The sequence below is a fragment of the Aurantibacter sp. UH7 genome (assembly GCF_056839165.1).
In genome coordinates this window covers 1038088-1153430 of the sequence record NZ_CM166388.1, presented here as the reverse complement: position 1 = coordinate 1153430, position 115343 = coordinate 1038088, and the positions used below count along the sequence as shown (strand labels likewise).

Sequence of the window (115343 nt, the reverse complement as noted above, 5' to 3'; positions counted from 1 at the left end):
AGTGCTGATATGAAGAAGATACAAGAAGGTATTACTTTGGATGAAAAACCGATTCGTGTACAAGATATAAGTTTTATTGACAATGCTCCTAAAAGAGAGGTTGGTATAGAAATATTTAGCTCAAAAAATAAAGTTGTGGAACTTATTTTTGAACACCTTGACTACGAAGTGGTAAAGATTGATCGTGTATCCTATGCAGGTTTAACTAAGAAAGATTTGCCAAGAGGACATTGGCGTTATTTAACTGATCAAGAATTGATTAATCTAAATATGATTAAATAAGAAGTCTTAAAAATTAACTATACATGAAATTGTTTCAATGTTCGAACTGCAACCATATTGTTGTTTTTGAGAATAATACATGTGTTAGTTGTGGGTATTTTTTAGGCTATTCTTCGTATTATAATCAAATAGTTTCTTTAAACCCAAACCTTCAGGAATGGAATCTTCAAGAATTAGCTGGTACAACTTATAAATATTGTGCTAATAATTCGCACGGGACTTGTAACTGGCTTGTTAAAAAGGAACAACCTAGCGATTTTTGTTTAGCCTGTTCATTAAACAGAACTATTCCCGATTTAAGTGATGATCAAAATTTTGAACGTTGGCGTAGAATTGAATATGCCAAACACCGACTAGTTTATCAATTATTACGATTAAGACTGCCTGTTGTAAGTAAGACTGATGACCCTAAAAATGGACTCTCATTTGATTTTTTGTCACAAGATGATATGGATCAGTCTCAAAAAGGAGTAAAGACTGGTCATGCAGATGGGGTGATAACTATTCTGATTTCTGAAGCTGATGCCGTAATTCGAGAACAGATAAAACAGCAAATGGAAGAGCGGTATAGAACGTTGCTTGGACATTTTAGGCATGAAGTTGGTCATTATTTTTGGGATAGATTAATCCGTGATGATTTTCAAAATCTGCAGAATTTTAGAATTGTTTTTGGTGATGAAACGTATTCATATTCTGATGCATTGAGTAACTACTATGCCAATGGTCCGCAATTAAATTGGCAAACTACATATATAAGTAAATATGCCTCTTCACATGCTTGGGAAGATTGGGCAGAAACTTGGTCTCATTATTTGCACCTTATGGATGCACTTGAAACAGCATATAATTTTGGATTACAAATTGATCCTAAACTTATGGGCGAAAATAAATTAGGAATGAATGCCACATTTGATCCGTATTTAGAAAAAGATTTCAAAGTAATCCTAGATACTGGTATTCCACTACTTTTTGCAATGAATAGTATGAACCGATCTATGGGTGAAAGTGATCCTTATCCCTTTGTAATATCAGAACCGGTAAAGAATAAATTAGAATTTATTCATAAGCTACTTTGGAATAGTAGGACTGGAACAATGATCGGTTAACAGAGATTAAGATTATTATTTTTCTTCAAAAAGCAACCAGGAATTTGGATCAAGTATTACCGAATCTGGTTTCGAATCAACAGCGAAAGAAAAAGATTGTGCTTTAGAATCTACTTGAATAGTTTCTAGTTTTGAAACACCTTTTGTAGTTGTAGAGATTTCCAATGGAAAATTAAAAATTACGTGGTCTTGTACCTGACTGATATTGATTCGTACTTTTCCTTTAGTATAGGTCCAATCCCATTTTAGCTCTGGGTAACCTTTGGTGAATATCCATTGCTGGAAAAAGGATTCAAGATTTTCACCGGATACATTCTCCATTACTTTTTGAAAATCTGCAGTCATTGCGTTTGAATTCTGAAACTTAGCGTAATATGCTTTTATACCTTTCCAAAAAGTTTCGTTACCTAATTTATGCCGTAACATATTTAATACCCAACCAGCTTTTTGATAGGTGTTAACGCTTAACACCTTCATCGGATTCGTAATACTTGGGTCAACTATAGGCGCAGGGTTTTTGGTGTAATAGGCAATAATTTGTTTTTGGTCAAGTGCTAATTCTTCTTTTCGTTTTTTATCGCCATAAACACTTTCTTGATATAGAATAGCAAAATATGTGGCAAAACCTTCACTTAGCCAAACATGATTCCAATCGTTTTCACTTGCCGAATTACCAAACCATTGATGCGCAATCTCGTGCGCAATTAGTCCTTCAACTTCGTTTTTGCCTGTAACAGAATTTTCAAAGTAAGATATAGTTCCAGCATTTTCTAACCCACCCCATTGAGTTTTGGCTTGCATGTTTGCCAATTTAGCATAAGAATACGGTCCAATATTATCAATAAAATATTTTAGAACATTAGTAGCTACACTATAATCTGAAAAGCCATCTAATCTATTTTCAGGATACACCCAAGCCGATACAGGTATGCCCTCTACTTCAGCCAATAATTTGCTAGCAAATTCAGTTACACCGATGGTAACTACTTTCATAGGTACGGGTGCCGGTTCTTTATAAGTAGTAAGCTTAAAACCATTCTTTAAATTACTTTCTTCAATTTTTTCGCCCGTGGCTACAACATCGTAATGATCTGGAGCTGTAATTCTAAATTCAATTGTTGCCTTGTCTGATGGGTGATCAACAGATGGTAGCCAGTGTCTTGCAAGATTGGGCCAATTATCACCAAAGAAGGAACGTTGTCCAAATTTTGTAGTGTCAATCACCAAACCACGCTCAGGAATTCCGTAATAAATCACTTTATACACTCGTTCCTTAGAGGTGGATTTGTTGTTTGGCGTTATTTTTATTTTATTATGCTCGTAACTATAATTGGCTTTAGTGCTATCTTCAAAAACCTCGGTAATTTGCATACCGTAAGTAGCCGATTTGCCAATAAGATCTAAACTGAAATTATTTACGTCCTCATTGAAAGTCACACTAATTTCTGCTTCTCCGTTTATTACATTGTTTTCATCATTTAACAATAGATTGAAAACATAACCCTTAACATCTGCAGATGAATTTCTTTGGTAAGTGTCTTGGGCGTTCACAATTATCACAGAGAGAATTAGAACAATAAATAAGTAATGCTTTTTCATCTTGGTTAATTTTTCAATAAAATAATACCTCGCACACCATTCGGTTATCTAATCTTATTCATCTTCTCACGAATTTCATTCAAACACAACTGTCCTAAACTACCTTCATGTGTGTGTTTAATATCTCTTTTTGGTGTAAATGTGCCTGCGTTAATTTCTTTTCCCATTTTTTTATAGGCATCACGAAAAGGCATTCCGCTTTGTACTAATTCGTTAAGTGTGTCGACACTAAAGAGGTAATCGTATTTAGGATCTTCTAGAATTCCATCATTAACCCGAATTTCTTTAAGACTAAAAGTCAATATTTCTAAACAAGCTTTCATTTCTTGAATAGCAGGTACTATGATTTCTTTTACCAATTGTAAATCTCTATGATAGCCACTAGGTAAATTGTTGATGACCAATGTTAATTGGTTAGGTACTGCTTGGAGTTTGTTGCATTTGCCTCTAACTAATTCGAAAACATCTGGATTCTTTTTATGCGGCATAATACTACTACCTGTCGTTAATTCATCAGGAAAAGAAATAAAATTAAAATTCTGACTCATATACAAACAGATGTCCATTGCCATTTTTGATAGCGTAGCAGCAATATTCGCCATGCCGAATGCTGTAGCTTTTTCAACTTTACCACGTCCCATTTGGGCGGCAACAACATTATATTTCATAGTTTCAAAACCCATTTCTTTGGTAGTGAAAGTTCTGTCTATTGGGAAAGAACTACCATAACCAGCGGCACTACCTAACGGATTTTGATCTGCTACTTTGAACGCAGCATCTATAAAGTAAAGATCATCGATTAAACTTTCTGCATAGGCAGAAAACCATAGGCCAAAAGATGATGGCATAGCAATTTGCAAGTGTGTATAGCCTGGTAATAGAACATTCTTATGCTTATCTGCTAAATTTAATAGTAAATCGAAAAGCGTTTTTGTTTGCGATTTTATTTCGGCAAGTTCATCTTTAAGATATAAATGCATAGCCACTAAAACTTGATCGTTTCTTGATCGAGCAGTATGAATTTTTTTTCCTGTATCGCCTAAAGCAAGGGTTAATTGATACTCAATTTTGGAATGCATATCCTCAAAATTGTCTTCAATAGTGAAGGTTCCTTTTTCAATTCTTGACTTTAAACTGTCGAGCTCAGCTACTAAGGCTTTTGTTTCTTTTTCTGTAAGCAGCCCTATTTTTCCTAGCATTTTAGCATGAGCTCTCGAGGCTATTACATCATATTTCGCTAAATACAAATCGAGTTCTCGATCATTACCGACAGTGAAATGATCGATTTTTTTATCAGTGCTAAAGCCTTTGTCCCAAAGTTTCATAATATTAAATTCAAGTTCAAATGTGAATTTTAAATACAAAATTGTTAGTGCTTGTATTTAAAGTTCTTGTGTTCGTTAATTAAATAATTTGCAGCATGTTTAGTACAAAAATCCATTTAAAATTTTAATGTACAAACCGATTCCTTCTTCAATTTCATGAACATATATAAATTCATCGGCCGAATGAGAACGCGTACTATCGCCAGGGCCTAATTTTAAGGACTGACAGCTTAACGCCGCTTGGTCCGAAAGGGTAGGGGAACCATAAGTTTTTCTACCTAGTGCGATTCCTGATTTCACCAAAGCATGATTTTTATCAATCGCTGATGAATTCAATCGCAAAGAACGTTCTTTTAACTCGCATGGTGCTTCTCGTTTTAGAATTTCGGCTATTTCTGCATTCGTATATTTATCATTTACACGAACATCAATTACTAAATCTACTTGAGAAGGTACTACGTTATGCTGACTGCCTGCACTGATTTGTGTAACCGTTAATTTTACTGCACCAAGAGCCTCAGACATCTTTTCAAACTTATAATTTTTGAACCAATTTAAAACTTCAATGGTGTTATAAATTGAATTGTCAGTATTCGGATGTGCTGCATGCGAGGGAGTACCTTTCACCACTGCATCAAAAACAATTAAACCTTTTTCTGCAATCGCTAAGTCAAGTAAAGTGGGTTCGCCTACAATGGCTACATCAATTTTAGGAAGGTTTGGTAATAAGCCTCGCAGACTATTTTCGCCAGCACTTTCTTCTTCCATAGAAGCTACCATTAATATATTATGGTTCAAACTTTCACTTTCATAAAAATGAGTAAAAGTGGCCAACAAAGAAACTAAACAACCGCCAGCGTCGTTACTGCCCAATCCATATAGCTTTCCATCTTCCACATGCGGGTGAAATGGGTCTTTTGTATACGCTTGATTCGGTTTAACAGTATCATGATGCGAATTTAATAACAATGTAGGTTTACTTTCATCGAAATGTTTGTTGACAGCAAAGACATTATTTATTTTTCGTTGAAAAGGAATATTAAAAGCTTGAAACCATTTTTCTATGGCATCAGCAGTTTTATCTTCTTCCGATGAAAAAGATTGTATTGAAATCAATTCTTTTAAGAGTTCAATGGCTTTTTCAGTGAGTGCTTTTTGCTCCATTCTATAAGGTCAAGGTTGTGAATAAATCAGATTTTGGATCGAGCATTTTCGTGTCGCCTATACAGACTTTTTTTACATTGTTTTTTAATGCATGAAAACAATTTTCCATTTTAGGAAGCATTCCATCAGCAATTATATCATCAAAAAGTAATTGTTTGTATGACTCGGAATTAATTTCTGTAACCACAGAGTTATCGTCATTTACGTTCATTAAAACTCCTTTCTTTTCAAAACAATAATACAAAGTAGTTTCATAAATAGAACTCATGGCAATTGCAATTTCCGAAGCAATTGTGTCAGCATTCGTATTTAATAATTGTCCGCGCATGTTATGTGACATAGCACAGAAAACAGGTGTTAAATTAATAGTCAATAATTGGTCTATAATTGTTGCATCAACTTTTTCGACATCACCTACAAATCCGAAATCAATATCTCGCACGGGTCTTTTATGAGCTTTAATTGTATTGCCATCTGCACCACTTAATCCAATTGCATTGCAATTATTTGATTGTAATTGTGCTACAATATTTTTGTTGGTTAAGCCTGCATAAACCATGGTAATTATTTTAAGGCTATCAGCATCTGTGATTCTTCTGCCCTGAAACATTTTCGATTCTATACCTAATTGATTGGCCAACTGTGTAGCCAATTTTCCACCACCATGAACTAGTATTTTTAATCCCTTTAACTGAGAAAAACTAGATAAGAATTTGGATAGTTCTTCTTCGTTTTCAATGACGTTTCCGCCTATCTTTATAATTGATAATTTTTCTTTCATTTTATGCGTTTAATATCCCACCGTCTATATTCATTGCAGTTCCTGTTATCCAAGAAGCATCTTCAGAGACTAAAAAAAGTGCTAAACTCGCTATGTCCTCAGGTTTCCCTAGACGTTTTAATAAAGTTGCTTTACCAGCATTTTCAACTGCCAATTCTGGATTTTTAAAAGCTTTGGCAGAATCCCAGATTAAAGGTGTGTCTACAGGGCCTGGACAAATAGCATTAACTCTGATTTTTGGAGCATAATCTACAGCCATTTGCTTCATTAATGAAACTGAACCCGCTTTAGATGCACAATAAGCAGGATGATTTGGAAAGCTTTTATAGGCTGCAATTGATGCGTTAATCAAAATATTTCCGTTATTTTTTTCTAAATATGGAGTAGCATATTTAGAAATATAGAAAATTGAACTTAAGTTAGTGTTTAATGTATTGTGCCAGTCATCAATCGATAAATCAATAACATTACCTAGACCTAATATTCCAGCGTTCAGAGAAACAACATCTAACATTCCGAAATTTTCAATTGCTGCGGCAACAAGTCTTTCATTGTACTTTGGTTCACTAACATCCCCAGCTAGAAAAATCGAATTTTCAAGTTTACGAGCTAATAAATTACCCCGTTCCTCATTTCTTCCAGATAAAACAAGATTCGCTCCGGCTTCATGAAATGCTATAGCAATAGCCTTACCCATTCCACTAGTGGCTCCGGTTACAATACATGTTTTATCTTTTAGTTTTAAATTCACCTAGCTATTTTCTAATATTTTTTTCAATACAATTTGTGCGGCGTAGGTTCTATTATTCGCTTGTTCAATAACCAGCGATTGTTTGCTGTCTAGAACTTCATCTGCAACTACCACATTTCTTCTTACAGGTAGACAATGCATGAATTTTGCATCACCTAATTTCTTTTTAGTAATCATCCAATTGGAATCTTGATTTACAATCTTTCCGTAATCGGTATAACTACTCCAATTTTTCACATAGACGAAATCTGCATTTTCTAATGCTTTATTCTGGTCGTGTTCTATGGTTAAATCTTTTGTTATTTTTTTATCTAATTCGTATCCTTCAGGATGTGTTATCACAAAATCAGCATCTTGTAATTGCATCATCTCAACAAACGAATTAGCTACGGCATGTGGCAATGCCTTTGGATGCGGTGCCCATGATAAAACTATTTTAGGTCTACTTTTTGAATTGTTTTCGTCTAAAGTAATAGCATCTGCTAATGCTTGTAACGGATGCCCTACAGAACTTTCCATATTTACAACAGGAATGTTGGCGTACTTTTTAAAACCATTTAAAACTTGTTCCGCCTCATCTTTCTCTTTATCCTTTAAATTTGCGAAGGCTCGAATGGCAACAATATCGCAGTATTGAGAAACTACTTGAGCCGCTTCCTTAATATGTTCAGAAGTGCCTTCATTCATTATAGTGCCATCTGCGTATTCTAAAGCCCAACCTTCACTGCCAAAATTCATTACAATAACTTCTAGCCCTAAATTCATGGCAGCTTTTTGGGTGCTTAATCGCGTACGTAAACTGTTGTTAAAGAATAATAGACCTATAGTTTTATTCTTGCCTAAATTATTTAATTGTCTCGGGTTGTTTTTTAATTCTCGTGCTTCCGCTACCCAATCAGTTAACGAATCAATATCTTTTATTGAGAGGTAATTTCTCATGCTTTTATTTTTGTAAAATGACTAATACTATTTAGCGCATCGGTTATAAAATTGTCTTTTAGCCCGTTAGTAATCCAGGTTTCAATATTAGCTTCACTTGCAATGGTAGCAGCTTCAATTTTCGACTGCATTCCACCTGTTCCATGCGAAGATTTTACAACACTAATCTCCTTTATTAGTTCTTCAATTCCGACTGGTTCTGTTATCGTTACAGGGTGGCCGTTTTCTATTGATGCTTTGGTATAGATTCCGTTGGTGTTCGTTGCGATTAATAGTAAGTCTGCCTGTAAAAGTGCGGCTGTTAAAGCTGCTAATTTATCATTATCGCCAAACTGAATTTCATCGGCAGCTACAGTGTCGTTTTCATTAATTATTGGAATGAAATTGTTAGATACCAAGATGTCAATGGTGTTTTTAATATTTCCTTTTGACTTCGGATTTTCAAAATCGGAATACGACAATAAACATTGTGAAGTAAAGAGTCCCAGCTCTCTAAAATTCTCTTGAAACATCCGCATTAGGTGTGGTTGACCTATAGAAGCCAAAGCCTGTTTCATGCTTATTTCTTCACCATTATGCTCTAGTTTAACAAATTGCTTTGCGGCTGTAATTGCACCAGAACTGACTATAATAAATTCGTATTCATCTTTTAATAAAACAATTTGCCTACCAATATCTTCAATTTTTCCTCTAGAAATCTGGTCGGTTTCTTTTGTTAAAGTATTTGAGCCTATTTTTAATAAGATTCGTTTCTTCGTCATATTTATCTAATTTGCCCATTACCTTTTATATACCATTTGTTAGTCACAAGATGTTGTAATCCTATTGGCCCACGTTGGTGTAATTTATCTGTACTTATTGCGAGTTCACCGCCTAAACCAAATTGCCCGCCATCTGTAAATCGTGTTGATGCATTATGGTACACTGCTGCACTGTCAACATTATTCATAAACTGGTCTGCATTTTCCGAATTGCCTGTAATAATACAAGCTGAGTGACCTCCACCATATGTGTTTATTTTAGAAATAGCTTCTTCTAAATCTACCGTCTGCCCAATTACTATTTTATAATCTAGAAACTCTTCAAACCACACGCTTTCATTTTCAATTGACTTTGTGCCTTCTAAACTAGAAAGCGCATTATCGGCCAGTATTTCAACATTACTCTTTTGTAATTCTTGAATTAAATGCTGAAGAAATTGTTGCTTTCGAACAAGATTAGAATCAATTAATACTTTATCTATAGCATTACAGGCAGATATTTTGGTGGTCTTACCATTAATAATAATGTCTAATGCCATTTGTAAATCTGCTTCGGCATCAACGTATATAAAATTATTTCCGCGACCGCTAACAATTACGGGGCAAGTAGCATGTTGCTTAACAAATGCAATTAATCGTTCACCACCTCTTGGCACAATTAAATCTACCTTTTGTGTTGGCTTTTCTAAAAATTCTTGCGTCTGACTTCTATCAAATTGTAAATAAGTAACCCAGTCGTTAGCTACTCCATTTTCTTGCAATGCCTTGTGCCACAATTCTACCAATACCAGATTGCTATTTATAGATTCTTTGCCACCCTTTAATAAGATTTTATTACCAGATTTAAATGCAATCCCAGCAGCTTCAATAGTTACATCTGGTCGCGATTCATAAATAATTAAAACGGTGCCAAAGGGCGCTGTTTTATTACTTACCTGCATTCCATTTTCATGCGTAAAATTAAATCGTTCGACTCCTAAAGGATCTTCTAAACTTGCTAATTGTTGCAATGATAAAATCATTCCTTCAATTTTTGAATTGTCAACTTTTAGGCGATCTCGCATAGCAATATCATCACCGGAATAGCTGTTCATATCCGTTTCATTTGCGGAAAGAAGTGCATTTTTATCACTTTCTAACAAAGAAGCCATAGTAAGTAGTACAGCATTTCTTTGCGAAATATTCAAGAGTATGTTCATGCTAGTTCTACTTTTAAAGCGTTAAAAAATAAGTCAAGATGTTCTTTGTTAATATTTAAGGCCGGTAGCACTCTTAAAATGTGTTTGTCTTTAGCGCCACCGGTGAATAAAAGTTGATTGTGAATCAACCTTTTTCTAAGATCGGCTACTTCGAAATCAAATTCTAGTCCTAACATTAGACCTCTACCTTTCACTCTTTTTATTTGCGGAATTTCAGCTGCTTTTTTTCTAAAATAACTTTCTAAAGTTGCAGCATTTTCTATTAAATTTTCAGATTCTAAAACTTCTAGAACGGCTAAAGTAGCAGCACACGCTAGGTGATTACCGCCGAAAGTGGTGCCTAATAATCCATATGAAGCTTCTATACTTTCGTGAATTAAAACACCACCTACAGGAAATCCATTTCCCATTCCTTTTGCTATAGTTATTATGTCTGGTATAATTCCTTTATAGTGCTGAAATCCAAAGAATTTTCCACTTCGACCAAAACCACATTGTACTTCGTCAGCAATTAAAAGAACATTGTTTTCTTTACAAAGAGCAGCTACTTTTTGATAAAATGCAGCCGTAGGTTCATCTAAACCGCCAACACCTTGTATTGTTTCAATAATTACACTACAAATATCATCTTTTGAAATTTCTTTTTCAAAAGCTTCAACGTCATCAAATGGCAGAATGGTTACTTTTTGCTGTTGATTTAATGGTGCGTTAATTTTTGGATTGTCAGTTGCTGCAACTGCTGCAGAAGTTCTTCCGTGAAATCCATTTTTAAATGCAATTACCCTTGACTTTCCAGTATGAAAAGAAGCTAATTTTAATGCATTTTCATTTGCTTCGGCACCCGAATTAATTAAAAATAAATTATAATCTTCGCAATCGGATAGTATACCTAATTTAGTTGCAAGCTCTACTTGCAATGGGTTTTTCACCGAATTACTGTAGAAACCAATTTTATCTAACTGGTCTTTTATTCGCTTTACATAATGTGGATGCGAATGCCCAATTGAAATCACAGCATGCCCTCCGTAAAAATCATGATATGTTTTGCCTTGTTCATCAGTTACTAAGATGCCTTTAGCTGAAACAGGAGTTACATTATATAATGGGTAAACGTCAAATAGATTCATGCTTTTATAGTTCAAATTCAAATAAAATAATAAATCTTACACATGGAAGCAATGCTTTTGTATTTGATTTAGATATATGTATTTGTTTTTACATTTTTAATATTGGTATTCCCTAAAGGGGTAGGGCTACATTAGACTTGTCTTTCTTTGATGTTGCTAATTTTTTCAAAGGATGCAACGATGCCTTGGATTAAGGATGAACTTAAACCCTGGTGTTCCATTTCATTTAACCCTTGAATAGTACAACCTTGTGGTGTGGTTACACGATCTATTTCCTCCTCAGGATGATTCCCTGATTCGATTAATAGACTGGCTGCGCCATTACAAGTGTAAACTGCAAGCTCTTGCGCTTCTTTTGCATCAAAACCAAGCTGTATAGCTCCTTGAGTAGTAGCGCGCATTAAGCGCATCCAGAATGCGATTCCGCTTGCGCAAATTACAGTGGCGGCCTGCATTTGATCTTCAGGAATTTCTATTGAATGGCCCATGCGATTGAAAATTGCCTTGGCTAAATCAATTCTGCTTTTTCCTTTTTCATTAGAACATATACATGTCATAGATTTACCAACTGAAATAGCTGTATTTGGCATGCTTCTAATAATGTTATGATTTACACCAATTATAGTCTCAATTTTTGCAATGCTAAAACCAGTAATGGTAGAGATAATTATATGTCTTTTCGCAAGTACGTCCTTAATTTCAATTAGAATAGATTCTAGTTGACCGGGTTGAACAGCAAATATTAAAACCTGTGAGTTTTTTACAGCTTCTATATTATCCGAAGTGATTATGACATTGCCGTATTTTTCAAAATTGTATATCTCTGTTGGGTTTCTTTTAGTGAGATACAAGTGATTTGATCCCTTTGAATGTAAAATACCTTTTGCGATTGATAATCCTAAATTTCCTGCTCCTATGATGGCTATTCTCATGGTTTCCTTTTTATTTAACGCATATAGCGGTGCGTTTTATTCTTATTTCAAACTACTTTTTTCTAAAATACTCCTGCTTTTAAATTGAGTCCAATGTTCTCATTTATGCCAAACATCAAATTCATATTTTGTACTGCCTGACCAGATGCTCCTTTCAATAAATTATCAATTGCAGAAGTAATTAATAAAACTCCTTCGTGTTTATGTAAATGAACATGACATTGATTGGTGTTTACAATTTGTTTTAAATTTATAGGTTCTTCAGCAATCTGAGTGAATAATGCATCAGCGTAAAAATCTTTATATAGTGCAATAGCATCCTCTATACTACCATCAAATTTTGTGTAGGCAGTTGCTAAAATTCCTCTTGTAAAATTTCCTCTATTTGGAAGAAAAAACAATTCACCAGAATCTTTTTGAAAAGATTTTAAACTCTCATTTATTTCACCCAAATGTTGATGTGTAAACGGTTTGTACCAGCTTACATTATTATTTCTCCAACTAAAATGTGAAGTTGCCGACGGACTAACACCAGCACCAGTACTGCCAGTAACAGCATTTATATGAACATCTTTATCTAAAAGTCTAGCTTTTGCTAATGGTAATAATCCCAATTGAATGGCTGTTGCAAAACAACCTGGGTTGGCAATATAATTTGCCTTTTCTATTGCAATTTTATTTATTTCTGGTAATCCGTATATAAATTCTTTGCCTTGAAAAAGTGCGTCTTTCTCTAATCTAAAATCATTACTAAGGTCTACTATTTTTGTAGCATCTGAGAATTTATTTTCAATTAAAAATTTAGAAGAATTACCATGGCCTAAACATAGAAATACAACGTCAACATCTGGATTTACAGTTCCAGTAAATTTCATTTCAGTTAAGCCTAATAAATCAGGATGAGCCGTAGATAGTTTTTTTCCTGCTCTTGTAGTACTGAAAACAAAATCTATTTCAATCTCCGGATGATTCGATAATATTCGAATGAGCTCACCGCCTGTGTAACCAGAGCCACCAATTATTGCTGCCTTAATCATTGGTTTGGTTTACATGATTATAAATTTTTCCTGAATTCGAAAGTATTTTAATAAAGCCTTTTGCATCATCTGCAGACCAACCTTTGTTTACTTCTCCATAACTGCCAAAAGCATCGGTCATTAAATCATGTTTAGATGAAATACCTTGTAATCTAAACTGAAATGGATAAAGACCAACGAACACATCACCTGAAACAGTTTTTTGAGTATCAGTTAAGAAGGCTTCAATATTTCGCATTACGGCATCTAAATAATTACCTTCATGCAAGAGCATTCCATAAAAATTACCCTGTTGTTCTTTCTGATATTGTTGCCATTTTGTAAGTGTATGTTTCTCTAACAAATGGTGTGCTTTTATTATAATTAATGCCGAAGGAGCTTCAAAACCAACTCTACCTTTTGTGCCAATAATAGTATCTCCCACATGAATATCTCTACCGATTGCATAAGTAGAAGCTAAGGCTTCTAGTTTTTCTATATTAGCAACTGGGTTATCTTTTTTGCCATCAATAGCTACAAGTTCTCCTTTTTCAAAAGTTAGTTTTACTTCAGATGGATTTTTTTCTTGTAATTGACTTGGGTATGCCGAATCGGGTAATGCTTTTTCTGATGTAAGCGTTTCTTCACCACCTACAGATGTGCCCCAAAGCCCTTTATTAATTGAATATTTTGCCTTTTCCCAAGAATAGTCTACACCGTTTTCTTTTAGGTATGCAATTTCTGCTTCTCTGGCTAATGAATTATCTCTAATAGGAGTAATGATTTCAATTTCGGGAGCAATGATTTGAAAAATCATATCAAATCGTACTTGGTCATTTCCAGCACCTGTACTTCCATGAGCAATATATGATGCACCCACTTCTTTTGCATAGTTTACTATTTCAATGGCCTGAACAATACGTTCTGCACTTACCGAAAGTGGATAGGTGTTGTTTTTTAGTACATTACCGAAAATAAGGTACTTGACTACTTTATCATAAAAAGTTTGAACAGCATCTATAGAAGTATAAGATGTTGCACCAAGTTGTAATGCTTTTTCTTTGATAGTCGCAATTTCTTGAGCAGAAAAACCGCCTGTATTTACACTTACTGCATGTACTTCAAATCCTTTTTCTTTCGATAAATATTTGGCACAATACGAAGTATCGAGGCCACCACTGTATGCTAAAACTAATTTTTTCATTTTGTATTTTTCTTTAGGAATATACTTTCCTTTAAACTTTTTAATTTTTGATATACTTTACTGTTAGGCTTTTTTGTAGATTTTGCTTTAACTTTTGGGTCGTATAACATACCAGTACAAAGACACATCTTTTGCTCGGTGCGTGTTAAAACATCAAAATTTTTGCAAGTCTGACAGCCTTTCCAAAATTCGGGGTCATCGGTTAACTCTGAAAATGTTACGGGTTTGTATCCTAATTCGTAATTAATTTTCATTACCGCAAGCCCGGTTGTGATTCCGAATATTTTTGCATCTGGAAATTTACTGGCTGATAGCTTAAAAATCTCGTTTTTTATTTTCTTAGCTAGACCCTGATTTCTAAAATCAGGATGTACAATTAAGCCTGAATTTGCAACATATTTTTCGTGCCCCCAAACTTCGATATAACAAAAACCAGCAAATTTATCACCTTCTAAAGCAATTACGGCGTTGCCGTTAGAAAGCTTTTTGTTGATATACTCAGGAGTTCTTTTCGCAATACCAGTACCACGTACTTGTGCAGATTCTGCAATAGTATCGCAAATAATTTGAGCGTACTTAAAATGTGATTCGTTAGCAATAACAATATCCATTGTTGCTACCTGTTTAAATTAAATTTTTTGAATGTTTTTTGTCGAAATGCGGAAATGGACTCACCTTTTTCCATAATAGAAGTGCACCCTTACGGGCGACGACGGCGTAGAGATACCGGACGTATATTTAATGCGAATATGTAATTCTGTTCTTGCATTGAAAATCAAAAATACAAATTAAATTGAGTTGACAACATTAGAACTGTTATTTTTTCGAAAAAAAGGTTTTTGTTTGTTTAGTTTGACGATTTCGTAGCACATATAGCCAAACACAGAAATATATTCAATAGCTAGAAGCCAAAGATTTTCTTTAAAGTCTGATTGAGCATAGGCATAATAACTAAGTATTACAGCTGCAGACCAAATAATTGGAAATCTGAAATCAGAAAAAGCAGATAAAGGGAGCAGAAAAATGATATACCACGGATGAACCGTTGTGCTCATAAAATAATAGCTAGTTAATACCCAGAGCATGGCTATTAAAACGCTTTTTAGTTGCTTGTCTACTTTTAAAAGTGAAAATAGTAGTACAATAGCAATGGTGATGTATGGCGTTACTTTTCCATACCTTTTAATAAATTCCCAGGGTTTCTGATCGTAATAGACAGCAATCTTTTCTATTAAATTATAAGGGCCAGCATTGAATTCAAAATTGGAAAACCATAGTCCAACAGTTTGAGAGTAATTGTTTACAAAGTCAGATGAATAAAATGGTAATAATAATGCAATAGAAACACTGCCAACAATTATATAAAACAAAATACTTTTCTTGAAGCCTAAATATCTTAGAAATAGTGGAAGAAACATTAGCGGTACTAACTTCACCGATATTGCTAACGCATAAGGAATACCAGCAAGTAGCCATTTTTTTACGGATAGAAGATAAATAGACCAAACAAAAAAGAAGAGCATAACCCCTTCAAAATGAAGATTTCCGGTAAGTTCAATAATTACAAGTGGATTTAAAAAATACCAAAAGATTAAGTGAGGCGATTGATTTAGGTTTCGTAATAGTTTTCTACCGAAATAGAATATACCTAAATCGGCTAGTACGATTATAATACGCATTACTATTGTTGTGCCTAGAATTGATTTTCCCCCAAAAAGTGCAGCGATTGCAAATAGAAATTGATTCATGGGAGGATAATTACTGAAATGTCGTGCACTTAATGTCCCCATGCCATTATAAAGCTCTTTGGCATTCGCGATTACTAAATCTTTTTGTTCTATTAGGGTGTTTGGTACTTCTAAATACGGATTGATGAAATTACTGACCAATTCGCCATCCCAAATAAAACGATAATAATCTTGTGACAGATTCGGTTCTGCCATCATAAACACTAATCGAAACAGAATGCCTACGATTAATAGGAATTTGTAGTTCCATTTTTCAAACTGTATTATTTTAAAACATAGCATGAAAAGTGCTACAAAAAAGCACAAAAGTTTAATAAAATCTGTACGAGGTAATTGATAAGCAAAAACAAAATAAAACAACAAACTTGTAATAACCAGCAAAATGGGAATTTTGTGGAGTTTGATGTATGAAAATATGCGATTTTGCATTACAGTTATAGTCGGTTTGAATAACTGAAAATATGAAAATTATATTATTTAATTGCTAGAATTTTAAGCTCTTGAAGTCAAAGACTTTGTAAATACAAATCCGAAGCCTAAAAACAGCATAAAGTGAAACGGAAAAAGACCGAAATCGTTAAGTGGAATTGCACTGTACATTCCAAATAAGAAATAAACCATTAATGCAGCTTCTATAATCATATTTGGTGAAAGTTTTTTAGCAAGATACTTATTGCCTTTCCAGCTTTCTGTAATACTATTGATATTGAATTTTGGAGTACGTACAAATTCACTACGCTTACCCATATGACCTTCTAAAACAGCTATAGTATTGTGTAATGAAAAACCAAGAGCAACTGCAAAAAAGGTAAAGAAAAGTTTAATGTAATCGATAAATTTATCAAAACTGCTGCCTTGAATACTTTTATAAGTAAACCAATAACAAACGAACAAGATAATAGTACTTAAAACAAAAAACTGAAGTAATGTGAACACCCAATCTAGCTGTGGATATATTGCCTTAATATACATAGCAGGTATGCTTAATAGGGCAACTAAAAATACACATAAGAACATTGAACTGTTTAATAAATGCATTACACCATGAAACTTGGTCTTAAATGAAATGTTCTTTGCTGATAGAACACGCCAAACAGATTTTCTAAAGTTTTCCGCACCACCTTTATTCCAGCGAAATTGTTGTGAACGTGCTGCACTTATTACTACAGGTAATTCAGCGGGAGTTTCAACATCCTCTAAATATTTGAATTTCCAATCTTTCAATTGTGCTCTGTAGCTTAAATCAAGATCTTCGGTAAGTGTATCACCTTCCCAGTTGCCTGCATCAAGAATACATTCTTTTCTCCAGATACCAGCTGTACCATTAAAGTTGATAAAATGCCCTTTCGAACTTCTACCAACCTGCTCTAAAGTAAAATGTGCATCTAAAGCAAAAGCCTGAATACGTGTTAATGTTGAATAGTCTCTATTAATATGTCCCCAGCGCGTTTGTACAACACCGATTTCTGCATCTTTAAAATAGATAACTGTTTTTTTTAACCAGTCGCTGTCTGGTAAAAAATCTGCGTCAAAAATGGCTATAAATTCACCTTTCGCAATCTCTAAACCTTCTTTTAAGGCGCCAGCTTTAAACCCCTGACGATTAGTACGTGTAATATGAGTAATATCTAAACCTGTTTCGCGTAAAGCTTTTACGTGTTTTGCAGTATCAATTACAGTGTCATCAGTAGAGTCATCTAGGACTTGAATTTCTAATTTACTTTTTGGATATTCTATTTTTGAGATGTTTTCAAGCAAACGGTCCATTACATACTCCTCATTGTAAACCGGAAGTTGTATGGTTACATAGGGTATCTCTTTAGGATCTAGTAAGTTGAATTTTGGTGCTGTTTGATTTCTGCGTTTGTCACCTAAGTAGTTGATTAACAGGTTTAACTGCGCAAGGCTATAAAAGAATATGAGCATCAAAGAGATACTGTATATTGCTAAAATAATGTATGTAACAATCAATCCCATATTTTACATCTGATTTTATAAAAAACTCAGTTTTATTTTATGCTGTACTTGAATATCCAACCCAAGATTTTTATGCCTGCAAATATACTACCTTTTACGGTTCCTGATACTTTAGAAACACCAATTCTTTTCTTGTAATGCACTGGTATTTCGGTGTATGTCAGCTTTTTTTTCAGTGCTTTAAGTTGCATTTCTACTGTCCATCCGTAGGTTTTATCCTCCATCTGCAACTCCAATAACTTGTCGTACCGTATAGCTCTAAACGGTCCAAGATCAGTAAATGTTGCCCTAAAGAACAATTTCATTAGGCTGGTTGCTAACCAATTACCAAAAACTTGTTGTGGTGTCATACTACCATCTTCCCTTAGTCGCTTTACACGTGCACCAATTACAAAATCATAACGATCATTTAATATTGGCGCCACTAGTTTGGTTAGTTCTTCAGGGAAATCGCTATAATCTCCATCAATAAATACGATAATATGTGGTCTTTCGGATTGCTCTGCTATATAATTCATGCCTTTTAAGCATGCGTATCCATAGCCTTTTCTATTTTCGGTAAGTACCGTAGCACCTGCATTTTGCGCGTTTTGAGCAGTTTTGTCAGATGAATTATTATTGACTACTATTATTTCCGAAACAATATCAGGAATTTCATTGATGACCGATGCAATAGAATCAGCTTCATTAAATGCGGGTATTATAACTTTGATAATTGTATTTTCCATTGCTGATACCTATTTCAGGTTGTATTTGTTTTAGCCTTGTATTAGATGCAATGAATTATTGCTTTTGATTGAATATAGGTGATTTAAGTCTCAGTATGTTTGATTGGTATAGAAAAATTGTAAAAATGAACAGGGGAATACTTTTGGTCATTATCGTAAATCTCTTAGTTTATTCTCTCGTTTAAAGCTTTTTATATCGTTCCATTCCTTTATTTTTTTACCTCTATTGTATTTTATGGCTGCTGCAATTTCACCATTATCATACTGAATGCAATATCCATTTTTAATGCCGGTATTTAATTGACATTTATAATCGAGTCTACCTTTTTCATCATAGTACAGCCACCAATCCGATTTTTTGCCTTGTGAATAGTGTCCTTCATTACTCCTTATTTTATTAGGAGTGTAGAAATACCAGTAATCTACTCGCTTACCATTTTTGTAATGCCCCTTTTCGGCGACGTTTCCATTAGCATAATAAAATTTCCAATAGCCCGATTTTACACCGTTTTTTACCCAACCTTCAGATTTCTTTTTTCCGGTCTCATAATATTCTTTGTAATAGCGGTTATTCTCCTTGGAAGAATTTCCAAAGAAAAATAACAAAGTCGCCAATATTAGAATTTTATGAATCATCTATTTATGATGTAACTTTTTAGGTTTCGGGGTGTCTAACATAATCATTTTTACTACTTCTTGTTTACTAAATCCATTAAATCAACATCATTGCCCAATAAAACCTCTGTTGGATTAATCCTACCGACTTCAGGTCCGTTTTCTAATTTTAATACGCCACGTGGGCAAACAGCAGAACAAATACCACAGCCGACACAACTAGAACGAACTATGTTTTCTCCTTTTTGTGCATAAGCGCGCACATCTATACCTTGTTCACAATAGGTTGAACAATTACCGCAAGAAATACATTGTCCACCATTAGTAGTTATTCTAAAGCGTGATTTAAATCGCTGAACAAAACCTAAATAAGCAGCTAGCGGACAACCAAATCTGCACCATACACGATTACCGAAAATAGGGTAGAAGCCTGTACCTATTACACCAGCAAATACCGAGCCTACAGCTAAACTGTATGTATTTTGAACACTTTGCGTTTTTATACCTAGAACCGTTCCTGTTTCTGCGAAAAAACTGTATAAAGTCATGCCTGTCATTACTAGTGCAAAAAGCAATACACCGTGAATAAGCCACCGTTCAATTTTCCAAGAAAATAAAGATTTACTCGAATGTTGTCGATAAGGGTCTCCTAGAGTTTCTGCTAGACCCCCACAGCCACAAACCCATGAACAATACCATCTTTTTCCAAAGAAATATACCATTACTGGTACAACAACTACGGTTAGTACAACGCCCCAAACGAGAATAAATAGTCCAATGCCACCACTATTTAATAGTGATTTTAAATTCCATTGAAAAAAGAAATCGTAATCTAATGGAAAGGCATTTTTAAAATCGTAATATGGCATTTGCAAGCGCGTCATTATTTCGGGTATCAAAAACGCAAAAACGATTTGAAAAAATAAAACCGATGTGGTTCGCACCATTTGATAAACGTTATGGCGATATTTTATGTACATTCTTACGGCCATTACGGTCATAACTACGCAATACATAAAACCATAAACAAACCAATGTCCAGCAGGGTTTCCACTTAAGAATTCACTAATAGGGTCCACTAGAAATGTCCAATTGACAGCAAATTCAGGCCTAAAATATAGCACGAGGTAAAAACTAACTAAAAAGATAAAAACTAACCACGCTATCCAACCTCTATTCGTAGAACTTTTATGATAAATACCATCATTTTTAATGCCTTTTTTACCAAGCAGAATTATATTGGGAAGTATAAAAAGTAATGCGCCAATTATACCAAAACCAAAGGTAAGTAACCACATTAATCCTTTGTTATTCGCAATAAATCCGATTCCAGAGGACTTGCCGATTAGTGTTGCCATGTCATGCGGCGAGGTGTAAATGACCTTTTTATATTCTTTGTTTTTTCTGTGTTGAGCGTTTGCTTTTTCAAGTGCGTCAACTATTTTAGGGGAGAGCTCCAACATGCCATTGAAATCTCTATCAACAACTTCGGTTTGCATTGACTGAATAAATAATTCGCTTTTGAAACCTTTATCTGCAACAATCTCATCAAATGTACTTTGATCTAATTTAAAACCTCCTACTAATGGGAGCACAGTAAAAAGGCCCAATCCGATTAAGAAAATTATAAGTCCTATGGTTTTTATGGCTTTCATATTATTTATTAAGCTTTTGCAAAAATTCGTTTCCAACTCTTTTTTTTGGGATTGATATTGGAGCCCATTTCCTTATTGAATTTTGCAACTATTTGAGATTCATATTGCGAATAAAATTCAGGGTCGAAATTGGCATCTTTTAGGTATTCCATTATATGTTCTACACTTCTTTCTTCTGTCAACCATTGGTCAAAAATTTTGTGTCGCATACGTATACCAAAGGTGTTGATGCCTAAAAATTTTCTAGTATCCTTATCAAAAGAAATAGTAATACTTAAGTTTTCTTTAGAATGACGCCAATGAAAATGTTGTTCATAGTCTTTAATTCCTTTCTCACTAAATACCCACCCGTAAGTTTGATATTCAATGTCTAAAAATTTAGCTGAATTAAACCAATGCCCAGGTTTGTATTCACGCGCATTACCACAAATAGTTTGTGCCAAAGTTTCGCCCATCATGCGACCAGTATACCATACGGCTTCAATTGGACGCCTGTTGCCAATTGCTTCATGTTGTTCTGCGCAATCGCCAATCGCATAAATGTCTTTTATATTAGTCTCTAATAACCGATTGACTTTTACACCTCTACCTATTTCTATTCCCGATTCTTTTAGAAAATCAATATTTGGAGTTACGCCTGCTGTTAAACCAACAACATCACATTCTATAGTATCACCTTTATCCGTTGTAATAGCTTTTACTTTTCCATTATCATCAGAAAGTATTTCAACCAAATTGGTGGCTAGGCGCAAATCTATATGGTGCTCGAGAATATGTTCGTTTATCATTTCAGATTCTCCTTTTGGCAAAACACCATTCCAGAAACTACTTTCTCTAACTAAAAAGGTCACTGGTATTTTTCTGCTTCGTAACATTTCTGCTAGTTCAATACCAATAAGTCCCCCACCAACAATAACAGCATGTTTGCAAACTTTGTTGTCAGGAGCATTTGCTTCCAATTTATCTAAATCTTGTTTGGAATAGAGTCCTTGCACTCCTTCTAAATCTTGGCCTGGCCAACCAAATTTATTGGGTTTAGACCCTGTAGCAATAATTAATTTATCGTACGTAATGTTTTTGCCATCAGATAAAATCAAAGATTTGTTCTCATGTTTTACTTCAGATACATAACCTTTTACTAAATCAATCCTATTCTTTTTCCAAAACCAATTTTCATACGGCTGCGTATGTTCAAACTTCATGTGCCCCATATATACATACATTAGCGCAGTACGTGAGAAGAAATAGTCGGTTTCCGTAGAAACAATTGTTATTTTTTTATCGGAATTTTTTCTTATGTGTCTGGCAGCTGTTACGCCTGCAATTCCGTTGCCAATAATAACTATATGTTCCATGTTGGTTTGTGCTATTTTAAGATTCTGTCGTAACTAAAGGTAAGAACTTAATATTTTATTTAATTTTTGATAAAATATTACAAACGCGTAAGTTTTGCGCTATAACTAGGACTATAAAGAACATAATAATAAAATAACCACCAATAATGGATTTTAGAAAACGCATTTTAGTTCTTATTCAATCTTCGATATTTCTGTTTTTCATTGTAATTCAAGGTCAAGATGACACCGCAGACGATCCGGTAAATAAAAGTAATATTCAACAATACACACCTTCTAAATTAATGGGCAAAGGTCAATGGGATCTTAAGTGGTTTAATAACCTTTACACCGAAACTAAAAGCACATTTAGTGATGTTGATATTCCGAGAGCCACATTTTTTACGGCAACACTAGAGGCTTATACGGGGGTAGGAGAGAATAAAAGGTGGAATGTCGGTGCAATAGCACGTGTACGTAGTAATACTATTAAAGATAGGGCTGCTTTAGATGTGTTTAAGTTTGATGGTGAAGCGAGTTCGGCCAGATCGGGTATAACTGCGATTGCGCCCTCTGTGAAGTTTGTGCCTATTGCTTCATTGAGTAATTTTTCAATTCAGAGCTCATTCTTTATTCCATTGATTGATAACGAAACCGAAAACGGAGTTTATTTAGAGCAAAATGGGTACGTTTGGCAGAATCGATTTTTTTATGATTATACTTTCCCTAGTGAGAAATGGCAACTGTTTTCTGAACTAAATACAGAACTTAATTTTGGAGCTGCAGGTGATAGCTTTGCCAATAATAGTATGAATTTGGCACCAGGTATTTTCTTAAGTTATTTTCCTAGTTATAAGTTCACCATTTTAGCTTTAGCTCAACATTTGCAGCGTTTGGATTTAGGAAACAATTTTAGTCAAAATTACACAGCCTTAGGCGGAGGAGTAAAATACCAACTTACACATGCACTAAATTTAGAAGTGCTTTATACTAATTTTGTCAGAGGAAATAACACTGGGCTCGGTCAGACCTTTAATTTGGGTTTACGTGTTATTTTGTAGTACAAACTAATAAAAAGGCTATTTTAGGGGACTATTTCGCTTTAAATGAAAAAACTAGGTCTCCTTGTATTAGTCTTTTTGCAACTTTCTTGCGCGGGTCAGAAATTGACTAAAATGAATGGTGTGAGTTTTGTTGCTTCGAGAAATGAAGTTACTCAAGATCATATAAACCCTGTGGTTGCTCTAAATGCAACTCATGCCGCGGTAATGCCATTTGGCTTTATACGTGATTTAAATTCGCCCGAAGTAATTTTTAATTCAGAAAGACAGTGGTTTGGTGAAACCAAAAAAGGGGCTAAGCAATATGTGGCTTTATTGCATGAAAATGGTATAAGCGTTATGCTTAAACCTCAAATATGGGTTTCTAGAGGTTTGTTTACGGGTAGTATTGTAATGGAGAATGAAAGTGATTGGCAAACTCTTGAAACATCATATGCAGACTTTATAACCTCGTATGCAGCTTTGGCTGAAGATTCTAAAATTGATGTTTTTTGTATTGGTACCGAATTAGAATTATTCGTTAAGAATAGACCAGAATTTTGGACAAATTTAATACTAAAGGTTAAAGAAGTTTATAATGGTAAATTAACCTATGCCGCAAATTGGGATGAATATACTAGAACACCATTTTGGTCAGATTTAGATTATATTGGTATTGATGCATATTTTCCATTATCTGAGGAAAAAACACCTACCGTAGAACAATTAAAATTAGGCTGGCAGAAATGGAAAAAACCAATTGCAGATTTATCGAAAAAAGTAGATAAGCAGGTAATATTTACGGAGTTTGGTTATCGTAGTATGGACTTTACAGCTAAAAAACCATGGCTCGTAGATCGCAACGAAGAACAAGTGAATTTTGAGGGACAAGCGATTGCAACAAAAGTACTTTTTGAAGAATTTTGGTCAGAAGATTGGTTTGCTGGTGGTTATGTTTGGAAGTGGTTTGTTAATCATGATAAAGTCGGTGGCGCAGCGGATAACAGATTTACACCTCAGAACAAAAAGGCGGAAGAAGTAATTAGAGACCACTTTAAATCGAGTTCATTTTGAGATATATTATTTTAATTGTTATTGCATTAACTTATAGCTGTTCGGTTGATAAAGAGGTTTTATCGGGTACCCTAGAGGCCGCTATTGATGAATCAGAAATTGTAAGAGACAATGTAATTGCATGTGCTGCAAGCAATAAAAATGATGACCGCACTAGCGTTTTTCTATATCCGAGAATAGGAGCATCGAATATTCGATACTTTGAAACGCGATCTGCAAACTCCGATAAAAATGATTTTTCGGAATATGATGAGTTTGATGTTGTTCCACAAGATATTTTTAACGGGTATTTAAAGAAAATTGAAACAAGAGTTACCGAAGGAGCTTGGGTAATTGTATCGTTTGAAGAAGAAGGTAAAGTGCATTTGTGCAACCCTATCCGAATAAAAAAAGATTCCAAACCGACAGAAATTTTACGGGATAGTGTTGCTATTACGAATGTCAATACAACAATGCCTCTTTTTTCATGGTCGGAGGGTGTTTATGATGATACTGTTATTTATTTTGAAGTTGTTTCGGATGTTAATGATAACCTCCTTACCGGAACATATACAGAAGATCGAAGATTTCAGTATTATGATACTACCAATGTTGTTTTAAATGTTACACGAGAAACACCACCAGAACTTGATTATAATCTCAATTACAATTTTACTTTAATGGGTGTAAGCGAAGATAATTGGGTTAATCTTTTTGTTGAAATACCTTTTGTTTTAGAAGAGAATTAGGGTTTTGCTTTTATGAGAAATTTTTTCTTAATAGGTTTTTTTTTAACGAGTATAGCAGTTGTTGCCCAAACTACTGTGTCTAATGTTGCAATAGAAGGAACTAAAAGAACAAAACCTTCATTTTTTAAAAACCTCATTCAAACAGCCCCCGGTGAGCGATTAGATTCGTTGAAAATTATAAATGATGTTCAGTATTTAAAACGATTACCTTCTATTTCAAATGCTGTTTTTGAGGTGATTTATAATGAACAAGAAAGTGCTGAAGTTCTATTTACAGTTGTTGAAAATTTTACACTTATTCCTTTTGCGAGTATCTATACTTCAAGTAATGACGAGTTTGCATTTCGTGTGGGTTTACAAGAATTTAATTTTCTAGGAAGGAATATTACCTTGGGTGCATTCTATCAATATGATGTTTTTAATTCTTATGGGCTACAAGTGAAAGCTCCATATTTATTTAGTAGAAAATGGGGTTTGTCTCTAAGTTATCATGACTTAAATACTTTGGAGCCTATTTTTTTTGATGCTACTTCGGCAGATTATAGCTACAATAATAGAGCCACTGAAATAATGGTAGTGCATCAATTTAATTCAAGAAATCAATTGTCTTTTGGAGGAGGTTTTTTCACTGAGAATTATGAATATGTATCTGGTGCAACCAGTGTTAATGTGCCTAGAACGTTAGATATTGATAAGGCACTAATAAAGTTAATTCATCAATATGATGGTGTAGATTATGACTATCAATTATTGAATGGCTTTCGAAATACTTTCAATTTTCAATATGTAAAAGCTGTTAAAACAGATTTTCCGAGTTTCGTTATTGCTTTTAACGATTTGATTTACTATCGAGAATTATACGGGAAAGGGGTATGGGCAAGTCGTTTAAGAGCGGGGCTTTCATCCAATGAAAAAACACCCTTTGCACCATTTTCAGTTGATAATAATATAAATATTAGGGGAGTGGGAAACACTATTGACCGTGGGACAGGTACAATAGTTTTAAATACCGAGTATCGTCATAATCTAATTGATAAAAATTGGTTTATTTTACAAAGCAATGTTTTTGTTGATGCTGGTACATGGCGAAATCCGGGCGGCAAGCTTAACGATTTTACCAACGCTGATAATATTCGAATTTATCCTGGTTTAGGGCTTCGTTTCGTACATAAAAGAATTTTCAATGCTGTATTCAGAATAGATTATGGATACGGAATTACAAAAGGTGCTTCACGCGGATTAGTTTTTGGTATTGGACAATATTTTTAGACATTCCTTTTATTTATGTTCAGTACAGGTTTAAATAAAACATCTTTTTAAATTGTTAAGTAAATCGTTAACTAATTTTTGATATTGACTTCTTGGTTTTCATTTGCTTGCGTAATTTTGTTGTAGTGCAATGTACATTTAGGCATTGTTTTTGGTTTCTTCATGCAAAAGGTATTAATGAGCGTACTAAATTTTAAAAATACATTTAAGGCAATAGTAATTTTGACTGTTTTTTGCGGTGGACAGATTTTCGCGCAAGATTCCTTGGCAACAGTAAAAGCAGAAAGTGGTGATGGTATTTTATTATTGTTAAGAAAACAAGGACTTCACCCGTATGATTATTTTGATGAGTTTGTGGCATTAAATATCGATAATCTCAGAGATAGCGTTCATCTTTATGCTGGTCGAACATATAAAATTCCTAATGAAAAATTAGATACAGTGCCTGTAGTTGCTGCGATACAGAAACAAACAACCGAAATTAAAAAAGTAGTAGGTAAAGAATATGAGATTTTTGGCGAGAAACATTCCGCTGTTGTTTCGCAAAGTGAGCGTTTAAATGGTGCTGTATATTATTTAGTTTCAGGGCATGGTGGGCCAGATCCTGGAGCAATGGCAGTATATGGTGGAAAATCTATTGCTGAAGATGAGTACGCCTATGATATTACCTTACGATTAGCTAAAGAATTATTATCGCATGGGGCTACCGTTTATATTATAATTAGAGACCCTAATGACGGTATCCGTGATGAAAGAGTTTTGAAGATTGATCATGATGAGGTTGCTTATTTAGATAAGGTTATTCCACTAAATCAGGTTGCAAGATTAAAACAACGTGTAGATATTGTAAATCAACTTCACAGTAAGAATAGGGGGAAATTTCAACGTTTGATTGTTACTCATGTTGATAGTAGAAGTAAAGGACAAAATATAGATGTCTTTTTCTACCATCATGAAAAAAGTAAGAATGGTAAAAAATTAGCTGAAAGTATTCACAAAACGTTTCAAAAAAAATATAAAAAGTATCAGCCTAATAGAATCTACTCGGGTACTTTTCAAGATCGTACATCTTTATATCTTGTTAAGCGAACTCACCCGGCAATGACTTTTATAGAAATTGGTAACATCAGAAATAAAAAAGACCAACGTAGAATTTTAGATCCCGATAATAGACAAGCACTTGCAAAGTGGATTTCTGAAGGGGTTTTATTAGATTATGAAAGCGGTGAAATAGGTAGAATTCGTTAAACTAAGTTTAATTATTTAAAAACTAGAAACTTGCTCGTAACATAACCGAATTAGGTGCGGGGTTTCCAAAACTCGTATTAGCACTATTGTAGGTTCTTGCTCGATAGCCTAGTTCTAATAGTAAATTTGGATTCGCTTCATATCCGATGCCTCCAAACATGTTAATCTGCTTGGACTCAAACAAGCCACTTTCTTGATTTATTCCAAAAACAGCTTCAGGTCCTGCGAATAAAAATAGATTCTTATTTATTTGTCGTTTGAACAGTATTGATGAACTTGTAAATTCATTTGTACCATATTTCTCATAAAAATGTTGCAGCTGAACTTGATTGTTTTCTGTGATTCGATAGTTTATTTTTAGATTTTTAAATAGCTCTCCATTTACACCTTCCGGAAAACTTAACCCATTAAAAGTAACCCGTTCTATATTTTTATAAGAGGTGTTAGGTTTCTCAATAGTATGCTGTGCAGATATGCACAAAGTGCATAAAATTGAAAAAAGGAAAAATACTAGGGCTCTCATTTTATCTTAATAAGAAGATTATAGTTAAAAATACAAAATTAAGTAGCGACTAAATCTAAAGAATATTTAACGAACTGGTTTATCGTGTTTTTTAAATTTTAAAAGTGTTCTAAAGAAAAATCGATTTACCTTATTTAATTGGATTAATGTAATACATTAGAGATGTAATTGTTATTTTGAAATTATGGATTTATTAAATAAGTTTTTTGAATTTGAGCTTTTTAGCATTGGCGAGTATAGCTTAAAGGTGATTGCTTTGTTTTTGATTCTACTTATTGTAATCATTACAAAAGTGATTTTGGTATTAATTAAAAAATCTATTTTCCGTAAAAGCAATTTGGATGAATTTAATGAAGGCAATAAATATTCTTTATATCAAATAATTAAATACATTATATGGATAATAGCAATAGGTTTTATTTTAGAATCATTAGGATTTAAAGTCTCTATTTTATTAGCAGGTTCTGCTGCATTGTTAGTTGGGGTTGGCCTAGGTCTGCAACAGACATTTAATGACATAATCTCAGGCATTATATTGCTTTCTGAAAGATCTATACGAGTAGCAGATATTCTAGAGATTGATGGATCTATTTTAAAAATACAAGAAATTGGATTACGAACTTCTAAAGGATTAAACACCGATGATATTTCAATCATAATTCCTAATTCTTTAATTACAACTAACAAAGTGATTAACTGGAGCCATCAAACAAAGCAGAATCGGTTTAGAATAGAAGTTGGTGTTGCATATGGGAGCGATGTTGAGTTTGTTAGAAAGATCCTGGAGGAAAGTGCTAAAGAACATCCAGAAGTTATTGGCGACAAATTAATAGAAGCGCGTCTCGTAAATTTTGGTAATTCCTCTGTAGATTTTCAGGTACTATTTTATAGTAGTACTATTTTTGGATCTGATAGAATGAAAAGTGATATTCGCAGAACCATAAACCAAAAGTTTATTGAGAATAATATTACCATACCTTTTCCTCAACTCGATGTATATATTAAATCGAATAAAGAATAACTTTTTTTGCTTGAATAATATAGGAAAAATAGGCACTTAAAAGATTATACCGCTATCTTCCTTAAATAATAATCGTGTAGTTTTTTTGGGCCAGCACCTGTATAGTTTTTAAAATGCATAACACCAAAATAATATTGAAGTTTTACCGTGCCAACCTCCTCATATCTTCTTGCAGAAGTTATTACATGACGTGGTAGAATTTTGAAATCGATTATTTCGTAGAGTCGATCCGTAAATTCATTATCCTCATAAACAATATAATTTTCATTAAAACCACCAGCTTCTTCAAACAGATCTTTAGTGATAAATAAAGACTGATCACCTCCTCTACATATTTTGTAGTTGAGTTTAGTCATCCATGCAAAAAGGTTTAAGAATTTACTCTTCGTGTTAAACTTCATGCGAAAACAACCAGCTTTGTTACCTAAATGAGCAGCATTTATAATCGATGTATCGAAATTCTTTGGGGGCAAAGTATCAACGTGTAAAAAATAGAGTATATCTCCAATTGCATTTTTTGCTCCGCAATTTAATTGTTTCGCCCTACCTTTTTTAGCATGTATTACTTTTGCGCCAAACTCTTTAGCTATAGAAATTGTTTTATCGGAACTGCCGCCATCAACAACAATAATTTCTTTAATATTTCGTGATGAAGAATTTTGCTTCAGATATATTAATAGACTTGCAATAATACTTGCTTCATTTAGAACGGGTATTATTATGCTAATTGACATTATATTAACGCGCTTGATTAAGTCCCCAGTCGTAGTTTAAATATGATACCTTAGAGTTTTCAGAAGCTTTAATTTTTGCATATTTATTTAAATAATCAATCAAAGAACCATTGTCGGTAAAATCAGATTTGTACCATTTGAAAATGTTGGACAGTTGAACCCTGTCTTCAGAAATTTTATTTCTAGTGTTGTCATTAATAAAATCTACAGTTGCTGCCTCTAGTTGACTTTCCATTGTATCCGCAAGAAAAGCTGTATTAATTAATTTTGGACATGAATATGAAGCACAATTAATTGCAAAATGAATTCTAGGTTCATCCATTTTACGTAGAATTTTATGTTCTATACTACCTAAAGAATATTTCTTACCACCAACAAGTACCCATTTTTTATCCCAAGGACTATTTATATCTTTTATGCTTTTTAAAGGATAATTATCTAGTATAAGCTTAACAGTAGCAGCGTTATATAAATTTATATAATAGGCTAACTTTTCGTTTTTAGACCAATCATCTGCAGGTGTATTTTTATTAAGTTGATCCAAATAAGTTTCTAAATCCCCTTTATCTGCTACAAAACTAGCGTAATCTACATTTCCATCAGCATCAACGTGTTTAGCTAATAATGAATTCCAAAGTGAGTGATCTGTAACTAAATAGCTTGCGGTTGCCGCTGTTGATTCTACGTTATATTGGGAACTATCGTCATAGTTTATTCCAATTAAGAATGAAATACCTAAAACTGTAAAAATTATGGACTTGAACATAACAATCTCTTTGGTTTCTTTATTTAGTTCAATAGTTGTTCCAAACCTTACAAAATACCTGAATTTTTGTTAAACTACCTTTATTAACTCACTAAATAACTTTACCATTTTTGGCTCTGTCTCTTCAGCTATTCTTATGATTTCTTCAATTTTAGCAGGTTTTAAGTTGTCGGGGTCACATTCATCGGTAAGCACCGAAACAGCCACAATAGGTAATCGTAAATGATTGGCAACAATTACTTCGGGTACGGTGCTCATGCCAACAGCATCTGATCCTATTATTTTAAGCATGCGGTATTCTGCCTTTGTTTCTAACTGCGGACCAAGTACAGAAGTATATACTCCTTTTTTTAAATTAATTCTCTCACGCTCAGCAATCGCTATCAATTTATTACGCATATCCACATCATAAGGTTCCATCATGTCTACAAAACGCTCACCAAATTGGGCAACGTTTTTAAATGCTAATGGGGAGCCACCTTGCATATTTATATGGTCTTCAATCAACATAATATCGCCTTTTTTAAAACCGAGGTTTATGGCACCCGCAGCATTCGAAATAAACAATTTTTTAATGCCTAATTGATGCATAATTCGAATAGGGTAGGTGATAACCTGAAAGTCATAGCCTTCATATAAATGAAAACGCCCTTGCATTACTACAACTTTTTTATTTTCTATGGTACCAAATATTAGTTTGCCAGTATGAAATTCAACTGTTGCGAGTGGAAAAAATGGAATTTGATTGTAATGGGCTTCAATTGAATTTTCAATTATGTCAACCAAATTGCCTAATCCGGTACCTAAAACAATGCCTATTTCCGGGTTGTCGAAACCTTTATCTTTTAAATAAGCTACAGATTCGTCTAATTGTTTTTGTGTCATGCTTTCATATGTTTTATAAAAGGATAAAAGACTTCATTATTTTCAATATCCTCATAGAGATCAATATCATTTCTTACATCGAGTTTAGCTAAATTTTCATATTCTAAATCTTTTAGTGTTTTTTCAAGAACGGTTGCTGTGCCCCATTCTTTATTTTGAAAAAGATTTGAATTGAATTTTTTCATACCCAATAGGTAATAACCACCATCATCTGCAGGTCCAATTACAAAATCGTTTTTATCTAAAGATGAAAATGCCGATTCGATATCATCTTGACTCAAATCATACATATCACTACCTATAACGATGATTTTTTCAAAACCTGATGTAAATCCATCTTGAAATGCATTAGCCATGCGATCACCCAAATCATTGCCTTTCTGTAATTTTTTATCGTAGAATAAAGAATTCCAAATATCATCTTCCCAAATCTCTTCTGAATAATAAACAAATTTGGCAACGTTTAAATTCTGTGTAAAGCTAACCGTATGTTTTAGTAGAAACTTATAAATTTCTAAAGCTGATTGATTACCAACCTTTGCGGCCAGACGGGTTTTACATTTTCCTAATTCTGGATTGCGGGTAAATATGAGTAATAAGTTTTTAGAGTTTACTAAACTAAAATGAACTGTTTTAGCGTCCTTTTTTTGCTGTTTTTGAACTAAGATTCCCAATTTGAATATATTTTAAAACCAATTTAGGCGTCGGAATGCCAATCTAAATTTCTAGTTTATTTTTTCTTTTTGTCGTAAACTTTTTCGCCAGCTATCAATAGTTTACCCCATTGTTTGTTAAAAGCATGAACGCGTTCAGTTTTTGTACCAAGCGTATCATAAACTATATTCCCCTTATTTTTCCATTCAAATATTCCACCATATAGATTCTTTACGTTTGAGTAACCTGCTTTTTTTAGTTTTTCGCCAATATCTTCAGAACGAACACCAATAGAACAATATACAACTACTTCACTTTCCGTGTCGGGAATCTTACGTAGAATAGAATCAATTTCGAAATCTTTGTAACCAACCCAAATAGCATTTTCGAGGTGACTAACATCAAATTCTTCTTTTTTTCTGGTATCAAGCAAAAAAATATTGCCAGTGTTAGAGAGACTGTCAACATATGTATATGGCACACTCTCTTTGTTCAATTGCCTTAAAGTTCGGTCAATTTTGGTTTGTGCAATTGCAGGAGAAGTAACCGCAAATAAAACCAATAAGAAATAAAACGTTTTTTTCAAAGTGTTTGTTTTTAAGATAAACATACTATTTAGGAAACTTAATATCTATATCAAGCGCTTCGAATTTTGTAGTACAAATATAATGTTAACGATAAACACTTTCGGTCATTTCCTTAGCTAATGCCTCTAAGTCTATTCCCATATTTTCTTTACTTACCTTTAAAACATTAGTTTTTAAATCTTCTGGTAAGTTGTTATATCCATCTTTGGCACCAAGTATCATACCAGCAACGGCCGCTACTGTGTCATTGTCACGACCATAATTTACAATGAATTGCATGGTTTTTTGAAAATTACCCTGGCCATAATCTATTGCGGTAACCATAATCTGCCAAATTTCACCAGCATGGAATGCAATGGCTTTTTTGTCATTATCTAAAAACGAATACAGATAATCTTGTTGTATCCATTCTCGCTTTGTGTTGGGATATCCTTTTGGCATGGCCGTAGTCGTAGAATCATTTTCTTCCGATAATTTTCTTGAAACTAGTACAGTACGTCGGGAGGCGTCGAGAACATTTTGACTAATTCGGGTTACAAGTCTTGAACTTTTATAGCCTAAAGGGTCAACGAAAACTGCGGTATTTAAAATAGAATCTATGTTTTTGGTTCGCATTGCGGTTTGCGTCATAGCGGCAACAAGACCCGAAATATCTTTAGCATAACCAATGTCAAAAATTGAATGTTCATAAGCTATCTTGTATGCGTCTTCCGGAGTTTTTGAAAGTAAACCAAACATGGGAGTGTATAATTGACCAGCACAAGACATCTCACCACCGTAAAAACGATTTTGAGCTTTTTGATAGTCTTTGTCTCCGTTTTGATATGCTAAAGAAACACGTGCCCATTCTTTAATCCAATCTACTTTTTCTATTTGATTGTCTAATAAATCAGGATTCTTGGCTACTTCATCACTCCCTAATTCCTTAGTTAATGATGCATAATAATCGGTAATAAACTTTGAAAATCTTTCAGGATTTATACCTGTTTGATTATTTGAAAAATATTTAATCATAAAAAATTTCCACCGGGTATCATCGGTAGTGGCTCCGGCAAGTAAATTGTGATCCCATGTTCCCTCTGGCGATTGTTCTCTTGTAGCGGCGGTAAGACCATTAATGTAGCCATACTTTAATTGTATTTCATTTCTGTGCCACATTTCTGTAGAAGCTCCCATTGCATCACCAATTGCAGAACCAACTAAAGCGCCTAAAACCTTATTGTAATATTCTTCTTTTGATAATTGAATAGGTTCAGAAACAAAAGTTGAATTTTTTGGAGAAGGTATAGCTATAGAAGAAGTTGATTCTTTGCATGATATAGTTAAAACTAAACAGGCTAAACCAGTGATAAATAGTTTTGTTTTCATACTAAAATCATTTTTCGAGCTTTTTTTAAAAGTTTTTTCTTCTCTTCAATTGTTCGGTCCAATGGTAATTGAGCCAAACCTATAATACGTCGCATTATTTCTATACCCGCTACTTTAGAAAGTAACTTAAAATTAATCTTTCCATCGTAATTGGCATATATACGGTCTAAATATTTTTTCTTTCCAGTGGCCATAATTAGATGTGCCGCCATTACACCTAAATCAAATTCTGCAAACCCTTTAAAACTAAATTCAGGGTCTATAACATAGAGGTTATTTTTTTCTGTCATCCAACTTCCCGGGTAATAATCACCATGCAATAGTGTTTTTCCTTTAGATAAATATTTAGCACCTACTTTTTTAACTACCTTTTTTAAAGCCTTATCTTTCTTGTATTGTGTTGATAATTCTTGTAGTCCGGGTTGTATATCATCCAATGAAAATCCGTTGTCTTCTAAAAAAGGTAGTACAAATATATGTTGATGATTTAATTGGCGCATCTCCATATTTTCAGGGAAATCATCAGACACTTTTGTACGATGAACTAACCCAATAATAAAGATTAACTTCTGAAATGCTTCTTTATTAATTTCTCTATTTTTGTAGATAGTTACCATATCTTCACAATCTCCTAAGTCTTCTAAAAGCATTACGAAATTAGAAACATCACAACCCAGTATTTTAGGCATATGAGCACTTAAAGCACTTTTTTCTAATGTTTTGTAAAATTGATGTTCAACAATTAACCGCTCGATTGGAGCTGCAATTTGTTGATACTTTTGAACAAAAGGGCGAGATTGTTTTAAGATGAACGAGCGCTGATTTGTTTTTACACGTAAAACAACATTCATATTACCCTCACCTGGCTTTTCAATAGCTAAAATGGCTTCATCTTTTGTGAGCAGCCAATTGTTTACATGAAAATATTCTTGGAAGGCTGAAATAATTGTGTTTTGTTCAAAAGTATTCATTAATCAATTTTTATTGATTTGAATTTTGGAGCAATGCAACCAAAAATCAGAAATCATTTTAGGGGAATCAATAGTCGTATAAATTGTTATTGGTCGTTGTAAATTTTCTTCTGGTGACATAAATGTAGTTTTTTCTGCTAATTCAGGATGAATTAAGGCTTCGATAATTGCAAGATCCCAAAATATCCATTTTTGTTTTTCTGAATCTTCCTTTGTCCACCATCGGTTATAAGTTTCCCATCGATTAACTAAATAATCAGAAACACCTCCTTTATCTTTTAATTTGTCGTCAACTTCTTTTTTATTAAATACTAGATGCTGACTAGTGGTAGCAGTCATTACTGAAAAATCTAGATTCGGTGCGTTCAATAATACGTCTACGGCTAGTGAATCGTTTCTTGTATTAAATTCATTTTTGTCATACGTGTTTTTTGCTGTATCGTGCCAAAAACCAATGTAATGCGCCTGTATTTTTGGTATTATTGTAATGTCTTTTAATATAGCTGAGGCTAAATTGGTACATGGACCTAGAATTACAACTTGTAATTTTTGGTCAGCATGCATTTCATGGGCCTTTCTAATAATAAAATTTGCTGCTTCTGAATCTGCTGCGGTTAATTTGTTTTTTAGTGGATGATTACTGCCTAAAGGCAAGGTGATATCTTCTCTATGTAATAGTTGTAGTAATTCCTCATTTATTTTCTGACTTTCATAAACAGATGAGTCAGATGCCAATGGAGACGTGTGGAATTGTGCTGAAGTTATTCCTAATAAATTAAGTTTTGGTTCATTAATAGCCCGAACCAATGCGTACAGATCATCTACTTCATTTGCGGTATCCGCATCAATAATAATTTGAATTTTATCATTTTCACTTTGTCCTAAACACTGTGACAGCGAAAAAAAACTTAAAATTAAAATGTTTAATAGGATATATTTTTTCATGTAATCGCTTAGAAATGACCTTATTTTTCCAAGATAGGGTTATTGTTCGTTATTTTGAAAGCTTGTAATAAGTAGTGTAAATAAAATAATCCTTACCAAAAGGTGTGGGTTTTTCTATATTTTCAATAAAAAAAACCGCAACGATTAGGTTGCGGTTCATATAATAAGTCTTTACTCTTAAGAATTTCAATAGATCTTATTGATAATATTCTTTAAAGCGTAAATTTTAATGAATTCGTATTTTTTTTAACCTTAATCAAAAGGAAATCCTGTGGATACTCTGTAAATAAATGCATAGAGCACTACAGTAAACATTATAAAAGTAAACCATGCGAAAAATTTAAAGTATTTCTTAACGATTAAGTTTCCGAGATTTTTAAATCCTTCGTGATAGATTTCCTTGATAAGTAAAATTGTTTTCATAATTATTTTTTTGGGATTAGTGGACAAAGGTGCGGTTAGAAGATCCTTAGAACTAACTTTTTTGTTGAAGTGCTGTTAACTCTGTTTTATGACAGTGCCAATAGATTAATGGTTAGATAAGATAGATGAGAAGTATCGTTATATATTAAACTATGTAGGGTATTGGCTACATTTTTTTCTTATCTAGTATAGCTGCCTTTAGTATTTTGTATTATTTCTACTTAGATGAATACTTAATTAATATGGTGAACAATTCTTTTAATAATATTTAAAACTAAAAAACCCCGCTGTTGCGGGGTTTTTGTGTGGTGCCTCCAGCCCCGAAACTTCGGGGGAATCAGGTCATTTTTTATTGCTGATATCAGTCAAAATTTCAGGATTCTCAATTATTTTTAAAATAAACTTTTTGCTTTTCATTCTTTTAATGAATTTCTCTAAGAATAGTGCTTCAATTTTTGAGTTGCATTTGTGTTTTAGAACAATTTTCCAATCAGCAGCAGCTTTAGTAAAATTAGTTTTGAAATGATGTTTGTTATGAAGTACAAGTCTTTCTTCCGGGTTTTTAGATTCCCCAGTGTAATATTTATCTATTTGCTCGCTATGTAAAATGTATAAATAACGCATATTTAAAACTAAAAAACCCCGCTGTTGCGGGGTTTTTGTGTGGTGCCTCCAGGAATCGAACCAGGGACACATGGATTTTCAGTCCATTGCTCTACCAACTGAGCTAAGGCACCATGCTTTCTTAAAGCGGTGGCAAATATAATTTCAAAAAAAGGAACTACAAACAAAAAACACAAAAAAAAGGCATTCATTAGAATACATTTTTCGAACTTTGCTGTATGAACATAGTTTTAGATGCCGGAAATACCTCAATAAAAGTAGCAGTCTTTGATAAAGAACAGCTTGTCTTTCAGGAAATTGCAGATGAAAATGGCTTGCCAAAACGACTAAAAGAAATTTGCGACGTGTATCCTAGAATTAAATGGGGTATGGTAGCTTCTGTCAGAAATCTTGAGCCAAAAACACTTGCAGTGTTGGCAGTTTTTTGCAAAGTCATTCAATTAACATCCAAAACAAAGACTCCATTTAAAAATTCATATGCTACGCCAAGTACTTTAGGTGTAGATCGTATTGCTTTAGCAACTGCAGCTTTTTATCATAATACAAAAGGGAATACCTTGGTTTTAGATTCAGGTACATGTTTAACTTATGATATGATTAATGATTATGGTGAATATCTTGGTGGTGCTATATCACCTGGACTCAATATGAGATATAGGGCATTGAGCGAACAAACTGCAAAATTACCACTTTTAGAGAAAGCAGATGTGCTAGACCTTATTGGTAATTCTACAGAAACAAGTATACATAGCGGAGTTTATATTGGAATGTGTGCCGAAATGGATGGTGTTATAACCCAGTATAAATCGCGCTTTAGAGATTTAACAGTTATTTTAACAGGAGGTGATGCCGAATTTTTGTCTAAACGGTTAAAAAATCCCATATTTGCGAATCCAAATTTTCTACTAGAAGGATTGAATTATCTGTTGGAATACAATAAGCATTAAATGATTAAAAAAATTGGTATTGTTATAGCGTTAATAGCCGCTACAGGTGTTTTTGCGCAAGATGGTTCAGTTTCCCCTTACTCTTATTTTGGTATTGGTGATTTAAGGTCTCAAAGTACTTACGAGAACCAAATGATGGGCGGAATTGGTATGTATGCAGATAGTATACACGTAAACCTTCAAAATCCGGCTGCATACAGTCAATTGGGAGTGAAGTTTGGAGATAACTTTGGTATGACTACTTACACTGCAGGTATGTCCTATAAACAACTTCAATTGAAAAGTTATACAGCTCAAGAGAGTAATAATATAACGAATTTAGATTATTTGGCTATTGGGCTTAGTCTGAAAGAAGGACTAGGAATCGGTTTTGGTATTATGCCAGTATCATCGGTAGGGTATAATTTGGTGTCTGTTACGGCGGATTCAACTTTAACCAATCAATATATAGGTAGTGGCGGACTGAACAAGGCTTATTTTTCGGTTGGATGGGAGTTTGCCAAGAACTTGAGTGTTGGTGCAACGGCGAATCTTAATTTTGGAACCTTAGAAAGTAGAAGAATACAAAGTACCGAAGGTGTTCAGCTAGGCGTACAAGATAATCGGTCGTCTAGAGTAAATGGATTCGACTTTAATTATGCATTGAACTATGCCCCAACTTTTAAGAACAATCATACCTTGGTTGCTTCTTTGCGCATTAATACCCAGGCGAATTTAACCTCGGAAAACACTAAAGAAGTTGGTTCGTTTTCACTAATAGATGGCGGCGATGAAGAAACGTATGAAGTTGATTTAGATGCCTTGGTGTTGAAAAATACTGATATTAAAATACCAACTAAAACTACTTTGGGTATTGGTTATGGAAAAGAGCAATCGTGGTTTTTAGGGGCTGAATACAGCTTTCAGCAAATGAGCTCTTTTGAAAATGAATTTTTAGCAATAGATAACTTGGTTTATAAAGATGCTAGTACGCTGGCATTAGGAGGATTCTATATTCCAGAAGCAGGACCGTTTTCAAGCTACTGGAAACGAATAACTTATAGGGCTGGTTTACGCCTTGATAGAACAGGTATGGTTGTAAATAATACCGATATAAACAATTTTGGCATAACTTTTGGATTTGGTTTACCGCTGGGTAGAAGTTTTTCTAATTTAAACCTTGGTTTTGAACTCGGAAGAAGAGGAACTACTTCGGCAGATTTAATTGAAGAAAGTTATTTTAAAATTAATGTAGGTTTATCATTAAACGATATTTGGTTCCAAAAAAGAAAAATTGATTAATCTTTTTTAGATTCTTAGCTGGTTTTTTTTTGAAAAGTCTATCTAAAAATCATATTATTGGTGATTTTTATTTTAAATGTATTTTTTTAAATTAACATCAGTAATGTTATTTAACTGTTTACTGATGGCATTTTGAAGATATCACTATAGTGTTATTGAAAAAAATTAGTATTTTAACCCCCTGTAAATAATCAAATAATATGAAAACGAAATTTTACTTTACGGCAATACTCTTTTTAGGGTTCTTTACGGCAGTTAATGCCCAAGCCCAAAATCAAGAATGTATGACCAACCTTTCCATTTATGTGGAACACGCTAAGGTTAAAAATTATGATGCGGCATACACGCCATGGAAAATGGTTTATGACAATTGTCCTGATATAAATAGAGCTAACTTTTTGTACGGTGAGCGTATTTTAAAAGACAAAATAAAAAAGTCTTCTGGTGCTGAAAAAGATGGTTTTATTACCGATTTGATGACCTTATATGATAATAGCTTAAAATATTTCCCAGCAAAAACGAAGAAGGCAGATGTTATTATCGACAAGATTATGTTGAAGTATGATAATAAAATGGCTGATGATGAAGAAATTTATGATAATCTAGGGCAAGCGATGAAAGAAGATCGCGATAATTTTAAGAACCCAAAGGCTTTATACTTGTACTTTTCTAGTTTAGTGGATTTACATAAAACAGGCAAAAAAGATCTTCAAGAAGTTTTTGATGTCTATGATGATGTAACGGCTAAAGTAGAAGAAGAAATTACTATAAGAACAAATAGAATTGCTAAACTTTTACCTAAAGAAGAAGCAGGTACATTAACTTCAAAAGAAAAGAAAATTCTTAAAGCAGATCGTACAAACTCTGAGTCTTTTGGTAAAATTGCAGGGAGTATCGATTCTAAATTGGGTCCTTTAGCAGATTGTGAAAACTTAATTCCTTTATATCAGAAAACTTTTGAACAAAATAAGGGTAATGTAGAATGGGTAAAAAGGGCTGTTAGTCTTATGTTTAATAAAGAATGTACAGACGATCCAATGTTTCAAAAACTGTTTGAAGCGCAATTGGCTTTAGATCCTTCTGCTGATGCATATGTTTATGGTGGTACACTTAAAATGAAAAATGGAGATTCTGCAGGTGCATTAGCTGATTTTGATAAAGCATTAAGCCTAGAAACAGATAATATTAAGAAATCTAAAATAGCTTACAAGGTTGCTGTAATTAACAAAAGAAAAGGTAGTAAATCTACAGCTAGAAAGTATGCGCAGAAAGCAATAGATGCCAATTCTGCTAACGGGCGTGCTTATTTGTTAATTGCTAATCTTTACGCAACGAGTGCTAATGCTTGTGGTACTGATACCTTTTCTAAAAGAGCTATATACTGGAAAGCAGCTGACTTGGCTAGACAAGCAGGTAGAGTGGATCCATCATTAAGTGGTACAGCTAATAAATCTGCAAGAAGTTACTCAGAAAGAGCACCTTCGAAAGAGATGATTTTTAGCTCGGGTAAAGCTGGTGAAACAATAAAATTCAACTGTTGGGTTGGTGGCAGCGTTAAGGTGCCGAGCATATAAGAATGAAAATATTTTCAACTTACTATATTAGGAACATTGCCACGATTTTTATTGTGGCAATGTTTTTTTTTGCTTGTAATGATGGCTATAAAAGAGTAGGTGATGAAGCGGCTCCACTTTTGTTTCCAGAAGGTATTGCTGAAAATTTTGTAATGAATTATTCTACCTTAGATGAAGAACTAAGAAATGAAAAAATTGATTCAGCACATGTAAATGCAGTTCTAACCAGTCCCCTTTGTGAGAGTTTTACAAATTTAAATTTTGCTCATCGTATATTTCCGAATGGTTTACAAGTAGACTATTTTGATCAAGAAGGAAATAAAAGTGTGGTTACTGCTGATTACGGAATTATTTATGTTGTTACAAATTTGATAGATTTGCAAGGTAATGTGGTGATTGAAGGTCATGACGGTAAAAAGTTAGAGGCACCGCAACTGTATTTAGACCAAGGAAATGATTGGATATTTACGCAAGAAAAATTCACATATACCAATCCTGAAGACGGAACCATTATGGATGGTGAAGGAATGGATTTCAACAAAGATTTAAGTTTACTGAATGCGCATAAGACTTATGGTCTAATGTTAATAAAAGACGAAGACAAATGATTAAGATTTTAAAGTATACCGAATATCTATATTTAATTGTGGCATTCTTTTCACTTTATAGAATATTTACTGATTGGAATGTAGATCGTAACAATGCATACTTGTTTATCTTTTTTGCTATTGTATCAGTAGGCATGTTTGTTTTTAGAAGAAACTACCGTATGAAGTTTGAAAAACATCAACAAGATAATAAGAGTAACTAGTGGAAATTACCATAATTATTGCCGCTTTATTATTTTCTGCTTTTTTTTCAGGGATGGAGATTGCCTTTATTTCAGCAAATAAGATTCATATTGAAATTGAAAAAAAGCAAGAAGGCTTTTTAGCCCAAATTCTATCAAAGCTTACTAAAAGACCATCGAAGTATATTGCTACAATGTTAATTGGCAACAACATTGCTTTAGTTATCTACGGCTTCTTCATGGGTGATTTTCTAATGAATTGGTTTGCTGGTTTTGATACTACTACTGGTAGCTTCTTAAATCTGCTTTTTACAGATTTTAGATTGTTAACACAGACGGTTATTTCGACACTGGTTATACTATTAACAGCTGAATTTCTGCCTAAAGTTATTTTTCAGATTTATTCTAATTCACTGCTTAAAATATTAGCATTACCTGCGTATATATTCTATTTGCTATTTTCACTTGTGTCCGATTTTGTGATTTGGGTTTCCGATTTTATTCTTCGAACTTTTCTAAAAACTGATGGTGATGAAGTTGAACTGGCTTTTAGTAAAATTGAACTTGGAGATTATATTACAGAGCAAATGGACGCTGTAGAAGAAGAAGATGAGGTAGATTCAGAAATTCAAATATTTCAAAATGCTCTTGATTTTTCAACTGTAAAAGCACGAGAAGTAATGGTGCCAAGAACTGAGGTAATGGCGGTAGAGCTTCATGAAACTCCTAAAAACCTTACTAAGCTTTTTAGTGAAACAGGATATTCTAAAATATTGGTTTTTAAAGATACTATTGATAATATTATCGGTTATGTTCATTCGTTTGAACTTTTTAAAAAGCCGAAAACAGTAAAGAGTATTTTGTTGCCGGTGGAATTTGTTCCGGAGACAATGCTAATACATGATATTTTAGATGTTCTTACAAAAAAGAGAAAGAGTATTGCTGTAGTACTCGATGAATATGGTGGTACCTCTGGTATTATGACGGTTGAAGATATTGTAGAAGAGCTTTTTGGAGAAATTGAAGATGAACATGATAGTACAGATCATATCGAAGAACAAATCGACGAAACTAAGTTTAAGTTTTCAGCACGTTTAGAAGTAGATTATATCAACGAAATCTATAAAATTGAGTTACCTAAAAGTGAGGAGTATGAGACCTTAGCTGGCCTTTTAGTGCATAACACAGGAGAAATTCCTGAACTTAAATCCGAAATTAAAATAGATAATTTTCTTTTCACCATATTAGAGGTGTCTAGTAATAAAATAGATACTATTAGCTTGCAAATAATAGATAAGGACTCCTAAGTCATTGCTGTGCTTCTTCAAAGCGCTGGTTCTCTATGTATTGACCAACTATTGCAATTGCTGTTGTTTCAATAAATTCCTTTAATAATTAACAGGAAAACACTAATTTCGCCAACTGATTTAAAATAATACAGAAGATGGCAATTTTAGGCAATATTAGAAAGCAAACAACCATATTAATCTTGATTATTGGTTTGGCTTTATTCGCATTTGTGATTTCCGGAATATTTAGTAGCGGAAGTATGGGTGGCGGTGGAAACAAAGTTGGTTCTGCAATTGGAGAAGTAAACGATATTGAAGTACCTGTAGACGCATTCAGACAAAAAGTAGAAAGCCTAAGTCGCAGAATGGGACCCACCTCTTCTACTATGCAAGTAGTAAATCAAGTTTGGGATCAAGAAGTTCGTAATTCTATTTTAGGTGCTCAATTCGAGGATCTTGGTGTAGATATCGAAAAAGATCAAATTATGAACTACATCAAAACAAATCCTGGATATTCCCAGAATCCACAATTTTTAAATGAGGATGGAATTTTTGATGAATTCAAATTCAAGCAGTTTATTGCAGATTTAAAAGTAAATAGCCCTGATCAGTATAACCTTTGGCTTCAAGACGAAACTTCTATTATTCAAAGTGCCAAAGAACAGACTTATTTTAATTTAATTAAGGCTGGTGTTGGATCTTCCTTAAAAGAAGGAGAACTTGATTACAAATTGGCGAATGAAAAACTAGATATTAAATATGTTCGGGTTCCATTCACTTCAATTCCAGATAGTACTATTAATGTAACGAAGAGCGAAATTTCAAGCTATATCAGTGCTCATAAAGATGATTACAAGCAAGACCCTGCTAGAGACTTACAGTTTGTATATTTTAATGAAAAACCTTCTGACGCCGATGTAAAAAGTGTTGAAGATGCAGTTATAGGTCTATTAAATGAAACGGTAGAATATAATCAACAGACCGATAAAACGGATACAATTGCTGGTTTTAGTACAACAACTGATATGGAAGCATTTTTGGATCGCCATTCAGATGTAAAGTTTGATACAATTTACAAAGCTAAAAAGCAATTGCCTGCTAAATACGCTGATACCTTAATGGGTTTAAAAGTAGGTGAAGTATTTGGACCTTATAGAGATGGCGATGCTTTTAAGATTTCAAGAATGATGGGTAGAAAAGCTAATGGTTCGGTTAAAGCAAGTCATATTTTAATTGGCTATGTTGGAGCACAGCGTGCTAACCCAGAAGTTACTAGAACAAAAGAAGAAGCGGAGGCTGAAGCAAAACGTTTGTTGAGAGAAGCTAAGAAAAAGGATGTTGTATTTGTAGAATTAGCTCGTGATAATTCTGATGGACCATCTGCAGCTAATGGTGGAGATTTAGGTTATTTTCAAGAAGGTACAATGGTGCCAAAATTTAATGACTTTGCATTCGGAAATGCTGTAGGAACTATAGGTATGGTAGAAACCGATTTTGGCTTTCATATTATTAAAGTAGACGATAAAGAAGATATTGTTCAAATAGCAACATTAGTACGTGAGATTGAAGCGTCGGAAGAAACACTTAATAAATTATTTACCGATGCTACTCAATTTGAAAGCGATTCTAAAAGTTCGGATAAAGCATTTTCTGATTTAGCTAAAGAAAAAGGGTTTGTAATACGACCAGTTAATAAAATTAAGGCAATGGATGAAAACTTGCCAGGACTTTCTGCACAGCGAGCTATTGTTCAATGGGCATTTAATGAAGATACAGAACTTGGTGAGATAAAAAGATTTGAAGTTGATAACGGATATGCTGTTGTACAATTGACTGCTACATATGCCAAAGGATTAATGACTGTTGAAGATGCATCTGCTACTGTTCTTCCTAAAATTAGAAAAGAAAGAAAAGCAGCTCAAATTATTGGAGCTAATAAAGGCAAGTCTATAGATGATTTTGCAAAAGACAATAATGTTTCTGCATCAACTGCTACTGCTGTAACGGTTAAGTCGCCAACGATTCCTGGTGCTGGTAGTGAGCCACTTGTAGTGGGTACGGCTTATGCGATGAATGAAGGTGAAACATCTGGATTAATCGAAGGTGAAACGGGTATTTTTATAGTAACCTTGAATAAGAAACAAGAAGCTGCAAAATTGGATAATTATAGCACGTATGCTAATAATTTAAAGTCTGCAGCTGCTGCCAAAGTAAATACTGCAGTATATAACGCTCTTAAAGAAGGCGCTGAAATAGAAGATAACAGGTCAGTGTTTTACTAGACTAATTTTTATAGCATCATAGAATTAAAAGGGATCACGGTTGTGTATCCCTTTTTTTTGAAATAGTCTGGAGTACTTTCATCGCCAGTTGCTAATACAAAATCACCACCCCAAGCTCCCAAGCTTTTTACAGCACCTTTAAAATCTTCAAAAAGTAATTTTTTGACGGGCGTAGTATTTAATACAGACCCAAGAATTGTTTCATGAATATTTAAGAGAAGTTCAAACTCTGATAAGTTTTTACAATTAATTATCTGATTGGTTATTGAAGAAAGTTTTTGAACCAAATTCGATTTATCTATTTCTTGATTGTTGTACCGTGCAATTTCATCTCGGCTATTTTGTTTTTCATTTAGATGAACAAAGTATAAATTCTGAATAAATTCTTTTGTGAATGAAGTTTTTAGAACTGTTGGCTTACCTTGTTCTAATTGATACAAAATAGGTGTGTTATTTTGTGCGCATGCAATATCATAGCCACTACCACCGAATGAGTTTTTTAATAATTCAAAGGCATTTATATTCGCCCACTGCGCAATATTGTTAATTAATGTGGAAGAAGTGCCTAAGCCCCAATTTCTTGGAAAATCTATAGTGGCTTCAATAGCATACCCCTTTGAATCTTTTAAGAATTCAGGATTTATTTTTTGAGCTTCCCTAAGTATTTCCGATAACCTATTGCCTAGGTCTGTATCATTACAATCAATACTATTTAAAGACGGCAGACTAAAATTAGCCTCAAACCAAACAATCCCTTTTTCATCATAACTCTTCCAAATAATTTCGAAAGAATTGGTTTCTGTAACTTTTAATGATTGCCCATACTTAGTAGGTATTGCAAGTGCTAGGGCGCCATCTAACACAGCATATTCACCTGTTAGTAATAATTTACCGTTGCTGTAGTAGGTCATTATTAGTTATTATTCAGGGCAGTTAGTGCTTCTGCAACTGCAGTATGCGAAACCGTTTCTGTATTAAACCGTTTCGTTAATATTTCTTTTTGTATTGCTGTGGCCCCTAATTGATTCAGAATATTGCCCAAATGCATTTTCATATGGCCTTGCTGAATGCCTGTAGTAACAAGAGCACTAAGTGCTGCAAAGTTCTGTGCCAGTCCTGCTACGGCTATTATTTGCATTAGCTCTTCCGCAGATGGCCTTTGTAATAATTCTAAAGACAATTTAGCTAATGGATGTATACTGGTTAAACCACCTACAGTGCCTATTGCCAGCGGTAATTCTATGCTGAAATTGAATATACCTTGTGCTATACTTACACTGGTTAAACTGCGATAATGGCCATCTTTTGCAGCGTACGCATGTACACCTGCTTCTATAGCCCTAAAATCGTTACCAGTAGCTAATACAACAGCATCAACACCATTCATTATACCTTTATTATGGGTAACAGCTCTATGCGGTTCTACATTGGCTATTTGTACTGCTCTTTCTATTTTGTTAGCAAACTCAAAAGGTGCTAGGTTTGCTTTGATATTCAGATCTTCGATAGGGCAACTAACTTCTGCTCTTACTACACAATTGGGTACATAATTAGATAAGATACTCATCACCACTTCTATTTCTTTTTCAGCTGGTGTGAAACTTGAATAATTGTTAGCTTCTTCTTTTAAGGTTTTTGCTAAATGTTCTAAGCAAGAATTAATAAAATTAGCGCCCATTGCATCTTTGGTCTCAAAAGTGCAGTGCAATTGGTAATAGTTTGGTAGCAAGGCTGTTTTGTCTCTTAATTCTATATCTATAATACCACCACCACGTTTTTCCATGCTTTGGGTGAGGTGTTTGGTTGCCGAATGAAGTTTTGATTTTATTTTATTGAAAAAAATATGCAGTTTTTCGGTATTTCCTTTGAAAATAAAATGAACCTGACCCACTTTTTCAGTCCCTAAAATGGTAGTTTTAAAACCGCCTCTTTCGAGCCAAAATTTTGCAGACCTACTGGCAGCGGCAACCACAGAACTTTCTTCAATAGCCATAGGTATGGCGATTAATTTATTGTTAATCAAGAAATTAGGTGCGATTCCAAGTGGTAGGTAAAAGTTTGAAATTGTGTTTTCAATAAACTCATCGTGCAATTGCTGCAGATTGGTGTCAGAATTCCAATAGTTTTTTAAAATTGTCTTAGTCTGCTCAGAATCAGTAGTGTATTGAGAAGCTAACCAATCAATTTTTTCTTCTTTGGTAAGTTTTGAAAATCCAGAAATAGGGGTGGACATGGTGGTTAAATTATGACTACAAAGATAACAATTAGCCTTATAATCTATCTCACTTTGTAATATGAGTCTAAACCGCTGTTAAACTTATATTATTTTGTCAATAAAGTTTAATTTTTGGTTAATTATCGTTAAACTTGGCATTTTTATAACATTATTGAAATTGATGAAGAATTTAAAATTAGTATCGTTTCTGTTTATTGCCATATTAACGACAGCAGTAGCACAGAAAAAACAGATTACTGTAGAAGAAATTTACGGAGGTGCATTTAGAACTCAAGGTATGGATGTTCTTCGTTCTATGAAAAATGGAAAACAGTATACCATTCTAAATACAAATATTGAAGCGAGCACTGTATCCATAGATAAGTATGATTATCGAACATTAGCAAAAGATGAGGTTATCGTTTCTTCTGCTGATATCGGAGGTTTAATTTTTACTTCTTATGAGTTTAGTGATGATGAATCTAAATTACTATTAGCAACCGATATTGAATCTATTTATAGACGTTCACGACTCGGTGTTTATTACATCTATGATATTAAGAGCAAAAGAAATATTAAAGTTTCTGATAACAAGATTCAATCTCCAGCACTTTCACCAGATGGAAAACAAGTTGCTTACGTTTTTCAAAATAACATTTATCTTTTTGATACAACAACAAAACAAACGGAACAAATAACCCAAGATGGTGCCAAAAATAAAATTATCAATGGTGTTACCGATTGGGTTTATGAAGAAGAGTTTGCATTTGTACGTGCATTTAAATGGAATTCTGACGGAACTAAGATTGCCTTTATAAAGTTTGATGAAACTAATGTGCCTCAATTTTCTATGGATATTTATGGTACTGGTTTATATCCAACCGAAGAAGAATTTAAATATCCGAAAGCTGGACAAGATAATGCTGTGGTTAGCCTCCACCTTTTTGATGTAAAATCGAAAAATATTTCAAAAGTTGAACTCGGTAACCCGTATTATATTCCCAGATTTGAATGGATGCATAATGCTAATTATCTAAGTCTACAAACATTAAATCGTCATCAAAATCATCTGCAGTTGATTGAGGTTAACACAAAAGATAATTCGACAAGAGTTTTGCTTGATGAAACAGATAAGGCCTATATAGATGTTACGGATAACCTTACTTTCTTATCTGATGATAGTTTTATTTGGACTAGCGAGAAAGATGGCTACAATCACATTTACTTATATAATCAAGATGGTGAACTAATGAACCAGATTACTAAAGGTGAATGGGAAGTAACTAATTACTATGGTTATGATCAAGAAAATGATAAAGTGTTTTATCAATCTACAGAAAACGGTTCGATTAATAGAGATGTTTATAGTATTGAAACAAGTGGAGAAAATAAAAAACGATTGTCTTCTCAAGAAGGGAGTAATGCCGCAGATTTTAGTGCGGATTTTTCAAATTTTATAAATACATATTCAAGTGCGACTACTCCACCACAATATTCTTTGCACGAATCTAAATACGGTAAAAAATTAAAAGTAATTACCGACAATGGAGCTTTAAAAAGTAAATTGAAATCATATCAATTTAGTCCGAAGGAGTTTTCAACTATTGATATTAATGGGAACGAGCTTAACATATATATGATTAAGCCAGCAAATTTTAATGCAAACAATAAGTACCCAATGTTAATGTATCAATATAGTGGTCCTGGTTCGCAATCTGTGGCTAATAAATGGATGGGTGATCGTGATTATTGGCACCAGATGCTGGCTGCACAAGGTTACCTAATTGTTTGTGTTGATGGTAGAGGTACAGGATTTAAAGGTGCAGATTTTAAAAAATCAACATATTTAAATTTAGTGAAGTATGAAACAGAAGATCAAATTGCTGCCGCTAAAAAATTGAGTGAGCTGCCTTATATCGATGAAGATAGAACTGGTATTTGGGGTTGGAGTTTTGGAGGGCATATGAGTACCAATGCCCTTCTAAAAGGAAATGATGTCTTTGAAATGGCTATTGCAGTCGCGCCGGTAACTTCATGGCGTTTTTACGATACTATTTATACAGAGCGTTTCTTGCGTACACCGGAAGAAAACCCAGGTGGTTATGATGATAATTCTCCTTTTAATTACCCAGAACTTTTAAAAGGAAAGTATTTGTTAATACATGGCTCTGGTGATGATAATGTGCACCTTCAAAATACGATGCGCATGGCAGAAGCTTTAATACAAGCTAATAAACCATTCGATTCTGCTATTTACCCAGATAAGAACCACGGTATATATGGGGGTAATACAAGAGTACACTTGTTTAATAAAATGACCGATTTTATTCATCAAAATTTAGGAAAGCCATCAGAACAAAATTCGGATATAAAAGATGGTAAGATAAAAGGCTGATTTTGTTTTTAGTTTATTTTTGATAAAAAGAGTATAATTCTAATTGTATATAACGGATAAATAGTATGGCAGATATAATTAAACCAGTACATAGAAAAGAGCTATTTGGTCATCCAGTTGGATTGTACGTTTTGTTTTTTACAGAGATGTGGGAGCGTTTCTCTTATTACGGTATGAGAGCCTTATTAACATTGTATATGACTGCAAAAACTTTGGAGAATGACCCGCAATCTGGTTTAGGTTGGTCAACTACAGAAGCATTGGCACTATATGGTTGGTATACCATGCTTGTTTATTTAATGAGTATTCCTGGTGGTTTTATTGCTGATAGATATATTGGCCAAAAAAAGGCAGTTACAATAGGTGCAATATTGCTTACTGCTGGTCATGCAGTTTTGGCAATTGATGCTATTTGGGCTTATTATACTGGTCTTGGTTTGGTAATTCTTGGCGTGGGAATGCTAAAGCCGAATATTTCAACAATGGTTGGTGGACTTTATAAACAGAATGATATTCGAAGAGATAAAGGTTTCAGTATTTTTTATGTTGGTATAAACTTAGGTTCGTTTACTGCCTCGCTTTCAGTTGGCTTAGTTGCAGCAATTTATGGCTGGCACGCCGGATTTGGACTTGCAGGTATTGGAATGGCACTTGGATTATTTGTGTATTTATATGGACAACGGTTTTTGGCACATGTCGGTAATGTGCCAACAATTGAAGATAAATCGAATGATATTAGTTTGTCAACATTATTTGGTCAATTATTTAAATCCCCTTTACAATTAGTCATAGTGGCAGTTATGCTGGTGTATGCTCTTTATGCTGGTTTTACATATGAAGGAGCAGATAGTTGGGGTTTTGGGGTTTTATTTATTGTTCTGGCCCTTATAACGGGTTTAATGATGATGATTTATAAAAACCTGAATGGGCAGATAGAGAAAGATAGATATGTTGTGTTATTATTGTCTTTATTGATGGTAATTGTATTTTGGGGTTGCTTTGAGCAAATGGGGGGACTTATGAACCTTTATGCTGAAGAGAAAACAAATAGAATGTTCATGGGTATGGAGGTTCCTGCTGCATGGTTTCAGGGAGCTAACGCCGGATTTATTATTCTGTTTTCTGTTTTTGTAGCGAATATATGGGCTAAAAGAAAGCTAAAGGGAAAAGCGGCAGATTCACTTTTTAAAATGGCTACTGGTGTTATAATAATGGGCATAGGATTTGTTTATATGGTATTCGCTTCAATGGAATATGAAGCAAACGGTAGTTCAGCAATGTACTGGTTAGTATTGGCCTATTTTTTTCATACAATGGGCGAACTATGTTTGTCTCCGGTTTCTTTATCCTTTTTTACCAAGTTGGCTCCAGCCAGATATATGGCACTTATGATGGGTGTATATTGGGCTGCAACTGGTTTGGGTAATAAAGTTGCCGGAGTTATAGGAGAAAGTGCCTCTAAAGCGGGAGAGCTAAATATATTTGGAGGCTTGTTTATTTTTGCTGTGCTTTTTGGTTTTCTAGTAATACTTCTAATAAAACCATTAAGAAGACTTACGCATGGAGCTGAAGACAAAGAAACTGTTATGCATAATGACGAAAACGAAGGTTTCGAATTAGCAGATCATTAATGCTATTTTAATCAAAATAGAAAGCTCCCTTTTCACCAGTATAATGAAAAGGGACTTTTCTTTTTAGGCAAGTTTTTTTCCATCTGTTAACATAACTTCTATAATTACTTCCATCCGCAATAATTCTGTTTGGTTGGACAGAATCTATAAATCGGGCTAAATTTATTTTAGGCGATTGGGTAATCAATAATAAATTTACATTCGATTTTTTTAAAGGATAAATACCTAAACTATCTAACCGATAAATATTTTTATTTTTAAAAGTATAAGCATTTTGCAAGGACTTGTTTTTAATCGTAGTATTGCGCTCGGCAACTTTGTAACCTTGTACAAGACTTTTTGCTTTAACCGAATCTGTGCACAAAACCTCTAGATTCTTTCCGTTCTGTGCTAATAGTATCGTGTTTTTGGTTTGATGCACCAATACTAGTAATCTTTTCTGACTTTTTTTAAAGGTTGTTCCAATTGTATAAAGTTGAAATACAAGGAGAGTACTCCCTAAAAATAATGCCCTCTTAAAATTGATTCTGCTTGTGAATAAAATTAGGCCAACTAATATGAAATAAGCGATAATAAGTTGTGAGAAATCAAATGAAATATCCTTAAATACAAAACTTTCTTGTTTAGCTACCCAGGCTATTATGGAATTCATCCAACCAATTAAAGAATTATATATGGTGACTAAAATCGGTGGTAAAATGTTCACTAAGGATAATGCAATTACAAGAATTCCCATACCAAGAATAAGCCCTAAAGCCGGAACTATTAAAAGATTTGAAATAAAAAATAAACCAGGAAATTGATGAAAATAGAAAAGACTAATGGGTAATACCCCCAATTGGGCGGCTATACTTACAGATAATAATTGCCAAATTTTTCGAAGAACAATATTTTTCGGAAACCAGAATTTTTGTAGCAAAGGGTATATCCATACTATTGAAAAGACGGCTGCATAACTCATTTGAAAACCTACCTGAAATAAAAGATTGGGGTCAAAAACTAAGAGTATAAAAAACATTGAAAGCGCGAGAATATTAAAAGTGTTACTCGGTCTATTTAAATACAATGCGTAGGCTACAAAAGTGAACATAGTAACTGCCCTAACAATGCTTGCAGAAAGCCCCGCAACAAGTGCAAACCCCCAAAGAAGGAATACCGTGAAAATTAATTTAACTGTTTTACCATGCGGTAAATAGGTGAGTGGTTGTAATAAAAAATTCAACAACAATAACAAAATACCAATGTGTAAACCAGAAAGTGCTAAAATATGAACTGCTCCAGCGTTTTTGTAATCATCATAAGTCGAAGTCGAAATATCATTGCGTTGGCCTAATAAAAGTGCTTGAATAACAGATAGTTCTTCGGGTCCGAAATTTTCCTGTTTTAAATTTGTTATAATCTTATTTCTAATATTTGCGGCTAAACCATATATGCTTGTACTTACATTTTTTTCTAATATATAGTTGTCATTTTTTACAAATAGTTGATCTCGAACACCTAACCCCAACATGTAATTTTTGTAATTAAATTGATGTGGATTTAATGGAGGTTTAATAACTTCTGATTTTCCAACAATGTGTAATTCATCATCAATGTAAAACGGGGTTTGTAACGAATCTTTTAACTGACTTAATAAAATTTTACCAGTAGCTCTTTTATTATTTGTAGAAATTATTGAAGCAAAATATCGATTCGAGAAGTTTGTTGGCTTGAGAACCTCAGTAACTTTTACATGCCAACTTGCTACTTTTGTAGTTTCAATTTTACTATAGTCACTAGCTAAGTTTAGGGGATTAGAAAGTGAGGTCGCTAATATGCCAATTGAAATGGTTAGTAAAAAGGTAATACTACCGAAAGCTTGGCGCTGCCTGTTTTTCTCTTTTGTAAAAATAAATGCAAGTAGTATTAGAAGTATAATTGTTATTCCAAAGGCAATAGGAATACTAAGATTAGTAAAAGAACCAATTAAAATACCAATAATAAGAAACGCCGTTAGCTTTATGGGTACAAAGCGTAACAGCTGCATTTTAAAGTATCCGGTTTGCCTTCACAAAAGCGGAATTCCAATAGCCTTCTCTTAGTGAAGAAACGATTACCCCTCGGGAAGAACTGGCATGAATAAATTTTATTTCATCGCCTGTAGCTACCACCATACCTACATGATTAATACGTTTGCTTTTTCTACTAGTCTTAAAAAATAAAAGATCTCCCTTCGCTACATTTCTAACATTTATACGCTTACCCTCTTCAGCCATATGATAAGAGACCCGTGGTAATGAGACATCGTGTTCACCAAATGACACATAAAGTAGTCCCGAGCAATCCATTCCTCTTTTACTTGTGCCGCCAAATTTATAACGTGTTCCTGAAAAAGTTAGCGCAGTATTTATTATTTCATCAGCTTTTGAAATCGAAATATTTTTCTTTTTTCTTTCAACTGTGGTTCGTTTGGTTGGAGTGCCTTCAACGCTTACATGAGGTCTTTTTTCTGAAGCATTAACGGTTACCGAACGCGATTTTGAAGACGTTGTACTTTTCTTAGATACGCCACAACTACACACCAAAAGGCATAGTGAGATGTATAATATTCTTTGCATCATCAAAGTAGTTTTAGTTCTATGGGGATACTCAAAATTATACATTTTTTTGCAAAATGAATTTTTGAATGTAAATTTTCTATTGTGAAGGTATATTTCTAATGATAGATTTGGCAGTATTTTCACTTGCGCCTTTACCACCTAATTTCTTTTCCAGTTCAGAATAGGCATCAATTTGTTGAGTTCTTTTTGGGCCTTCAAGAATGTTTTTAAGCTCCTTTCTAATATTCTTTGTAGTAAGGTCATTCTGAATTAGTTCTTTTACAACTTCTTTGTTCATAATTAAATTCACCAATGAAATGTAATCTAACGTAATAATACGCCTAGCTATTTGGTATGACAGCCAATTCGCTCTGTAACATACTACTTGGGGTACTTTAAATAATGCAGTTTCTAATGTTGCCGTGCCACTTGTTACTAAGGCTGCAAAAGAAAGACTTAACAAGTCATATGTTTGGTTGGATACAAAGTTGATATTCTTTCCATTCAAGAAAGTTTTATAAAAGTCATCATCTAGACTAGGTGCGCCGGCTATTACAAATTGATAATCGCCGAAATCTTCAACAACAGAAAGCATTAGTTCAAGCATTTTTTCAACTTCTTGCTTTCTACTACCGGGTAATAATGCAATTATTGGTTTGTTCGGGTCAAGATTATTTGACGCTCGAAATGATTTGTCTTCGGGTTTGGTTGAATTTCCAATTGCATCAATTAAAGGATGTCCAACAAAGTTAACTGAGTAATTGTGCTTTTTTTCATAGAATTCTTTTTCAAAAGGAAGAATTACGTGCATCGTATTAATATCACGCTTAATACTTTCAATACGACCTTCACGAGAAGCCCATATTTGTGGTGAGATATAATAATTGGTATTGAAATTATGAGCTTTCGCCCATTTTGCAATTCTTAGATTAAATCCAGAATAGTCAATAAATATAATTGCGTCGGGTTTAAATTTGGCAATGTCAGCCTTGCAGAATTTTATATTCTTAGATATTCTACCAAGGTTCATTATCACCTCTAAAAATCCCATGAATGCTAATTCTTTGTAATGCTTTACCAAATGTGCGCCAGCAGCCTCCATTAAATTACCTCCCCAACAACGAATATCAGCATCTAAATCTTCTTTTTTTAATGCCTTAATTAAGTTGGATCCGTGTAAGTCACCTGAAGCTTCTCCTGCTATAATATAGTACTTCATACTTTTGAATCACATTTTTTAGTTCAATATGAACTTTAGAACATTTTGTAATACAAGATAACTAATGCCGAAATTATGGTGGCGATAAGAACACCTCTAGCTCGTTCGTCTCTTTTAAGTCTAAGAAATCCAAAGAATGCAATGAGATTTAAAATAGCACCTAATGCAAGCAGACTACCTAAATGGCCTTGTTTTAAGGCTGCTTCAAATGTTTCCATAATGCCCATTTCTGAAAAAATCAAAATATAAACAAGTGTGCCAATAGTATTGGCAATAATACCTACTATAAAACCAATAATTATTTCTTTTTTATTCATGAAGATTCCAGTTATTTAATCCTTGAATGGCATGGTGTGCCGTTAAATCAAATTGAGTGGGAACCACGGAGATATAGCCTTTAGATAAAGCGTATTCATCTGTGTCCTCTCCTTTATCTAGTAGTTCGAACTCACCCGTAAGCCAATAATATTCTTTTCCCATTGGGTTAGTGCGCTTGTCAAAACGTTCTCTCCAGTTTGCTCTTGCTTGTCGACAAATTTTGATACCTGCTATTTTGTCTTTTTCAAGTTTTGGAATGTTTACATTGAGCACGACACCATTAGGAATACCATTTTCTAACGCAGATCTTACTATTTTTATTATTGCTTCCTTAGCAGCTTCAAAATCAGCATTCCAAGAAAAATCACAGAGCGAGAAACCTATTGCTGGTATTCCTTCAATACCAGCTTCAATAGCAGCACTCATAGTACCTGAGTATATCACGTTTATTGATGAATTGGAACCGTGATTAATGCCACTTACGCAAATATCTGGTCTTCTAGTTAAAATCTCTTGAAGGCCCAATTTAACACAATCTGCAGGTGTTCCACTACAAGAATATGCCACATACCCGTCACTGTCATCATCAGTCGAAATTTTGGCAGAAAATAGGGCGTAATCTAGTGTAATGGCATGTCCTTGACCAGATTGTGGACTGTCAGGTGCTACTACAACTACATCGCCAATTTCTTTCATAAAACTGACAAGTGCTTTAATGCCGGGAGCGGTTACACCATCGTCATTTGTGACTAGAATCAAGGGTTTTTGCATTCTATATAATTTAAACCATAAAAATACGTTTAAAAAGAGATATGACCCCTAGGTCGTTTAACAAAAAATTAATGCCGTTGGTCCCAAAATGGCATGGTTTTTTCAGTATCTTAGGGAATTAGATTAAAAATTAGGACGCTTATTGACAATCATCCTCCGAAAAAATAGATTGTCTTAAAACTAAACAAATTCTATGAAGAATAATTTAGCCTACGCATTATTAGTAATGTTGATTGCAGTTGCATCTTGTAGCTTTACCAATAAATCTTTCGAAAATACAGATGATAAAGATAAGTTGCTTCTTGAGCTTATTACTTATGTGCTTGAAAAAGGGCATTATGATCCAAAGAATATTGATGATGATTTCTCTGTAAGTGTATTTGAAGATTTTATTGATGTTTTGGATCCTACAAAACGTTATTTTATTGAAGAAGATATTTTGGAATTCGAACAATATAAGTTTCAGATAGATGATCAAATTAAAAATACTGATATCGCTTTTTTTAATATCGTACATGAGCGATTAATGAAAAGAATGAATGAAGCTAAGAATATTTATAAAGAGGTTTTGGCTACCCCATTTGACTACACACAAGACGAGTCTATAAATATCGATTATAAAATAGAGTCTTTTGCTGCATCTAAAAATGATTTAAAACAGCGTTGGAGAAAGCAGTTAAAATATGCAACTATGGGTACTTATGATTCTAAGTTAACTGATGTTGCTGAGGATAAAGAGCCCTTAACTCCTACTGAAGCTGAAAAATCTTCTAGAAAATCTACTCAGAAAACACTGGATGAATTTTTTGATTTTGTAGATGATTTGCAACGTAAAGATTGGTTTGTACAATACATAAATACTATTGTAGACGAGTTTGATCCTCACACATATTATTTTGCACCAGAGGAAAAAGAGAAATTTGATACTAGTATGTCTGGTAAATTTGAAGGTATTGGTGCTCGTTTAAGAAAAACGAATACTGGTGCTAAAATTGAAGGTATTATTTCTGGTGGACCTGTTTGGCTTGATCAACGTATTGAAGTTGGTGATGAAATTATAAAAGTAGGTCAGAATGGCGGTGAGCCTGTAGATATTGTTGGTATGCGTTTAGACGATGCTATTAAAATGATAAAAGGCCCAGAAGGAACAGTGGTTGATCTTACAGTTAAAAAGATTGATGGTTCGCATGAAGTTATTTCATTAACAAGAGATGTTGTAGAATTAGAAGAGTCTTTTGCGAAATCGGCGAATATTTATAAAGATGATAAAAAATACGGTATAATTAATTTACCTAAGTTTTATGTAAATTTTGAAGATTATGGTGAGCGTAATGCTGCAACAGATGTCGCTAAAGAAGTGGAGCGCCTTAAAGAAGAAGGTGCAGAAGGCTTAATTTTAGATTTAAGAGACAACGGTGGTGGTTCATTAAAAACAGTAATTGAAATGGCTGGTTTGTTTATTAAGGACGGACCAATTGTTCAAGTACGTTCTTCAGATGATGGAAAAGAAGTGTATGATGATAAAGATGAACGTATTCAATGGGATGGTCCGTTGGTAGTATTAGTAAACGAATTGTCTGCTTCAGCATCTGAAATTTTAGCCGCTGCAATGCAAGATTATAAGCGTGCCATAGTAATCGGTAGTAAACAAACTTTCGGTAAAGGAACCGTGCAAAATGTAATTCCATTAGAAAATATTGTTCGAAGTAATGATCATGGAGACTTAGGCGCTATTAAATTGACCACTCAAAAATTCTATAGAATTAATGGTGGCTCTACACAATTAGAAGGTGTTAAGAGTGATGTTGTTGTGCCGGACAGATATAGTTATATAGATTTAGGTGAACGAGATCAAGCTAATCCGCTTAAATGGGATAAAATTTCTCCAGCAGATTATACCCCTTGGGAAGGTTATATCGATTTTGAAAAGACCATTGCTAATAGTAAGAATAGAATGGCAAATAATGCTCAAATTAAATTAATTGAAGAGAATGCACAGTGGATTAAATCTGAACAAGATGAAACTGTAATTTCTTTGAAATATGATGTGTATAAAGAAGAAGTTAAAAAAGATAAAGAGAAATCAGATTATTTTAAGAAAATGGCTGATTACGATTCTCATTTATCCTTTAAATCTTTGCAGTATGAGCAAGAATTGTTTACCAAAGATTCTGTTCTACGTGAGAAAAGAGACCGTTGGCACAAGAATTTAGCAAAAGATGTTTATGTTGAAGAAGCAGTAAATGTTTTACAAGACATTCAGATGAATAGTAGTATTAAGAAAGATAATTCAAAATTGGCTAGCGTTAAAGGATAACGACCAATTACGATGATAAAAAAAAGCCTGCTAATTAGCAGGCTTTTTTTATGAATCTATACATATTTTGTTTTAGGCTTTCTATTCGCTGACTGTAGGTTGAAGTTTCATAGATTCCGAATTAATACAATATCGCAATCCACTTGGTTTTGGTCCATCAGGAAAAACATGACCTAAATGCCCGTCACAAGTATTGCAAAGTACTTCTACGCGAACCATGCCGTAAGTGGTGTCTTTTATATACTTAATAGCATTTTCTTTAATTGGTTGTGTAAAACTTGGCCAACCAGTACCCGATTCAAATTTAATAGTAGAATCAAATAAGGGTTCGTTGCAACAAACACAATTATACAAACCGGCCTCATGAATACCACAAAGTTCTCCTGAATGCGCAGCCTCTGTTCCCTTATTACGGGTAATTCTAAACTGTTCAGGTGTTAAAATTTCACGCCATTCGGCAGCAGTTTTTTCTACTCTTTTATCAGGTTTTGGGTTTCCATTAACCGCAAAATGAATTACGTCTTTCCATGTAAGCATACTAGTTTTTCTCTCTTTATTAGATTAATACACGTCGCACAAAGTATAAAAGTATTGTGAGATATAGTACTGTTTGGTCGAAATAACTTATTAAATCTTACAATTAGAGATAGGTGTATACTCTTTATTTATTTTACTTTTGAAGCATGAGCAGTCGTACTAAGAATAAAGCTATTTACACCATTCTACTTTTAATATGTGTTATAGGTTTTTGGTTATTTGAAAATTTTTACACCCCTGACACCTATTCAGCAAAAGATGAAAATAGTCCTAGTACTGAAATAGCTCAGCTATTTTTACCTAGTTCGACGACAGGTGAAATTGTAGCGCATCAACATTTTACACTGTCTTATAATGAGCCTTTTGAGCAAGCAGAATGGGTAGCTTATATGCTGAAGAAAGAACACTTAACTTATGATGATCGTAAGCGTCCGTATTTTATTGAAGACCCTGCTGTAAGAACTAAGTCCGCCGATTGGCGTAACTATAAAGGCTCTGGTTATGATAGAGGTCATCTTTGCCCGGCTGGTGATCGTCGTTTTTCTAAGCAGGCATACAATGAAACTTTTTATACGAGTAATATTAGTCCACAAGACAGAGATTTTAATGCTGGAGTATGGAATAGATTAGAGCAAAAAGTGAGACAGTGGGCAAAAAAGTATAATACTATTTTTGTGGCTACGGGCGGAGTGCTTGAAGATGGATTAAATGAAATAGGTGATGAAGATGTAGCTGTGCCAAAGTATTACTATAAAATTATAGCACGAGGAGACGCTGATAATTTAAAAATGATTGCATTTCTAATGCCCGGCAAAGAAAGCTCAAAACCTTTGCAGAATTTTACCGTAACTGTTGATGAAATTGAAAAGTTAACAGGAATCGATTTCTTCGAAAAACTATCGGATGCTGTTGAAGCAAAACTTGAAAGTACCAATGTTAAAAACGATTGGAAATTCTAGTAACCTTCTTTCATTCTATTGGCATCTAACTTTAAAAATATAAAGAGTAATGCCGTAAAACCGAGCATACTGGATCCACCATAACTAAAATAGGGCAGTGGAATACCGATTGTTGGTAATAGGCCTATTACCATACCGACGTTTATAAAATAATGTATGAGTAATATAGAAATAACGCCATAACCGTACATTCGACTAAAATCTGTCTTTTGGCGTTCTGCCAGGAAAACTAATCGTAATAACATTAAGGTGAAAATAACGACTACCGCCGCAGTTCCTAAAAACCCCCATTCCTCTCCTATGGTGGTAAAGATATAATCTGAATGTTGTTCGGGTACGAAATTACCTTTGGTTCGCGTTCCTTCCAAAAAGCCCTTGCCCCATAGTCCACCAGATTCAATAGCTTTTTCAGACTGATAACTATTGTAGCCAATAGTTTGTCTAATCTTTTCTAATTTTTGTGGATCTTTTTCAAGGCGCAACCAAAGACTAAAGCGATCACGGTGTCTTTGTTCAAAAACATTATTAAAAACAAAATTAACAGAAAGTGAAAAAAGTAAAGTGGCGACAATTGCACCAGTTACAGGTATTACCGGAACCTTAAACTTTTTCTTTTTCAACATCATAAAAAGTAAAATTATGATGGCTATGCTAATTGCAATCCAAACTGTGCCAAACATTAATGTGATTACAAAAACCAAGATTGCAAATAAGCCAATACCTAGATAGTACAATGGCAAACCTTCTCTAAAAATAACAAAGGTCATCGCAAAGAAGACCAAAGCACTCCCTGGATCTGGTTGCGGAATAATTAATAAAGCTGGAATTAACAATATAAGAAAGGCATACCATTGATCTTTGCGCCGTTTTATATCTGTTTGAATATCACTTAGATATTTAGCTAACCCTAATGCTGTGGCAACTTTTGCAAACTCTGAAGGTTGTAAATTAAAAAAACCTAAATCGTACCAAGATGTAGCACCAGCAATAGTTTTACCAAAGAGAAATAACCCCAATAAGAGCACCATTGCAATAATATAAAATAGACTGGAAAAGCGTTCGTAGAAATTAGGATCGAGACTTAATAAAATTACCGTCGATGCAAAACTTGTAAGTATAAAGAAAAGTTGTTTACCATGTAAGGTGCTGAAATCAAATATGGAAATATCGGTATCGGTAAATGTGCTCGAATAAATATTTACCCAGCCAATTAAAACTAAAAGCAAATAGAATAATACGGTGAGCCAATCAATTCTTTTAAGAATACTTCTACCTACTGCCATACTTAATTTTTTAACGGGCTTCCGTTTCGTGTTTTATGGCGTCTTTGCTCCAATCATACTCATTTATCTTAAACTCTTCACCGCTATATGGCTTAGCATATTCTCTTTCTAATGTTCTTTCTAACATTCGCTTTTCCAGATCTTTTCTAGTAATATATCCTTTTAAGTATTTCTCAATTAATAAAGAAGCGATATGGCCAGCATATCTAGAACCGTAATAACCATTTTGAATATAAACTGCTAAAGCTATTTTAGGATTGTTGACTGGTGCGAAGGCAACAAAAACAGAATTGTCAGTCAATTGAGTTCTAACGCTATCAATTACCATAAAATTCTCCACGGTTCCTGTTTTACCTGCAATTTCGATGTCTGGTATTTGAACATATCTCGCAGTACCCTTATGATATACATCGGCCATACCTTGTACTACCGGCTCAAAATGTTTTCTGTCAATCGTTGTATTTCTTCGTTCTGTAAATTTGGGGATTTCAATATCTTCTCCCTCAATTTTTTTAATGATGTGCGGCGTGTAAAAATGACCTCTATTCGCAATCGCTGCTGTCATGTTTGCTAATTGAATAGGGGTTACATTAACTTCTCCTTGTCCAATAGCGTTAGAATATGTAGTTGTTGCTGACCATCTTCTGTCACCTTCTCCATACCACTTATTGTAAAGCTCAGTACTTGGTACACTTCCGCGTCTTCCTGTGTGAAGGTCAGATCCTAAATATGACCCTAACCCGAAACTTCTAACATGACCTTCCCAAGCATCCATTGCTTCAGCATTAGACGGAAATTGTTCGAAAATCTTTTTATAAGCTCCTACGAAATAAGCGTTACAAGATTTGTAAATTCCGTTATTCAAATTTCTAGTTCCACCACCACAATGACATCCTTTTTTACTTCTTCCAATATAAAAACCATGATGACATGTAAAAGTTGTTGATGGCGTTACCGCTCCAACTTGCAATGCGATAAGCGCATTTATTGCCTTAAAGGGTGAGCCTGGACTTTTTTCAAACGAAATAGATCGGTCAAAAGTTGGTTTGGAAATGGAATCATAATGTAGTTTGCTATAATTAGCAGAACGTTTTCTTCCTACTAACAACGATGGGTCATATGTTGGGCCAGAAATCATTGTTAAGATTTCTCCTGATGAAGGTTCGATGGCTACAATACCTCCCCATTTACCATGCATTAATAGTTCGCCGTATTCCTGTAAATCCTTATCAATTGTAAGGGTTATTTCTTTTCCTTGTATCGGTTGTACATCAAGGGCTCCATCCTTGTACTTGCCAATATCTCTATTAAAGCGGTCTTTTTGAATATATTGAATGCCTTTTCTTCCTCGCAATGTATCCTCATAAACTTTTTCAACTCCAGTTCTACCCGTTAATTCACCTTGAACGTAATATGGATTTTTAGCTAAATCGCGATCATTTACTTCACTAATATATCCTAATACATTTGCTCCTGAATTGGTGTCGTAATACCGAAGAGATCGTTTCTGTATATAGAACCCAGTGTAATGGCGCATTTTTTCTTGAAGCCTAGCATAATCCTCTTTTGATAATTGCGGAACAAGAACGGAAGGTAGCCTTGGGGAATAATGACGCGCTTTTTTGAGCTCTTTAATTAGTTTGTCATGTTTTAAATTTAATAAACTACAAAACTCTAAAGTGTCAAAGGCTTTTACTTCTCTCGGAATAACCATAACATCATAGGCAGGATCATTACCGACTAAAAGCTTTCCATTGCGATCATATATATAACCACGTTCAGGATAGTCATAAATTTCTTTAATCGCCGGATCTCCTGCAAGATCAGGGGAGTAACTAAAAATTTGTAAATAGGAAAGCCTACCGAGAAAAACAATCCCGATTATTACAATGATAGATGAAAGTAAAATCTTTTTCATCAAAGAGAGAATTAATGTTTTTAAATGGAAATTAAATCTTCCTAAATTATATATTCACTAAGCTTTCTTATTGCTTTTTTTATTCTTTACGCACACTAAAAAGTGAAGTAAACAATAGGCACAATACTAAAGTGGCTAGGCCATTGGCGACTATTTTCTTAATTATCAATAGAATATTACTAAAACTGAATATTTCTAAAGTGTAGAAAAAAGCATGATGCACTACTATTAATAACGTTAAAAATGCAATTTGTTGTACCCTTGTGGTGTTGCCTAAACGAAAGGATTGAAACTCAAAGTTAACGCCAAATACAAATCGCATAATTGTAGGCCTTAAATAGGCTATCGTAACTGTTGATGCGGCATGTAATGCCATGGTGTCCGAGAAAAAATCAATTGATAATCCCAATAGAAAACTAAGTCCAATTAATAATGCTCTATTTTCTTTTACAGGATACCAATACAAAAATAAAATGTACACCATCGGATTAATAAACCCGAAAAAATTGAGCCTATTAAATACCAAAACCTGCACTAAAACAAGTAGTGCAAACCTAATGAAGTTGATAAAGTAATAATTACTAATCATTCGCTTCAGTTTGTTTTTCTAGTTCTTGTATTTCTTTTTTATCCGCATTGCTCACAACATAAACATTTTGAATGTTCGTCATGTCATTAAATAAAGTAACATCAATGGTGTAAAAGTTCTCCGAATTGTCTAGGTCGAACTTTTTGATTGTTCCAATGGGAATGTTTTCAGGAAAAATACTGCTCATGGCTCCAGTAACAATGGTATCGCCTACCAACAATGGTACTAGTTTCGGTATATCTATTAATTGAACAACATTATAATTATTGGCATCCCAAACTAAAGACCCAAAATGATTGGTATTTTTAATTTTTGCATTGATGTTCGATTTTTCGTTAAGTATACTCTGTACCGATGCAAAATTATTAGACGTGTTTTCTACAATTCCTAAAATACCTTGGTTAGTAATTACACCCATGTCAATTTTAACGCTGTCCTTTTTACCTTTATTTATGGTAATGTAATTGCGATGGTCGGCATAACTATTCTTAATTATTTTTGCTGGTGTAATGGTATATGTAAGCTGAAGCGAGTCAAGTTTAACTGTGTCTTCTAAATCAAAATTAAAAAGTAAATTTCTCAGCCTTTTATTTTCATCAACTAATGCTTTGTTTTCTTTTTGAAGTTCAAAATAAGATGAAACTCCATGTGAAGCATTATATATATTGCCGGTCATCCAATTTGAAGAATTGAAAAAGCGCGATTGATGAAATGAATGTGATTGAATTGTAAAACCTAAGGATATAGTCAACAACAGAATATACAAGAGAAAATTCTTGTTTCTTATTATAAAGTTGATGATTTGCTGCATTCACTTGGTCTTAAAAATTAGTCCCAGCCGGATTTTCGAAAATTTCTACTGCACCCGAAGACTACTTAATAAGGATGCTCTTATAGCGGTCCAAGTTTTTTAAGGCGATGCCAGTACCTCTTACAACTGCTCTTAATGGATCTTCCGCAATATATACAGGTAGGTCTGTCTTTTGTGACAACCTTCTGTCCAAACCGCGTAGCATTGATCCACCACCTGCTAAATAAATACCAGTGTTGTAAATGTCTGCTGCTAATTCTGGAGGTGTTTGCGAAAGCGTTTCCATAACTGCATCTTCAACTCTAAGAATAGATTTATCCAATGCTTTAGCAATTTCTCTATATGAAATCTGAACTTGTTTAGGTTTTCCTGTTAATAAATCTCTACCCTGAACAGATTTTTCGTCTGGGGGCGATTGTAAATCTTCAGTAGCCGAACCTATTTCAATTTTTATATTCTCTGCAGTACTTTCACCAACATATAAGTTGTGTTGCGTACGCATGTAATAAATAATATCGTTTGTGAAGACATCACCTGCAATTTTCACAGATTTGTCACATACAATTCCACCTAAGGCTATAACTGCAATTTCGGTAGTACCGCCACCTATATCAACAATCATATTTCCTTTTGGTTGCATAATATCTAAACCGATACCAATTGCTGCTGCCATTGGTTCGTGAATTAAATAAACTTCTTTACCATTTACTCTTTCTGCCGATTCTTTTACCGCACGCATTTCAACTTCAGTAATCCCTGAAGGAATACAAATAACCATTCGTAAAGCTGGTGGGAACCATTTTTTCTTTAACGCAGGTATGTTTTTAATAAACATATTAATCATCTTTTCAGATGCATCAAAATCTGCAATTACACCATCTTTCAATGGTCTAATGGTTTTTATATTTTCATGAGTTTTGCCTTGCATCATGTTGGCTTCTTTTCCAACAGCAATAATTTTGCCCGATATACGATCGCGTGCAACAATAGAAGGGCTGTCAACAACAACCTTGTCCATGTGAATAATGAGGGTATTCGCCGTACCTAAATCGATGGCGATTTCCTCGGTCAAGAAATCAAAAAATCCCATTTTAATTCGTTTGGTTTCGTTACTATAGTTAGAGTGGGGTGTATTTCGTCGACAAAAGTAATGAAATTAATGCTTGAAATGACGTGTGCCTGTCATTACCATAGATACTTTATTCTCATTACAATAATCGATACTTAATTGATCTTTAATAGATCCGCCCGGCTGTATAACGCTAGAAATACCACTTTTATTGGCTATTTCTACACAATCTGGAAACGGAAAAAATGCATCACTGGCCATTACAGCTCCTTCTAAGTTAAAATTAAAAGATTTTGCCTTGTGAATTGCCTGATTTAAGGCGTCTACACGTGATGTTTGACCAGTGCCGCTAGCGCATAACTGTTTGTTTTTTGCCAGTACTATGGTGTTACTTTTAGTATGCTTGCAAAGTTTAGAAGCAAAAATTAAATCTTCAATTTCGCTAGCAGTAGGTGCTATTGTAGTCGCAGTAACTAAATCTGCGGGTGCATCAGTTTTATGATCTTTTTCTTGTAACAACATCCCGTTTAAACATGTTCTTACAATCATTTCAGGCATTGCTACTTCTTTTTGAATTAAAATAATTCTATTTTTCTTGCCTTTTAAAATTTCTAATGCTTCTGCGTTGTAGCTAGGTGCTATTACAACTTCACAAAATAATTTGTGTATTTCTTCAGCAGTAGCTTTGTCAATTTCTTTATTACTGATAAGAACTCCGCCAAAAGCAGAAACAGGATCACCTGCCAATGCATCTATATAGGCTTGGTGTAAATTATCTCGTTGCGCTAATCCACAGGCGTTATTGTGTTTTAAAATAGCGAAAGTAGGAGCGTCATTTTTAAATTCTCCCATTAAATTAACAGCAGCGTCAACATCCAATAGATTATTATAAGAAAGTTCTTTACCATGTAATTTGTCGAACATTGCATCGAAATCACCAAAGAAAAATCCTTTTTGATGTGGATTTTCTCCATATCGTAAAACCTTTCCATTAGTCTCACTTACTTTTAAAGCGGCTATATCGTGGTTTTTATTAAAGTAATTGAATATTGCAGTGTCGTAATGTGAAGAAACATTGAACGATTTTGCAGCAAATCTTTTACGATCTTCTAGCGTTGTACTTCCATTTCCAGTAGAAATTAATTCTAATACTTCTGAATAATCTTCCATTGAAGAAACACAAAGTACGTCTTTAAAGTTCTTGGCAGCAGCTCGTATTAATGAGATTCCGCCAATATCAATCTTCTCAATAATATCTTGTTCAGATGCGCCACTTGCAACTGTTTTTTCGAAAGGATATAAGTCAACAATTACAATATCTAATTGTGGAATATCAAATTCTTCCAATTGTGCAACATCACTATCGTTATCTTGACGGTTTAAAATTCCTCCGAAAACTTTAGGGTGTAATGTTTTTACACGACCACCTAAAATAGAAGGATAGCTTGTTACATCTTCAACAGGCACAACCGCTACTCCTAATTCTTGAATAAATTTTTCAGTACCACCAGTTGAATATATGGTGATGCCAAGTTCTTGAAATTTTCTTACGATTGGTTCTAAACCATCTTTGTGAAATACGGAGATAAGTGCTGAAGTAGCTTTTTTAGTGCTCATTTTTACGTGTATATAGAGTGTGGGTTAACGACATGCAAAAGTAAATTTTTTAGCCGTTAAACTTAGACGAGGTTATCAACAAAAACACTAAAGTTTTAAACGTTTTGAGGAAGTATTTGAGCTACTTTTTTATTTATGAATTCTAAAAAGCGTTCATCAGCATCAGAAAATGGATCTTTTGTGTTCGAATCGATGTCTATTTGACCAATATTTTCGCCATTAACAAACAGTGGGATTACGATTTCAGATTTTACTGTGATACTACAGGCTATATAGTTGTCTTGCGCCTGAACATCAGGTACAACAAAATTCTCATTGCTTACCGCTACCTGGCCGCAAATACCTTTACCAAAGGGAATTATTGTATGGTCTGTTGGAGTGCCAGCGTACGGTCCAAGTTTAAGTTCATCCTTATCACCATTTTTAAAATAGAATCCTACCCAATCGTAATATGTAACTTTTTCTTTCAAAAGCTCACAAATGTTTAATAAGCGCTCATCTACAGTTAAGTTGCTGTCTATTATAGCTGTTGCTTTCGATTTTAATTCTTCAAACATCTTCATTTTTTTTGACAAAAGTAATTTATTCTGAGAATCAGGTCGTTGCTATTATTTATTCTATGTCGAAGATTTTTAAAGTTATTACAAAAAAAAAGGATGTCATTTTATGACATCCCCTTTATTTTCAATATTGTATTTATTTATGGTTGAATCTTCACATCAAAAGTGATGCTATTATTCACATTAAAACCAGGATCCAAAGCGGTTATCTTGATAACACCTTTTTTACCGTAATTATCTACAAATTCTATAACATCACCAACAGCTAAACCACTAACACTTTGACCAGTCGATTTAACAATAACATCTAATGAACCTGATAAAACAATGGCATCAAAATCTGCAGCTAGCATATTTGATGGTGTAAAGAACGTCTCGTTCAATGTTTCATTAGCAGCATCTTCTTCATCTGAACCTGGCTCTAACCCATCAACAGGGAAACCAAATGATTCATCATAAGAAGCTGTAGAAGCAAAAGATGCTTCTTGATCTTTATAATAATAACCAAAATCCCAAAAAGCTCTAAATTCTGGACCTTCGTTAATTCGGTAAACTTCTTCATTTAATAAAGAGAAGAACGACTCTGTTGTACCATCAGCAGCTGGTGCGAATAATTGAATATCTGTAAACTCACGAACTGGAGTAGATGGGTTTGTACCCGTTCCAACAGTTACTGTTATAGTTCCTACACCTAAGGCTAACCTTTTAGTTGGATCTCTAAAATCACCTTTACCTGTAGTTGTCCAAAAACTATAAACAATAGTTCCATTGTCTACATCCGGTACCGGTAAATTAAAAGTAAAGTCAATTTCTTTTTTAGTAGCGCCATCTAAATCAATTGATCCATCAGCTTTTAAAGCCTTTGTTAATTCAGTATCGTTTAAATCAAAACTGTTGAAAGGCATATCACCTTCTCCAGAAACATTTTGTGTAATGTACATTCTTCGTTGTGTAGTAGCATCAGAAGTAAAGATTACTCTACCTGGTACATCCGTTCCAACTTCACCACTAGCACTAGCAGTTACTATGTTATTTGCTGGTGTAGCTTCGTTGTAAATTATAGTGGCAACTTCTTCAACTGGATCATCGCCGTCTCCATCTCCTTCGCCGCCTTGGTTTCCAGTATCAAATACAGAACCGTCGTCAGAAGAACAACCAACCATAAAAAGGGTTAGTGTAAAGGCCATAAAGCCTAATTTTAAAGGGGATTTTAATCGCTTTTTCATAAGTCTTAAAATTTTATTAGTTATTTTTTGAATATTAGATGAATGGTATTATAAACACCATCAACTACTCATAACTGATTTTTTTAAAATTAAGTATGTGAAATTGTAATTGTTTCGGGTATTAAGAGCGTTTTACCCCTTTTTTCATAACATTCAAGCTAATATTTCGTTAAAGAAATTAGTAGTATATAGGTGCTGCTTAATATTATGTACTTTTGTAGTGATGAAAGAAATTTTACATAGATTTTTATCTGTAACCATGGCATTAATGGTGCTAGCTTCTACGGTTTCGTGGACGGTTAGTAAGCATTATTGTATGGGACGTCTTATGAATGTGGCACTTTTTGCACATGCAGATGATTGTGGTATGGATATGTCTATTTCTAATTCTGATGAGGTATTGCAAATTTCGGACGAATATTCTTGCTGTGATACCGAAATGATTACTGTTTCTGGGCAAGATGAACTTACATTTTCTTATGATAATTTAGAATTAGACCAGAAGTATTTTTTGGTATCGTATATTCAGAGTTATATTATTTTACTACAAGATGATGCCAGTAATACTGTAACTGGTGATCAATATCCTCCACCTATTTTAATCAAGAATATTCACCTTCTTGACGAAGTCTTCTTAATATAAGATTTATACCATTTTCCCTGATTGTGTTCTACACAACAAATACTATGTCGGATATTCCGATTACCATTGTTATCATTTGAGCTATTGTTGCATAGTATTTAAAAATGTTCGCTTTTAACGGTACGCTTATAAATCTGAAAATAATGAATCATACATATACTATTACAGGCATGTCGTGTAACGGCTGTCGTTCACATGTCGAAGCAACTTTAAAGAAAGTTGAAGGCGTAACCAATGTTATGGTTAATCTTGAAAAGGCTTCCGCCGAAATTGAAATGGAATCTCATATTCCTATTGAAAAATTTAAAGAAGCCCTAAAGGATGATGGCGGAGCTTATACTATTGACATTCCTGGGGAAAACTCCCATTCAGAAGAAAAGAAAGTTGTGAAACCCAAAGCGGGTGCAATGGGTACGTTTTATTGCCCCATGCATTGCGAGGGTGAAAAAACATATGATGCGTTTGGAGATTGTCCCGTATGTGGAATGGATCTGGTTGAAGAATTATCGGTAAATACGACCAATGTTCAATATACATGCCCAATGCATCCGGAAATTATTGCAGATGAATTTGGACCTTGCCCGAAATGCGGAATGGATTTGGTTCCCTTAAAAGCAGACCTTTCGACTGAGGAAAAGAATTATAAAAAACTTCGTAATAAGTTTTGGATAGCTGTTGCTTTTACGCTTCCTATTTTCTTGATTGCAATGTCTGAAATGATACCAACCAATCCTTTGTATGATGTTTTGGATTTAAAATATTGGAATTGGATTCAATTTATGCTGTCTCTTCCGGTTGTGTTTTATGCAACTTGGATGTTTTTTGAAAGAGCCTATCTATCTATAAAAACATGGAACTTAAACATGTTTACATTAATTGGTATTGGAGCTGGTGTTGCATGGATATTTAGTGTTTTTGGCATGTTGTTTCCCGATTTTTTTCCTGCTCAATTCAAAACAGAATTTGGTACAGTTCACGTTTATTTTGAGGCGGCCACTGTTATCTTAACTTTAGTATTAATGGGTCAATTACTAGAAGCTCGTGCACATAGTAGAACCAATGCTGCTGTTAAAGAATTACTGAAGCTAGCACCAAATAAAGCTGTTCGTGTTTCTGGCGATACAGAAGAAACTATAGCAATAGACCAAATAATTTTAGGTGATTTACTTCGCGTAAAACCTGGAGATAAAATTCCGGTAGATGGCGTAATTGAAGAAGGAGAAAGTTCGGTAGACGAATCGATGATTACCGGAGAACCTATGCCAGAAGAGAAAACAGTAGGTGATTCTGTACGTGCTGGGACCATAAATGGGAATCAATCTTTTATTATGAAAGCACAAAAAATAGGTGCAGACACCTTGCTTTCTCAAATTGTTGAAATGGTAAATCAAGCAAGTCGTAGCAAGGCTCCCATACAGAAATTGGCGGATAAAATCTCAAGTTATTTTGTGCCGGTGGTCGTATTTATTTCGGTAATTACATTTGTCGTTTGGGCCCTATTCGGTCCAGAACCAGCATATGTATATGCTTTGGTTAATGCAATAGCTGTGCTAATTATCGCTTGTCCGTGTGCATTAGGTTTAGCAACACCAATGTCGGTTATGGTTGGGGTCGGTAAAGGAGCCCAAAATGGTGTGCTTATTAAAAATGCTGAAGCATTAGAGAAAATGAACAAAGTGAATGTGCTTATTGTCGATAAAACTGGCACACTTACAGAAGGCAAACCATCGGTTGAGAAAGTTACAGTGATTTCAGAAAATATTGACGCTAAAAAAGTTATTCAATATATGGCTAGCCTAAATCAATTGAGTGAACACCCTTTGGCGGCAGCTACTGTTAAATATGGCAAAGAAGAAAACATCACATTTTTACAGGTTTCAGATTTTAATGCAGTAACCGGAAAAGGCGTGTCTGGTATTATCGAAGGAAAAAAAATAGCCATTGGAAATATAAAGATGATGCTTGAAATGAATGCTAATATTTCCGATGAAATAGAACATCAAGCTTTTCATGAACAACAACAAGGGAAGACAGTTTCTTTTTTGGCTATCGAAAAAACGGTGGTCGCATTTGTTGTTATTACTGATAAAATTAAAGAAACTAGTAGACAAGCAATAACCGAACTGCAGGAAAGCGGAATTAAAGTTATGATGCTTACTGGTGATAATAAGGAAACTGCAAAGGCGGTTGCAAGCGAATTGAATTTAAATGATTACCAAGCAGAAATGCTACCCCAAGATAAAATGAACGAAGTTACACGTTTACAAGAAGAGGGGTTAATTGTAGCAATGGCTGGTGATGGTATTAATGATGCGCCTGCTTTGGCAAAAAGTGATGTGGGCATAGCTATGGGTACAGGTACCGATGTTGCAATAGAAAGTGCTGCAATTACATTGGTTAAAGGTGACCTACATGGTATTGTTAAGGCATATAAATTAAGTGATAATACAATGAAAAATATAAAACAAAATTTATTCTTTGCTTTGGTATATAACACCGTTGGTGTGCCTATTGCAGCTGGATTACTATATCCGTTTTTCGGCATATTATTATCACCTATGATTGCTGCCTTAGCAATGAGTTTTAGTTCCGTTTCTGTAATTGCGAATGCATTACGATTAAGAACAGTAAATATTAATTAATAAGGTAAAATATCAAATGAAAATATATCTATATATACTTACAGTATTATTCCCTGCGCTGTCTTTTACTCAAGACATGGTTAAGGGTATGATAATGGAACCTGCTGCTAATAATAAGCACCTAGGGCTAGAAGGCGCCAATATTTATTGGATGGATTCGCAAACAGGAACCATTACCAATGAAGAAGGCTTATTTCAAATTCCATATTCTAAAGCTTACGATAAATTAATAATAAGTTATGTGGGTTTTAAATCAGATACGCTCACAATTAATGAGCCCACTATGGTGCATCATCTATTGAAACCTACAAATGAATTAGATGAGGTTGTAGTAGAACAAAAGAAAGATGCGGTGCAAAAAGCATATTTTAGTTCGCAGAATATTGTTACTATCAACAGTGCTGAATTGCTAAAAGCTGCTTGTTGTAATCTTTCTGAAAGTTTTGAAACCAATCCCGCGATTGATGTCAATTTTTCGGATGCATTAACGGGTACCAAACAAATTCAAATGTTGGGTTTAACGAGTCCGTATTTATTAATTACCCAAGAGAATATTCCTATGGTTCGCGGTGCTTCGCAGGCATACGGACTCACTTTTACACCTGGCACTTGGGTAGAAAGCATTCAAATAACCAAAGGAGCGGGGAGTGTGGTAAATGGTTACGAAAGTATTTCGGGGCAGATTAATACGGAACTAGTAAAACCTTTAACGGATAATAAGTTATTTGTAAACGGCTACGGTAATGTAAATGGTCGCTTAGAACTGAATACACATTTTAATCAAAAAATCTCTGACCGTCTAAGTTTGGGTGCGTACATTCATCACAATAGACGCGATATTAAAGAAGACAATAATGATGATGGATTTTTAGATGCGCCTTTGGCAAATCAAATTAATGTGATGACAAGGTTGCAATATCAAGACCCAGAAAATGGATGGGTTAGTTTTTTGAATCTTCGTTATTTGGCTGATGAAAAACTTGTTGGACAAGTTGATTACGATAGAACGACGGATCGCCTTTCTAATTCAGCTATGTTAACTGGTAATGAAATCTGGGGAAGCGAAATTGACACTAAACGTTTCGATTCATCTTTAAAACTGGGTTATGTGTTTCCTGAACTACCGTTCCAGAGTATTGGTTTTCAAACCTCATATAGTCTGCATAAACAAGATTCATATTTCGGATTGAACGAATATGACATAGATCACGAAAGTGTGTATTCCAATTTAATTTTCAATTCTATTATTGGTGATACACGTAGCAAGTTTAAAACGGGGCTCACTTTTGCTTATGATGGTTATGATGAGGTTGTAAATACTTTAAATTATGTGCGCGACGATGTCTCGGCTGGAGCATTCTTTGAGTACAGTTACGAGAATTTAGAAAAATTGAGTTTTACGGCTGGCCTACGTGTAGATACACATAATAGACTCGGTAATTTTGTTACGCCAAGACTTCATGCGCGTTACACGCCTTGGGATCGCGGTAGTCTAAGAGCTTCATTTGGTCGCGGGCGAAGAGCAGCTAATATTTTTGCTGAAAATCAGCAATTGTTTGCCACTTCTCGTCAAATTCAAATTTTAGATACCGAAGGAAGTATTTACGGTCTAGATGCAGAAGATGCATGGAATTATGGGGTTAGTTTTTTACAAGGATTTACTTTTCTAAACAGACCAGGGAATATAACCCTAGATTATTATCGAACGGACTTTAAAAATCAGGTGGTGGTGGATTGGGAAAACTCTAGAGCGATTACTTTTTATAACCTCGATGGAAAAAGTGAAGCTAATAGTTTTCAAATAGAATTAAATCATGAGATTTTAAACAATTTAGAATTACGTACGGCTTATAAATATTACGATGTGAATACTGATTATAACAACGGAAACTTACAGAAACCGTTACAAGCGCAAAATCGCTTTTTTGCAAATCTCGGTTATCAAACTGAGTTGAGTGAAAACGGCGGACAATGGCGATTCGATTATACCTTGCATACCGTTGGCGAGCAGCGTTTACCCAATACCGATACAAATCCTCCAGCATACAGATTGGGCGATTATGCAGCAGGTTATAGTCTAATGAATGCACAAGTAACAAAAGTATTTAATACGCAGTTTGAAATTTATGTTGGTGGTGAAAATTTGAGTAATTTTAAACAACAGAACCCTGTGCTAAGTGCAGAAAATCCGTTTGGCGCAAATTTTGATACCAGTATCGTGTATGCACCAATAATGGGACGTATGTTTTATGCGGGATTTAGATATAAAATTTAGAAGAAGTAAAATAAATACCTATGAAGAATATTTTTTTAGTGCTTATAATGGCTTTGTTTTTTGTGAACGTAAATGCCCAAGAGAAGAATAAAAAGTTAACTATGGATGTTAACGGAAAATGTCAAATGTGCAAAGAACGAATTGAAAAAGCAGCATTGGGCGTAAAAGGGGTTAAGTATGCCCAATGGAATATTCCAACGCATCAGTTGTCATTAATTTATAATGAAAACAAAACGAATCCAATGTTAATTAAAACTGCTATTGTAAATGTGGGCCACGATACAAAAGAATTAAAAGCAACTGAAGAAGCTTATGATTCTGTGCACCCGTGCTGTCGTTATCGCGAAGATAATAGCGATGATGGCGTAAATCATTAAAATTAGCATAGCTTATAAAAAAGCGCATGCCAATTTTCGTATGCGCTTTTTTATAAATCTACTTTAAGAAAAAGCTTTCGCAATAGTATCATTATTCAGTTTCGATTTTTCTAACCTCAATCGTAAAAGCTCTAGCTGGATTAAGCACTAGAATTTTATTGATATCATCTGCTGTAAATCCATTTTTTAAAAGTTCGGGAATTAGATGTAAAAAAATCGCATCAAACTTTCGTATTTCTCCACCATTCGGATAACCATTACCATCATGTGATAAAAGTACGTGGTCTAGTAATTGTTTTTGTTTAAACAGTTTTAACCGTTTTACGTATTCAGTTGTATTCGATTCTTTTACACCATCTAGCGAAATCCATGCACCTTGGGTTGCTAAATCAATCAAAACAGAATCGTTGTCAACTTTGTTAGCGTGTGTCCAAATCCAAGCACTCAGGTGAATGTTATTTTCTTTTAGCAGTCTAGTTTGCAATTGCATCGCCTCTAAATTAGCGCCGGTATGCACAGCTAATGTTAAACCTGTTGAAAGGTGAGTTAGCATACCTGCCTCAAACAATTTAGTATCTATTTCCGATGGTGATTTGCCATCATCAAAACCTAGCTTAACAAAACCAGGTTTACTTTCGGTACCTTTTATTCCGTATTTAAATTCATCAATCCATATTTTTGAAATTGATTTTGCACTGGCATTATAAGCTAATTCTGGAATATATCTGTCGTTTGCTGCTCCGTAAAAGCCAGTATTTGTAATGATTTGCACCCCTGTTTCAGTCGATATTTTTTCTAGTAAATCTATTCTTCTACCAAAATATTCGGTGGTACAATCAAAAATAGAATTCACCCCTAGAGCTTTTACTTGCCTTAGATAGGGAATAACTTGATTAAATAATTGTAGCGTGTCATAACTAAAGGTCTCGTTAATGTCTTTACCATAATTAGACATAATATGTTCATGTGAAAGACTTACGCCCAATTCAGAAATGAAAGTGGAACCTTGTACCGTATTTAAACCTTTTTCACTTTTGCAAGAAACTGAAAGCAGCAAAAAATGAATACTAAGAACTATTCCGAAATTGAAATTTTTCATATAGAAAGATAACTTATTTGTTCTTAATTCTTGTGACTATTATTGAATAACAGCTGTTTTATATTGCAAATTAGTTTGTTAAATTATAAGCGGACACATTTTAAGTTATCCCAAAAAAATATATAAATTGTAGTACATATTAAATGTTCTCCAAAATTTTTAATTCATACAAACGTCTTATGAAAAATATTCTGTTTACGGGCTTTACCAGCTCATTTGTCTTTTTATTGCTTTCATTTTCTTCCTGCAAAGAAGCTCCTGAGCAAGTTGTTGACCAATCGGAAGCCATTAACGAATGGTTTGATGTTAAGTATGAAGAACTGCTTCAGATGAGCCCTTTAAGTTTGACCACTCAGGGTAGAAAAGATCAATATGACAAAATAGATGATTATAGTAAAGCAGCAGCAGACAAAAAGTTAGCTTGGTACACAGAAGCCACAAATGAACTAAAGGAAAAATTCAATTACGACAACCTGAATACAACCGATAAAACGTCTTATGATTTATGGGTATATCAATATGAGATATTAAAAGAAGGTCATAAATATCGCAATATGAGTTATGTTTTTGATCAAATGAGAGGTCTGCACACTGGTCTGCCAAATTATTTAATCAATTTTCATAAGGTGGATAGCCTTGCAGATATTAACGCGTACATTTCTAGAATTCAAGAAGCAGGTCGGGCTATGAACCAATTGGTAGCAAATGCAAAAGAGCAAGTAGCAATTGGTATTTTGGCTCCAAAATTTGCTTTTGAAACCGTACGTAAACAAACGATAGGATTAGTAGATGGGACTCCTATTCTTAATGATATGCATCGTAAAATAGATGAATTAGTTGTTGCTGAACAGATTACTGCTGAAGAAGCAGCTACTCTTAAGGCTAAATCAGCTCAAGCGATTAAAGATTATTTTAAGCCTGCATATGAGAATCTTTTATCGTGGCTAGATACAGAAATTACAAATGCTGAAGAATCACCAACGGGTGTTAGTCGTCATCCGAATGGTGTAGATTATTACAATCACCAATTAAAAGTATTTACCACCACGAAGATTACTGCCGATGAAATTCATGATAAGGGACTTAGTGAAGTAGCTCGCATTAAGAGCGAAATGATGGCTATTAAAGAGAAGGTAGGTTTTGATGGTGATTTAAATGCATTTTTCAATTTTGTAAATACCGATAAACAGTTTTTCTTTCCGAATACAGATGAAGGAAGACAAGGGTATTTGGATGAGTCTACTAAATATTTAGATGCTATCGATGCTAAACTACCCGATTACTTTGGAATTTTACCTAAAGCAAAATTGGTGATTAAGCGTGTAGAAGCTTTTCGAGAACAAGATGGAGCACCACAACATTATTCGAGGGGTACACCAGATGGATCTAGACCTGGCACATATTATGTGCATTTATCAGATATGAATGCAATGCCTAAATCAACTTTAGAAGGTGTTGCTTATCATGAAGGTAATCCTGGTCACCATATGCAAATTTCCATAGCTCAGGAACTTACTGATATTCCTAAATTTAGAACCCAAGCCGGTTTTAGTGTTTATAGTGAAGGCTGGGCGCTTTATACCGAAACTTTGGCAAAAGAAATGGGCGGTTATCAAAATCCGTATTACGATTTTGGTCGTTTGGTTAATGAAATTTGGAGAGCTATACGTTTGGTTGTTGATACAGGTTTGCATGCAAAAGGATGGACCGAAGCTGATGCGATAAAGTATTTTACTGAAAATTCATCTATTTCTGATGGAGCCATAAAAGCTGAGGTTCAACGCTATATGGTAATGCCGGGACAAGCCACTTCGTATAAAATAGGAATGTTGAAGATTCAGGAATTACGTAAAAATGCCGAAACAACACTCGGCAATTCATTCGATATTAAAGGATTTCATGATACCGTGCTCGGTGGGGGTGCTTTGCCTTTGCCATTATTAGAACGCAGTGTTAATGAATGGGTAGCTGCCGAAAAAGCGAAAGCTTCTGAGTAAGTATAAAACCTATTAGTTCGTTTGATTACAATTTAAAATATAAACCAGATTTTAACCCTATTTGCGGCATTTTAAAAAGGGGTTAAAATTTGACCGTACTATTGGTTGTTTGGTTTCTTTTGTTTTAGTAGAACGATTGTAGGTGTGCTTAGCTTTAATATCATGTAAAACGCTCTTTTTTAGATATTTAGGTGTTGTTAAACTTGTCTTAAGATTGTAATTTATAAGCTTGTTTTACGTCTAATGTGTTGTGTACATAAGGGTGCATAATGTACCCATCACAACCTAAGATTAAGAAAAATTATAATGAGACATAAAGAACAAAAACACAAAGCAAATGAAGCTGTTATTGATCGATTAATTACTAGGCACGAAAGCTGGAGAAATAGTCGAAGGCATACCGCCTTAAAATTAATACGGTTTTCTTGATTTTTAAGAACAACAGAAAGGAGGCAAAAGCCTCCTTTTTTTTTAAAAATAGTTTCTATTTTTAAACATTGATTTGCAGTCAATTAAGATAAATGACTAATTTAGTTTTACAACCTAAATACTTTTTAATGTCTTCGAAACTACTGCTCCTATTTGGTATACTATTCTGTTTTCAATTTGGTACTGCACAAGAGAAAAATAAATTTAATCCGTATGCACAGCCAAAAAAGTGGAAAAAAGAAGAAGAACGTTTAAAGAAAATAAGAGAAGCTGCGAAAAGCGATTTAAAAATTTGGGAACGTACCGATTATGGCGACACTAAGCTGTATGAAGCAGATGGGTATCGTGCTAATTTTACACCAAATAGTTCAAAACGGGCACCCAAAGATTTTATCGCCTTGGTTTCTTCCAACAAAGGGGACAAATATTCCATGTTAGATTTGTTAATTGAATATAGAGGTGCTTGTGAATCACAGATGACGGTTAAAACCACCTCCATTATGTATACCAATCCTATAGTACAAAAGTTTCTAGAAACCAGAGATATCAATGATCTTCCTGTCTTAGGAATGTTGGAAGCTATGAAAAAAGGCTTGCAAGATCAGTGCGATGAATTGGAGTCTATTCGCTTTACTTTAGGTCCTATTTATGTGCCACCAATAGATGGTAAGGGAAAAAATCAAAAGGTGGTCTACAACGGACATATGAATGAAAATTCTGGCTGGCAACTGACAAAAGGTTTCGATGATGCCGTAGATGATTTTGTGCTAAAAATGTATATCGCACCAGAATTGACTTCTAATCTGGCTGTAAAGTATGAGGGGGCTTGTAACCCTAATCAAAAATTTCATATCGCTCCTGTTTTTTCTAATAACACTGAACGTTATGGGTATCAAAAAGAGAAAACGCTTGTTGGTTACGAAGGTGTGGCAACTAGAGCTATTAAGCAAGCTGTTTTAGAATGTCCAACTATAGAAACAATTGAATTTTCGTTAGAATACCTGCCAGAACCTATGTTTGTTCGTGAGGATAAAAAAGGGGTGATTCGCGCAAGTAAAACTAATAATTGGGCATTGGACGTTTCCGATTTTGCATACTTTAGATCGGAAGGGCCTTCTATTACAGATTATTCTGATGTAATAACACTTTTAGAAAAAAGAGAGTTTCCGTTTATAGATCGCTATTCCGATTTTTTTAAATTATTTTATGAAGATTTTATGGATGCCTACGGTACCACCTGTAGGAGTAATCTAAAGAATGCAACAAAAATTAGTATCCATGCTTTTGAGAGTCGGTATAATAGCGAAGGCTATAAAGTAAGCGAAAATGAAATTGGTGAGCCTCAAGTTTCTTATGTGGAAACGGCTTATTTAAGACGCTATCAGCGGTATGCACATTATAATAAAGGTACTGTGCTCTATAATATATTTAAAGGCTTCTTTAGTGGGAATCAAGCGAATGGCGTTGATGCGATTTTATTTCGTGTACGTGGCTCGCAGTATATTAAAAAATACATCAGTAACAATTGCGATGGTGAAGAACTAAAAGGCCTTTACGATTATATGCAAGAATTGGCAGCAGGTATTAATTAGGCTAGCCGCTTTTTTAATTCTGTTTTTGCAACCATTTTGTATGGCGATTAGCAGCTTCCGAGGCCCATTGTTGGGGTCGTGATCCAAAACATTCTAAAATGGCATCAACACCAATGATAGTCCCTTTTGCAAGTCTTCCGAGTAAGGCAATCGGAATTTGATTGTCTTTTTTACTCGATTGTACATATGCGTTTTCATCGGTAGCAACCCCCAACTTATCATGTACCGCTTCTATTAAATTATTGGAAAGCATTTTTTTGATTATAGGTGCATCAACCGCTTCAATTTTTGGAGCATCTAAAACCGAATCAATCATTATGTTTGCGGTAATCGATTTTCCATTCAATTCAAATTGCCAACCGGCTGCTGTTAAATCAAATTCAGGATTATTAGCCATTTCTAAATTCATAACCCCCGCTTTGTGCAATGCTATTAATTGCTGAATACTTTCTACTGGTGGACCATAGGAGTATCGTTTCGATTGCTCGTCTAAAGCAATTATTTCTGCAAAGATCTTTTCATTACAAACATTATAAGAGAGTTCCGCATATATTGAAGGTTGACAATGGCGCCATACTTGACCGATACAATAGTCTAAACTTATGGGACTTTCTCCCGTGGCCATACCCACAAAATCTTGCATGGTTATTTGTGAGGCTTGCTGCGTCGGAGTAATTGTTTCGTGTTCATAGCTGTTATCCTCCAACCATTTTTCAATACGTTTTTCCGTTTCCTGTTGTGATAGCTTTTGACCCTTTCTGTTGGGTAATTGTAAAAATACTTTTGCAGCTATGGGAGCGAAAGCACGAATTAAAAATTGTGGACTTTTAGCAGCTTTTTGAATCGATTTGTCACCTATCTTCTTTTCGAAAGCCGAAATTTGTTCAGCTGTAGGTTGAAATAAAGCATCTATTGCTGCATTCAGAGGTTTTGGTGCTGGCGGTAATCCATCTAAAGAAAACGGCACCAATAAATCAGTTAGTGTTTTAGAAGTTTTATATGAACACGATTTCGTTTTGTCGTTTTCAGTAATAAATTCTCCGAACTTTAAAGCAATAGCTCTAACAACATCTATCATCGCTAATCCAAAACCACGCACCCCAATAGTACTATTTTCAGTAAGATTTTTGTCGTTTAAGAAAGCATTAATAGGGTAGGGCGATTTAAAAAGGTGTATTTCATTCTTATCGGTAGCAAAAATATTCCACTCCTCAATTTGTTTGGACAGATATGTGGGTTGATGCCCGATGGTAAGCAACACCTCGTTTATATTGGAATAGGTCTTATTATTTGTTTCCAATACTATTGTTCGCGCGTCATTCATTTCAATGGTTACCACCTGTTTTGGTATCAAAGAAACTATTTTGGCTTCTACAAGCGGAATGACAAAAGATTCAAACCGTTCTTTTAAATATTCACCAACTACAGCGCGCGGGGGGTAGGTGTCTGATTCTGTATTGGGAATTATATTATAATCTTTGTTCGCCCACTCGTGGTACGACGGAAACGAAGGAATATTTAATGTTGCAGTTGTTACCGCAGGGCGTTTATCTAAGTATAAAATTCGTTCTGTAATATTTATCCAATTGGATTTTGGTTGGTCTGTCGGATAGACTTGCCCATTACCAAAATTGCCTGTTTCTTCAAATAGTAGAATCTTCAGTTGCGATAAACTGTCACGCTGTTGTAATTCTGAGATTAAATTTTCAAGCGCATAGCCACCTCTGGGTCCTACACCTATAATTACCATTATACGTTCACTAGCCATGTAACTCCCGTTTAGATTGGATTCTAATTCTGGTATAATGTACTATTCTTTTAAATACAATCAAATACCTGTAAGGGTCTTGTTTTTGTACTTTGAATTTCGATAATTCGTTGTGAATAGCGAAATACTATTTCTCTAAATTTCTAAAATTACGCTCCACCCAATCCGTTAATTCATGAAAACTGGCATTCGCCGCTGGGCGTATTGTTATATTTTTTTTGAGCGTATTTTTCGGAATTAGATGCATACACTTAAATCTTTTTCGGAGAATTGTATATTCTATACGATACCCTTTTATGTCAGTAAAACGAAGCTCTCTAGTTTCAAATAAGCCTTTGAGTTTTAGCGCGTCTTTGGTAATAGTTAATTTATCGCGAATAAATATAATGTATATAATTAGGCTAGCCATTAATACCAGTGCACCGATAACTTGCACATACATTAAAGTTGTAGTGCTAATATAATTTTCATAAAAAAGTAGCATGGGTATGGTTAGTGCCAATAATACTAGTCCGTATCCAATTAGTGTATAGTAAAAATTGACCCCAACAACATAGGATTTTAATGCTGAGTTTCCTATACTATTATTCGTGCTTCCAACGGTTTTAGCTGTTTTAATTTGTTTGCTGACGGGGTCTATTTTTAACCCTTCTTTTTTGTCGATTGCACTTTCAAGCCATGCAACAAATTCGGTAAAACTTTTATGTGGAATGGAACTTACAGTAATGTCTTTTTTGTTGGTGTGGAGCGTTATTATTTTATTTCCTCCGGTATACGTTGAAGCCGCAACACTATAGCTATCGATATCGCTAATCTTTATTTTTTTGTTATAGAACATTCCTTTTAGGTGAAGCGTATGATTCAAAACAATTAGCTTTTCACCTTTTATAAAAAGATAGATTAGTAAAGCACCATAAAGCAGACAAGCAAGTGCGATTACGAACTTGTTCTTAATAAGTACTGGCTTTAATAAGGCTACAGCATAAAATAAGATAGACAACAGTATACCAAACACCATATAGGTAGTGGTGCTTGTTCCGATATGGAATGTCTTATTACTTGTACTTTGCGCTTTTCTCATTTTTAATTAGATGATAACAAGGTGTTGTCAATGTTAAAAGGTCTAATTACTAACGTATTAGAAGTAGATCTATTCTATTTCGTTAAATTTTTATGAGAGCCATCGCAATTGGGCATTCGTTTCGATAGTCCACAGGTGCAATCGTTTAGGCCTTTTCCACTAAAAATACGTTCGGTGTTCTTCTCGATTCTTGCGATTCTAGTTTTCGATTGTTTGCCTTGTGTAAAATGCAACAAATAACCACGTTGCCTACCGGGTGTAAGTTTATTAAATGCTTTTTCGAATGCTGGTTGCGCAGTAAAGGCCGCTTCTAATTCTTCTGGTACGTCAAAAGCCGCCGTCTTTTTCTTTTTTATTTTAAGTCCGGATTCTTCCACTAGTATCGCTTCTTGAATGTAGACTTTAATCGTTTTTTCTAAAGCTTTAATTTCTGAAATATCGGTAAAACGAATTTGCCGTGCGCTTTGTACATTTTCTGTTTGTTGTACTAGAATATTTTCAGTGTCTTTTAATAATGCGCCTTTGACAAAAAGAAGCGCGCAGTAATTTTTAAACCCGTGTATTAGTATAACATTTTTTCCATTGTGTGTATAGCATGGGTGCATCCACTTAAATTCTTCTTCCAAGCCACTCGAACTCACATAATATTGCAAGAGTTTTAATTCACTTTGCCAAGCTGTAAGGTTGTCTAGAAAGGATGCTACTTCTGGAATCATTTTAATGCCAATAAAGTTTTGTAATAAAATTATGTTTTTTGATTTATCCTTTTAGTAATATTTAAAATACTTGGTATTATCAATACTAACTGTATTAAAATTACAAATACAATTAATAAAATTGAAACTGTCCAAAAATACTCCATGAATGTTTTGTCAAAATAGAATAGAAATAATATAGCTATGGGTATAAAAAGAAAGGTGTATAAATTCGGAACCGGTATTATTTTTATTTCGTTTTTTACATTAAAAATATAGCTTGGGGTAAAATAATCAGCTTGAGTATTGGAATTATATTTTACTATGTATTTACAATCTGATTTGTATGCAGTTGTTATAGAAGTAGAGTATTTAAAAATAATTTTTCTCTTCCTTTCTAATTTAGTTGGTGCGAATAGTTTTAAAAAAATGTGTTTGTCTATGTTTTGCATTAGAGCCACTTAATTTTTAGAACCAATTATTTCTACGCTATCTCTTCTTCAAATGTAAAACTGAAGCTCCTGTAAACGGAGCCACAATCGCCCTATAACTACCACCTTTTAAAGTTTCTGTTCCTTTAATAGTGCGTTCAAGTACTGGAAAAAACCATTCTACATCAAATTCTACATCAGCATTTCGCAAATCTAAAGTTGCTTTGCCTTCTGGTAAGTATACCACATACTCTTCCCCTGGGTTGGCAAGACAAAATCGTGTGGAACTGAGTTGGTCTTGTGGGGTCATGTTCACTAAATCGATACGGTAGGCCAGCGCAAGAATGTGACCCATGTTTTTACGTAAAGGCTCATAATCTGGGTGGTCGGCATCGTTCTTCGTTACACCACCGACATAAAATATATCGGGACTTTTTTTTCTATCATAATTGCCAGCCAGGGGAACCCAAGAATCCATAAAAATAGGATTATGTCCACGAACAAAAGATTTCCAAGCCCACATATAGGTACCCCAATGGCCGCCCAAATGGTCGGTATCCAAGATCACTACTTTTTCACCTGTATTTGCTGGAGGGTCATTTTTATAATCTTGTATAAACTCTGTGCCTTTATACATCCATGAAATTGGTTCTGGAGTAGGAGATATCCAATCGGCAGGACTCTCCCATAAATCGTCGTTAAACATTGGGGGACTAACTACAACAGAAGGCGTCATGCCAACAGGATGTTGTTTGGGCATCGTTTTTTCTAGCTCTTTTACCAAATTCACCATATGATATTGCCACTTTTTTGTGCCGCCTTCATTTAAAATCTCATACAATACATTATCTAAATCATTTACAGTTTTAATTACTTTCTTCACATATGCTTCTTGAAGTTTAAGTATATCTCCATTATTGGTGGAATGTAAAGTGCCCATTGCCTCATCGTCGAAACCATTGTTTTGTACCGATTTTCCAACGCCATTTATATTGTTTTTTGGATTAAAAGGATGATATTCCCATGGGTCGCTACCTGGCGTGTCTAAACGATTCTGGCTCCACCCCTGAAATAACATTACGGAAACATAAATACCTTTATCTCCTGCTTCTTTTGTGCGCGTATATAGCCGTTCGAAATACGCCTCATTCCATTGCGTAACATCGTACTGTTCTTTGCCTTTCTTTTTTACGATTTTATAAGCTAATGGACCAAAAACAACATCGTCGGTAGTCCAAGAAGCTTTTCTAGCATGTTCCCATGTCCATTGGCGAATGAAATTATGATTGTGATCCTTCATCATTTTCAGATAGCCCTGATAATCGAATAGCGGCTCATCGGGAGTTCTGCTTTCTTGAAAATTCGCCCAAGTATGCGAACCTGTTAAATATATTGCTTTGCCCGAATTGTCGGTGAAATAGCGACCATTTTCTGGATGAACTCGTAAGGGACCTTCAAATTGTTGTGCTGTTGTTTGTAGTATTGCAAAAACAAGCAATAGTACTGAAAGAACTTTTTTCATGTAGTAGTGACGGGTTTAAATTCGCTATATGAATGTACATATTATAATGATACTAGCTATGCAAAATAGTGGAACAAATAGTTGGTTTAAAAAAAAAGGAAAATGTGAATCAATACCTCTAATTTGTTTCCCAGGGACACCAACCTTCGTTATATTTTAAATAGGCTCTTCTTCCGAATTCTAGAGGTGGTCTACCTCTTTCGAATGCGCCCAAATCGGGACCTTCCCCAGAATAATTATCATTGAAGCCATGTATGCGTGCACCACCATCAATAAGTGGACTTTCCAACTGAACAACAGGGTCTGTTATTTGTACTTCTTTATCTCCAAACTGATGCGGATATCTTCCCCATTTAATACTATTTACGCGAGATTTTGGGTAGAATTCTAACTGATAGTTTGGAATAAATAATGCAGTATTGGAAGGGGTGGTATAAAAATTAATTCCATTTTCTTCTTTAGCAACGCCTTTGTTTCGCCCTGAAAAATAATCGTAATCATAATCACTATCGGATACCGTTTCTTTATTCGAAGCCAATCTTCCGGGAACATCAAAAACATTATTTCTAGTTATGATATTAGAAACCGAATGCCCCGTAAACGCATCTCGCACGCCTTGTGGTTGTACAATGGAATTGTGAAAAACATACCTTCTACCGCCAGCATATGGATCCCGTTCTCCTGTTTTAATAAAAACACCTCCGTTTGAGTTTTCATGTCCGATACGACTTTCACCAACAACATTTCTATAAATATATATCGGGCCGTGGGTAGTAGAAGCAGTAGCGATTGCCGCAAAAAATAAATGCATGTAATTGTTATAAATCCGTACGTTCATATTCGAGCCTTCAACTTCGATTGCATCATCCCAAACATTCCGAATTAAATTTCCGTAGATGTCAGAATCGCGATGCATATTACCGATATTCGAATAATTACTTCCACCACCAATGGCATCATTAAACCCATGATCCTCGGTAGATAAAATATCATTGTAGCGAATAACATTTCCACCTTCACTTTGTTCTACAGTAATGCCTTGTGGCCCTGCAGGGTGACCAGTTTCCCAATCGTTGGACCCACCGCGCGGATGATCAATAAGATTTCTTTGTATCGTAAGATTCCAAGTGCCATCTTCAGCAAATATGCCACTGTCATAATTGCCTACAGTATTACCATATGAAATGGCACCGCCCATGCGACCCCAAAATGTAATGTGACAATTTTCAACTATGATATCATGGCGCTTTTCTTTAATTCGGATGCCGTGAATTTTTGTATTCCTAATTTCAACTCCGCTAACGATTACATAATCGGCATCAATTTCTATGGCATGATCAAAGGTGTTTCGAGCATCAATAATCGAATTTTCGTTTTGTGGTACGGTTACTAAATGGTAGGCTTCTGGCGTGCCCGATTCGGTAATTATTAGTGCTTTAGAACTTTCTCCAGCCGGTAGGGTCGTAGTTTTTCCGATGGGGAAACTATCGCTTCTCGTCGTGACTTTTAATTTAGTAGAAGTTGCACTGTTCGTCAGTTTTACATCATAGGTTGTTGCAGGAAGTAAATCTATGATACTACCTCGGTATTGCTTGGTACGCGCATCGAAGATGAGGTCTAAACCTTTTTGCCAGGTTTTGCTTTTTGCCCTTTTGTATTGCACGCTACAGGTACCCGCTAGTTTCGTGGTCCAATACAATCCTGCATTTTCATAAGTTGCTATAGCATGGGGATTGGAAGTTGTCTGCCATGGATTTTGAGCAACACTTGTTGTTGCTATTAATAAGATCCATAGAAAACTCCATTGTTGCTTTAGTTTTTGCTTCATATACTGCTTAGAGATGTAATTAGAATTTATGAATTTACATATTATAACTACACTTCGCCAAGCGGATATTTAAAACTAACAGATAGCTTTTAAAATACTGCTTTTTGGCACAAAAGCAACTAAGAAGTTGGAATGAAAATAACTTAGTTTTTCGGCCAAATAGTTTCGAACCATTCGCAGACCACCAACATGTTTTCGGTAGGATTTGTTTCGCTTTCTTCTAGCGTACTTTCAAAAAACTCCCAATGTGCTTTTTTCCATTTTTCGAGTGGATCCTCTGTAGTACCCATATCTAAAGCAGCATAGGCAGGTGTAATCTGATTAAACGGAATGGTATCTACTTTTGTAATTTCGATTATCGCTTTTGCAGTGCCGTTAAAATCAGTAATAATATGTTGGGTGCCTACTTGTGGTAAATCAGCTTGCGCTTCTTTATACCAGGCATAAAAACCCGAACCAGCTTGTTTCTTTTTAGTTAGCGTAAGTTCTGCCAAACGGTTGGCATCTTTTTCGTTGTTATGAAAAAACCAAGCTTCGGGTCTATCGTTATTTTTAAACTCTGGGTTTGCGGTAATAAAACTTTCCCACAGCGCAACAACCGAATCGTCTACTTCGGTTTCATTCTTGGTTTCGCTTTTGCAGCCGATAAATAGTAAGAATAGGAGTATTGTTAGTGGTCGCATTGTTGCTTGTCTTTTTGTTGCCCATGAAGATACGTATAAGTGAAAAAAGACAAGTCTGTTTAAAAGGTGGAAAAAACAATAAGTGTCTTTAGTAAAATGAATTAGGACTTCACATACCCCACTGTTTTGTATGCTGTATTATTCTTTCCATTCATTTTTTAAATAGTGCATTGCTTCAATCAATGCTTGTTTGGATGGCTTTGTGTTAAAATCCAGTTCGGTTCTAGATTTCGTAATATCATAATCTTGTTTTAGGCCATAAAACATGTCTATATAATGGCGTTGCAATTGCGGTTCTTTCCCTGTGAGTTTACTTGCGAATTCCATTAAACCAGCTACAGAATACAATAAAAATTTAGGTGCTTTTTTGGGAGTTTTTAATTTCAGTTCAGGGAATTCTTCAGCTGCTATTTTTACACTTTCTTGCATCGAGGTGTGTTGTTCATTGGCTAAAATGTAACGTTCACCATTCCTTCCGTGCAACATAGCATTGTATGAACCCACGGCTACATCTTTTACATCAATCCAATTGAGTGTTATGTTGGTGTCCACGGAAATTTCACCGTTGATTATTTGAAATACTAAATTGTTAGAATAACTTAATTTGTGCGCTTCGTTACCTACCATTGCAGATGGTAATACCAGAACAGTTCTAATGCCATACTTTTTCCCTAATTCCAATGCCAGTTTATCCGAGTCGTTTTTAGAATTATAATACCAATTTCTTCGGTCTTTATTATATCCATTGGCAACATTAGCAGGAAGCTTAGTGAAATCTAAGGATGCTACAGAACTTACAAAAACAATGTTTTTAATGCCACATTCCTTGGCAATATCAAATACATTCTGAGTCCCCTGTACATTATTATCGTAGATTTCTACTTTAGGGTTCTTTGCCCACATGCTAAAGTTGGCACCCACAGCATATAAGTTGGTGACGTTTTTAAAAGCTTTTTTAAGCGATGCTCTATCGGTAATATCTGCGTGAACCACTTCACAATCCAAACCTTTAAAAGGGTGTTGATTTTTTACATTCCGTACGGCTGCTTTTACTGTATTGTTCTTGGAAAGTAGTACCCGTACTAAATTGTTTCCTAAATGTCCGTTAGCCCCAGTTACTAAAGAAATTTCATTGCTCATGTTATTTTTTGAGCAAATTTCAATGCTTTTTAGGGTACTAAAAATAACATTTGTTAGAAAGTGATTTGTTTTCGAATGCGACTTAATGATTGTGGCTCCATTCCTAAAAAAGAGGCAATATTTTCTATGGAAACGTTAAGCGCCAAATTGGGATTTTCTTTTACGAATTTTAAATAGCGTTCTTTTGCCGTAAGGGTTTGAAAATCCCGAACCCTCTCCATTTTACAATGTAAATGCTCATTGATTATGGTTTCAATAAGCGTATTCCATGTCGGTGAATAATTTCTTAATAGGTCTAAGTCTGGTTTGGAAATTTTTAGCAGTTTACAAGGCGTAAGGGTTTCAAAATAGTCTGGCGAAGGTGTTTCGTTCATAAAACTTTCTAGGGATGTGAAAAAATTATGTTGATCTACAAGATGTTCTATAATTAGTTTTCCATTACTATTTTGGTACCCGCGTACAATACCGCTACTTAAAAAATAAATGTAACGTTCTGTTTTTCCTGCTTCTAAAAGCGTGGTCTGCGCTTCCATTTCTTCGACAACAAAATGCCGTTCTATCAGATCTAATTCTTCTTGCGTAATAGCAATTCTGGATTTTATGTAGGTGACTAGGTTGTTCATTGCTAAAGTTGTGAAGCGCAGGTTTTTTTGGTTGGTATTGGATTTGGTTACTTATAATATAAGAAAATATAAAATTCACCCTTATAGTAATTAAATATATAAACTCTATTATAAACTGATTTAACTTCTTTTTCAATGTTTATTTATTACAGAGGCATGTAGTCATCCTTAAATTCTCTTCCTTGAGAATCATAGAGTGGAGTCCATTTTTCACCAGCAACAATCGATTTAAAATGATTTTCAACATCTATTAACCAATAATGTTCTAACGAGCGATTGTAATTAGGTACAATCTCATGCACAAATTTTTCGTTTTCATATGTTATTCTCATTATTCCCCATTTTTCATCTTTGCTTTCTTTCCTTGTTATCTTATACATAACCAATAATGATTTTTCTTTATCAATGATAGTACTATAAATAGCAGTTGTATGATAATATGAATTCTGAAAGAATGTTGTATTGATTTTTAGTTGTGTATAGTAAATGGCGATTGCGTTATTTTTTAAGTTTATAGGGCAGGCGGGAAATTCTGATTTTACACTCCAATTTTTCTGAACCGCATTCAATGTTAGTGATTGAGTAAGAATATTTTGTTTGAAAATTGATACTTTTTCCCGATTTAGTTTTCTAAATATCCATTCACCTAATTCTCCACTTGTGGGAGTTTTACCTTCCTTCGCCCAAGTGAGTAAATTATCTCTAGTGTTTTTTGATTCTTCTTTTGTCACCGTTCTCATCCAATCAAAATTTTTTTCAAGTTCTCCCACTATTGGTTTTGATGGATTATCAAGAAAATTGTCAATACTTCCATACTTGAAAATTATTCTTGAAAGGGTGATTGGGTTTAATAGAATATTTTCTAATCGAGTTATCCACCTTAAGTTTTCAGGTCTGTTATTTTTTTTATTGGTATCAATATGATCTACAACATGTTTCTCTGAAGGTTGTTCTCCATGAAAAGCAGTGGCAACTATTCTGTGTACCGTTTCAGATGAAAAATACATATAACCTTTCTGTTTATTAGGTTTGCCAAAAGTCCATTTATTATCTAAGGGCCTTTTCCTTCTGTTTGGCTTTTCACATCTATATATAGCACCATTATCCCGTACGTAATACATTTCATCACGATATTTACAGGTTTTTTCAGATTGAAATATGTTTATAGAATTTTCCAAATTTAAACGGATTTAAACAGTTTCGAAGAACTTAACGGCATACTTACAATACTCAATAATAGTTTCTTTGTCTGTTTCAAATTCCTTTCTTTTACCTAAATAATTTTGACATGTTGAAGTAATCTCTTTGCCTTCACTTAGTTGTTTATACGAAATGCATTTTATATGTTTTTTTGTAACAAGAACAAACAATGCATTCGCAAAAGGATAATCCCCGTATTTATCAATATCCTTCAATTTTAATTCCCCACTTGCTCTGTATTTTACTTCTATAAAATGAGCTTGATTATCTTTAAAAACAACAAAATCTGGCATTTGCCGAATATTTTTAGAAACATCACCACGTACTCCTTTAAGAAGGTCTTTAATGCCTGGAATGGAATTTTCCATTCCGTAGCTGAATACTTGAAAATCTAAGGAACGAAACAATTCTTCAACAATGGTTTCAGCAATTCTCCCTTTTATTACTCCCGATATCCAAGGATTTTCTTTTGCTTTTTTATTGTCATTTTTTTTCTTCGGAGGCTTTTCTATAATAATTTCTCCTGTAGAATTTTTATCTTTTTTATAGCAGGAGTAACATAATCCTCCATCAAATTTTGTGTATTCTCCACAATTAATACAATTCGGCATTATACTGTTTTTTATTTTTTTTATACTTATTCTTAATCACTTGAAATTTCATCAAACTTTGATCTCATAGTGGGATTGCCATGAGTTAGTTTTTTAATGGTTAAATCGTCAGCTTTATTATTAGCTAGGCGCAAGTTATTCTCAGAAGATAACAGCGCATCCTTTGTTTTTTGGAGATGTGAAATTGTCTTGTCTATTTCATCTATTGCAGTTTTAAATTTACGACTCGCTAAATCATAATTTCTAGCAAAACCTTCTTTGAATGTATTTATTTTATCTTCAAAATTAGTAATGTCTATATTTTGATTTCGCATCAAATTAAGCTCTGCTTTGTACTGCATAGAGTTCATTGCAGCATTGCGAAGAAGTGTGATAATGGGAATAAAGAATTGCGGACGTACTACGTACATTTTTTTGAATTTATGTGATACGTCAACTATACCTGTGTTATAAAATTCATTTTCTGCTTCAAGTAATGAAACTAAAACAGCATACTCACATTTCTTCTCAGTTCGGTCTTTGTCTAGTTTTGCAAAGAAGTCCTCATTCCTTTTTTTTGTGGCAGTTTCGTCATTTTCATTTTTCATTTCAAACATAATTGAAATGATTTCATTTCCAGCTTCATCAGTTTCCTTATAGATAAAGTCTCCTTTACTTCCACCTTTGGCATCATTGTCTTTTTCAAAATATGAATTTTGAAAAGCTGTAGCTCTTAGTTTATTAAATTCTGTTTCACAATGTTGTTCTAGTGTTTCACCAACCATTTTTGTTGATAGCTTTTGTTTGAATTCTTTCAAACGAGCTATTTCATCATCTTTCATTTTTATGGTTTCGTCTTTTACAACGAGTTTATTTGTAAACTGTTCTTTTATTGATTTTTCGAGTAACTGAGTTTCAGTTTCTTTAATTTTTAAATCATTAGCAAGTTTATCACGTTCTTTCTCTATTACTTTTATCGCATCGGAAACCTCTAACTTTTTCTGAATTTCTGCACTTTGAATTAAGGATTTCATTTCATATATTTCCGTTTCTTTTTTTGCTAATTTTTCGGCAACTTCAGCACTACTTTTGTTTCTTAATTCTGCTAGTTCTTGGTCTTTTTTAGTAAGTACTTCTTGCAAAGAATTTTTTAAATTGGCTTTTGCTAGTTCAACGGCACTTTCTTTTTCTTTTTCAGCAAGTAAAAGTCTATTATTTAACTCTTCTTCAAACTGATGGTCACGAACCTGTTTAAGGATATCTGCAAATCCAGCTTCATCAACTTTAAAAGCCTTTTTACAATTTGGACATATAATTTCGTTCATATTTTTTATTTACTATAACTTTTTAAGTATTATCTAGTAATATCAATCAGACAAGTTATATCTTATAAAGATTGTTGTGATTTCGTGTTTTATTCTTCGTGTTGAACATCAGGCTCTCCATTAGAAGGGTTGTATTTTTCTCCTTTTTCCCAAGCTTCCGCAATTTTTCTATAATTAGGAAAGCCTTTAGGTAAATCTTTAGTCCAATTTTCTATAAATTTAGGGTTATTACTATTAGGTCTTGGATTTGCATTGTTCATTCTTGCCTGAACAGGAGTTCTAACTGCGTCTCCCATAATTACAACGTGTTGTTGTGGCAAAATTGGCAATTGTTGTAATATATCTTCATTGGCAGCAGAAACTAATTGTCGTACATATTTTTGGTCTTCTGGATTCTGAAGTCTGTGAATAATAAAAGAGTTGCATTGTGATAATACTGTCTTTGATAATTCTGATGGTCTTTGACTAGAAACAAGTAATGATATCCCATATTTACGTCCTTCTCTAGCAATTCGTTCAAATACCTTTTTAGCTATTGACTCTCTATCACCTCTATTTTTCTCTGGAATGTAATTTTGTGCTTCTTCTAAGGCTATTACCATAGGGAGCTTACCTCTGTCACTTTCAGGAAAACGAGATGCAAAGTCCAAAATGAGCCTTCCAATTAAACCTGTAACTGTTTCTAAAACCTCAAAAGGCAATAAAGACATGTCAATGATAGTAACCTGACTAGGTTTTTTAGACTCGAGTTTCTCACAGCCTACTTTAGAAAGTTGTTTTTTATAATACTCAGAAATTATATCATCATCAGTTGTTGTAAATACATTACAAAAATCACCTACAATAAATGCTATGAATTTAGCTAATCCATTTTCTATATCTTCTTTTTGACTTAAGAGTAATGGGTTAGATATCCGCTCGTCTGATAAATAAGAATGCAATCGCATTTTTAAGGTAGACAAATGTTCTCGTATTTTTTGAGAACTACCTTCACTATCATCAATTGCTTGATTAATGCTACTCGCAATTAATTCACTAAAATCAAAATACTTTGGATGGTCAATTGACTCAGATATTGTTTTCTTATTTTGCTCTTTTTGAGTTAAGTATTCTAAATAGTAACTCTCTAATGATTCCTTAATTTTAATTTCCTTGATTTTATTGGGTTCTAAACCAAGTAATTTCAGTTGTTCCTTAATATCAGCGAATTGTGATGGTATTTCATTTGATAATTCTACAATTTCATTGCTAGAGTTAATTATCCAAGAACTTGAAGGTTTATGATATTTTTTCATAAACAAATCATCACTCTCTAAAATTGCAGTAATAAACCTTTCGTAATGTTTAGATATTATATTTGGGTTGGTACTATTAGATTTGCTTTTAGAATAACCAATTGCAGTTTTTAAAATTGGTGCTTGTGTAAGTTCACTTGGTCTAAACAAAAAGTCAAAATCGTCAAAATTCATAAACCAAAAAGGTACTTTCATTCCATCTTTATCTATATGAAATGGATTAACTAGTTCTAGGTTCTTATAAGGGGTTTCTTTTGTTCCTTGAAAAGCTTGTTTGTATTCTCCGTTTGTGTCAAATATTATTATGTGAGCATTTTTTAATTTTTTCCCATTATAATCAAAATCAAACATACTTTGAATAATCGAGGCAAACGTACATGATTTCCCAGAACCTGTATTCCCCAATATTGCAGCATGTTTACCAAAAAACTTATCAGGATTAATTTTTATTTTATAATCTGAAAACGAAGGTGAAGTACCAATAGGCAGGTAGAAGTCGTCTTCAAAATTAAATTTTCCTGAACCTTCATTTTTCTTTTGGTCAAAAATATTATCCAAGTCTTGACTTGTGACATACCAAACAGGATTATCAAGAATAGGGTAATTGTAAACTCCTTGAATATATTTTCCGCTATTTTCAATTGTTCCAATCATTGTTGCTACCAAATATCTTGCGGATTTGGTCAAGAATATAGCCTCCTTATTTTTTCCGATTTCAGTTTCATCAATAGACCTAACACTTGTAACCATAGCTACAATTTTATCAGAGCCAATTGGAATAATCACATATGAATTAATTCTAGCGACTTCAAATATATCTTCGTAACCACTTTTATAAAGACTTTTTAAATCATCATCAAGTCGTATATATGCCCTAAAGCTATCAACAGAAATTACCTTCCCAATACTTCTTTCACTCATTATTCCTTTTCTTTTGATGGTCCAGTTTTATTAGTTTTTGTACTTAACAATTCATTTAAGGTGTTTGCAACTTTTTCATTATTATCAATATTATTGAAATTAGGCATTAGTGTATCTGAAAAAGTCAGAAAGTCACCAAAAAAGGCACCTTCAAGAATTATGATTCTAGGATCATTTAGTTCTTTTAGGTTTTTTATATATTCGTTTTGGGTGCCTTGAAAGTCTACAACAATAAGAGTGAAAGTAGGATTTGATAAAGCTTGATATATAATGTCATTAAAATGATCGTCTGCAAATGCGTAACCAACAGTAATGAGTACAGATTGAGATTGAGTTATGGTTGATGCAAACTGTCGAAAAAGTTCTGAGTAAGGCAAATCAAGAGTGTATGACTTCTTAACTGCAGAAGGATAGATTATTATTTCCCCTTTTTTCTTTAGAGAATCTATCAATTCTAAAGGTTTTTCTTCAATTCCATAGAGATTATTTGCATCTCTTGATTCTGAATTTACCCAAGATAATGAACCGTGTAATTTATAATACCTTACTACTTTTTCTATTCTTTGTACTTTTCCTGAAGTAGTAGAACCTGGATAAAAAATATCATATTCAAACGTTTCTGGTTTGAAGAATCTTTTATGAAATCCAGAAAACCCATCTATATAATGAACTCCAAGCTTGTCAAAAGCATATTCAAAAGCTAAATCATAGTTTGCAGTAAATATATTTGCCCGTCTTAAATTTAATGGTCTTTGCAATAAAGCCTTAAGAAACATTTCATGATAGTAATATTTATTTTTTAATGCATTTTTAAATGACTCTTTCTTATCTCTTTTAATTATTTTTCTAAGTTCAGATGTTGGTATTTTTCTTTTGTCAACATCACAAACTAAAAATAACCCCTCTTTTATGGCGGTAATTAGTTCTGAAATTTTATCTGTTCTAATCTGACTTTTATCTAAAGTAAGCACAAAATCTTTAGCTATTAAATAATTCAAAACCTTCTCATATTCAATAACTATTTCATTAGATTCTAAATCACGTATTATATCAGATTCTATTTTAAATTTCCATTTTCTTTTATCTTCAAAAGTTTGAGTTCCAGAAATTAAATTATCTTTTCCTTCTTTTAAAAAATCAGCTTGTAATTCTTTAATAACAGAAAGTAGACAGTTGTATGTTTCATCAATTAAATCAAACTTTTCTTTAATATAATTTTCTACTTCTATTGGGAAATTACGAATAGCTACTGCTCCTAAATGAATTGAAGTGCCTGAACCAAAAAGAAAACTTACATTATCTAGCTCAAGATAATTTTTGAGCATTAATTTTATTTTGTCAATAATTATCCCTTGATCTAAATCTTCTTCTATCCAGTCGGATAACTTGTCTGTGTTTCCAAAGAAAATTTTATTCTTTGTTGGTTCAAAATATGTCATTCAGTTTTATTTGTTGGTTAGTTTTTTTGGAATGCAGTATAATTTATTTGTGAAGTAGTATAATACATCAATATGTAAATCTTTTAAGATTACTAGCGCTGCACTATTACATTCTTCAATTTAAAATTTTCCGGGGGAGGTGTTTTTCTGTTGTAATTTCTGTAAACGAATTCAATTGCGGTTACAGATTTCCGTAATTGGGTCTGAATTTTTCTTGAGGTTTTTATGGGTTGTTTTGGTCGTCAAATTTGTTTTCTAAAGTTAAACTAAAAAGAAATATTTTGTAAGACAAATCTTTGGTTGTTTACAGATTTTTTTGGTCGATAGTCGGTTTGTAGTTTGCAATTATCAATGAACAATGAACAATGAACAATTAGCAATGAACAGTTAGCAATGAACAGTTAGCAGTAAGAAGTAATTAGTAAAAGGGTAATTGACAGATGACTGATGACGAAAATGTGAAAAGTAAAAAGTGTTTGCAATGAACAATTCTCAATGAACAGCTGGCAGTAAAAAGTGTTAAGTGAAAAGTAATTTTCTATACGTCAAAAGTCAAAAGTCAAAAGTCAAAAGTCAAAAGTCAAAATGACAGATGACCGGTGTCGGTAGTGTTAAGTTGAAAGTGATTTTTTTTACAACGAAAAATTCATTCCAAGGTTAAAAGAATAGCCATAATCAAACTCTTCGAAGTTGGAGAATCCGCCGCCATTAGCATTTAAATTTAATCCAAACAACTTACTTAATTGGAATTGGTAGCCTAATTTCAATCCAAGGAATGCCGTAAAATCTGTTGAATGACTAAAGCCATTATAACCATAATAATACCAATCGAAAACTCCTAAGCTTAATGATGGCCCATAGTGAAAACCTTTTCCTTGTTTGCTTATATAAAACTTCAGATTCGCTCCAAGTGTATAACCGACGATCTCATTAACATCTAAATAAACGCTAAAGGGTATCTCTATACCTCGCGAACCGTCTTCGTTCAATCTTTCATAAGAAATTGAAGTCGCACCATTTCTACCATAGTTTATTAAATCTAAATATAATCTGTCTTGTCGAAAATCGCTGCTTACATTTTTTGAGCTGGTGTCTTCTTTAAAAACCTGTTGCGAACCATTCTCGTACGCAATCTTATCAATCTTGGATACTCCAATTTCAAAAGTAGGACCAGATTGATTGTCCATTCTCTTATATTGTATAACAGACTCCGACACTACCAAAACTTTCGCTTCAATGGTAGTGCCATCTTTAAAGTAAATTTTGTCTTGTGCGCTTATTGAACCCACCATTAGCACTAGTGTAAATACGATTAATAGCTTTTTCATTTTTAATGATTTATTATTATTCACCAAATTCTATTTATCGGGGGCTTTTTTATTTGGTATACAATAACGTTTTTGATCGCGATTAGTTGCATAATTATGCTTGGAAAATTAAAAATTAACAGTTGGGAATTAACAGTTGTCAATTAATAATTTACAGTTAACAATGAATAGTAAGAAGTAATGAGTAGAAAGTAAGAAGTGTATACAATGAACAATTAGGAGTTAACAATTAACAGTAAAAAGTGTTAAGTGAAAAGTGTTTGCAATGAATAGTTAGCGGTAAAAAGTAATGAGTAATAAGTAATAAGTGAAAATGACGGATGACCGAAGACGGAACGTTTTCAGTTAACAATGTACAATGTACAATGAACAATTATCAGTAAGAAGTAATTATTCTGCTAAACGCTAAATATAAATAGCGAAAAACTAAAAACCAAAAGACATATACGAACACTATATGAAACCTGAAAATTCTAAATAATCGAGATTTTAGGGCGGGGTAAAATGAGTTATTAATCAAAAAAAGTGCGCTATTTTGTCAATTTCTTCGTAGGTCCAAAAAGTAAAAAACTACACTTTTTTAAAAAAAATGCGATTTCAGGCAAAAAAAATTTCCATGCTATTTTAGTGAAAATGTAGCGCTAATCGGAGTTTGCATTTTTGGTAAAATTAGTGTCTGCTTTTTCGAGTCCACAAGCAACTAACTTTTGAGCGCATTTTAAATTTTAGTGCACAATGAAAACGTATTGTTTAATCTTGTTGCGCCAATTTTCATGGCTCTTTTTTATAAGTCTTTTTTTTAAACAAACTACAACATATAATTTCTTGCTATAAATTATATCAGTATTGTAATGTATTGTATTTCAGGTTATTAGGAATTTTATTTGTTTTGTGCCTTTGTTTTGTATCCGGCTGCGACCGAAAATAAATTTCAAGTTTTTATGCTTTGCAATTTTATAAAATTTCGTGATTTAGTTTTTTGGTGGTCTGTATTTCATCCGAAGAAAAAAGTATTCGAAATTATAATTTGGGCTTCTGTTTTTAAGTCGTTTTTAGAGGGGAATTTCGCCCCAATTATTTTGCTAATGAGTTCAAAACTACAGGGTTTGCAAAAAGTGCCAAATCGTTGAAATACACTAAATAGGAATATAAATCGTTATCTATGAAATCTTTAGGTGATCGTAACCGGTTTGGTATAAGAGAATTTAAAGTAAACCAATTAAATATTTTAAATTTAAAAAGTACAAAATGTCAAAAACGACTAAGACTGCCAAAAAGGCTCCTGCTAAAAAAGCTGCTCCTAAAAAAAGAGTTGTAGCTAAAAAGGCAGCTCCAAAAAAGGTAGCTAAGAAAGCAGCTCCAAAAAAGGCAACTGCTAAAAAAGCTACTACAAAAAAAGTAACTGCTAAAAAAGTGGTTCGTAAAGCGGCTCCTAAAAAGGCAGCTCCAAAGAAAAGAGTGGTTGCTAAAAAGACTAATGCTAAGAAAGTAGTTAAAAAAGCAGCTCCAAAGAAAAGAGTTGTTGCTAAAAAGACTACTGCTAAGAAAGTAGTTAAAAAAGCTGCTCCAAAGAAAAGAGTTGTTGCTAAAAAAACTACTGCTAAGAAAGTAGTTAAAAAAGCAGCTCCAAAGAAAAGAGTAGCGGCTAAGAAAACTACTGCTAAGAAAGTAGTTAAGAAAGCAGCTCCTAAGAAAAGAGTAGCAGCTAAAAAGACTACTGCTAAAAAAGTAGTTAAAAAGGCAGCTCCAAAGAAAAGAGTAGCGGCTAAAAAGACTACTGCTAAGAAAGTAGTTAAAAAAGCAGCTCCTAAGAAAAGAGTAACAGCTAAGAAAACTACTGCTAAGAAAGTAGTTAAAAAGGCAGCTCCAAAGAAAAGAGTAGCAGCTAAAAAAACTACTGCTAAGAAAGTAGTTAAAAAAGCAGCTCCAAAGAAAAGAGTAGCGGCTAAGAAAACTACTGCTAAGAAAGTAGTTAAAAAAGCAGCTCCTAAGAAAAGAGTTGTTGCTAAAAAGACTACTGCTAAGAAAGTAGTTAAGAAAGCAGCTCCAAAGAAAAGAGTAGCAGCTAAAAAAACTACTGCTAAGAAAGTAGTTAAAAAGGCAGCTCCAAAGAAAAGAGTAGCGGCTAAGAAAACTACTGCTAAGAAAGTAGTTAAAAAGGCAGCTCCAAAGAAAAGAGTAGCGGTTAAAAAAGTAACTGCTAAGAAAGTAGTTAAAAAAGCAGCTCCTAAGAAAAGAGTAGCAGCTAAGAAAGCAGCTCCTAAGAAAAGAGTAGCAGCTAAGAAAACTACTGCTAAGAAAGTAGTTAAAAAAGCAGCTCCAAAGAAAAGAGTAGTAGCTAAAAAAGCAGCTCCTAAGAAAAGAGTAGTAGCTAAAAAAGCAGCTCCTAAGAAAAGAGTAGTAGCTAAGAAAGCAGCTCCTAAGAAAAGAGTGGTAGCTAAGAAAGCGGCTCCTAAGAAAAGAGTAGCAGCTAAGAAAGCAGCTCCTAAGAAAAGAGTGGTAGCTAAAAAAGTAACTGCTAAGAAAGTGGTTCGTAAAGCAGCTCCAAAGAAGGCAGCAGCTAAAAAGTCTACTGCTAAGAAAACTACAGCTAGAAAAGCAACTAAAGTAATGGTTGTTCGTAAAACTGGTGGTAGAAGAGCAAGAGCTTAATACACGTACTTCGTTCGCGAAGACCAAAAATAAAACCGCCTTGATACATGTATCAAGGCGGTTTTTCTATTTAAGCAAAACATAAATCGATTATAATTTATGCTTGTCTGTAGTATGATTTACATCATGCCTGGCATACCACCGCCATGACCATGACCGCCACCAGCTGCAGGAGCTTCTTCTTTAATATCGATTAAAGCACATTCTGTAGTTAAGATCATACCAGCAACAGAAGCAGCATTTTCTAACGCTACACGTGTTACTTTAGTTGGATCAATAATACCAGCTTTAAGCATATCTACATACTTGTCTGATTTAGCATCGTAACCGAAATCATCTTTACCTTCTTGTACTTTAGCAGCAACAACTGAACCTTCGCCACCTGCATTTGCAACGATAGTACGCAATGGAGCTTCAATTGCACGAGCTACAATTTGTACACCTGTTTCTTCATCTGCATTATCTGTAGCGATTTTAGAAAGTACTTTTTTAGCGCGGATTAAAGCAACACCACCACCAGCAACAATACCTTCTTCAACAGCTGCACGCGTTGAGTGTAATGCATCATCAACTCTATCTTTCTTCTCTTTCATTTCTACTTCAGAAGCAGCACCTACATAAAGTACAGCAACACCGCCAGCTAATTTAGCCAAACGCTCTTGAAGTTTTTCACGATCGTAATCAGAAGTAGTTGTCTCGATTTGAGATTTAATCTGGTTTACACGAGCCTTAATATCTTTCTTTACACCTTCACCGTTTACGATAGTTGTATTGTCTTTATCAACAGTTACACTACCTGCAGTACCCAACATATCTAAAGAAGCGTTTTCTAAAGAGAAACCTCTTTCTTCTGAAATTACAGTACCACCAGTTAAGATTGCGATGTCTTCTAACATTGCTTTTCTTCTGTCACCAAAACCTGGTGCTTTTACAGCAGCAATTTTTAATCCACCTCTTAATTTGTTTACTACTAAAGTAGCTAGTGCCTGACCATCTACATCTTCAGCAATAATTAATAAAGAACGACCATTTTGAGCAACAGGCTCAAGAATAGGAAGTATCTCTTGTAAGTTCGAAATTTTCTTGTCGAACAATAAGATGTACGGGTTCTCTAATTCAGTAACCATTTTATCCGTATCAGTTACGAAGTACGGAGAAAGATAACCACGGTCGAATTGCATACCTTCAACAACATCTACATACGTATCTGTTCCTTTAGCTTCTTCAACAGTAATTACACCTTCTTGACCAACTTTACCAAAAGCAACAGCGATAAGATCACCAATTGTTTCGTCGTTGTTCGCAGAAATAGAAGCTACTTGCTTAATTTTTTCTGAAGAATCACCTACTTTTTTAGATTGCTTAGCTAAGTTGGTAACAATTGCTTCAACTGCTTTGTCAATACCTCTTTTCAAATCCATTGGATTTGCACCAGCGGCAACGTTTTTCAATCCTTCTTTTACGATAGATTGCGCTAAAACTGTAGCGGTAGTTGTACCATCACCAGCAAGATCGTTGGTTTTAGAAGCAACTTCTTTTACCATTTGCGCGCCCATATCTTCTAATGGATCTGCTAATTCGATTTCTTTTGCTACAGATACACCATCTTTAGTTACTGAAGGTGCTCCGAATGATTTACTAATAATAACATTTCTACCCTTTGGGCCTAATGTTACTTTTACTGCATTTGCTAAAGCATCTACACCTCTTTTGAGTCCGTCACGTGCTTCAATATCAAATCTAATATCTTTTGCCATAATAAAATGTTCTTTGTTTAGTTGTTAAACGATTGCTAGAATGTCACTTTCGCGCATCATTAGATAATCGGTTCCTTCTAGTTTAAGCTCAGTACCTGAGAATTTTCCGTAAAGTACGCTGTCTCCAACTTTTACTGTTACTTCGTAATCTTTAGTACCAGGACCAACTGCAACAACTTTTCCTTTTTGAGGTTTTTCTTTTGCAGTATCAGGAATGATGATACCAGATGCTGTTTTAGTCTCAGCTGCCATTGGCTGCACAAGAACTCTGTCAGCAAGTGGCTTAATGTTAACTTTGGCCATATTTTCTAGTTTTATTAAATTTTTAGGTTCTGGCTATAATAGGCAGAAATTGTGCCACTGCTTAAAAACTGACATATTGTAAATCAAAAATGCCAGCTTGTCATTAAGCTGGCATTTTCTTGTCATGTATATGCTAAATGAAAGTTCGTAAAGGCTTTAAAGCGCTTTATGAAGTTTCGAATTTTATAAGCTGTCAGTCGGATCTGTACCTTCTGTTGCTGGTGCAGTTACCGGTGCAGATTCTGGAATTGACTCCGGAATAGATTCTGGTATTGTAGTTTCAATATCGTCACCATCCAATAATTTTGAGTCTGCTGTTCCAAAATCACCTTTTAAAGCAACATTCGAAGCAAGAATTAAAACAATAAGTAATATTGCTAGTGTCCAAGTACTCTTATCTAAAAAGTCACCTGTTTTCTTAACACCACCTACTACTTGACTACCGCCACCACCAAAAGACGATGATAAGCCGCCACCCTTAGGATTTTGTACCATAATTACCAAAACCAATAGGAAACATACGACGATGATAAGAATCAAAAATATATTAAAAGTACCCATTTTTACTACTTATTTTCTTGTTGCAATTGCTTTACTGCCCGAATTCGGTCTGCAAAGAAACCACTTTTTTCCGGATATTTCAAACTTAATATTTTGTAGGCCTGTATGGCGTTCTTGTACTTTTTTTGCTCCAAATACACGCGGGCTAAAGTCTCTGTCATCAATTCGTTTTTATCGATTTGAACGGACTCTTTTATATTTACCGGTTTTACATTATCAGTGGGCTTAATTTTCGGCTTGTCTTCTAAGAATTTATCGATTAAATGCGATTGCTTGCTTTTCGGTATTTCTTCTTCTATTGGGAATTCAATAGCTTCAATGTCAGCTTCTTTAATAGTTTTTGGAGGGGTCGTTGGTGTGTCGATAGCTTTTAAAGTGGTAACTTGAAGCCACTCGGAAAACGAATGCCGTTCTCTTTTCGTGAACTTTAAGGGTTCGCCTATTTGTAATTTTTTTTCTGCTTCTTTTTTCGATTCGAAGATTTTAGGGTCTAGTATATTATCGGCATCTTTTAGATTTTGCGGTAATGGTGCGTCTTCAGATGGTTCAATGATATTCCTTACTTCTTTTTTCTCCGGAACAATTTCTTCAAGAATAACATCGGTTTCTACAAGTGGCGTAGTTCTACCCGATATTGTATCTGCAATGCTATTTTGAATAAAATCTTTTGATGTGATGAAATCGAACAAAATATCGCGATCGGCAGTATGTGCTGCAGTAACCTTTAAAGCATCGTTGTATTTAAAACTATGATTGTTTTTTAATCCTTTTAAATGTAATGCATGGGCAGCCTGAAAATAGGGATAGGTTGAAAGTACTTCATCCAATTCTTTGGTCGATTCGGGAGAAATCGCCTTCCCTGGATGTTGTAGTAGATATGAAAAATCTTGTACGTTCATGTGTTGAAAGTAACTAGTAATTAGTACAAAGTAAATAGTTTTAAGTAAAAAGTAATCAATAATTGGTAAACAGTAATGAGTGCAAAAATAATAAGTGCTGTTAAAAATTTTAGTTTAATCTAAACTGCTACCAATCTGCTAGTGAGGCATTAAAAATATCTTGCGTGATACGTTCAAAAATAACTTCTAGTGCTTCATCTTTTACAGATGGTAAATTTTGTGTCGCCGGAAAATCATAGAAAAAAGAAAAACGTTGGTCAAAATCAGCATCTTCTTTTGTTCGATTGTAAAAGCGAACTTTTACTGCCATTGACAATCTATTTTGTGCTGCCGTTTGCTGCGCAGTTGCCGTCATTGGTGAAACACGGTATTCCATTATTTCGCCTTCATAGCGCAAATCGGAATCCCCAGTATTGGTTAAATCTAAACTCGTCTGATTTAAAATACGATCTTGTAATGCCAATGTAAAATCTCGTGCTAGCCCTGGTTCGAATGTAGAACCTGGATTCTGAGTCGCGAAATTCTGAAAATTAGGAATTTGAAAGGTTGCTGCCGTACCAATATTACCACCCGTAAAATTGTAGATACCGCATCCGCTTAAAAAAGAAGTGCATATAACCAATGCCAATATGCCGAAAGCTCGTTTTAAATTCACAATCTTAATTTTCAATTTATACTCTCTTTTAGTGCTCGTGGTACGTTGGTGGTTTTATTCTTTTTTTTAACTGCCAATAGTCTATAAATCGTACTGCTTAATTTTCCGGTACAATGTGCGTTCCGAAATTCCTAATTCTGCCGCTGCTGCTTTTCGTTTTCCTCGATTGCGTTCTAATGATTTTTTAATTAACTCTATTTCTTTATCCTGTAAAGATAAGGTTTCCTCTTCTTCAATTTCTTCTGCAAAATGATATCGGTCGTCTTGCGGTTGGTGTTGAATATAGGCTTGTTCTTCAGTAGGTTGTGGTAATTGTAAGACTTCTAAAGAAGAGGTGTCTTCTTCTGCATCTTCAATTTCTTTATCATTGTCACCGTAGATTTTATTAATTAACGATTCATTTTCCTCTTGTACTTTTTCGGTATCGTTATTCTTTAATAATGAAAGGGTTAATTTTTTTAAATCGTTTAGGTCGGCTTTCATATCAAAAAGCACTTTATATAAAATTTCGCGTTCGTTACTAAAATCGCTTTCTTTTTTATCCCGTCCGATTACTGCAGGTAAATTTGAACTGCTCGCACTCGGTAAATAACTATTTAGCGTAACTGCAGAAATGCTTCTGCCTTCTTCTAATACCGAAATTTGTTCTGCTATATTTCTCAATTGACGAATGTTACCAGGCCATCTGTATTTTAATAACAACTGAACAGCATCGTCATCCAATCGTATGGTTGGCATTTTATATTTCTTGCCGAAATCGGATGCGAACTTGCGAAACAATAAGTGTATATCTTCTTTTCTTTCTCGCAATGGCGGAATTCCGATTTCAACTGTACTTAATCTATAGTACAAATCTTCACGAAATTTTTCCTTTTTTATCGCCTCGAACATATTCACATTCGTAGCAGCTACAATACGTACATCTGTCTTCTGAACTTGCGAAGATCCTACTTTTAAGAACTCCCCATTTTCTAAAACACGTAACAATCTAACTTGCGTGGTTAGCGGTAGTTCGCCAACTTCATCTAAAAAAATAGTACCACCATCGGCAACCTCAAAATAACCACTACGGGTTTGTGTGGCTCCTGTAAAGGCACCTTTTTCATGACCGAAAAGTTCACTGTCTATAGTGCCCTCTGGTATGGCACCACAGTTTACAGCAATATATTTTGCATGCTTGCGATGCGAAAGTGAATGTATAATTTTAGGAATAGATTCTTTACCAACACCACTTTCACCTGTTACCAAAACAGATATATCTGTAGGTGCTACCTGAATTGCCTTTTGTAAGGCACGATTTAGTTTTTCATCGTTACCGATGATTTCAAATCGTTGTTTTATAGCTTGTACGTTATCCATCTAATTAGTTTCTATTTTGGTGATTCTCACATTTGTCTATTGCTATTGAAATCTCCAGTATTATTAATTGTTATGGCTTAATCCTACTGCTTTGCCTATTAAAGTGGCGGAGGTACATTCTTCCATTTTTACATTTACAAAATCTCCTAGTTTGTAATTTTCTTTTGGAAAAACAGCCACTGTATTATGCTCGTTTCTACCCATCCAATGGTTCTCATTCTTTTTTGAAGTTCCTTCAATAAGTATTTCTTGCGTTTTACCTAAATGTGCTGTGGTTCGCAGTTTGCAATGCTCGCGCTGTACTGCAATGACCTCTGCTAATCTTCTTTTCTTAACTTCTAAGGGTACATCGTCTTCCAGTTTTCTAGCGGCTGATGTTCCTGGTCTTTCAGAATACGCATACATGTATCCGAAATCATACTTTACATACTCCATTAAAGACAATGTATCTTCATGGTCTTCTTCAGTCTCAGTAGGGAAACCAGTAATCATATCTTGTGATATAGAACAATTCGGAATTATTTTTCGAATATTATCGATCAATTCAAAATACTCTTCACGGGTATGTAATCGGTTCATTTCCTTTAAAATACGGTTGCTTCCGCTTTGCACCGGTAAATGAATGTAATTACAGATATTCTCATACTTCGCCATCATATGAATAACATCTAAAGTCATGTCTTGTGGATTAGATGTTGAAAACCGAATTCGCATTTTAGGATGTGCAAGTGCCGACATTTCTAATAGTTTAGAAAAATCTACCGCCGTAGCTTTTTGCATTTCTGATGCATTAACGAAATCTTTTTTCAATCCGCCGCCATACCATAAATAGCTATCTACATTTTGCCCTAAAAGCGTAATTTCTTTATAACCTCTTTCGGCTAAATCGTTAATTTCTTCAAGTATAGACTGCGGGTTTCTACTGCGTTCGCGCCCTCTCGTAAAAGGTACAACGCAGAATGTACACATATTATCACAACCTCTGGTAATCGATACAAAAGCATTAACGCCATTCGTGTTCAAACGAACAGGAGCTACATCACCATAGGTTTCTTCTTTCGAAAGTATAACATTAACCGCATCGCGACCTTCATCAATTTCTTGTATTAAATTCGGAAGGTCTTTATAGGCATCGGGACCTACAACCATATCCACAATTTTTTCTTCTTCAAGAAATTTGCTTTTTAAACGCTCGGCCATACAACCTAAAACACCCACTTTCATATGGGGTCTGGTTTTTTTAATGGCGTTAAATTTTTCGAGACGTTTGCGTACCGTTAGCTCTGCTTTCTCGCGAATAGAGCAGGTGTTAACTAATACTAAATCGGCATCTTCTAAAGTGTCGGTAGTGTTAAAACCTTCTTTTGATAATATGGATGCAACAATTTCACTATCAGAAAAATTCATAGCACAGCCATAGCTTTCTATATAAAGCTTACGTCCGTTATCACTCTTGTTTTCTATTGCTAAGGTTGTTCCTTGAGCCGATTCGTCAATAATTTTCTCCATCTATTAAAATATGCATACCCGAAAATAGGGTCTGCAAAGATAGTACTATATTCAAAAACGTGACAATATGACAGTGTTTTTTAGCACTATTTTAAGGAAGGTCTCGTTTCTAGATAATTAAATAGTACTTTAAATAAAAACAACCATATGAATTTTGAAACCGTTTTACATAAAATTGATGAAAATATTGCTTTAGATTTTGGCTCTATTTTTTCTAGAACTTTCGATCTATTTAAATTAGTGTGGGTGCAAGGTTTTGTAACGCTGTTGCTTACCATTGTTTGTATGTTGCCATTCTATTTGGCAATGTATGCCCCCATGATTGCAATGGGAATATCTGACCCTGAAGCACTACAAACTGTTAATATGCCTCCGGTTGCTATGCTTTTAATGTTTGTGTTAATGCCCATATTTATGGTCATCTTTATGATGATAGCTTTGGCTTTAAATGCGGCTTTTTTGCGTATTTGCAAGCATAAGGATTTAAATTTAATGGCTAAGGATGATTATTTTTATTTCTTGAAAGGAAAGAATTTAGGAAAGTTATTTATGCTTTCGTTAATTGTCTTTGCTTTGTCTTTGTTAGGTATGCTAGCTTGTGGCGTGGGATTAATTTATATGATGGTGCCCATCTCTTTAGTGCCCGCATTTATGGCTTTTGATGAAGAGCTTTCACCTATGGAAATGGTAAAAGCAAGTTTTAAGCTTGGAAATAAAAACTGGATTGTAATTTTCTTATTGATTTTCGTAATGGGTTTTATAGCTCAATTGGGTATGTTTTTATGTTTTGTAGGTGTATTGTTTACCGCGATGCTATCGAAGGTCCCAGTCTATTTTATGTATAAAGATGGAGTTGGTTTTCCGATAGAAGAATAGGTATTTAATTTTCCGTTGGTCGATCAAGAACGCAACCTTTTGCAGGGCTAGCCATCTAAATAGCACAACCCTACAAAAAGTAAAAATTATGAAAAAAGCGTATCTCTTGATGCTATTAACTTTTGGTTTAGCATTTGTTTCTTGTAACGAAGATGACAATTCTAACTCCGATATGGATGTTGAATATATTGTCGCTACGCCCCTGATGATGTCTCAGACAGATTTTAGAAACAGCGTCACTATTTTACCGCCGAAAGCTATTGATGAATCGGGTAAAATTTATGCGTATAAGAATTACATTTTTGTAAACGATAAATACCAAGGGGTTCATGTAATCGATAATACGGATCCAACTGCTCCTAAAAAAATCACGTTTATAAAAATAGCTGGTAATGTAGATATTTCTATAAAAGATGATTATTTATATGCCGATAGTATTATGGACTTAATAGTTCTCGATATATCAGACATCAATGCAATCACCCAAGTAAAAAGATTGGAAAATGTGTTGCAGCAATATGTAGTATGGCCTGTGGAAGCTGATATTTTTGATTGGGATAATGGTTCGGCTTCTGGTGATGTGCAGATTGGTTGGGAAACTGAATCCGTTTTTATGACGGAAAAAGAATACGAAGAAAAATATCTTTTTCGCGGTGGTGATGTAATGTTTGAAACCGCAAATACATCTGATGCCGGAGGCGATACTGGGCAAGGTGGTTCGTTAGCACGTTTTAAAATAGTTGACGATTTTCTTTATGCAGTGGATAGCCATTACATCAATATTTTTGAAATATCGGACTTAGAAAATCCATTAGACTTAGAAGATGTTTATGCTGGTTTCGATATAGAAACTATTTTTCATCGAGATCAACATTTGTTTTTAGGTAGTATGCGTGGTATGTATATTTATGATATTTCATCGCCCGATAAACCAGTATTTGTTTCAGAATTTGAACACGGTACTGCTTGCGATCCTGTAGTTGTCGATGGCGATTATGCTTATGTGACCCTAAGAGGTGGAAATAATTGTGGTGCTACCGAAAGTGGACTTTTTATAATCGATATATCGAATATTAGTAATCCTGAATTAAAAACTTCATATGCGATGGATAGCCCGTATGGTCTTGGAATAAAAGATGAAAAACTTTTCGTTTGTGATGGCGAATCTGGATTGAAAGTTTATGATAAAACGGATGTTGAAAATTTAGTTTCACTGAACCACTTTGCTGATATTAATACCTTTGACGTAATTCCGTTAGCTGAAAATCTTCTTATGGTCGGTGATCAAGTTTTATACCAGTACACTTATTTAGATAACAATATTGAGTTGATCAGTACGTTAGATTTGAAATAGGGTTCATAAAAATAGATGTTGAAACACCCCTTTTTTAGGGGTGTTTTTTTTGGATATATATTAAGGTACGAGTTGATATAAATTTTTTGATATACATTTGTGCCCTCAAATTTAATTACATGGCTAAGAATTTAGTAATCGTTGAGTCACCTGCAAAGGCAAAGACTATAGAGAAATTTCTAGGTAAAAATTTTAAAGTGGAGTCCAGCTTTGGGCACATTGCAGATCTGCCTTCAAAAGAATTGGGGGTTGATGTTGATAATAACTTCGAGCCTAAATATATAGTTGACACAGATAAGAAAGCATTAGTCAAAAAATTAAAAGATTTAGCAAAGAAAGCAGAAACTATATGGCTCGCGAGTGATGAAGACCGCGAGGGAGAGGCAATATCTTGGCACTTAAGTGAAACCTTAGGTCTCGATAAAGAAAAGACAAAAAGAATAGTTTTTAATTCAATTACTAAATCTGCAATTCAAAAGGCAATTGAGAATCCAAGAGATATCAATTATAACCTTGTAAATGCGCAGCAAGCACGTAGAGTATTGGATCGCTTAGTAGGATACCAACTTTCTCCAGTACTTTGGAAAAAAATTAAACCAGGTCTTTCTGCTGGTCGTGTACAATCGGTAGCTGTTCGTTTAATTGTTGAACGCGAAAGAGATATTGAAGGATTTACTCCAGAAGCATCATTTAAAATTGCTGCTGAATTTAAAACAGAAACAGGTAGCGTTTTTCAAGCAAAACTTAATAAAACTTTTAAATCTAAAAAAGAAGCGCAAGCATTTTTAGATAAAAACCTAGGGGCAAATTTCTCTGTTGGTAATCTAGATAAAAAACCAGCTAAGAAATCACCATCAGCGCCTTTTACAACTTCGACATTACAACAAGAAGCTTCACGAAAATTATATTTTTCTGTAGGTAGAACCATGCAGGTTGCACAACGTTTGTACGAAGCTGGACTTATAACTTATATGAGAACTGATAGTGTGAATTTATCAACCGAGGCGATAAATGCTGCTAAAGATGCCATTATAGAAAACTATGGTGAATCGTATAGTACCGTTCGAAATTTTAAAGGTAAGTCCAAAGGTGCGCAAGAAGCGCATGAGGCAGTTAGACCTACTGATATGAAAAATCAGTCGCCTTCTTTAGAACGCGATCAGTCTAAATTATATGAACTAATTTGGAAACGTACCATTGCCTCACAAATGAGTGATGCGCAATTGGAGCGTACCAACGTTAAAATAAAAGCGAGTACACATTCTGATGATTTCTCAGCGAATGGTGAGGTAATTAAATTCGATGGTTTCCTTAAAGTTTATATGGAAGGTCTAGATGATGAAGATCAGGCAGAGGAACAAGAAGGAATGTTGCCAGCAATGAAAATTGGTGATGGATTAATTAATAATTACATCACAGCAACGGAGCGTTTTACAAGACCTCCTTATCGTTATACGGAAGCTTCTTTAGTGAAAAAATTAGAAGAATTAGGTATCGGTAGACCGTCTACTTACGCACCAACAATTTCTACCATTCAGAATAGAAAGTATGTTGAAAAAGGTACTGTTGAAGGCGTTGAACGTAATTATGCGCAATTACTTTTAGAAAATAATGCGATTGCAGAAAAGAAATTGACAGAGACTATAGGTTCAGATAAAGGTAAGTTAGTACCTACTGATATCGGAATGATAGTAAATGATTTCTTAGTAAGTCATTTTGCAAATATTCTAGATTATAACTTTACGGCAAGAGTAGAAGAGAATTTTGATGAGATTGCTGAAGGTTCAGATGATTGGCAAAAAGTAATTAAAGATTTTTATAACGATTTTCATCCGAATGTACTTGATGTTGAAGAGAATGCAGAGCGTGCAAGTGGAGAAAGAGTTTTAGGAAAAGATCCAAAAACTGGCAGACAAGTATCTGTTCGTTTGGGCCGTTTTGGGCCAATGGTACAAATTGGTACGGCAGATGAAGAAGAAAAGCCGCAATTTGCTAGCCTTTTACCAGAACACTCATTAGCTACTATTACCTATGATGAGGCAATGGAGCTTTTTAAATTGCCGAGAACATTAGGTGAATATAAAGGTGAAGAAGTACTAGCCAACGTAGGTCGTTTTGGACCATATGTTAAGTTTGGTGCTAAATTTGTCTCTTTAGCAAAAGGTGAAAGTGCTTTTGATGTTGATTTAGATAGAGCAATCGAACTAATTGTTGAAAAAGAGAAAGCAGATGCTCCTATTTATAATTATGAAAATAAAGATGTAACCAAAGGTACTGGTCGTTTCGGACCATTTATAAAATGGGATGGCATGTTTATTAACGTAAACAAGAAATATGATTTCGATAATTTAACTGAAGCTGATTTAATTGAGCTAATTGAAGTTAAAAAACAGAAAGAAATTGATAAGGTTGTACAGAACTGGGAAGAAGAAGGCATCCGTATTGAAAAAGCAAGATGGGGTCGTCACAATATAATTAAGGGTAAGATAAAGGTAGAAATAGCAAAATCTGTTGATGCTACTAAAATTACGCTAGATGCTGCCAAAGAGTTAATTGAGAAAAAGACACCTAAGAAGAAAACAAGAGCAAAGGCTAAGCCTAAGGCAAAAGCAAAACCAAAAGCGAAAGCAAAGAAGTAGTCTTCTTGATCAAATATTCTAGAGTCCTAAAAATTTATTTTTTAGGACTCTTTTGCTTTCTATAAAGAGTGCTCTAATATTCTTTAGAGAATTATCAATTTGCTATTGCTCCGTACATATTAACCCGATAACTTTGCAAGTGAACACTAAACAATACACTAAATGGCTTATGATTTTTTAGTTCCAGTCGCTGATAAAGTTTTGGCGCACTGCGAATTATTACCAGAACAATCAATAGGAAAGAACATTCATGCACATTCCGCTAAAAAAGGCTTGCCAGTTTTAGCAAATGCATCAATGGCATTCATTGGTGTAAGAGAATCGAGAAATGCCTTCGAAAAGAAGACAGAGAAATTAGATACTACTGCAATTCGTATCCAATTTTACAAATTACTTATGGGTAATTGGAATTCAACTCTAGTGGACTTAGGTGATATTGAGGAAGGTGAAAGTGTAGAGGATACTTATTTTGTAGTTAAAGAAGTAGTGGCTGGGTTGCTTGAAGAAAATGTAATTCCGATAATAATAGGTGCTACTCAAGATATTACGTACCCAGCATATAGAGCTTTCGACGGAATTAGAAGTATGATTAACCTAGTATCTATAGATAGTAGATTTGACTTTGGAATTGATGATGAGTTAATTTCTTCGCACTCTTATATGAGTAAAATTATTACAGATAAACCTAATAATCTGTTCAATTTTTCAAATCTTGCTTATCAAAGTTATTTTAATGCGCAAGAAGAAATGGACCTTATGGAACGTCTTTTTTTCGACTCATGCAGACTTGGAGAGTTAACTTCTGATATGAGTTTAGCAGAACCAACATTACGCGATGCGAATATGGTTAGCTTAGATACACGCGCTATTCGCGCTGCAGAAATGGGAATGTCTGATAACTTTTCGCCAAACGGATTAACTGGTAGAGAAGTGTGTACATTGGCAAGATATGCCGGTATTAGTGATCGTGTTGATGCTTTTGGAGTATATGAAATGGATAATAATATGCAATCTAGCCAACTAGTAGCGCAAATTATTTGGTATTTTATTGAAGGTCATAATTTTAGAATAAAAGAATCGCCATATCTTAATAAGGAAGATTTTACCAAGTATAACGTGCCTACAGAAACAGAGCATCTCGTTTATTATAAAAGTAATCTTACAGAAAGATGGTGGGTAGAGCTTCCATCTATTTATACTTCACATACTAAAGCAAATATGATGTCGTTATTACCCTGCACAGAAAAGGACTATTTAGACGCTTGTGATCAGAATATACCTGAACGCTGGTTTAAGGCCTACAAGAAAGGGTATAATTGATCAAGTTTTTTTTAAAGTTACATAGTACTTGACACAATAATTTGCTCAAAATGTAGTTTTAGTGAGTAGAAAAATAATGTGTTTACAGTTTATAACCATAATCGAAATTAACCTAAAGTATGAAAAAGCTATTGTTATCATCTATAGCGTTTGTTTTTTTACTCACAAGTTGTGGGTCTAAGACAAAAGGAGAACTAGTCGGAGCTCAAGGAAAACGTTGGTATCCTGAGAAACCTTACGGAATGGAATTGATCCCTCAGGGTTCTTTCATTATGGGTAAGAGTGAAGAAGATCAAGCTAAAGTGCTCAACGCGCCAACCAAAACTGTTACAGTACGTTCATTCTATATGGATGATACGGAAATAACAAACAGTGAATATCGACAGTTTGTGGAATGGGTGAAAGATTCTATTGCACGAACTAAATTAGCAATACTTGCCGATGAACTTGGCCTTGGCCCTGAAGATGGTGGTATTGGTGATTATGCATTTAAAGATGCCGATACAACTAAATCTTCTGCTTACGATAAATACATGTTGGATAATTATTCTGGTATGGGAGAAACTGGTTATGAAGGTAGAGGACTAAATTTAGATGAAAATCTAATTTGGGATACTTCTGAATATCCAGATGAGTACTATACTGAGATTATGGATTCATTATATATTCCTGAAGAAGAATCTTATAATGGTCAACGTACAATTGACGTTACCAAATTGAAATATAAGTATAACTGGATGGATATTGCTGCTGCTGCTCGTTCTAAAACGGGTAGAAGAAAAGACTTTATCAGACATGAAGAGTTAGAAATTTATCCTGATACTACTGTATGGATTCGCGATTTCGAATATTCATATAATGAGCCAATGCACAACGATTATTTCTGGCATGATGCTTATAGTGAATATCCTGTAGTAGGTATCTCTTGGGAACAAGCACGAGCTTTTTGTAACTGGAGAACGAAGTTTAAAAACGACGATCAGAAAGAAAAAGGTAAGCAGTTTGTTAATCAATTTAGATTACCTACTGAAGCCGAATGGGAATATGCAGCAAGAGGTGGTATCGAAGGTGGTACATACCCTTGGGGTGGCCCATATGTTATAAGCGACACAGGTTGCTATATGGCAAACTTTAAACCACAACGTGGTGATTATGCAGCCGATGCAGCATTATATACTGTAGAAGCTAAATCTTACGAGCCAAACGATTTTAATCTTTATAACATGGCTGGTAACGTTTCGGAATGGACAAATTCT

99 protein-coding genes and 1 tRNA gene (2 of these 100 only partly in view) are annotated in these 115343 nt (G+C 34.2%); 31 read left to right on the top strand and 69 right to left on the bottom strand.

Annotated features, from left to right (window positions below; all coding sequences use genetic code 11):
* Both UH7x_RS05050 and UH7x_RS05045 read left to right on the top strand, forming a co-directional pair.
* Positions 1–282, top strand: the 3' portion of a protein-coding gene (locus UH7x_RS05050; RefSeq protein WP_482362633.1) for a pseudouridine synthase. The gene continues 561 nt to the left of window position 1, outside the view; the window shows 282 of its 843 coding nt (coding positions 562–843); its start codon lies off the left edge, out of view; its stop codon occupies positions 280–282.
* Between the two features lie 23 nt (positions 283–305).
* Positions 306–1388 carry a zinc-binding metallopeptidase family protein gene (locus UH7x_RS05045; protein ID WP_482362632.1) on the top strand — a complete coding sequence of 361 codons (1083 nt, stop codon included), beginning with the start codon at positions 306–308 and terminating at the stop codon, positions 1386–1388.
* 15 nt (positions 1389–1403) lie between these two features.
* Here UH7x_RS05045 and UH7x_RS05040 read toward each other — a convergent pair whose 3' ends face one another.
* The 19 genes from UH7x_RS05040 to UH7x_RS04950 form a co-directional block, all read right to left on the bottom strand.
* Complete coding sequence (locus tag UH7x_RS05040; RefSeq protein WP_482362631.1) at positions 1404–2987, bottom strand: M1 family metallopeptidase; 1584 nt, start codon at positions 2985–2987, stop codon at positions 1404–1406.
* 44 nt (positions 2988–3031) lie between these two features.
* Positions 3032–4312, bottom strand: coding sequence for an argininosuccinate lyase (gene argH, locus UH7x_RS05035; protein ID WP_482362630.1), 1281 nt, complete (start codon positions 4310–4312; stop codon positions 3032–3034).
* 99 nt (positions 4313–4411) lie between these two features.
* Positions 4412–5476 carry a M20 family metallo-hydrolase gene (locus UH7x_RS05030; protein WP_482362629.1) on the bottom strand — a complete coding sequence of 355 codons (1065 nt, stop codon included), beginning with the start codon at positions 5474–5476 and terminating at the stop codon, positions 4412–4414.
* Position 5477: 1 nt separating this feature from the next.
* On the bottom strand, positions 5478–6257 hold the full coding sequence (gene argB / locus UH7x_RS05025; RefSeq protein ID WP_482362628.1) for an acetylglutamate kinase: 780 nt from the start codon (positions 6255–6257) through the stop codon (positions 5478–5480).
* Between the two features lies 1 nt (position 6258).
* Positions 6259–7008, bottom strand: a complete 750-nt coding sequence (locus tag UH7x_RS05020; RefSeq protein WP_482362627.1) for an SDR family NAD(P)-dependent oxidoreductase — start codon at positions 7006–7008, stop codon at positions 6259–6261.
* A complete protein-coding gene (locus UH7x_RS05015; RefSeq protein WP_482362626.1) occupies positions 7009–7947 on the bottom strand; it encodes an N-acetylornithine carbamoyltransferase in 939 nt (312 codons plus the stop codon).
* Positions 7944–8708 carry a glutamate 5-kinase gene (gene proB, locus UH7x_RS05010; RefSeq protein ID WP_482362625.1) on the bottom strand — a complete coding sequence of 255 codons (765 nt, stop codon included), beginning with the start codon at positions 8706–8708 and terminating at the stop codon, positions 7944–7946. The genes UH7x_RS05015 and proB overlap by 4 nt, the downstream gene beginning before the upstream one ends.
* 2 nt (positions 8709–8710) lie before the next feature.
* Positions 8711–9907 (bottom strand): glutamate-5-semialdehyde dehydrogenase, encoded by a 1197-nt coding sequence (locus UH7x_RS05005; RefSeq protein WP_482362624.1) that lies wholly within the window; start codon positions 9905–9907, stop codon positions 8711–8713.
* Positions 9904–11034, bottom strand: coding sequence for an aspartate aminotransferase family protein (locus UH7x_RS05000; RefSeq protein ID WP_482362623.1), 1131 nt, complete (start codon positions 11032–11034; stop codon positions 9904–9906). Before UH7x_RS05000 ends, UH7x_RS05005 begins: the two co-directional genes overlap by 4 nt.
* Before the next feature lie 131 nt (positions 11035–11165).
* Complete coding sequence (gene proC, locus UH7x_RS04995; protein ID WP_482362622.1) at positions 11166–11966, bottom strand: pyrroline-5-carboxylate reductase; 801 nt, start codon at positions 11964–11966, stop codon at positions 11166–11168.
* A 62-nt stretch (positions 11967–12028) separates the two neighbouring features.
* Complete coding sequence (argC, locus tag UH7x_RS04990) at positions 12029–13003, bottom strand: N-acetyl-gamma-glutamyl-phosphate reductase (RefSeq protein ID WP_482362621.1); 975 nt, start codon at positions 13001–13003, stop codon at positions 12029–12031.
* Complete coding sequence (argG, locus tag UH7x_RS04985; protein WP_482362620.1) at positions 12996–14186, bottom strand: argininosuccinate synthase; 1191 nt, start codon at positions 14184–14186, stop codon at positions 12996–12998. The genes argC and argG overlap by 8 nt, the downstream gene beginning before the upstream one ends.
* Positions 14183–14797 (bottom strand): GNAT family N-acetyltransferase, encoded by a 615-nt coding sequence (locus UH7x_RS04980; RefSeq protein WP_482362619.1) that lies wholly within the window; start codon positions 14795–14797, stop codon positions 14183–14185. Before UH7x_RS04980 ends, argG begins: the two co-directional genes overlap by 4 nt.
* A gap of 177 nt (positions 14798–14974) precedes the next feature.
* Positions 14975–16315: a glycosyltransferase family 87 protein gene (locus UH7x_RS04975; protein WP_482362618.1), complete on the bottom strand. Its 1341-nt coding sequence runs from the start codon at positions 16313–16315 to the stop codon at positions 14975–14977.
* A 111-nt stretch (positions 16316–16426) separates the two neighbouring features.
* Positions 16427–17911, bottom strand: coding sequence for a cellulose synthase family protein (locus tag UH7x_RS04970; RefSeq protein ID WP_482362617.1), 1485 nt, complete (start codon positions 17909–17911; stop codon positions 16427–16429).
* A 32-nt stretch (positions 17912–17943) separates the two neighbouring features.
* Entirely contained in the window at positions 17944–18639 is a 696-nt protein-coding gene (locus UH7x_RS04965; protein ID WP_482362616.1) for a glycosyltransferase family 2 protein, read from the bottom strand.
* A gap of 150 nt (positions 18640–18789) precedes the next feature.
* On the bottom strand, positions 18790–19275 hold the full coding sequence (locus UH7x_RS04960; RefSeq protein WP_482362615.1) for a toxin-antitoxin system YwqK family antitoxin: 486 nt from the start codon (positions 19273–19275) through the stop codon (positions 18790–18792).
* Positions 19276–19328: 53 nt separating this feature from the next.
* Positions 19329–20909 (bottom strand): 4Fe-4S binding protein, encoded by a 1581-nt coding sequence (locus UH7x_RS04955; protein WP_482362614.1) that lies wholly within the window; start codon positions 20907–20909, stop codon positions 19329–19331.
* 8 nt (positions 20910–20917) lie between these two features.
* Positions 20918–22264 (bottom strand): NAD(P)/FAD-dependent oxidoreductase, encoded by a 1347-nt coding sequence (locus UH7x_RS04950; protein WP_482362613.1) that lies wholly within the window; start codon positions 22262–22264, stop codon positions 20918–20920.
* Positions 22265–22410: 146 nt separating this feature from the next.
* Between UH7x_RS04950 and UH7x_RS04945 the strand changes: the two genes are divergently transcribed.
* The 5 genes from UH7x_RS04945 to UH7x_RS04925 all read left to right on the top strand — a co-directional run bounded on the left by UH7x_RS04945 (position 22411) and on the right by UH7x_RS04925 (position 27602).
* A complete protein-coding gene (locus UH7x_RS04945) occupies positions 22411–23304 on the top strand; it encodes a hypothetical protein (protein WP_482362612.1) in 894 nt (297 codons plus the stop codon).
* Between the two features lie 45 nt (positions 23305–23349).
* The gene (locus UH7x_RS04940) at positions 23350–24357 is read left to right on the top strand and encodes a glycoside hydrolase family 113 (RefSeq protein ID WP_482362611.1); all 1008 of its coding nucleotides are present in this window, start codon (positions 23350–23352) and stop codon (positions 24355–24357) included.
* Entirely contained in the window at positions 24354–25085 is a 732-nt protein-coding gene (locus UH7x_RS04935) for a hypothetical protein (RefSeq protein ID WP_482362610.1), read from the top strand. Before UH7x_RS04940 ends, UH7x_RS04935 begins: the two co-directional genes overlap by 4 nt.
* 12 nt (positions 25086–25097) lie before the next feature.
* The gene (locus UH7x_RS04930; protein WP_482362609.1) at positions 25098–26354 is read left to right on the top strand and encodes a POTRA domain-containing protein; all 1257 of its coding nucleotides are present in this window, start codon (positions 25098–25100) and stop codon (positions 26352–26354) included.
* A gap of 177 nt (positions 26355–26531) precedes the next feature.
* On the top strand, positions 26532–27602 hold the full coding sequence (locus tag UH7x_RS04925; protein ID WP_482362608.1) for an N-acetylmuramoyl-L-alanine amidase family protein: 1071 nt from the start codon (positions 26532–26534) through the stop codon (positions 27600–27602).
* Positions 27603–27624: 22 nt separating this feature from the next.
* Here UH7x_RS04925 and UH7x_RS04920 read toward each other — a convergent pair whose 3' ends face one another.
* The gene (locus tag UH7x_RS04920) at positions 27625–28125 is read right to left on the bottom strand and encodes a hypothetical protein (RefSeq protein WP_482362607.1); all 501 of its coding nucleotides are present in this window, start codon (positions 28123–28125) and stop codon (positions 27625–27627) included.
* 184 nt (positions 28126–28309) lie between these two features.
* Between UH7x_RS04920 and UH7x_RS04915 the strand changes: the two genes are divergently transcribed.
* Entirely contained in the window at positions 28310–29146 is an 837-nt protein-coding gene (locus UH7x_RS04915; RefSeq protein ID WP_482362606.1) for a mechanosensitive ion channel family protein, read from the top strand.
* A gap of 44 nt (positions 29147–29190) precedes the next feature.
* Here the strand turns inward: UH7x_RS04915 and UH7x_RS04910 are convergent, their stop codons facing one another.
* The 11 genes from UH7x_RS04910 to UH7x_RS04860 form a co-directional block, all read right to left on the bottom strand.
* Positions 29191–29880 carry a TIGR04283 family arsenosugar biosynthesis glycosyltransferase gene (locus UH7x_RS04910; RefSeq protein WP_482362605.1) on the bottom strand — a complete coding sequence of 230 codons (690 nt, stop codon included), beginning with the start codon at positions 29878–29880 and terminating at the stop codon, positions 29191–29193.
* Positions 29881–29884: 4 nt separating this feature from the next.
* Positions 29885–30646, bottom strand: a complete 762-nt coding sequence (locus UH7x_RS04905) for a DUF547 domain-containing protein (protein WP_482362604.1) — start codon at positions 30644–30646, stop codon at positions 29885–29887.
* 69 nt (positions 30647–30715) lie between these two features.
* A complete protein-coding gene (locus tag UH7x_RS04900) occupies positions 30716–31531 on the bottom strand; it encodes a purine-nucleoside phosphorylase (protein ID WP_482362603.1) in 816 nt (271 codons plus the stop codon).
* Positions 31528–32199: a TIGR04282 family arsenosugar biosynthesis glycosyltransferase gene (locus UH7x_RS04895; protein ID WP_482363578.1), complete on the bottom strand. Its 672-nt coding sequence runs from the start codon at positions 32197–32199 to the stop codon at positions 31528–31530. Before UH7x_RS04895 ends, UH7x_RS04900 begins: the two co-directional genes overlap by 4 nt.
* A gap of 62 nt (positions 32200–32261) precedes the next feature.
* Entirely contained in the window at positions 32262–32771 is a 510-nt protein-coding gene (locus UH7x_RS04890) for a rhodanese-like domain-containing protein (RefSeq protein ID WP_482362602.1), read from the bottom strand.
* Between the two features lie 85 nt (positions 32772–32856).
* Positions 32857–34140: an ADP-ribosylglycohydrolase family protein gene (locus UH7x_RS04885; protein ID WP_482362601.1), complete on the bottom strand. Its 1284-nt coding sequence runs from the start codon at positions 34138–34140 to the stop codon at positions 32857–32859.
* Entirely contained in the window at positions 34137–35111 is a 975-nt protein-coding gene (locus UH7x_RS04880) for a phosphotransferase (protein WP_482362600.1), read from the bottom strand. The genes UH7x_RS04885 and UH7x_RS04880 overlap by 4 nt, the downstream gene beginning before the upstream one ends.
* Positions 35112–35114: 3 nt before the next feature.
* Positions 35115–36056, bottom strand: coding sequence for a nucleoside hydrolase (locus UH7x_RS04875; protein ID WP_482362599.1), 942 nt, complete (start codon positions 36054–36056; stop codon positions 35115–35117).
* Positions 36057–36308: 252 nt separating this feature from the next.
* Positions 36309–36479: a DUF6747 family protein gene (locus UH7x_RS04870; RefSeq protein WP_482362598.1), complete on the bottom strand. Its 171-nt coding sequence runs from the start codon at positions 36477–36479 to the stop codon at positions 36309–36311.
* Between the two features lie 342 nt (positions 36480–36821).
* Complete coding sequence (locus UH7x_RS04865) at positions 36822–37103, bottom strand: GIY-YIG nuclease family protein (protein WP_482362597.1); 282 nt, start codon at positions 37101–37103, stop codon at positions 36822–36824.
* Between the two features lie 40 nt (positions 37104–37143).
* Positions 37144–37216 (bottom strand) — tRNA-Phe (locus tag UH7x_RS04860).
* Positions 37217–37321: 105 nt separating this feature from the next.
* Here UH7x_RS04860 and UH7x_RS04855 point away from each other — a divergent pair.
* The 7 genes from UH7x_RS04855 to UH7x_RS04825 all read left to right on the top strand — a co-directional run bounded on the left by UH7x_RS04855 (position 37322) and on the right by UH7x_RS04825 (position 45266).
* Positions 37322–38050: a type III pantothenate kinase gene (locus UH7x_RS04855; protein WP_482362596.1), complete on the top strand. Its 729-nt coding sequence runs from the start codon at positions 37322–37324 to the stop codon at positions 38048–38050.
* The gene (gene bamG, locus UH7x_RS04850; protein WP_482362595.1) at positions 38051–39331 is read left to right on the top strand and encodes a BamG family beta-barrel-assembly machinery protein; all 1281 of its coding nucleotides are present in this window, start codon (positions 38051–38053) and stop codon (positions 39329–39331) included.
* Positions 39332–39531: 200 nt separating this feature from the next.
* Positions 39532–40905 (top strand): tetratricopeptide repeat protein, encoded by a 1374-nt coding sequence (locus tag UH7x_RS04845; protein WP_482362594.1) that lies wholly within the window; start codon positions 39532–39534, stop codon positions 40903–40905.
* A 2-nt stretch (positions 40906–40907) separates the two neighbouring features.
* Positions 40908–41513, top strand: a complete 606-nt coding sequence (gene lptC / locus UH7x_RS04840) for an LPS export ABC transporter periplasmic protein LptC (RefSeq protein WP_482362593.1) — start codon at positions 40908–40910, stop codon at positions 41511–41513.
* Positions 41510–41716: a hypothetical protein gene (locus UH7x_RS04835; RefSeq protein ID WP_482362592.1), complete on the top strand. Its 207-nt coding sequence runs from the start codon at positions 41510–41512 to the stop codon at positions 41714–41716. Before lptC ends, UH7x_RS04835 begins: the two co-directional genes overlap by 4 nt.
* Before the next feature lie 53 nt (positions 41717–41769).
* Positions 41770–43002: a hemolysin family protein gene (locus UH7x_RS04830; RefSeq protein ID WP_482363577.1), complete on the top strand. Its 1233-nt coding sequence runs from the start codon at positions 41770–41772 to the stop codon at positions 43000–43002.
* A 137-nt stretch (positions 43003–43139) separates the two neighbouring features.
* The gene (locus UH7x_RS04825) at positions 43140–45266 is read left to right on the top strand and encodes a peptidylprolyl isomerase (RefSeq protein ID WP_482362591.1); all 2127 of its coding nucleotides are present in this window, start codon (positions 43140–43142) and stop codon (positions 45264–45266) included.
* Between the two features lie 8 nt (positions 45267–45274).
* Here UH7x_RS04825 and UH7x_RS04820 read toward each other — a convergent pair whose 3' ends face one another.
* Together UH7x_RS04820 and UH7x_RS04815 are read right to left on the bottom strand one after the other, a co-directional pair.
* On the bottom strand, positions 45275–46177 hold the full coding sequence (locus tag UH7x_RS04820; RefSeq protein WP_482362590.1) for a GYDIA family GHMP kinase: 903 nt from the start codon (positions 46175–46177) through the stop codon (positions 45275–45277).
* Between the two features lie 2 nt (positions 46178–46179).
* Entirely contained in the window at positions 46180–47547 is a 1368-nt protein-coding gene (locus UH7x_RS04815; RefSeq protein WP_482363576.1) for a hydroxymethylglutaryl-CoA reductase, degradative, read from the bottom strand.
* Between the two features lie 115 nt (positions 47548–47662).
* On the opposite strand from UH7x_RS04815, the gene UH7x_RS04810 reads away from it, so the two are divergent.
* Together UH7x_RS04810 and UH7x_RS04805 are read left to right on the top strand one after the other, a co-directional pair.
* Positions 47663–49876 (top strand): S9 family peptidase, encoded by a 2214-nt coding sequence (locus UH7x_RS04810; RefSeq protein ID WP_482362589.1) that lies wholly within the window; start codon positions 47663–47665, stop codon positions 49874–49876.
* Between the two features lie 65 nt (positions 49877–49941).
* Positions 49942–51507, top strand: a complete 1566-nt coding sequence (locus tag UH7x_RS04805; RefSeq protein WP_482362588.1) for a peptide MFS transporter — start codon at positions 49942–49944, stop codon at positions 51505–51507.
* A 7-nt stretch (positions 51508–51514) separates the two neighbouring features.
* Here the strand turns inward: UH7x_RS04805 and UH7x_RS04800 are convergent, their stop codons facing one another.
* The 5 genes from UH7x_RS04800 to surE all read right to left on the bottom strand — a co-directional run bounded on the left by UH7x_RS04800 (position 51515) and on the right by surE (position 56394).
* Positions 51515–53533: a ComEC/Rec2 family competence protein gene (locus tag UH7x_RS04800; RefSeq protein ID WP_482362587.1), complete on the bottom strand. Its 2019-nt coding sequence runs from the start codon at positions 53531–53533 to the stop codon at positions 51515–51517.
* A gap of 1 nt (position 53534) precedes the next feature.
* Entirely contained in the window at positions 53535–54107 is a 573-nt protein-coding gene (locus tag UH7x_RS04795; RefSeq protein WP_482362586.1) for a C40 family peptidase, read from the bottom strand.
* A 76-nt stretch (positions 54108–54183) separates the two neighbouring features.
* Positions 54184–55305, bottom strand: a complete 1122-nt coding sequence (lpxB, locus tag UH7x_RS04790) for a lipid-A-disaccharide synthase (protein ID WP_482362585.1) — start codon at positions 55303–55305, stop codon at positions 54184–54186.
* Positions 55306–55340: 35 nt separating this feature from the next.
* Complete coding sequence (locus UH7x_RS04785) at positions 55341–55622, bottom strand: hypothetical protein (protein WP_482362584.1); 282 nt, start codon at positions 55620–55622, stop codon at positions 55341–55343.
* Complete coding sequence (surE, locus tag UH7x_RS04780; RefSeq protein ID WP_482362583.1) at positions 55615–56394, bottom strand: 5'/3'-nucleotidase SurE; 780 nt, start codon at positions 56392–56394, stop codon at positions 55615–55617. The genes UH7x_RS04785 and surE overlap by 8 nt, the downstream gene beginning before the upstream one ends.
* Positions 56395–56587: 193 nt before the next feature.
* Between surE and UH7x_RS04775 the strand changes: the two genes are divergently transcribed.
* On the top strand, positions 56588–58711 hold the full coding sequence (locus UH7x_RS04775) for a carboxy terminal-processing peptidase (RefSeq protein WP_482362582.1): 2124 nt from the start codon (positions 56588–56590) through the stop codon (positions 58709–58711).
* Positions 58712–58792: 81 nt separating this feature from the next.
* Here the strand turns inward: UH7x_RS04775 and msrB are convergent, their stop codons facing one another.
* Positions 58793–59248: a peptide-methionine (R)-S-oxide reductase MsrB gene (gene msrB / locus UH7x_RS04770; RefSeq protein ID WP_482362581.1), complete on the bottom strand. Its 456-nt coding sequence runs from the start codon at positions 59246–59248 to the stop codon at positions 58793–58795.
* A 146-nt stretch (positions 59249–59394) separates the two neighbouring features.
* Here msrB and UH7x_RS04765 point away from each other — a divergent pair, with 146 nt between their 5' ends.
* Positions 59395–60207 carry a DNA/RNA non-specific endonuclease gene (locus UH7x_RS04765; protein ID WP_482362580.1) on the top strand — a complete coding sequence of 271 codons (813 nt, stop codon included), beginning with the start codon at positions 59395–59397 and terminating at the stop codon, positions 60205–60207.
* On the opposite strand, the gene rodA is transcribed toward UH7x_RS04765, so the two are convergent.
* From rodA to UH7x_RS04725, 8 genes are all read right to left on the bottom strand, one after another.
* Positions 60204–61490 (bottom strand): rod shape-determining protein RodA, encoded by a 1287-nt coding sequence (gene rodA, locus UH7x_RS04760; RefSeq protein WP_482362579.1) that lies wholly within the window; start codon positions 61488–61490, stop codon positions 60204–60206. The genes UH7x_RS04765 and rodA overlap by 4 nt on opposite strands.
* 10 nt (positions 61491–61500) lie before the next feature.
* Positions 61501–63408: a peptidoglycan D,D-transpeptidase FtsI family protein gene (locus tag UH7x_RS04755; protein ID WP_482362578.1), complete on the bottom strand. Its 1908-nt coding sequence runs from the start codon at positions 63406–63408 to the stop codon at positions 61501–61503.
* Between the two features lie 79 nt (positions 63409–63487).
* A complete protein-coding gene (locus UH7x_RS04750) occupies positions 63488–63997 on the bottom strand; it encodes a rod shape-determining protein MreD (protein ID WP_482362577.1) in 510 nt (169 codons plus the stop codon).
* On the bottom strand, positions 63990–64808 hold the full coding sequence (gene mreC, locus UH7x_RS04745) for a rod shape-determining protein MreC (RefSeq protein WP_482362576.1): 819 nt from the start codon (positions 64806–64808) through the stop codon (positions 63990–63992). Before mreC ends, UH7x_RS04750 begins: the two co-directional genes overlap by 8 nt.
* Positions 64809–64869: 61 nt before the next feature.
* A complete protein-coding gene (locus UH7x_RS04740; protein WP_153756878.1) occupies positions 64870–65898 on the bottom strand; it encodes a rod shape-determining protein MreB in 1029 nt (342 codons plus the stop codon).
* Positions 65899–65964: 66 nt separating this feature from the next.
* On the bottom strand, positions 65965–67494 hold the full coding sequence (gene purH, locus UH7x_RS04735) for a bifunctional phosphoribosylaminoimidazolecarboxamide formyltransferase/IMP cyclohydrolase (RefSeq protein WP_482362575.1): 1530 nt from the start codon (positions 67492–67494) through the stop codon (positions 65965–65967).
* A gap of 95 nt (positions 67495–67589) precedes the next feature.
* Positions 67590–68051: a GAF domain-containing protein gene (locus tag UH7x_RS04730; protein ID WP_482362574.1), complete on the bottom strand. Its 462-nt coding sequence runs from the start codon at positions 68049–68051 to the stop codon at positions 67590–67592.
* Positions 68052–68194: 143 nt separating this feature from the next.
* On the bottom strand, positions 68195–69280 hold the full coding sequence (locus UH7x_RS04725) for a hypothetical protein (protein WP_482362573.1): 1086 nt from the start codon (positions 69278–69280) through the stop codon (positions 68195–68197).
* A 223-nt stretch (positions 69281–69503) separates the two neighbouring features.
* On the opposite strand from UH7x_RS04725, the gene UH7x_RS04720 reads away from it, so the two are divergent.
* From UH7x_RS04720 to UH7x_RS04705, 4 genes are all read left to right on the top strand, one after another.
* The gene (locus UH7x_RS04720) at positions 69504–69923 is read left to right on the top strand and encodes an HYC_CC_PP family protein (protein ID WP_482362572.1); all 420 of its coding nucleotides are present in this window, start codon (positions 69504–69506) and stop codon (positions 69921–69923) included.
* A gap of 143 nt (positions 69924–70066) precedes the next feature.
* On the top strand, positions 70067–72565 hold the full coding sequence (locus UH7x_RS04715) for a heavy metal translocating P-type ATPase (RefSeq protein ID WP_482362571.1): 2499 nt from the start codon (positions 70067–70069) through the stop codon (positions 72563–72565).
* 16 nt (positions 72566–72581) lie between these two features.
* The gene (locus UH7x_RS04710) at positions 72582–74840 is read left to right on the top strand and encodes a TonB-dependent receptor (protein WP_482362570.1); all 2259 of its coding nucleotides are present in this window, start codon (positions 72582–72584) and stop codon (positions 74838–74840) included.
* 20 nt (positions 74841–74860) lie between these two features.
* A complete protein-coding gene (locus UH7x_RS04705) occupies positions 74861–75217 on the top strand; it encodes a heavy-metal-associated domain-containing protein (protein ID WP_482362569.1) in 357 nt (118 codons plus the stop codon).
* A gap of 91 nt (positions 75218–75308) precedes the next feature.
* On the opposite strand, the gene UH7x_RS04700 is transcribed toward UH7x_RS04705, so the two are convergent.
* The gene (locus UH7x_RS04700; protein WP_482362568.1) at positions 75309–76316 is read right to left on the bottom strand and encodes a phosphotriesterase family protein; all 1008 of its coding nucleotides are present in this window, start codon (positions 76314–76316) and stop codon (positions 75309–75311) included.
* 179 nt (positions 76317–76495) lie between these two features.
* Here UH7x_RS04700 and UH7x_RS04695 point away from each other — a divergent pair, with 179 nt between their 5' ends.
* Together UH7x_RS04695 and UH7x_RS04690 are read left to right on the top strand one after the other, a co-directional pair.
* Positions 76496–78313 (top strand): DUF885 domain-containing protein, encoded by a 1818-nt coding sequence (locus tag UH7x_RS04695; RefSeq protein ID WP_482362567.1) that lies wholly within the window; start codon positions 76496–76498, stop codon positions 78311–78313.
* 557 nt (positions 78314–78870) lie between these two features.
* Positions 78871–80334, top strand: coding sequence for a hypothetical protein (locus UH7x_RS04690; protein ID WP_482362566.1), 1464 nt, complete (start codon positions 78871–78873; stop codon positions 80332–80334).
* Between the two features lie 13 nt (positions 80335–80347).
* Here the strand turns inward: UH7x_RS04690 and UH7x_RS04685 are convergent, their stop codons facing one another.
* From UH7x_RS04685 to UH7x_RS04620, 14 genes are all read right to left on the bottom strand, one after another.
* The gene (locus UH7x_RS04685) at positions 80348–82102 is read right to left on the bottom strand and encodes an FAD/NAD(P)-binding protein (RefSeq protein ID WP_482362565.1); all 1755 of its coding nucleotides are present in this window, start codon (positions 82100–82102) and stop codon (positions 80348–80350) included.
* Positions 82103–82229: 127 nt separating this feature from the next.
* Positions 82230–83183, bottom strand: a complete 954-nt coding sequence (locus UH7x_RS04680) for a hypothetical protein (protein ID WP_482362564.1) — start codon at positions 83181–83183, stop codon at positions 82230–82232.
* Between the two features lie 74 nt (positions 83184–83257).
* Positions 83258–83899 (bottom strand): YdeI/OmpD-associated family protein, encoded by a 642-nt coding sequence (locus tag UH7x_RS04675; protein ID WP_482362563.1) that lies wholly within the window; start codon positions 83897–83899, stop codon positions 83258–83260.
* A gap of 468 nt (positions 83900–84367) precedes the next feature.
* On the bottom strand, positions 84368–85831 hold the full coding sequence (locus tag UH7x_RS04670; protein ID WP_482362562.1) for a DUF6298 domain-containing protein: 1464 nt from the start codon (positions 85829–85831) through the stop codon (positions 84368–84370).
* A gap of 118 nt (positions 85832–85949) precedes the next feature.
* Positions 85950–87659, bottom strand: a complete 1710-nt coding sequence (locus UH7x_RS04665; RefSeq protein ID WP_482362561.1) for a right-handed parallel beta-helix repeat-containing protein — start codon at positions 87657–87659, stop codon at positions 85950–85952.
* A gap of 143 nt (positions 87660–87802) precedes the next feature.
* Positions 87803–88342: an ASCH domain-containing protein gene (locus UH7x_RS04660; protein ID WP_482362560.1), complete on the bottom strand. Its 540-nt coding sequence runs from the start codon at positions 88340–88342 to the stop codon at positions 87803–87805.
* A 138-nt stretch (positions 88343–88480) separates the two neighbouring features.
* Positions 88481–89482 (bottom strand): NAD-dependent epimerase/dehydratase family protein, encoded by a 1002-nt coding sequence (locus tag UH7x_RS04655; protein WP_482362559.1) that lies wholly within the window; start codon positions 89480–89482, stop codon positions 88481–88483.
* A 53-nt stretch (positions 89483–89535) separates the two neighbouring features.
* The gene (locus UH7x_RS04650) at positions 89536–90105 is read right to left on the bottom strand and encodes a Crp/Fnr family transcriptional regulator (RefSeq protein ID WP_482362558.1); all 570 of its coding nucleotides are present in this window, start codon (positions 90103–90105) and stop codon (positions 89536–89538) included.
* Positions 90106–90251: 146 nt separating this feature from the next.
* Positions 90252–91283, bottom strand: coding sequence for an HNH endonuclease signature motif containing protein (locus UH7x_RS04645; protein ID WP_482362557.1), 1032 nt, complete (start codon positions 91281–91283; stop codon positions 90252–90254).
* A 12-nt stretch (positions 91284–91295) separates the two neighbouring features.
* Positions 91296–91916: a hypothetical protein gene (locus tag UH7x_RS04640; RefSeq protein WP_482362556.1), complete on the bottom strand. Its 621-nt coding sequence runs from the start codon at positions 91914–91916 to the stop codon at positions 91296–91298.
* Between the two features lie 32 nt (positions 91917–91948).
* Complete coding sequence (locus tag UH7x_RS04635; protein WP_482362555.1) at positions 91949–93220, bottom strand: DUF2130 domain-containing protein; 1272 nt, start codon at positions 93218–93220, stop codon at positions 91949–91951.
* Positions 93221–93309: 89 nt separating this feature from the next.
* On the bottom strand, positions 93310–95436 hold the full coding sequence (locus UH7x_RS04630; RefSeq protein ID WP_482362554.1) for an ATP-binding protein: 2127 nt from the start codon (positions 95434–95436) through the stop codon (positions 93310–93312).
* Complete coding sequence (locus UH7x_RS04625) at positions 95436–96875, bottom strand: SIR2 family protein (protein WP_482362553.1); 1440 nt, start codon at positions 96873–96875, stop codon at positions 95436–95438. The genes UH7x_RS04630 and UH7x_RS04625 overlap by 1 nt, the downstream gene beginning before the upstream one ends.
* Before the next feature lie 632 nt (positions 96876–97507).
* A complete protein-coding gene (locus UH7x_RS04620) occupies positions 97508–98203 on the bottom strand; it encodes a hypothetical protein (protein ID WP_482362552.1) in 696 nt (231 codons plus the stop codon).
* Between the two features lie 1248 nt (positions 98204–99451).
* On the opposite strand from UH7x_RS04620, the gene UH7x_RS04615 reads away from it, so the two are divergent.
* Positions 99452–100855, top strand: a complete 1404-nt coding sequence (locus tag UH7x_RS04615; protein ID WP_482362551.1) for a hypothetical protein — start codon at positions 99452–99454, stop codon at positions 100853–100855.
* 119 nt (positions 100856–100974) lie between these two features.
* Here the strand turns inward: UH7x_RS04615 and groL are convergent, their stop codons facing one another.
* From groL to miaB, 7 genes are all read right to left on the bottom strand, one after another.
* On the bottom strand, positions 100975–102612 hold the full coding sequence (gene groL / locus UH7x_RS04610; RefSeq protein ID WP_482362550.1) for a chaperonin GroEL: 1638 nt from the start codon (positions 102610–102612) through the stop codon (positions 100975–100977).
* 24 nt (positions 102613–102636) lie between these two features.
* Positions 102637–102915, bottom strand: a complete 279-nt coding sequence (locus UH7x_RS04605) for a co-chaperone GroES (RefSeq protein ID WP_482362549.1) — start codon at positions 102913–102915, stop codon at positions 102637–102639.
* Between the two features lie 183 nt (positions 102916–103098).
* The gene (secG, locus tag UH7x_RS04600; protein ID WP_482362548.1) at positions 103099–103476 is read right to left on the bottom strand and encodes a preprotein translocase subunit SecG; all 378 of its coding nucleotides are present in this window, start codon (positions 103474–103476) and stop codon (positions 103099–103101) included.
* A 5-nt stretch (positions 103477–103481) separates the two neighbouring features.
* Positions 103482–104375 carry a hypothetical protein gene (locus UH7x_RS04595; protein WP_482362547.1) on the bottom strand — a complete coding sequence of 298 codons (894 nt, stop codon included), beginning with the start codon at positions 104373–104375 and terminating at the stop codon, positions 103482–103484.
* Between the two features lie 127 nt (positions 104376–104502).
* A complete protein-coding gene (locus UH7x_RS04590) occupies positions 104503–105030 on the bottom strand; it encodes an LptE family protein (protein WP_482362546.1) in 528 nt (175 codons plus the stop codon).
* Positions 105031–105111: 81 nt separating this feature from the next.
* On the bottom strand, positions 105112–106389 hold the full coding sequence (locus UH7x_RS04585; RefSeq protein WP_482362545.1) for a sigma-54 interaction domain-containing protein: 1278 nt from the start codon (positions 106387–106389) through the stop codon (positions 105112–105114).
* A 63-nt stretch (positions 106390–106452) separates the two neighbouring features.
* Positions 106453–107898: a tRNA (N6-isopentenyl adenosine(37)-C2)-methylthiotransferase MiaB gene (gene miaB, locus UH7x_RS04580; protein ID WP_482362544.1), complete on the bottom strand. Its 1446-nt coding sequence runs from the start codon at positions 107896–107898 to the stop codon at positions 106453–106455.
* A gap of 147 nt (positions 107899–108045) precedes the next feature.
* Here miaB and UH7x_RS04575 point away from each other — a divergent pair, with 147 nt between their 5' ends.
* From UH7x_RS04575 to porK, 5 genes are all read left to right on the top strand, one after another.
* Entirely contained in the window at positions 108046–108774 is a 729-nt protein-coding gene (locus UH7x_RS04575; protein WP_482362543.1) for a hypothetical protein, read from the top strand.
* 88 nt (positions 108775–108862) lie between these two features.
* On the top strand, positions 108863–110128 hold the full coding sequence (locus UH7x_RS04570; protein ID WP_482362542.1) for an LVIVD repeat-containing protein: 1266 nt from the start codon (positions 108863–108865) through the stop codon (positions 110126–110128).
* A 119-nt stretch (positions 110129–110247) separates the two neighbouring features.
* Positions 110248–112767 carry a type I DNA topoisomerase gene (gene topA, locus UH7x_RS04565; RefSeq protein WP_482362541.1) on the top strand — a complete coding sequence of 840 codons (2520 nt, stop codon included), beginning with the start codon at positions 110248–110250 and terminating at the stop codon, positions 112765–112767.
* Between the two features lie 162 nt (positions 112768–112929).
* Positions 112930–114087, top strand: coding sequence for a formimidoylglutamase (locus UH7x_RS04560; RefSeq protein WP_482362540.1), 1158 nt, complete (start codon positions 112930–112932; stop codon positions 114085–114087).
* Positions 114088–114206: 119 nt separating this feature from the next.
* A protein-coding gene (gene porK, locus UH7x_RS04555; RefSeq protein ID WP_482362539.1) for a T9SS ring complex lipoprotein PorK/GldK crosses the window boundary here: on the top strand, positions 114207–115343 show its 5' portion. 225 nt of this gene lie beyond the right edge of the window; only the first 1137 of its 1362 coding nucleotides appear in the window; the start codon lies at positions 114207–114209; the stop codon falls past the right edge of the window.

Coding starts and splice junctions, on each gene's coding strand:
- UH7x_RS05045 (WP_482362632.1), top strand. CDS start 306: ATGAAATTGTTTCAATGTTCGAACTGCAACCATATTGTTGTTTTTGAG.
- UH7x_RS05040 (WP_482362631.1), bottom strand. CDS start 2,987: ATGAAAAAGCATTACTTATTTATTGTTCTAATTCTCTCTGTGATAATT.
- argH (WP_482362630.1), bottom strand. CDS start 4,312: ATGAAACTTTGGGACAAAGGCTTTAGCACTGATAAAAAAATCGATCAT.
- UH7x_RS05030 (WP_482362629.1), bottom strand. CDS start 5,476: ATGGAGCAAAAAGCACTCACTGAAAAAGCCATTGAACTCTTAAAAGAA.
- argB (WP_482362628.1), bottom strand. CDS start 6,257: ATGAAAGAAAAATTATCAATTATAAAGATAGGCGGAAACGTCATTGAA.
- UH7x_RS05015 (WP_482362626.1), bottom strand. CDS start 7,947: ATGAGAAATTACCTCTCAATAAAAGATATTGATTCGTTAACTGATTGG.
- proB (WP_482362625.1), bottom strand. CDS start 8,708: ATGACGAAGAAACGAATCTTATTAAAAATAGGCTCAAATACTTTAACA.
- UH7x_RS05005 (WP_482362624.1), bottom strand. CDS start 9,907: ATGAACATACTCTTGAATATTTCGCAAAGAAATGCTGTACTACTTACT.
- UH7x_RS05000 (WP_482362623.1), bottom strand. CDS start 11,034: ATGAATCTATTTGACGTTTACCCATTATATAATGTAACTCCTGTTTCA.
- proC (WP_482362622.1), bottom strand. CDS start 11,966: ATGAGAATAGCCATCATAGGAGCAGGAAATTTAGGATTATCAATCGCA.
- argC (WP_482362621.1), bottom strand. CDS start 13,003: ATGATTAAGGCAGCAATAATTGGTGGCTCTGGTTACACAGGCGGTGAG.
- argG (WP_482362620.1), bottom strand. CDS start 14,186: ATGAAAAAATTAGTTTTAGCATACAGTGGTGGCCTCGATACTTCGTAT.
- UH7x_RS04980 (WP_482362619.1), bottom strand. CDS start 14,797: ATGGATATTGTTATTGCTAACGAATCACATTTTAAGTACGCTCAAATT.
- UH7x_RS04970 (WP_482362617.1), bottom strand. CDS start 17,911: ATGGGATTGATTGTTACATACATTATTTTAGCAATATACAGTATCTCT.
- UH7x_RS04965 (WP_482362616.1), bottom strand. CDS start 18,639: ATGGAAAATACAATTATCAAAGTTATAATACCCGCATTTAATGAAGCT.
- UH7x_RS04960 (WP_482362615.1), bottom strand. CDS start 19,275: ATGATTCATAAAATTCTAATATTGGCGACTTTGTTATTTTTCTTTGGA.
- UH7x_RS04955 (WP_482362614.1), bottom strand. CDS start 20,909: ATGAAAGCCATAAAAACCATAGGACTTATAATTTTCTTAATCGGATTG.
- UH7x_RS04950 (WP_482362613.1), bottom strand. CDS start 22,264: ATGGAACATATAGTTATTATTGGCAACGGAATTGCAGGCGTAACAGCT.
- UH7x_RS04945 (WP_482362612.1), top strand. CDS start 22,411: ATGGATTTTAGAAAACGCATTTTAGTTCTTATTCAATCTTCGATATTT.
- UH7x_RS04940 (WP_482362611.1), top strand. CDS start 23,350: ATGAAAAAACTAGGTCTCCTTGTATTAGTCTTTTTGCAACTTTCTTGC.
- UH7x_RS04930 (WP_482362609.1), top strand. CDS start 25,098: ATGAGAAATTTTTTCTTAATAGGTTTTTTTTTAACGAGTATAGCAGTT.
- UH7x_RS04925 (WP_482362608.1), top strand. CDS start 26,532: ATGAGCGTACTAAATTTTAAAAATACATTTAAGGCAATAGTAATTTTG.
- UH7x_RS04920 (WP_482362607.1), bottom strand. CDS start 28,125: ATGAGAGCCCTAGTATTTTTCCTTTTTTCAATTTTATGCACTTTGTGC.
- UH7x_RS04915 (WP_482362606.1), top strand. CDS start 28,310: ATGGATTTATTAAATAAGTTTTTTGAATTTGAGCTTTTTAGCATTGGC.
- UH7x_RS04910 (WP_482362605.1), bottom strand. CDS start 29,880: ATGTCAATTAGCATAATAATACCCGTTCTAAATGAAGCAAGTATTATT.
- UH7x_RS04905 (WP_482362604.1), bottom strand. CDS start 30,646: ATGTTCAAGTCCATAATTTTTACAGTTTTAGGTATTTCATTCTTAATT.
- UH7x_RS04900 (WP_482362603.1), bottom strand. CDS start 31,531: ATGACACAAAAACAATTAGACGAATCTGTAGCTTATTTAAAAGATAAA.
- UH7x_RS04885 (WP_482362601.1), bottom strand. CDS start 34,140: ATGAAAACAAAACTATTTATCACTGGTTTAGCCTGTTTAGTTTTAACT.
- UH7x_RS04880 (WP_482362600.1), bottom strand. CDS start 35,111: ATGAATACTTTTGAACAAAACACAATTATTTCAGCCTTCCAAGAATAT.
- UH7x_RS04875 (WP_482362599.1), bottom strand. CDS start 36,056: ATGAAAAAATATATCCTATTAAACATTTTAATTTTAAGTTTTTTTTCG.
- UH7x_RS04870 (WP_482362598.1), bottom strand. CDS start 36,479: ATGAAAACAATTTTACTTATCAAGGAAATCTATCACGAAGGATTTAAA.
- UH7x_RS04865 (WP_482362597.1), bottom strand. CDS start 37,103: ATGCGTTATTTATACATTTTACATAGCGAGCAAATAGATAAATATTAC.
- UH7x_RS04855 (WP_482362596.1), top strand. CDS start 37,322: ATGAACATAGTTTTAGATGCCGGAAATACCTCAATAAAAGTAGCAGTC.
- bamG (WP_482362595.1), top strand. CDS start 38,051: ATGATTAAAAAAATTGGTATTGTTATAGCGTTAATAGCCGCTACAGGT.
- UH7x_RS04845 (WP_482362594.1), top strand. CDS start 39,532: ATGAAAACGAAATTTTACTTTACGGCAATACTCTTTTTAGGGTTCTTT.
- lptC (WP_482362593.1), top strand. CDS start 40,908: ATGAAAATATTTTCAACTTACTATATTAGGAACATTGCCACGATTTTT.
- UH7x_RS04835 (WP_482362592.1), top strand. CDS start 41,510: ATGATTAAGATTTTAAAGTATACCGAATATCTATATTTAATTGTGGCA.
- UH7x_RS04830 (WP_482363577.1), top strand. CDS start 41,770: ATGGAGATTGCCTTTATTTCAGCAAATAAGATTCATATTGAAATTGAA.
- UH7x_RS04825 (WP_482362591.1), top strand. CDS start 43,140: ATGGCAATTTTAGGCAATATTAGAAAGCAAACAACCATATTAATCTTG.
- UH7x_RS04820 (WP_482362590.1), bottom strand. CDS start 46,177: ATGACCTACTACAGCAACGGTAAATTATTACTAACAGGTGAATATGCT.
- UH7x_RS04810 (WP_482362589.1), top strand. CDS start 47,663: ATGAAGAATTTAAAATTAGTATCGTTTCTGTTTATTGCCATATTAACG.
- UH7x_RS04805 (WP_482362588.1), top strand. CDS start 49,942: ATGGCAGATATAATTAAACCAGTACATAGAAAAGAGCTATTTGGTCAT.
- UH7x_RS04800 (WP_482362587.1), bottom strand. CDS start 53,533: ATGCAGCTGTTACGCTTTGTACCCATAAAGCTAACGGCGTTTCTTATT.
- UH7x_RS04795 (WP_482362586.1), bottom strand. CDS start 54,107: ATGATGCAAAGAATATTATACATCTCACTATGCCTTTTGGTGTGTAGT.
- lpxB (WP_482362585.1), bottom strand. CDS start 55,305: ATGAAGTACTATATTATAGCAGGAGAAGCTTCAGGTGACTTACACGGA.
- UH7x_RS04785 (WP_482362584.1), bottom strand. CDS start 55,622: ATGAATAAAAAAGAAATAATTATTGGTTTTATAGTAGGTATTATTGCC.
- surE (WP_482362583.1), bottom strand. CDS start 56,394: ATGCAAAAACCCTTGATTCTAGTCACAAATGACGATGGTGTAACCGCT.
- UH7x_RS04775 (WP_482362582.1), top strand. CDS start 56,588: ATGAAGAATAATTTAGCCTACGCATTATTAGTAATGTTGATTGCAGTT.
- msrB (WP_482362581.1), bottom strand. CDS start 59,248: ATGCTTACATGGAAAGACGTAATTCATTTTGCGGTTAATGGAAACCCA.
- UH7x_RS04765 (WP_482362580.1), top strand. CDS start 59,395: ATGAGCAGTCGTACTAAGAATAAAGCTATTTACACCATTCTACTTTTA.
- rodA (WP_482362579.1), bottom strand. CDS start 61,490: ATGGCAGTAGGTAGAAGTATTCTTAAAAGAATTGATTGGCTCACCGTA.
- UH7x_RS04755 (WP_482362578.1), bottom strand. CDS start 63,408: ATGAAAAAGATTTTACTTTCATCTATCATTGTAATAATCGGGATTGTT.
- UH7x_RS04750 (WP_482362577.1), bottom strand. CDS start 63,997: ATGATTAGTAATTATTACTTTATCAACTTCATTAGGTTTGCACTACTT.
- mreC (WP_482362576.1), bottom strand. CDS start 64,808: ATGCAGCAAATCATCAACTTTATAATAAGAAACAAGAATTTTCTCTTG.
- UH7x_RS04740 (WP_153756878.1), bottom strand. CDS start 65,898: ATGGGATTTTTTGATTTCTTGACCGAGGAAATCGCCATCGATTTAGGT.
- purH (WP_482362575.1), bottom strand. CDS start 67,494: ATGAGCACTAAAAAAGCTACTTCAGCACTTATCTCCGTATTTCACAAA.
- UH7x_RS04730 (WP_482362574.1), bottom strand. CDS start 68,051: ATGTTTGAAGAATTAAAATCGAAAGCAACAGCTATAATAGACAGCAAC.
- UH7x_RS04725 (WP_482362573.1), bottom strand. CDS start 69,280: ATGAAAAAGCGATTAAAATCCCCTTTAAAATTAGGCTTTATGGCCTTT.
- UH7x_RS04720 (WP_482362572.1), top strand. CDS start 69,504: ATGAAAGAAATTTTACATAGATTTTTATCTGTAACCATGGCATTAATG.
- UH7x_RS04715 (WP_482362571.1), top strand. CDS start 70,067: ATGAATCATACATATACTATTACAGGCATGTCGTGTAACGGCTGTCGT.
- UH7x_RS04710 (WP_482362570.1), top strand. CDS start 72,582: ATGAAAATATATCTATATATACTTACAGTATTATTCCCTGCGCTGTCT.
- UH7x_RS04705 (WP_482362569.1), top strand. CDS start 74,861: ATGAAGAATATTTTTTTAGTGCTTATAATGGCTTTGTTTTTTGTGAAC.
- UH7x_RS04700 (WP_482362568.1), bottom strand. CDS start 76,316: ATGAAAAATTTCAATTTCGGAATAGTTCTTAGTATTCATTTTTTGCTG.
- UH7x_RS04695 (WP_482362567.1), top strand. CDS start 76,496: ATGAAAAATATTCTGTTTACGGGCTTTACCAGCTCATTTGTCTTTTTA.
- UH7x_RS04690 (WP_482362566.1), top strand. CDS start 78,871: ATGTCTTCGAAACTACTGCTCCTATTTGGTATACTATTCTGTTTTCAA.
- UH7x_RS04685 (WP_482362565.1), bottom strand. CDS start 82,102: ATGGCTAGTGAACGTATAATGGTAATTATAGGTGTAGGACCCAGAGGT.
- UH7x_RS04680 (WP_482362564.1), bottom strand. CDS start 83,183: ATGAGAAAAGCGCAAAGTACAAGTAATAAGACATTCCATATCGGAACA.
- UH7x_RS04675 (WP_482362563.1), bottom strand. CDS start 83,899: ATGATTCCAGAAGTAGCATCCTTTCTAGACAACCTTACAGCTTGGCAA.
- UH7x_RS04670 (WP_482362562.1), bottom strand. CDS start 85,831: ATGAAAAAAGTTCTTTCAGTACTATTGCTTGTTTTTGCAATACTACAA.
- UH7x_RS04665 (WP_482362561.1), bottom strand. CDS start 87,659: ATGAAGCAAAAACTAAAGCAACAATGGAGTTTTCTATGGATCTTATTA.
- UH7x_RS04660 (WP_482362560.1), bottom strand. CDS start 88,342: ATGCGACCACTAACAATACTCCTATTCTTACTATTTATCGGCTGCAAA.
- UH7x_RS04655 (WP_482362559.1), bottom strand. CDS start 89,482: ATGAGCAATGAAATTTCTTTAGTAACTGGGGCTAACGGACATTTAGGA.
- UH7x_RS04650 (WP_482362558.1), bottom strand. CDS start 90,105: ATGAACAACCTAGTCACCTACATAAAATCCAGAATTGCTATTACGCAA.
- UH7x_RS04640 (WP_482362556.1), bottom strand. CDS start 91,916: ATGCCGAATTGTATTAATTGTGGAGAATACACAAAATTTGATGGAGGA.
- UH7x_RS04635 (WP_482362555.1), bottom strand. CDS start 93,220: ATGAACGAAATTATATGTCCAAATTGTAAAAAGGCTTTTAAAGTTGAT.
- UH7x_RS04630 (WP_482362554.1), bottom strand. CDS start 95,436: ATGAGTGAAAGAAGTATTGGGAAGGTAATTTCTGTTGATAGCTTTAGG.
- UH7x_RS04625 (WP_482362553.1), bottom strand. CDS start 96,875: ATGACATATTTTGAACCAACAAAGAATAAAATTTTCTTTGGAAACACA.
- UH7x_RS04620 (WP_482362552.1), bottom strand. CDS start 98,203: ATGAAAAAGCTATTAATCGTATTTACACTAGTGCTAATGGTGGGTTCA.
- UH7x_RS04615 (WP_482362551.1), top strand. CDS start 99,452: ATGTCAAAAACGACTAAGACTGCCAAAAAGGCTCCTGCTAAAAAAGCT.
- groL (WP_482362550.1), bottom strand. CDS start 102,612: ATGGCAAAAGATATTAGATTTGATATTGAAGCACGTGACGGACTCAAA.
- UH7x_RS04605 (WP_482362549.1), bottom strand. CDS start 102,915: ATGGCCAAAGTTAACATTAAGCCACTTGCTGACAGAGTTCTTGTGCAG.
- secG (WP_482362548.1), bottom strand. CDS start 103,476: ATGGGTACTTTTAATATATTTTTGATTCTTATCATCGTCGTATGTTTC.
- UH7x_RS04595 (WP_482362547.1), bottom strand. CDS start 104,375: ATGAACGTACAAGATTTTTCATATCTACTACAACATCCAGGGAAGGCG.
- UH7x_RS04585 (WP_482362545.1), bottom strand. CDS start 106,389: ATGGATAACGTACAAGCTATAAAACAACGATTTGAAATCATCGGTAAC.
- miaB (WP_482362544.1), bottom strand. CDS start 107,898: ATGGAGAAAATTATTGACGAATCGGCTCAAGGAACAACCTTAGCAATA.
- UH7x_RS04575 (WP_482362543.1), top strand. CDS start 108,046: ATGAATTTTGAAACCGTTTTACATAAAATTGATGAAAATATTGCTTTA.
- UH7x_RS04570 (WP_482362542.1), top strand. CDS start 108,863: ATGAAAAAAGCGTATCTCTTGATGCTATTAACTTTTGGTTTAGCATTT.
- topA (WP_482362541.1), top strand. CDS start 110,248: ATGGCTAAGAATTTAGTAATCGTTGAGTCACCTGCAAAGGCAAAGACT.
- UH7x_RS04560 (WP_482362540.1), top strand. CDS start 112,930: ATGGCTTATGATTTTTTAGTTCCAGTCGCTGATAAAGTTTTGGCGCAC.